At 66.5% G+C, this 91,816-nt stretch carries 69 protein-coding genes; 45 read left to right on the plus strand and 24 right to left on the minus strand.

All coding sequences use genetic code 11. The features are described 5' to 3' along the window. Nucleotides 1–169: 169 nt before the first annotated feature. From AC3XQU_RS21145 to AC3XQU_RS21160, 4 genes are all read left to right on the plus strand, one after another. Complete coding sequence (locus AC3XQU_RS21145; RefSeq protein ID WP_489876128.1) at nucleotides 170–877, plus strand: PEP_CTERM-anchored TLD domain-containing protein; 708 nt, start codon at nucleotides 170–172, stop codon at nucleotides 875–877. Nucleotides 878–988: 111 nt separating this feature from the next. Further along, nucleotides 989–2,050: a TIGR03790 family protein gene (locus tag AC3XQU_RS21150; protein WP_489876129.1), complete on the plus strand. Its 1,062-nt coding sequence runs from the start codon at nucleotides 989–991 to the stop codon at nucleotides 2,048–2,050. A 213-nt stretch (nucleotides 2,051–2,263) separates the two neighbouring features. Beyond that, nucleotides 2,264–5,242 (plus strand): ExeM/NucH family extracellular endonuclease, encoded by a 2,979-nt coding sequence (locus AC3XQU_RS21155; protein ID WP_489876130.1) that lies wholly within the window; start codon nucleotides 2,264–2,266, stop codon nucleotides 5,240–5,242. 12 nt (nucleotides 5,243–5,254) lie between these two features. Beyond that, nucleotides 5,255–5,860 carry an NF038129 family PEP-CTERM protein gene (locus AC3XQU_RS21160; protein WP_489876131.1) on the plus strand — a complete coding sequence of 202 codons (606 nt, stop codon included), beginning with the start codon at nucleotides 5,255–5,257 and terminating at the stop codon, nucleotides 5,858–5,860. A gap of 102 nt (nucleotides 5,861–5,962) precedes the next feature. On the opposite strand, the gene AC3XQU_RS21165 is transcribed toward AC3XQU_RS21160, so the two are convergent. Next, nucleotides 5,963–6,307, minus strand: a complete 345-nt coding sequence (locus AC3XQU_RS21165; protein ID WP_489876132.1) for a hypothetical protein — start codon at nucleotides 6,305–6,307, stop codon at nucleotides 5,963–5,965. 318 nt (nucleotides 6,308–6,625) lie between these two features. On the opposite strand from AC3XQU_RS21165, the gene AC3XQU_RS21170 reads away from it, so the two are divergent. After that, nucleotides 6,626–7,048, plus strand: a complete 423-nt coding sequence (locus tag AC3XQU_RS21170) for a hypothetical protein (protein WP_489876133.1) — start codon at nucleotides 6,626–6,628, stop codon at nucleotides 7,046–7,048. 118 nt (nucleotides 7,049–7,166) lie between these two features. Here AC3XQU_RS21170 and AC3XQU_RS21175 read toward each other — a convergent pair whose 3' ends face one another. Then, on the minus strand, nucleotides 7,167–10,385 hold the full coding sequence (locus AC3XQU_RS21175) for a S8 family serine peptidase (RefSeq protein ID WP_489876134.1): 3,219 nt from the start codon (nucleotides 10,383–10,385) through the stop codon (nucleotides 7,167–7,169). A 48-nt stretch (nucleotides 10,386–10,433) separates the two neighbouring features. Next, on the minus strand, nucleotides 10,434–11,237 hold the full coding sequence (locus AC3XQU_RS21180) for an NF038120 family PEP-CTERM protein (protein WP_489876135.1): 804 nt from the start codon (nucleotides 11,235–11,237) through the stop codon (nucleotides 10,434–10,436). Between the two features lie 499 nt (nucleotides 11,238–11,736). Between AC3XQU_RS21180 and gspG the strand changes: the two genes are divergently transcribed. Genes gspG through AC3XQU_RS21235 form a run of 11 tightly spaced genes read left to right on the plus strand, consistent with a single transcriptional unit; the run spans nucleotide 11,737 to nucleotide 21,298 of the window. After that, entirely contained in the window at nucleotides 11,737–12,162 is a 426-nt protein-coding gene (gene gspG / locus AC3XQU_RS21185) for a type II secretion system major pseudopilin GspG (RefSeq protein WP_489876136.1), read from the plus strand. A gap of 50 nt (nucleotides 12,163–12,212) precedes the next feature. Next, nucleotides 12,213–13,403 carry a type II secretion system F family protein gene (locus AC3XQU_RS21190; RefSeq protein WP_489876137.1) on the plus strand — a complete coding sequence of 397 codons (1,191 nt, stop codon included), beginning with the start codon at nucleotides 12,213–12,215 and terminating at the stop codon, nucleotides 13,401–13,403. Nucleotides 13,404–13,413: 10 nt separating this feature from the next. Beyond that, the gene (locus tag AC3XQU_RS21195; RefSeq protein WP_489876138.1) at nucleotides 13,414–15,096 is read left to right on the plus strand and encodes a GspE/PulE family protein; all 1,683 of its coding nucleotides are present in this window, start codon (nucleotides 13,414–13,416) and stop codon (nucleotides 15,094–15,096) included. After that, entirely contained in the window at nucleotides 15,089–15,904 is an 816-nt protein-coding gene (locus tag AC3XQU_RS21200; RefSeq protein ID WP_489876139.1) for a hypothetical protein, read from the plus strand. Before AC3XQU_RS21195 ends, AC3XQU_RS21200 begins: the two co-directional genes overlap by 8 nt. Next, nucleotides 15,901–16,461, plus strand: a complete 561-nt coding sequence (locus AC3XQU_RS21205) for a PilN domain-containing protein (protein WP_489876140.1) — start codon at nucleotides 15,901–15,903, stop codon at nucleotides 16,459–16,461. The genes AC3XQU_RS21200 and AC3XQU_RS21205 overlap by 4 nt, the downstream gene beginning before the upstream one ends. Next, nucleotides 16,458–17,042 (plus strand): hypothetical protein, encoded by a 585-nt coding sequence (locus AC3XQU_RS21210; protein ID WP_489876141.1) that lies wholly within the window; start codon nucleotides 16,458–16,460, stop codon nucleotides 17,040–17,042. Before AC3XQU_RS21205 ends, AC3XQU_RS21210 begins: the two co-directional genes overlap by 4 nt. Next, on the plus strand, nucleotides 17,039–17,590 hold the full coding sequence (locus AC3XQU_RS21215) for a hypothetical protein (protein ID WP_489876142.1): 552 nt from the start codon (nucleotides 17,039–17,041) through the stop codon (nucleotides 17,588–17,590). The genes AC3XQU_RS21210 and AC3XQU_RS21215 overlap by 4 nt, the downstream gene beginning before the upstream one ends. Before the next feature lie 35 nt (nucleotides 17,591–17,625). Further along, nucleotides 17,626–19,671, plus strand: coding sequence for a secretin N-terminal domain-containing protein (locus AC3XQU_RS21220; RefSeq protein ID WP_489876143.1), 2,046 nt, complete (start codon nucleotides 17,626–17,628; stop codon nucleotides 19,669–19,671). A gap of 4 nt (nucleotides 19,672–19,675) precedes the next feature. Then, a complete protein-coding gene (locus tag AC3XQU_RS21225) occupies nucleotides 19,676–20,146 on the plus strand; it encodes a type II secretion system protein (RefSeq protein ID WP_489876144.1) in 471 nt (156 codons plus the stop codon). Nucleotides 20,147–20,165: 19 nt separating this feature from the next. After that, nucleotides 20,166–20,552, plus strand: coding sequence for a type II secretion system protein (locus AC3XQU_RS21230; protein WP_489876145.1), 387 nt, complete (start codon nucleotides 20,166–20,168; stop codon nucleotides 20,550–20,552). Continuing rightward, entirely contained in the window at nucleotides 20,549–21,298 is a 750-nt protein-coding gene (locus tag AC3XQU_RS21235) for a type II secretion system protein (RefSeq protein ID WP_489876146.1), read from the plus strand. Before AC3XQU_RS21230 ends, AC3XQU_RS21235 begins: the two co-directional genes overlap by 4 nt. A gap of 46 nt (nucleotides 21,299–21,344) precedes the next feature. Here the strand turns inward: AC3XQU_RS21235 and AC3XQU_RS21240 are convergent, their stop codons facing one another. After that, entirely contained in the window at nucleotides 21,345–22,799 is a 1,455-nt protein-coding gene (locus AC3XQU_RS21240; RefSeq protein WP_489876147.1) for an FAD/NAD(P)-binding protein, read from the minus strand. A gap of 115 nt (nucleotides 22,800–22,914) precedes the next feature. Continuing rightward, the gene (locus AC3XQU_RS21245; RefSeq protein WP_489876148.1) at nucleotides 22,915–29,979 is read right to left on the minus strand and encodes a hybrid non-ribosomal peptide synthetase/type I polyketide synthase; all 7,065 of its coding nucleotides are present in this window, start codon (nucleotides 29,977–29,979) and stop codon (nucleotides 22,915–22,917) included. Nucleotides 29,980–30,448: 469 nt separating this feature from the next. Between AC3XQU_RS21245 and AC3XQU_RS21250 the strand changes: the two genes are divergently transcribed. Next, nucleotides 30,449–31,630, plus strand: a complete 1,182-nt coding sequence (locus tag AC3XQU_RS21250) for a multidrug effflux MFS transporter (RefSeq protein ID WP_489876149.1) — start codon at nucleotides 30,449–30,451, stop codon at nucleotides 31,628–31,630. Nucleotides 31,631–31,821: 191 nt separating this feature from the next. Continuing rightward, on the plus strand, nucleotides 31,822–33,645 hold the full coding sequence (locus AC3XQU_RS21255; RefSeq protein WP_489876150.1) for a M2 family metallopeptidase: 1,824 nt from the start codon (nucleotides 31,822–31,824) through the stop codon (nucleotides 33,643–33,645). 185 nt (nucleotides 33,646–33,830) lie between these two features. Here AC3XQU_RS21255 and AC3XQU_RS21260 read toward each other — a convergent pair whose 3' ends face one another. Then, a complete protein-coding gene (locus AC3XQU_RS21260; protein WP_489876151.1) occupies nucleotides 33,831–34,580 on the minus strand; it encodes an SDR family oxidoreductase in 750 nt (249 codons plus the stop codon). A gap of 99 nt (nucleotides 34,581–34,679) precedes the next feature. Between AC3XQU_RS21260 and AC3XQU_RS21265 the strand changes: the two genes are divergently transcribed. Then, nucleotides 34,680–35,588 (plus strand): AraC family transcriptional regulator, encoded by a 909-nt coding sequence (locus AC3XQU_RS21265; RefSeq protein ID WP_489876152.1) that lies wholly within the window; start codon nucleotides 34,680–34,682, stop codon nucleotides 35,586–35,588. Between the two features lie 362 nt (nucleotides 35,589–35,950). Then, nucleotides 35,951–36,382, plus strand: coding sequence for a hypothetical protein (locus tag AC3XQU_RS21270; protein WP_489876153.1), 432 nt, complete (start codon nucleotides 35,951–35,953; stop codon nucleotides 36,380–36,382). 146 nt (nucleotides 36,383–36,528) lie between these two features. On the opposite strand, the gene murJ is transcribed toward AC3XQU_RS21270, so the two are convergent. After that, on the minus strand, nucleotides 36,529–38,085 hold the full coding sequence (gene murJ, locus AC3XQU_RS21275; RefSeq protein WP_489876154.1) for a murein biosynthesis integral membrane protein MurJ: 1,557 nt from the start codon (nucleotides 38,083–38,085) through the stop codon (nucleotides 36,529–36,531). A gap of 253 nt (nucleotides 38,086–38,338) precedes the next feature. Between murJ and rpsT the strand changes: the two genes are divergently transcribed. Next, nucleotides 38,339–38,605, plus strand: coding sequence for a 30S ribosomal protein S20 (rpsT, locus tag AC3XQU_RS21280; protein WP_036216299.1), 267 nt, complete (start codon nucleotides 38,339–38,341; stop codon nucleotides 38,603–38,605). A gap of 299 nt (nucleotides 38,606–38,904) precedes the next feature. After that, nucleotides 38,905–41,139, plus strand: a complete 2,235-nt coding sequence (locus tag AC3XQU_RS21285) for an NADP-dependent isocitrate dehydrogenase (RefSeq protein WP_489876155.1) — start codon at nucleotides 38,905–38,907, stop codon at nucleotides 41,137–41,139. Nucleotides 41,140–41,193: 54 nt separating this feature from the next. On the opposite strand, the gene AC3XQU_RS21290 is transcribed toward AC3XQU_RS21285, so the two are convergent. Further along, nucleotides 41,194–41,742: a pseudouridine synthase gene (locus AC3XQU_RS21290; protein WP_489876156.1), complete on the minus strand. Its 549-nt coding sequence runs from the start codon at nucleotides 41,740–41,742 to the stop codon at nucleotides 41,194–41,196. 229 nt (nucleotides 41,743–41,971) lie between these two features. On the opposite strand from AC3XQU_RS21290, the gene icd reads away from it, so the two are divergent. After that, complete coding sequence (icd, locus tag AC3XQU_RS21295; RefSeq protein WP_489876157.1) at nucleotides 41,972–43,225, plus strand: NADP-dependent isocitrate dehydrogenase; 1,254 nt, start codon at nucleotides 41,972–41,974, stop codon at nucleotides 43,223–43,225. A gap of 78 nt (nucleotides 43,226–43,303) precedes the next feature. Here the strand turns inward: icd and AC3XQU_RS21300 are convergent, their stop codons facing one another. Next, on the minus strand, nucleotides 43,304–43,507 hold the full coding sequence (locus tag AC3XQU_RS21300; protein ID WP_171084635.1) for a cold-shock protein: 204 nt from the start codon (nucleotides 43,505–43,507) through the stop codon (nucleotides 43,304–43,306). A 320-nt stretch (nucleotides 43,508–43,827) separates the two neighbouring features. Here AC3XQU_RS21300 and clpS point away from each other — a divergent pair, with 320 nt between their 5' ends. The 5 genes from clpS to AC3XQU_RS21325 all read left to right on the plus strand — a co-directional run bounded on the left by clpS (nucleotide 43,828) and on the right by AC3XQU_RS21325 (nucleotide 52,723). Then, on the plus strand, nucleotides 43,828–44,130 hold the full coding sequence (gene clpS, locus AC3XQU_RS21305; RefSeq protein ID WP_020653505.1) for an ATP-dependent Clp protease adapter ClpS: 303 nt from the start codon (nucleotides 43,828–43,830) through the stop codon (nucleotides 44,128–44,130). Beyond that, nucleotides 44,127–46,427, plus strand: coding sequence for an ATP-dependent Clp protease ATP-binding subunit ClpA (gene clpA, locus AC3XQU_RS21310; RefSeq protein WP_489876158.1), 2,301 nt, complete (start codon nucleotides 44,127–44,129; stop codon nucleotides 46,425–46,427). Before clpS ends, clpA begins: the two co-directional genes overlap by 4 nt. 135 nt (nucleotides 46,428–46,562) lie before the next feature. Further along, the gene (locus tag AC3XQU_RS21315; RefSeq protein WP_489876159.1) at nucleotides 46,563–49,928 is read left to right on the plus strand and encodes a S41 family peptidase; all 3,366 of its coding nucleotides are present in this window, start codon (nucleotides 46,563–46,565) and stop codon (nucleotides 49,926–49,928) included. 242 nt (nucleotides 49,929–50,170) lie between these two features. Continuing rightward, a complete protein-coding gene (locus tag AC3XQU_RS21320) occupies nucleotides 50,171–51,778 on the plus strand; it encodes a methyl-accepting chemotaxis protein (RefSeq protein WP_489876160.1) in 1,608 nt (535 codons plus the stop codon). 93 nt (nucleotides 51,779–51,871) lie between these two features. Further along, on the plus strand, nucleotides 51,872–52,723 hold the full coding sequence (locus AC3XQU_RS21325; protein ID WP_489876161.1) for an oxygenase MpaB family protein: 852 nt from the start codon (nucleotides 51,872–51,874) through the stop codon (nucleotides 52,721–52,723). A 28-nt stretch (nucleotides 52,724–52,751) separates the two neighbouring features. On the opposite strand, the gene AC3XQU_RS21330 is transcribed toward AC3XQU_RS21325, so the two are convergent. From AC3XQU_RS21330 to prpR, 6 genes are all read right to left on the minus strand, one after another. Continuing rightward, a complete protein-coding gene (locus tag AC3XQU_RS21330) occupies nucleotides 52,752–53,705 on the minus strand; it encodes an IS1595 family transposase (RefSeq protein WP_489876162.1) in 954 nt (317 codons plus the stop codon). A gap of 136 nt (nucleotides 53,706–53,841) precedes the next feature. Next, nucleotides 53,842–55,278 carry a PA domain-containing protein gene (locus AC3XQU_RS21335; RefSeq protein ID WP_489876163.1) on the minus strand — a complete coding sequence of 479 codons (1,437 nt, stop codon included), beginning with the start codon at nucleotides 55,276–55,278 and terminating at the stop codon, nucleotides 53,842–53,844. Further along, the gene (locus AC3XQU_RS21340; protein WP_489876164.1) at nucleotides 55,265–55,687 is read right to left on the minus strand and encodes a post-PEP-CTERM-1 domain-containing protein; all 423 of its coding nucleotides are present in this window, start codon (nucleotides 55,685–55,687) and stop codon (nucleotides 55,265–55,267) included. The genes AC3XQU_RS21335 and AC3XQU_RS21340 overlap by 14 nt, the downstream gene beginning before the upstream one ends. Before the next feature lie 456 nt (nucleotides 55,688–56,143). Next, entirely contained in the window at nucleotides 56,144–57,316 is a 1,173-nt protein-coding gene (locus tag AC3XQU_RS21345) for a trans-sulfuration enzyme family protein (RefSeq protein WP_489876165.1), read from the minus strand. Then, nucleotides 57,313–58,698, minus strand: coding sequence for a pyridoxal-phosphate dependent enzyme (locus AC3XQU_RS21350; protein WP_489876166.1), 1,386 nt, complete (start codon nucleotides 58,696–58,698; stop codon nucleotides 57,313–57,315). Before AC3XQU_RS21350 ends, AC3XQU_RS21345 begins: the two co-directional genes overlap by 4 nt. A gap of 274 nt (nucleotides 58,699–58,972) precedes the next feature. Continuing rightward, complete coding sequence (prpR, locus tag AC3XQU_RS21355) at nucleotides 58,973–60,580, minus strand: propionate catabolism operon regulatory protein PrpR (protein ID WP_489876167.1); 1,608 nt, start codon at nucleotides 60,578–60,580, stop codon at nucleotides 58,973–58,975. A 106-nt stretch (nucleotides 60,581–60,686) separates the two neighbouring features. On the opposite strand from prpR, the gene AC3XQU_RS21360 reads away from it, so the two are divergent. From AC3XQU_RS21360 to AC3XQU_RS21390, 7 genes are all read left to right on the plus strand, one after another. After that, nucleotides 60,687–60,995: a DUF485 domain-containing protein gene (locus tag AC3XQU_RS21360; protein ID WP_489876168.1), complete on the plus strand. Its 309-nt coding sequence runs from the start codon at nucleotides 60,687–60,689 to the stop codon at nucleotides 60,993–60,995. Then, the gene (locus AC3XQU_RS21365; RefSeq protein ID WP_489876169.1) at nucleotides 60,992–62,653 is read left to right on the plus strand and encodes a cation acetate symporter; all 1,662 of its coding nucleotides are present in this window, start codon (nucleotides 60,992–60,994) and stop codon (nucleotides 62,651–62,653) included. Before AC3XQU_RS21360 ends, AC3XQU_RS21365 begins: the two co-directional genes overlap by 4 nt. 251 nt (nucleotides 62,654–62,904) lie before the next feature. After that, complete coding sequence (gene prpB, locus AC3XQU_RS21370) at nucleotides 62,905–63,795, plus strand: methylisocitrate lyase (RefSeq protein WP_489876170.1); 891 nt, start codon at nucleotides 62,905–62,907, stop codon at nucleotides 63,793–63,795. A 13-nt stretch (nucleotides 63,796–63,808) separates the two neighbouring features. After that, on the plus strand, nucleotides 63,809–64,969 hold the full coding sequence (gene prpC, locus AC3XQU_RS21375; RefSeq protein ID WP_489876171.1) for a bifunctional 2-methylcitrate synthase/citrate synthase: 1,161 nt from the start codon (nucleotides 63,809–63,811) through the stop codon (nucleotides 64,967–64,969). Between the two features lie 84 nt (nucleotides 64,970–65,053). Then, nucleotides 65,054–67,660, plus strand: coding sequence for a Fe/S-dependent 2-methylisocitrate dehydratase AcnD (gene acnD, locus AC3XQU_RS21380; RefSeq protein WP_489876172.1), 2,607 nt, complete (start codon nucleotides 65,054–65,056; stop codon nucleotides 67,658–67,660). Between the two features lie 48 nt (nucleotides 67,661–67,708). Continuing rightward, nucleotides 67,709–68,911: a 2-methylaconitate cis-trans isomerase PrpF gene (gene prpF, locus AC3XQU_RS21385; RefSeq protein WP_489876173.1), complete on the plus strand. Its 1,203-nt coding sequence runs from the start codon at nucleotides 67,709–67,711 to the stop codon at nucleotides 68,909–68,911. A 134-nt stretch (nucleotides 68,912–69,045) separates the two neighbouring features. After that, nucleotides 69,046–71,688: a sensor domain-containing protein gene (locus AC3XQU_RS21390; RefSeq protein ID WP_489876174.1), complete on the plus strand. Its 2,643-nt coding sequence runs from the start codon at nucleotides 69,046–69,048 to the stop codon at nucleotides 71,686–71,688. Nucleotides 71,689–71,698: 10 nt separating this feature from the next. Here AC3XQU_RS21390 and xth read toward each other — a convergent pair whose 3' ends face one another. Further along, on the minus strand, nucleotides 71,699–72,466 hold the full coding sequence (gene xth, locus AC3XQU_RS21395; RefSeq protein WP_489876175.1) for an exodeoxyribonuclease III: 768 nt from the start codon (nucleotides 72,464–72,466) through the stop codon (nucleotides 71,699–71,701). Between the two features lie 529 nt (nucleotides 72,467–72,995). On the opposite strand from xth, the gene AC3XQU_RS21400 reads away from it, so the two are divergent. Genes AC3XQU_RS21400 through AC3XQU_RS21410 form a run of 3 tightly spaced genes read left to right on the plus strand, consistent with a single transcriptional unit; the run spans nucleotide 72,996 to nucleotide 74,052 of the window. Continuing rightward, nucleotides 72,996–73,349: a phiTE_015 family protein gene (locus tag AC3XQU_RS21400; RefSeq protein ID WP_489876176.1), complete on the plus strand. Its 354-nt coding sequence runs from the start codon at nucleotides 72,996–72,998 to the stop codon at nucleotides 73,347–73,349. 4 nt (nucleotides 73,350–73,353) lie between these two features. Next, entirely contained in the window at nucleotides 73,354–73,563 is a 210-nt protein-coding gene (locus AC3XQU_RS21405) for a DUF1653 domain-containing protein (protein ID WP_489876193.1), read from the plus strand. 42 nt (nucleotides 73,564–73,605) lie between these two features. Continuing rightward, nucleotides 73,606–74,052, plus strand: a complete 447-nt coding sequence (locus AC3XQU_RS21410) for a hypothetical protein (RefSeq protein ID WP_489876177.1) — start codon at nucleotides 73,606–73,608, stop codon at nucleotides 74,050–74,052. A gap of 119 nt (nucleotides 74,053–74,171) precedes the next feature. Here AC3XQU_RS21410 and AC3XQU_RS21415 read toward each other — a convergent pair whose 3' ends face one another. Next, nucleotides 74,172–75,674, minus strand: a complete 1,503-nt coding sequence (locus tag AC3XQU_RS21415) for a leucyl aminopeptidase (protein WP_489876178.1) — start codon at nucleotides 75,672–75,674, stop codon at nucleotides 74,172–74,174. 98 nt (nucleotides 75,675–75,772) lie between these two features. Here AC3XQU_RS21415 and lptF point away from each other — a divergent pair, with 98 nt between their 5' ends. From lptF to AC3XQU_RS21435, 4 genes are all read left to right on the plus strand, one after another. Continuing rightward, nucleotides 75,773–76,930: an LPS export ABC transporter permease LptF gene (gene lptF, locus AC3XQU_RS21420; RefSeq protein ID WP_489876179.1), complete on the plus strand. Its 1,158-nt coding sequence runs from the start codon at nucleotides 75,773–75,775 to the stop codon at nucleotides 76,928–76,930. After that, nucleotides 76,927–78,111, plus strand: a complete 1,185-nt coding sequence (lptG, locus tag AC3XQU_RS21425) for an LPS export ABC transporter permease LptG (RefSeq protein WP_489876180.1) — start codon at nucleotides 76,927–76,929, stop codon at nucleotides 78,109–78,111. The genes lptF and lptG overlap by 4 nt, the downstream gene beginning before the upstream one ends. Next, nucleotides 78,111–78,479, plus strand: a complete 369-nt coding sequence (locus AC3XQU_RS21430; RefSeq protein ID WP_489876181.1) for a sirohydrochlorin chelatase — start codon at nucleotides 78,111–78,113, stop codon at nucleotides 78,477–78,479. Before lptG ends, AC3XQU_RS21430 begins: the two co-directional genes overlap by 1 nt. A gap of 200 nt (nucleotides 78,480–78,679) precedes the next feature. Beyond that, a complete protein-coding gene (locus AC3XQU_RS21435) occupies nucleotides 78,680–80,929 on the plus strand; it encodes a DUF4214 domain-containing protein (protein ID WP_489876182.1) in 2,250 nt (749 codons plus the stop codon). A 33-nt stretch (nucleotides 80,930–80,962) separates the two neighbouring features. On the opposite strand, the gene cobA is transcribed toward AC3XQU_RS21435, so the two are convergent. From cobA to AC3XQU_RS21465, 6 genes are read right to left on the minus strand one after another with little or no spacing between them, the layout of a single operon-like run. Next, on the minus strand, nucleotides 80,963–81,685 hold the full coding sequence (cobA, locus tag AC3XQU_RS21440; RefSeq protein WP_489876183.1) for a uroporphyrinogen-III C-methyltransferase: 723 nt from the start codon (nucleotides 81,683–81,685) through the stop codon (nucleotides 80,963–80,965). Between the two features lie 16 nt (nucleotides 81,686–81,701). Continuing rightward, nucleotides 81,702–83,012, minus strand: a complete 1,311-nt coding sequence (locus tag AC3XQU_RS21445; protein ID WP_489876184.1) for a sulfate adenylyltransferase subunit 1 — start codon at nucleotides 83,010–83,012, stop codon at nucleotides 81,702–81,704. Further along, nucleotides 83,012–83,950: a sulfate adenylyltransferase subunit CysD gene (gene cysD / locus AC3XQU_RS21450; RefSeq protein ID WP_489876185.1), complete on the minus strand. Its 939-nt coding sequence runs from the start codon at nucleotides 83,948–83,950 to the stop codon at nucleotides 83,012–83,014. The genes AC3XQU_RS21445 and cysD overlap by 1 nt, the downstream gene beginning before the upstream one ends. A 23-nt stretch (nucleotides 83,951–83,973) precedes the next feature. Next, nucleotides 83,974–84,690 carry a phosphoadenylyl-sulfate reductase gene (locus AC3XQU_RS21455; protein WP_489876186.1) on the minus strand — a complete coding sequence of 239 codons (717 nt, stop codon included), beginning with the start codon at nucleotides 84,688–84,690 and terminating at the stop codon, nucleotides 83,974–83,976. A gap of 10 nt (nucleotides 84,691–84,700) precedes the next feature. After that, complete coding sequence (locus tag AC3XQU_RS21460) at nucleotides 84,701–85,258, minus strand: DUF934 domain-containing protein (protein WP_489876187.1); 558 nt, start codon at nucleotides 85,256–85,258, stop codon at nucleotides 84,701–84,703. Further along, nucleotides 85,251–86,939, minus strand: coding sequence for a nitrite/sulfite reductase (locus AC3XQU_RS21465; protein WP_489876188.1), 1,689 nt, complete (start codon nucleotides 86,937–86,939; stop codon nucleotides 85,251–85,253). The genes AC3XQU_RS21460 and AC3XQU_RS21465 overlap by 8 nt, the downstream gene beginning before the upstream one ends. A 214-nt stretch (nucleotides 86,940–87,153) precedes the next feature. Between AC3XQU_RS21465 and AC3XQU_RS21470 the strand changes: the two genes are divergently transcribed. The 3 genes from AC3XQU_RS21470 (at nucleotide 87,154) to AC3XQU_RS21480 (ending at nucleotide 91,260) form a co-directional block, all read left to right on the plus strand. Next, nucleotides 87,154–88,092: a CysB family HTH-type transcriptional regulator gene (locus AC3XQU_RS21470; protein WP_489876189.1), complete on the plus strand. Its 939-nt coding sequence runs from the start codon at nucleotides 87,154–87,156 to the stop codon at nucleotides 88,090–88,092. 16 nt (nucleotides 88,093–88,108) lie between these two features. After that, on the plus strand, nucleotides 88,109–88,777 hold the full coding sequence (locus AC3XQU_RS21475; RefSeq protein ID WP_489876190.1) for a class I SAM-dependent methyltransferase: 669 nt from the start codon (nucleotides 88,109–88,111) through the stop codon (nucleotides 88,775–88,777). A 143-nt stretch (nucleotides 88,778–88,920) separates the two neighbouring features. Beyond that, a complete protein-coding gene (locus AC3XQU_RS21480) occupies nucleotides 88,921–91,260 on the plus strand; it encodes a DUF4214 domain-containing protein (protein WP_489876191.1) in 2,340 nt (779 codons plus the stop codon). Nucleotides 91,261–91,395: 135 nt separating this feature from the next. Here the strand turns inward: AC3XQU_RS21480 and AC3XQU_RS21485 are convergent, their stop codons facing one another. Further along, entirely contained in the window at nucleotides 91,396–91,635 is a 240-nt protein-coding gene (locus tag AC3XQU_RS21485) for a hypothetical protein (protein WP_489876192.1), read from the minus strand. Nucleotides 91,636–91,816 lie beyond the last annotated feature (181 nt).

A 91,816-nucleotide genomic window follows, 5' to 3' on the forward strand; every position in this document is an offset into this window, starting at 1 on the left:
CTACAAGCGCGCCTGATACCCGGGCAGTGCGCAGGACAGGGCCGCCGCGGAACAGGTGTTCGCGGCGGCCTTTTTTCGTTTTGCAAGATAATTGCCGAGGACAAGCGAATCAACCCATGCCGGGTAGCGGGCATACAATGCCCTCACGAGAACCGAGCAGGGGACCATCATGAAATCGATCGTTGCGGCGGGAACCCTCGCCTTCGTCCTGGCGGCGCCGGCGGTGCAGGCGCAGGGCAGCGCGCCCCTGCTGGACCTGACCCTGTACGGCCAGCTCGAGCGCTGGCTCGGGGCCGGCCGGCTCGATCTGCAGAACCTCTACACGCGCCGGCCGGGCGACGACTCGCTCGATTTCCATGCCGCCGTGGACGGCCGCGGCACCACCTTCACGCTGATGCAGGTGAGTAACCAAAGTGGCGACAGCTGGCTGGTCGGCGGCTACAACCCCCAAAGCTGGTCGTCCACCGACGGCTGGCACGTCACCGAGCGCTCCTGGCAGCGCACCGCCTTCATCTTCAACTACACCGACCCGCGCGTGTGGCGCCAGGTGGCATCCGACAATGTCCTGCCCAGCCGCGGCGCGCGCCAGACCTATAACGTGCCCGACCACGGCCCCACCTTCGGCGCCGGCCCCGACCTGCTGGTCAACGATCGGCTCGACACGGCCCTGTCCTGGCAAGTCTCGTATGGCCTGCTCGAGGGCGAGACCGAAGGCCGCAGCATCATCGACCTGAGCAGCGGCGGCCAGCTGTTCCGCGTCGATGCGCTCGAGATGTATTCGGTCTCGGTCGTGCCCGAACCGGCCACGCACGCCATGCTCGCGGCCGGGCTGGGCGTGCTGGGCTGGGCCGGCATGCGCCGCCGCCGCGGCGCCTGAACCGGCGCCGGCAGGCAGGGCGCTGCCCGTCCGTGAGCGGGCCGGGCGGCCCCTTGTGGCATGATGGCGGCTGATACCGGCTTTGCCTCCCGTTCACCCTGCGACCCATCCATGCGACCACGCTTGCCTGCCGTCCTGCCGTCCCGCCTGCCGCTTCTCTTCGCCATCGCCCTTGGCGCCTTCCATGTTCCCCAGGCCGCCGCCGCGCTCACGCCGGCCCAGCTGGCGATCGTCATCAATGACGCGGACCCGGACAGCGTGGCGCTCGGCGAGTACTACCGCCAGCGGCGCGCCATCCCGGCCGCCAACGTGGTGCACGTGCGTATCCCCGGCAAACCGCGCAGCATCGGCGCCGCGCAGTTCCGCCTGCTCAAGGAAGAGATCGACAGCAAGCTCGGGCCCGGGGTGCAGGCCGTGCTGATGGTCTGGACCGCGCCCTATGCGGTGGAATGCAATGCGATCACGGCCGCCTATACCCTTGGCTTCGACGGCAGCCAGTGCATGAAAACCTGCGCCGCGGGGCAGCCCAGCCCGTATTTCAACAGCCGCTCGGCGCGTCCCTGGAGCGAGCACGGCCTGCGCCCCTCGATGCTGCTGCCCACCAGCTTGCAGGCCGCAGGCGCGCAGGCGCCATCGCGCCAGGGCGCAAAAGACCTGGTCGACCGCGGCATCGCGGCGGGATTTCGCACCGTGCCGGCGACGGCGTATTACCTGATCACCTCGGAAAAGGCGCGCAACAGCCGCGTCGGTTTCTTCCCGCCCGCTGGGCGGGTGGCCGCGCGCCGCTTGGAAGTCAAGCAGGTGCAGGGCGACGTGCTCGAAGGCGCGCAGGACGTGCTGGTCTACCAGACTGGCATGGCCCAGGTCGCCAAGCTGGAGACGCTCGGCTTCGTGCCCGGCGCCCTGGCCGACCACCTGACCTCGCTCGGCGGGGACCTGCTCGGCAGCAGCCAGATGAGCAGCCTGCGCTGGCTCGAGGCGGGCGCCACCGCCAGCTATGGCACCGTGAGCGAACCCTGCAACCACTGGCAGAAATTCCCCAATCCTTCCGTCCTGCTGCGCCGCTACCTCGGCGGCGACAGCGCCATCGAAGCCTACTGGAAGAGCGTGGCCTGGCCCGCACAGGGCCTGTTCATCGGCGAGCCGCTGGCAGCGCCGTATCGCAGCCGCTAGAGCACTTGGTTTCACCCTGATCTGCCGAAACTGTCGCGCTTTCCCGACAGTTCAGACGCGCGCAGGCCGGTTCTTGCCGCTCGCCTGTAAGCTTCCTTTTCTTGTCATCAAGTTGTCAAATAATTTATTTACTATGCATTTTGCTAATGGTAAATTGCGTTATGCTAACAAATGTTCTGTGACAATCTTCCGCCTTACCTCACCAGGATCCCCATGAACAAGTTCCTCGCTTCGCTTCCCACTCCAGGACGGCGCACCGTGCTGGCAGCACTGCTTGCCAGCCTGTCGGTTCCCGCTTTCGCCGAGCCGGCCAACGTCGTCATCAGCCAGGTGTATGGGGGCGGCGGCAACAGCGGCGCGACCTTCCGCCACGATTTCATCGAGATCTTCAACCGCGGCAGCACCGCGGTGCCGATCGGCGGCTGGAGCGTGCAGTACGCATCGAGCACCGGCAGCAGCTGGCAAGTAACGGCGATCCCGGACGGCGTGGAACTGCAGCCGGGCCAGTACTACATGATCCGCGAAGCGGCGGGCGCCGGCGGCACGGCCGACGTGCCGTCGGACATCGTGGGCACGATCCCGATGGCGGGCGGCGCCGGCAAGGTGGCGCTGGTGAGCAGCAGGACGGCCCTGAGCGGCACCAACCCGACCGCGGCATCGCTGGTCGACCTGGTCGGCTACGGCGGCGCCAACGCGTTCGAAGGCATGGCCCCGACCGCCGCCCTGACCAACTCCACGTCGGCCTCGCGCAAGACCGCCGGCTGCGTGGATACCGACCAGAACGGCGGCGACTTCAGCGTCGGCGCCATCACCCCGCGCAAGAGCGACAGCCCGTTCAACGTCTGCGGCGGCGGCGCCCCGATCGCCGAGCCGATCGTCGCCACCTGCCCGGCATCGATCCTGCGCCCTTACGGCGACAGCGCCTCCGGCGCCCTGAGCGCGATCGACAAGGACAGCCGCGTCACCGGCGCCGTGATCACCTCCAGCCCGGTTGCCGGCATCCGCCTCGAGAACTTCACGGCCTCGAGCGGCATCAACAGCGCCGCTTCCGTCAGCCTGGTGGCCGACGCGTCGGTGGCCGCGGGCAACCACGCCGTGATCGTCAACTTCACCAACGACGCCAACCAGTCCAAGAGCTGCACCGTCACCGTGCGCAGCAGCGGCAACCTGGCCATTTCCGTGATCCAGGGCGCCGGCGCGGCCAGCACCTATGCCGGCACCATCCAGACCACCGAAGGCACGATCACCGCCAAGGTCGGCAGCGGTTATTTCATCCAGGACGCCGCCGGCGACAACGACGCAGCCACCTCGGACGCCATCTTCGTGTTCGGCACGACCACGGGCAAGGTGGGCGACCTGGTGCGCGTGACTGGCCTGGTCACCGAATACCTGCCGTCGGGCTCGACCAGCACCTACACCGAACTGACCAACACCACCGCGTCGGTCATCGGCGCCGGCCCGGCCATCACCGCGACCAACATCGCGTTGCCAGCGGCCAGCCTCGAGCCCTACGAGGGCATGCTGGTGCGCTTCACCAACCCGCTGACGGTCAACCAGAACGCCTATGTCGGCGCACGCGGCGAGCTCACGCTGTCGAGCGGCCGCCGCGAAATCCCGACCAACCGCTATCGCCCGGGCACCCCGGAAGCGCTGGCGCTGGCCGCATCCAACGCCAACAACGAGATCGTGCTCGACGACGGCCTGTTCGTCACCCCGACCGTGATTCCCTACATCGGCGAAGACAACACCGTGCGTGCCGGCGACACCGTCACCGGCCTGGAAGGCGTGCTCGATTTCGGCGCCCTCGGCGGCGGCGGCGCCGGCTTCAAGCTGCAGCCGACGGTCGCACCGGTGTTCTCGCGCACCAACGCGCGCACCGGCGCACCGGAGCTGCCGGCCGGCATCAAGGTGGCCAGCGCCAACGTGCTGAACTTCTTCACGACCTTCGTCAACGGCAGCAATGTCGAAGGCGCCACGGGGCAGGGCTGCACCATCGGCACCACCACCCGCGCCAGCAATTGCCGCGGCGCGAACAACATGGCCGAATTCGTGCGCCAGCGCGACAAGATCGTCAAGTCGCTGGCAGCCCTGAACGCGGACGTGGTCGGCCTGATGGAAATCCAGAACAACGGCGACACCGCCGTGTCCTACCTGGTCAATAGCCTCAACCAGGCGCTGGGCGGTCCGGTCTACGCCGTGGTGCCGATGCCGCCTGCTACCGGCACCGACGCCATCCGCGTCGCCATGATCTACAAGCCGACGGCGGTCACGCTGGCCGGCCCGTCGATGTCGGACGGGGACGGCGTCAACAACCGTCCGCCGATGGCCCAGACCTTCAAGGCCACCAACGGCGCCAAGTTCTCCGTGATCGTCAACCACCTCAAGGCCAAGGCCGGCTGCCCGGGCGGCACCGGCCTGGATACCGACCGCGGCGACGGCCAGGGCTGCTGGAACGCCACCCGCCGCCAGCAGGCCGAGCGCCTGGCGACCTTCTTCATCCCGCAGGTGAAAGCCAGCGCGGGCGACGACGACGTGCTGGTGATCGGCGACATGAATGCCTACGGCTTCGAAGACCCGATCGCCTACCTGACCGGCACCGGCATGGTCAACGAACTCGAGCGCTTCGTGCGCCCGCATGGCATGGTGTACTCGTATGTCTTCGGCGGCGAAAGCGGCTACCTCGACCACGCCCTGACCACCCCGTCGCTCAGCGCCCAGGTGGCCGGCGCGGCCGAATGGCACAACAATGCCGACGAGCCGGAAGTCATCGACTACAACCTGGAAGACAAGCCGCAGGACCTGTACGCCAACAACGCCTACCGCGCCTCGGACCACGACCCGGTGATCGTCAGCCTGAACCTGGCGCCGACCTTCTCGAACGTGACGGCCAGCTTCTCGGTCTACCGTTCGGGCCTGGCCCTGAACCGCGCCAACGGCCAGTACAGCGGCACCTACCGCTTCACCAACACGACGGGCGCGGCCATCAACGGGCCCTTCCATGTCGAAGTGGGCGGCCTGCCTGCCGGCGTGACCCTGGCCAACGCCAGCGGCACCCGCAATGGCATGCCCTACATCACGGCCAGCGCGGCCTCGATCGCACCGGGTGCGAGCGTGACGCTGACCACCGTGTTCAACAACCCATCCAAGGTCGGCATCAACTACAGCGCGACCATTTATACCGGCTCATTCTAAGGAAGACACACCATGTTCAACGCAATGCATTTCCTGCGCCAGGCCGCCGCAGCCCTGGTCCTGGCGACGAGTTCGCTCGCCGCCCTGGCCGCGCCGATCAGCTTCCACGTCAATGTCGATACCAGCACCCTGGCCGACGGCGGCTACCTCGACCTGCAGTTCAACGGCCTGCAGCCGGCCACGCCTGTCACCGCGACGTTCTCGAACTTCAGCGGCGCCTTCGGCGCGGCCGGCATCCTCGACAACGTGGTCCTGAACGCCGACGGCAGCTTCACGCTCGCCAACGGCCCGGACATCGGCAGCTACCTGAGCTTCAATGTCGGCTTCGGCGGCCTGCTGGGCTTCGACGTGCTGTTCAGCGATGACTACGGTCTCGACGCCGGCACCGACGGCAGCACGCTGACGGTCGGCCTGTTCAACGACGCCGGCGCCCTGGGCAGCCTGGACGGCATCATCGCCCGCTTCGACCTGGTCCCCGGCTTCGGCGTCGACGCCGCCGTGACCGGCGACTTCGCTACCATCGGCGAGGTGGCCGCCGTGCCGGAACCGTCGGACTGGCTGTTGATGGCCACCGGCCTGGCGCTGCTGGGCTTCACGCTGCGCCGTTCGGCCCGCTGAGCAAATCTCGCGGCGAATCGCCGCGGGCATAAAAAAACACACCATGCCGCAAGGCTGGTGTGTTTTTTTTCATTCGATGGCGCCGCCGCGGCGCCGGGAAAATCAGGACTGGCTGCTGTCGTCGCTGGCGGCGCGGCGCATGGCGGCGCGGCGCATGGCGTCGATGCGGTAGGCTTCGGCATTGCCGTCGATGATGCGCAGGCTGGCGCAGCCTTCGGCGGCGCAGTCCGGCACCGGGCTGTTCGGGCCGGCGCTGTGGTTGGCGACCATGCCGGCGCTGCCGGCGCTGCTGCCCGATGCCGAAACGGCAGGGCTTTGCACGGTGGCCGCCAGTTGCATCGGGGCGAACTGGATCGTGGTCTGGGTGTCTTCCTGGCCTGCACCGCAGGCGGTGAGGAGGGCGCTCAAGGCGATGATGGAAACAGTACGGAGGCTGAAGAAGTTCATGATCGTTTTGGAGCAAGCTCGTCGGTAACAGGTTCTATTGTAGTGAGTAAATTTTTCCGACGCTCAATTTATTTTGGTAAATAAGTTGCAACATTAAGTTTTGGAAACCATTTTGACCGACGTTTCCAGACGTTAATGAAACTTAGACTGTATATCTTCAAGGCAATAAAAAATACCTGAGAGAAAATGATGCGGTAAATCAACGGTCGGATGTTGCATGCCAACGACGTCGGGAGCAGGTTTTTCTCTTTGGAAAAGAACTCCTGACAACTATGTGATTCGCTTGACCACGCCCTTGGGCCGGGCGAAGATGGCGCCATGAATAAACTCCTCCTTCTCCTCATGCTCGGCTGCACTGCCTGCACTTCCCAGGCGCAGGATCCGGGCCGCACCAAGCCACCCGCCACCCCATCGGCGCCAGTCGCCGCGCCAGGCGCCGGCCAGGACACGCTGGCGCGCCTGCGCGCCGCGGCCGGCAACGCGGCCTGCACCGACAACAGCCAATGCCGCACGCTGCCGCTCGGCGCGCGCGCCTGCGGCGGCCCCGAGGGCTATCTCGCGTATTCGACGGCGGGCGGCAAGGAAGCGGCGCTGCGGGCCCTGGCCGAGCAGCACCAGCAAGAGGCCCGGGCGGCCAATACCAGGTCCGGCATGATTTCCACCTGCCAGTTCATGCCTGACCCTGGTGCGGTCTGCAAGGCCGGCAGCTGCCAGCTCGGCGGCCAGAACCCGGCGAGCTGAACGCCGGCGGCACGCGAACCCATTTTCGACAGGCGTAAAAAAACGCTGCGTGCCTTACGGGCACGCAGCGTTTTTATTTGTACTGCAACCCGGCCGGCAGGGCCGGCCGGGTCAAGGCTTAGTTTGCGCCGGTCAGGATGATGCCGTTGGCTGCCACTTCCTTGCCTTCGGTCGCAGGGACCGGGACCGGGTTGGTGGCGTCCACGGTCACCAGCGAGGTGCCGACGACGGTGGTGCCGTTCATCAGGTAGTCCACCGCGCCCAGGTAACGCTGGCCTGCGACCAGGTTGCCCCAGCTGACGTTGGCCGACGAGGTGCCGCCCACGAACACGCTGGCCGGCACGCTGACCTTCATCTCGCCGCCGACATCGCTGCTGCCCACCACCCACGATGCCAGGGTGTAGGTCGCGCTGCCGCCGTTCGGTGCATAGCCGGCCACGCAGACACGGTAGGTGCCGGCTGCCGGGGCGGCCAGGGTCACCATCTCGTTCGAGGTGGCGTTGCCGCTGTAGCCGACCTGGACGCCTGCCGAGTTGAACACGATCAGGTCGAGGTCGTCCGACTTGCCGGCCTTGAAGCCGCTGGTGTCGATGTCGCGCAGCGAGAAGCGCGCCACCATGGTGCCTGCAGGGACGGTCACGCTGGTTGCCGTCACGCCGGCTGCGCCGCCGTTCTTGCATTCGAGCACGCCGCCATCGGCTGCCACGGTACGGCCCACGGTCTGCTCTGCCAGGGTAGCCGCCTTCAGGCCGCCCTTGACTGCGCTCAGCTTGCCGCTGAAGCCGGTACCGACGGTGAACACGTGGTTGCCGGTGACTTGCTCGCTATGCAGGGCGGCAGGTGCCGTGAACGCCTGTGGACGGGCGGTCAGCGGGCTGCGCACGACATACTTGCTGTCGGCGGTACGCCATTCCAGCGCGCCGAAGCTGTACGCGTTCATCGCTGCATCGGTGCGGGTCAGGCTGACGTTGAACGTGCCCTTGGCGCCCGGCGCCAGGGTCAGCGACGACGGGCTGACGGCAACGGTGAAGCCTGGCAGCGAGGCGGTCGCGTTGAAGGTCTGCGGCTGGCCGCTGACGTTGGTGACGGTACGCGTCATGGTCAGCTTGCCCAGCACGCTGCCCGAGGTCAGCGAGGGCAGGTTCAGGTTGTGCGCTGCGATGCTGCCGGTCTGCGAGCAGGTCGCTGCGCCGACGATGCCGCCCACGCCGCACATGAAGCGCAGGTAGTCGGTGGTGCCGGCGTCGTACACCAGGCCCGGGTCGGTTGCCTTGTTCGGCACCACATGGCCGGCGCCCTGGCCCCATGGCAGCTGGCCGGCGGCCGCGCCGCTTTGCGCATCCTTGAAGGTGCCGGCGGCGGTGGTCATCAGGGCCGACTTGATGGCCGCTGGCGACCAGTCAGGGTGCTGCTGGCGCAGCACGGCGGCCAGGCCGGCCACGTGCGGGCTCGACATCGAGGTGCCCTGGTAGGCGGCCCATGCGGCGCCCGGAACCAGGCTGCCGTCGGCGATCGCGTTGCGCTGCGCTTCGGTCTGGACCGGGGTCACGCCGGCGATGACGTCCACGCCAGGCGCGGTCAGGTCAGGCTTGAGGATGCTGGTGTAGCCCTTGTTCGGGCCGCGCGACGAGAAGCTCGCCATCACCGGCGCCGGGGTGCTGCCCACGCGCGCGCTCCAGGTGCCGATCGCCACGGTGGCGGCCGGGTTGGTCAGGGCGTAGTTGTTGACGGCGGTGCCATCTGCCAGGCTCAGGTGCACGGTCGGTATGACGTGCGCTTCGGCGATCAGGCCCGAACCGTTGTCGACCAGGACCATGCCGACGCCGCCGGCGTCGGCCACGGCGCGGCTCTTGTCGGTACGGGCATTGACGCCGCGTTCGCAGACCACGACCTTGCCTTCTGCCTTGCTGCGGTCCAGCAGCGCAGCCGGGGTAGCGTTCGAGGCAGGGTAGGTGGTGATGTCGGACGGGATGAAGCACTGGCGGCGCGCGACCTTGTCGGCGGCGCTCAGGCTGGCGTAAGGCACCACGCCGGCGTCGCGCGCCGAAATGGTGGCGGTGGCCGGCAGGGCGGTCGTGTTGAGCGACGCGCCGACATAGCTGGTGCCGGCGCCGGTGGTGGCGGTGGCGCCGTTGAGGCGGTTGTGGGTCGATGCGGCGACCGTGGTGACCCATGGGCTCAGGTGGGCGACGGCGTTGGCCGGGCCGCTGTTGCCGGCCGAGGCGGCCACGAAGACGTTGGCGTCGGCGGCGCCGAAGAAGGCCAGTTCGACCGGATCGGCGACGCTGGTCTGCGAGCCGCTGATCGAGAAGTTGATGACGTTCACGCCGTCCAGGACGGCCTGGTCGATCGCGGCCACGCTGTCCGAGTTGTAGCAGCTGTTGCGGGTGCCGGAACCGTCAGGGTTGGTCGCATCCGGGAAAGTCCAGCACACCTTGTAGGCGGCGATGCGGGCGCGCGGCGCCATGCCGCTGGCCTTGCCCATCGCGATGCCGTTCATGGTGACGGCGACCTGGCTGTTGCCGCCGGCGGTGCTGGCGGTATGGGTGCCGTGGCCGCCGTGGCCGCTAGGACCGTCCACCGAGTCGCGTGGCGAGACGAAGTCGGTCCAGTGCATCGGACGGCCGCTGGCCAGGAAGGTCTTGTTGAAGTAGCGTGCGCCGATCAGCTTGTTGTTGCAGTGCTGCTCGGTGAAGCCCTGGCCGGTTTCGCACTTGCCGTTCCAGCCGGCTGGCGCCGCGCCGAAGGCCAGCTCGCCCGCAGGGTCGAAGGTCGGGTCGCCGTTGGCGTCCACGCGGTCGGCGAATGCCTTGTTCTCCGGCCAGATGCCGCCATCGACGATGCCGATGATGACGCCTTCGCCGGCCTTGCCGTCCGCCGATTTGCTCCACAGGCCAGTGCCGTCCTTCTTGTCGATGCCCAGGAAGGTCGGGGTGAAGTTGGTGTCGGGGGTGCGCGCTTCGTCGGCGGTGATGTTGGCCACGGCCGGGTTGCCCTTGAGCGCCTTGACTTCGTCATCGGTCATCAGGGCGGCGAAGCCGTTGAAGACGACCTTGTACTTGTGGGTGACCTGGGCCGCGGTGACGCTGGCCAGCACGCTGTTCTGCTTCTGGTCGAGGTAGGCGACATAGGCCTGGACGTCGCCGGCGCTGGCGTTGAGCTGCTGGCCGGCGGCCGGCTTGGTTGCCTGCAGGCCGCTGATGCCACCGGTATAGGAAGCGACCGGCTTGTCGGCCAGTTGCACGATATAGGAGCGGCGCACTTCGTCGGCGGAGGCGCTCATGGCCACGCTGGAGAGCAGCGCGAGGACGGCGAGGGAAACAGGACGCAGTTTCATGTAGGTTTTTCCTTGTTCTATTAGGGTCGGCGGGCGCTTAGTCGGCGATCACTTGGCGCTCTTGCGGCGGCGGGCGGCAGTCAAGCCGGCCACGCCCATCAGCATCAGGCCGATGGTTGCCGGCTCCGGCACTTCGGACAGGGTGATGTTGTCCACGCCGAACTGGGCCTGGTTCTGGGTGAAGTCGCGCGCCTGCTGGCACTCGCCGGCTTCGTCGAACAGGCAGGAGCTGATGGTCAGGCTGGTCAGGACGGCCGAGCTGAAGGCGTTACCCAGCGAGAAGTCCGCGAACACGAAGTTGCCGCTGGCGTTCTGGCCAGGGAAGTCCGCGCCGGTCGTGATGGTCGCGCCGGTATTGGTGGTGCCGCTCAGCAGCAGGCGGCCGTAGCTGGCGTTGACCAGGCCGGGAACCGGACCGACGAAGGCGAAGGACAGGCCTTGCAGCGTGAACCAGCTGTTGGCCAGGGTGCTGGTGATGCGCACCGAGCCGTCGTTCAGGCCGGCGTAGTACATGCCGTCGCCGCCGGTCGGGCAAGCCGTGACCGTGCAGGCGTACGGGTTGGCGGACTGGATCTGCGCGCCGACCAGGCCATATTCGCCGGCGTCGGCCGTCGGGCTGTTCTGCACCTGCAGCAGGAAGTGCTGGTCCATGAACTGGTCGCCGGTGTTGTAGGCGGTATCGAATTCGCCGAGGGTCGTCGTGACGACGTTTTCGACGTTCTCGAAGGTGAGGATGGTGGCCTGGGCAGGAGCGAAGGCGCCCAGGGCGGCAACGACCGATGCGCACAGCAGGTTTTTCAGGACAGCGGGCACGGCGTTGGTGCGCGCAGTAGTTTGGTTTTCGCGTTTCATCAGTCTGGTTACCTTTATTGGTTGGTTTGTTTGGTAGTGCCGATTGCTGTGCCGTTCCCGGCCATATTTTTCCACCCCGCATTTTCCGTTACGGGTTGCAACCGAATATAGCAAAGGAAATAATGAAGATGTAAAAAATTTTAACGTAGGAAATTTTTTGTAGGCGTAAATGTGCCGCAGAAAATTCCGTTTCTCCTAACAAAGTGCAGTTTCAAGTAACCGGTTTTTTTGTGCGAAATATGCGACAAGCGTGAGTTCGCGGGTAGCGAATCCGGCAAATTTATGGCAAGCCGAGTCAGGCATTCCTGGGTGTTTCCCATAGGTAATTCCACCCATGCTTCAGGTCAGAAAGAAAAGTTGTCTCAACTATTCCCGCCGTGGTAGCCTGCTCGGCGCAGGGCGTCCCCGCCTGACGTTTGCGCGCCGGCCTGGCGCGGACGGGCACGACAAAAAGTCTTATTGGTTGAGCAATCGAGGAGTCAGTCGGATGTATGCAGTAATGAAACAAAACCAGACCCAGCGCACCCGCGGCTTCACGCTGCTCGAACTGCTGGTGGTGATCGTGATCATCGGCCTGCTCGCCGCCTACGTCGGCCCGAAGTATTTCTCCCAGCTCGGCAAATCCGAAGTCACCGTCGCCAAGGCCCAGATCGAAGCCTTCGACAAGTCGCTCGATACCTATCGGCTCGACGTCGGCCGCTACCCCAGCGCCGAAGAGGGCCTGGGCGCGCTGATGACGGCGCCGCCGAGCGCCGGCGCCAAGTGGAACGGCCCCTACCTGAAAAAAGGCGTGCCGCAAGACCCATGGGGCCGCGTCTACCAGTACCGCTCGCCGGGCAGCAAGGCCGAGTACGAGATCCTCTCGCTGGGCAAGGACGGCCAGCCCGGCGGGACCGGCGACAACGCCGACATCTCGTCGCAGTAAGCCTGCGTCTTCGCGCCATCCTTCCCCAGTACTGAGCCGGGCACGCCTCCATGCAGTTTGCCGTCCGCACCCTTGCGCCCGACATGTCGATCGCGAACATCGTCGTCGACGCCGCTGATGCGCTCGAGGCGCGCCGCCAGGTCGAGGCGCGCGGCCTGTTCGTCAGCGCCATCGAACCGGCGCGCGGCGGGACCCGGCTGGCGCGCCAGCGCGCCGGCAAGCTGTCCATCGTGCTGTTCAGCCAGGAGCTGCTGGCCCTGCTCAACGCGGGCCTGGGCATCGTCGAAAGCCTGGAAGCGCTGCTGGAAAAAGAAGCCAATCCCGGCGCGCGCAGCGTGCTCGAGCGCCTGCTCGGCGGCCTGCGCGAAGGCAAACGCTTCTCCGCCGTGCTGGCCGCCCAACCGGACCTGTTTCCTCCTTTATATGTGGGCATCGTGCGCGCCGCCGAGGGCACCAGCGACCTGCCGCGCGCCTTGACCCGCTATATCGACTACCAGCAGCGCATCGACATCGTGCGCAGCAAGATCGTCAGCGCCTCGATCTATCCGGTGATCCTCCTGATCGTGGGCGGCGGTGTGAGCGGCTTCCTGATCGGCTACGTGGTGCCGAAATTCGCCGAGGTTTACCAGGGAGCAGGGCGCTCGCTGCCCTGGATGTCGCAGCTGCTGCTCGACTGGGGCCAGTTCGCGTCCAGCCATGGCACGGCGATCGGGGTCGCCGCGCTGGTCGCGATCGGCAGCCTGGTGGCGGGCGTGCGCCATGCCTTGCGCAGCGGCGGCGTGGCCCGCCTGCTGGCGCGCCTGCCCGGCATCGGCGAGCGCGCCCGCATCTACGAACTCTCGCGCCTCTACCTCACCCTGGGCATGCTCACCGAAGGCGGCATCACCATCGTCAACGCCATCGAAACCGTGCAGCCGATGGTCTCCGGCACGGTGCGCCGCGGCCTGGCCAATGCGCGCGCCGCCATCGAATCGGGCCAGCCGCTGTCGAACGCCTTCGAGGCCAACGGCCTGACCACGCCGATCTCGCTGCGCATGCTGCGGGTGGGCGAGCGCACCGGCGACATGGGACCGATGCTCACGCAATCGGCTGCCTTCTACGACGGCGAGATCACGCGCTGGATCGACCGCTTCACCCGCACCTTCGAGCCGCTCCTGATGGCGGCGATCGGCCTGGTGGTCGGGGCCATCGTGGTGCTGCTGTACATGCCGATCTTTGACCTTGCCGGTGATATGTCATGAAAGCGATGTCTTGAGCGCCGTACTCGATGCTAACTTGCTGGCGCGCGCCCGTGCGCTGGCCAAGGGTTCCGCCCGCGGCCTGGTGGCCGAACTCGAAGGCCTGACCGGGCAGGAACCGCGCCAGATCGTGCGCGACCTGGCCGCGCCCTTCGGGCTGCCGGTGATGGAAACGGCGAGCATGCTGGCGCACGCGCCGGCCTTCGACCTGCTGCCGCTGGCCTCGGCCATGTCGCGCCACTGCGTGCTGCTGCGCGCCGCCGACGGACGCCTGACCGGCGTGCTGGCCGATCCGTTCGACCTCGACCTGCAGACCTGGCTCGGCGCCCAGGCCCGCGCCACCGCGCGCTCCCCGCTCGACCTGTGCCTGGCGCTGCAGGCCGACATCCAGGCGTATTTGTCGAAGCAGGAAGAATCCGCACGCGCCGTGGACAGCCTGGTCGGCGGCGCCGGCGACACCCGGCGCGACGGCAAGGCCAACCAGGTGCTCTCCTTTGCTTCGGTGTCGGAGGCGGGCAGCCCGGCGGTCAAGGTGGTCAACTCGACCCTGTACGACGCGCTCAAGGCGGGCGCCTCGGACATCCACCTGGAAAGCACGGCCGGCGGCCTGTCGGTCAAGTACCGGGTCGACGGCGTGCTCGATCATGCGGCCACGGTGGGCGGCATCGAGCTGGCCGAGCACATCATTTCGCGCATCAAGGTGCTGGCCGAACTCGACATCGCCGAGCGCCGCATCCCGCAGGACGGCAGCTTCCGGGTCGAATCCGGCGGGCGCGACATCGACCTGCGGGTGTCGATCATGCCCAGCATCCACGGCGAGGACGCGGTCATCCGTATCCTCGACAAGCGCGCCATGATCGAATCCTATGGCTCGCTCACCCTGGAAGCGCTGGGCTTCGACGCGCCCTCGCTGGCGACCCTGCGCACGCTCGCGCAGGAAGCCTACGGCATGCTCTTGGTGACGGGCCCCACCGGCTCGGGCAAGACCACCACGCTGTATGCGGCCCTGACCGAGATCCACAACGGACGCGAGAAGATCATCACCATCGAAGACCCGGTGGAATACCAGCTGCCGGGCATCCTGCAGATCCCGGTGAACGAAAAGAAGGGCCTGACCTTTGCCAAGGGCCTGCGCTCGATCCTGCGCCACGACCCGGATAAAATCATGGTCGGCGAGATCCGCGACCGCGAGACCGCCGAGATCGCGGTGCAGTCGGCGCTGACCGGCCACCTGGTGCTCACGACCGTCCACGCCAACAACGTGTTCGACGTGTTCGGGCGCTTCACCCACATGGGGATCGACCCCTACGCGTTTGTCTCGGCACTGAACGGCATCTGGGCCCAGCGCTTGATCCGCATGAACTGCCCGCACTGCGCCGTGCAGTACGAGCCGGACGCGCTCGAACTGGCTTCGGTGCACCTGGAGCGGGCGGAAGTGGCTGACTATGTCTTCATGCGCGGCAAGGGCTGCGGCGACTGCCGCGGCACCGGCTACCGCGGGCGCCGCTCGATCGCCGAGATCCTCACGCTCAACGACGAGATCCGCGAGCTGATCGTGGACAAGCAGCCGATCCGCCGCATCAAGGCCGCGGCCCATGCCAACGGCACCCGCAGCCTGCGCCTGGCCGCCCTCGACCTGGTCAAGCGCGGCGCCACCACCATCGACGAGATCAAACGGGTGACCCTGCATGCCTAGTTCGCCGCTGCGCTTCGGACAATCCCTGCGCCTCGGCATCGCCGCCGACGGCCTGGCGCTGCTGCGCGTGCGCGGCTGGTTCAAGCCTTCCTTCGAGGTGCTGGCCGTGCAGCCGGTCGAAGCCGGCGCGCCCGAGGCGCTGGCCAACGGCCTGCGCGCGCTGCTGGCGGAAAGCCATCTCCGCGGCTGGGCGATGCGCGTCGTGCTGGCCGACGAGCTGGTGCACCTGTGGCAGGTGCCGCCCCCGTCCGGCGCCTCGCGCCCGGCCGACCTGCAGGCCGCCGCCGCGTTCCGCTTCCAGGGCCTGTTCGGCGTGCCCGCGCACGAGTGGCGCATCAGCGCCGACTGGCATGCCACCCGGCCCTTCCTGGCCGCTGCCATGCCGGCCGGGCTGATCGAGCTGCTCGAGGGCCTGGGGCGCGAACACCGGTTCACCCTGGTCGAGGTGGCGCCCCAGTTCGTCGCCGCGATGAATGCCTGGCGCCGCGCGCGCCGCCCGGGGGCCTGGTTCGGCCTGGTGCATGGCGGCCTGCTGACGATCGCCGCCTATGAGGGCGTGGCGCTGGCCGCGGTGCGCACCGCCGTCGTTCCCATGGGTGCAGCGCGCGACTGGCTGGAAGCCCACGTGGCGCGCGAAGCGCTGCGGGTCGGAATAGGGCGCCCGGAACGGCTGCAGCTGTGCGGCGCCGTCCCCAGCGGCTGGGCCGGTGCGGCAGGCGGCGCGGCATTGAGCTGCACCCTGCTCGAAGACGACGGCGGCGACTGGCCGCTGCACGTGCGCCTGGCGCGCACAGGAATCCCCGCATGAAGCCCGTCCAGATCGATTTCGCACCGCCCTCGCTGCGGCGCACCCTGTTGCGCGCGCCCGCGCGCAGCGCCGTCCTGCTGCTGGCGCTGGCAGGCATCGGCTTTGCCGCGCTGGCGCAGTACCAGTCCTACCGCGAAGAGCGCGAGCAGCTCGACGCGCTGCAGGTGGCGCTGGCCGCGCGCAGCCAGGCCGCGCGCCCGGCCGTGGCGATCCAGCCGAAGCTGGTGCTGCCGGAAGCGCAGGTGCAGGCCGTGAACGACGCCGTCATGCAGCTCAACGTCCCGTGGCGCGATCTGTATGAAGCCGTGCGCGCGGCCACGCCGGACAACGTGGCCTTGCTCGCGCTCGAACCCGACGCCAGGCGCCGCACCCTGCGCATCACCGCCGAGACCCGCAACAGCGACGACATGCTGGCTTATGTGGCCAGAATGCAGGAGCAGAACTGGTTCGGCTCGGTCGTGCTGACGCGCCACGAGATCGCCGAGCAGGATCCGAACCGTCCGCTGCGCTTCCAGGTCGCTGCGCAATGGGCCGGCCCACGAGAGGGGACGCCATGAAGGCCCGCAGCTTGAACCCGGCCGCCTTGCCGACGCTGTGGCTGCGCCTGCAGCTGGCGCTGCGCCGCCTCGATCCGCTGGTCGCATGCGGCATCGCGCTGCTGCTGGCGGCGGCCGGCATCATGATGTGGACCGCCATGGCGCGCGCCGCAGTGGAGCAGGACTATGCAGCCGCGCGCCAGCAGGCCGCGGTGCCGGCTCCGCCGCCGCCCGCCGCCGCGCCCCCGAGCGCCAACCAGAACCTCGCGCATTTCTATGGCGCGCTGGGCGAGCGCGCCCGGGTCGAGCGCCAGCTCAAGGCGCTGTTCGCGCTGGCCGACAAGAATGGCCTGAAGCTGCGCCAGGGCGAATACCGCAGCAGCTACGACCGTACGGCCAGGCTGTACAATTACCAGATCAACCTGCCGGTAACCGGCAAGTATGCGGCGATCTGGCAGTTCGCTTTCGATGCGCTGCGCGCAGTGCCGCATGCCTCGCTCGACGACGTGAGCTTCCGGCGCGACGCGATCGGCATCGATACCGTCGAAGCGCGCCTGCGCATGACGCTGTATTTATCCGCCGGACCGGGAGTGCCGCGATGAAGCCGCGCCACCTTGCCATGGGCGCGGCGCTGCTGCTGGCCGCCGGCCTGGTCGTGTTCGGCGACAGCACCCCCGAGGACGCGGTGGCCGAAGCGGTCGAGCGCGCCCCGGCGGCGGCTGCACCGGCACGCAGCGACGCAGCGCCCGCAGCGAATGCCGGCGCGCCGGCCATCCTGCGCCTGGTGCCGCGCGAGACCCTGATCGGCGATGACGCAGACCGTTTCGGCGCCGCCGACGGCGCGGACAAGGGCGCCGTCTTCGGCCCCCAGGACTGGACCCCGCCGCCGCCGCCGCCGCCACCGCCCGAACCGGCGCCGCCGCCGCCGGCGCCGGTGGCGCCGCCGCTGCCTTTCACGTATCTCGGCAAGTCGCTGCAGGACGGCGCGTGGGAAATCTACCTGGCGCGCGGCGACCGTACCCACCTGGTGCGCGAAAACATGGTCATCGACGGCACCTACCGCGTCGACGCGATCAAGCCGCCCGTGCTGACCCTGACTTACCTGCCGCTGAACCAGGTTCAGCAGCTCAATATTGGAGTATTCGACTGATGGTTCGTATCCGGAAACCTGCGCTGGCAGCCTGCATGAGTCTCATGCTGCTGGCCGGCTGTGCGGGGCAGCGCGCCTACCAGGAAGGCAATGCCCTGGTCGCGAAGGACCAGGTCGCGGCCGGCCTCGCGAAATACCAGGAGGCGGTGGACGCCGACCCGAACAATGCCCAGTACAAGACGGCTTACCTGCGCGCGCGCGACAGCGCCGCCGGCCGCCTGCTGGGCCAGGCCGAGGCCGCGCTGGCTGCCGGCCAGGCCGAGCTGGCGCTGCAGGATTACCGCCGCGTGCTGGCCTTCGATCCGGCCAACGAGCGCGCCCGCGCCGGCCTGCGCGCGATCGAAGCCGACCGCCGCCACAGCGCCATGATGGAAGCGGCGCGCACGGCCTTCGACAAGAACGAACTCGATACCGCGCGCCAGAAGCTCGCCGCCGTGCTGACCGAACGCCCGGGACACGAGCCGGCGCGCCAGCTGCTGCTCGAGGTCAACGCCAAGGCCGAGGCCGTGCCCGCGGGCGAAGCCGCGCTGGCCGCCAGCTTCCGCAAGCCGATCAGCCTGGAATTTCGCGACGCCCCGCTCAAGCAGGTGTTCGAGATCATCTCGCGCCATTCGGGCCTGAACTTCGTCTTCGACAAGGACGTCAAGGCCGACACCCGCACCTCGATCTTCCTGAAGAACAGCACCGTGGAAGCGGCCGTCTACTACCTGTTGATGACCAACCAGCTCGAGCGCCAGGTCATGGACGGCAACACCATCCTGATCTACCCGAACATCGCGGCCAAGCTCAAGGAATACCAGGAGATGACGGTCAAGACCTTCTTCCTGGCCAATGCCGACGCCAAGAACATCGCCAACACCTTCAAGACCATCCTCAAGTCGCGCGACGTGGTGGTGGATGAAAAGCTCAACCTCGTGATCCTGCGCGACAGCCCGGAAGCGGTGCGCGTGGCCACCCAGCTGGTGGCCTTGCAGGACGTGCCCGAGCCGGAAGTCATGCTCGACGTCGAGGTGCTCGAGATCAAGCGCAGCCGCATCACCGACCTCGGTATTTCCTGGCCCGGTTCGCTGTCGTTCGCGCCGCTGGCCGGCCTGGACGGCGCGCCGCTGACCATCGACGACCTGCGCGGCCTGAACCGCGGCAACATCGGCGTGATCAGCGAACTGAGCGCCACCGTCAACGCCAACAAGACCGACGGCGACTCCAACACCCTGGCCAACCCGCGCATCCGCGTGCGCAACAAGGAAAAGGCCAAGGTCGTCATCGGCGACAAGATCCCGAACATCTCGACCACGATCTCCTCGGGCGTGGGCGGTTTTGCCTCGGAATCGGTGAACTACGTGGACGTGGGCCTGACCCTGAACGTCGAGCCGACCATCTACCTGAACAATGAAGTGGCGATCCGCATCTCGCTGGAAGTGAGCACCCTGGGCGAATCGGTAACGACGCGCTCGGGCACCGTGGCCTACCGCATCGGCACCCGCTCGGCCACCACGCTGCTGCAATTGAAGGACGGCGAGAACCAGGTGCTGGCTGGCCTGATCAGCAACGAAGACCGCTCCAGCGGCAGCAAGGTGCCGGGCATCGGCGACCTGCCGATCGTCGGGCGCCTGTTCGGCAGCACCCGCGACCAGAACGACCGCACCGAGATCGTGCTGTCGATCACGCCGCGCCTGGTGCGCACCGTGCAGCGCCCGCCGGCGGCGGCATCCGAATTCGGCGCCGGCACCGAAGCGAGCTTCCGCCGCCGTCCCGACACCACCGTGCGCGCACCGGTGCAGTTGCCGGGCACGGCCGGCGCCGCCGCTGCCGCCGCCGCGGCGCGCGCGGCCGGTACCGTGCAGAACGCGGTGCAGCCGCCGGCAGGCGCCGCGGCGACCCCGGGCGCGCCGGCTGCTCCGGTCTCGGTGCCGCCGTCCGCCTTGCCGGTGACGCCGCAGATCGGCTCGCCGCCGTCGGCGCCGCCAGGCGTCGTTCCCGCGCCCGCGCCAGGCGCCACGCCGCCAGCCGCAGCGCCCGTGACGATCCAGGTGATCCCGGTCCCGGCGCCTCCGCCGGCCACGCCGCCGGCCCAGCAATAACGCAATGACAGCGCGCGGCTTCACGCTCATCGAGCTGCTGGTGACGCTGGCGATCCTGGCCTTGCTGGGAACGCTGGTGGTGCCGGTGGCCCAGGTCACGGCCCAGCGCCGCGACGAGGTGGAGCTGCGCCGCGCGCTGCGCGAGATCCGCACTGCCATCGACGCCTACAAGAAAGCCAGCGACGAGGGCCGCGTGGCCAAGGCCGCGGGCGCCACCGGCTATCCGCCGCGCCTGGAGATGCTGGCCGAGGGCGTGCGCGACCTGAGGAGCCCCAAGCAGGCGAAGATCTACTTCATGCGCCGCCTGCCGCGCGACCCGTTCAACCCCGACCCCGAGCTGCTTGACGCCGCCACCTGGGGCAAGCGCAGCTATGCCAGCGAGCCGGACGAGCCGAAAGAGGGCGACGACGTCTACGACGTGTATTCGACCTCGGAAAAGCTTGGCCTGAACGGCATCCCCTACAAGAAGTGGTGACGAGTTCATGGTGAACCTGATGCGCATACATTCGCGGCGCCTGCGCGCCTTTACCCTGATCGAGCTGCTGGTGGTGCTGGGCATCGTGGCGCTGCTGCTCACGCTCGCCGTGCCGCGCTTCTTCCCGAGCATCGACAGCAGCAAGGAAACCATCCTGCTCGAGAACCTGCGCAACACGCGCGCCATCATCGACCAGTTCCATGCCGATACCGGACGCTATCCGGAGTCGCTCGAGCAGCTGGTCGAGAAAAAATACCTGCGCGAGCTGCCGATGGACCCGATCCTGGAGTCGCGCGAAGGCTGGATCGTCGAGCCGCCGCCGGAGGGCGAGCAGGGCGCGGTCGGCAATGTCCGCAGCGGCGCGCCCGGCAACGGCCGCAAGGGCACGCCTTACGCGCAGTGGTGACCGTGCGGCCCAGCGTACGCCGCCAGGGCGGCTTCACCTACCTCGGCTTGATCATCTTCGTGTTCATCGTCGGCATGGTGGGCGCCGCGACCCTGAAGGTGGGCGCGCTGCTGCAGCGGGCCCAGGCCGAGCACGAGCTGCTCGAAGTCGGCTTTCAATTCAGCGCCGCCCTCAAGAGCTATGCCGAAGCCACGCCGCGCGGCCAGCCGCCGCAGCCATTGACGCTGCAGGAGCTGCTGCGTGACCCGCGCTTCCCCAACCCGCGCCGCCACCTGCGCAAGATCTTCGTCGATCCCGTCACCGGCCAGCCCGAATGGGGCCTGGTGCGCGCCGGCGAGGGCGGCCGCATCCTCGGGGTGCACAGCCTGTCGCAGGCCCAGCCCTTGAAGCTGGCGAAGTTCGACGAGCGCTTCGTCAATTTCGACAACAAGGAACACCTGGCCGACTGGAAGTTCATGGCGGCCGGGCAGGGCGCCGCGCCCGCGCCGCGCCCGGGCGCGCCCCCGCCCCCGCCGCCGGTCACGATGGCCCCGCCGCCGGAACAGCCAAACTTGCCCGCTGCCGCCGCGGTCGCGGCCCAGGCGCCGATGCAGGAGGTGGCGCCGCCGCCGCGCCAGGCCGAGCCCGAGCCGGAGCCCGAGCCGCCCACGGAAGCTCCGCCCGAGCAGGACGAGTCGGACGACGCGAAGAAGGACGAGCAGGACAAGGACGAGCCGAAGGAGCCGCCGGTCCAGCAGTCGCGCTAAGCGGCGCCGGAACGACCAGCGCGATGGCTTGTCCCTTCCAGGATCGTCACGCCTCTCCCAGGATGGTCCGGGCCACCTCGGCCGCCTGCACCCGCAGGTTAGGGACGGCAATGCTGTCCCAGAGTGTGCCACGAAGCAAAGGCCCCAAAGCAAGAATCAGCGGCGACGCCTGCCGGCCCTCCACCACCGCGCGCAGGCCGGCGTCGACCCGGATACCCATGTCCATGTCGTCCGCTTCGATCAGCCCCTGGCCGAGCAGGCTGCGCAGTATCCGTGAGTTGGTCTCGGTCATGCGCACGTTCGGTCCCAGGCAATTGATGACCATGTCGGCGCGCAGGCTGCGGGCCGTCAGGGGGTCTTGTCCGTCCTGTATCCGCACGCGCAAGGCCGCGCCGTCGGTTTCCACGGCCAGCACGCTGCCCCGCGCCACGGCGATTTTTTCCTGGTCCACGGCCTGCTGCAGCTCGGCATGGAGCGAAGGGGCGATCTGTTGCCGCAGATTCTTGTAGCGCGTGGCGTAGCGGTTCACGAACAGCCGCTTGTCGGCCAGGTCGAAGTTCTGCCAGATATGCGTTGCCTGCGGACTGATCTTGCCGATCAGCCGCGCCGGATGGCCGCCGGCCGCCTTCACCCGCGCGGCGTGCTCGCTGTACAAGGCCAGCAGTTCCTGCAGTGTCAGGGCGGTCAGGTCGACCCCTTCCGGCGGCCAGTCCTGCGTGCCTTCCAGGCTGTCGTCGGGTCCGAAATGCGGCATCGGCAGCAGGGCATGGCGCGACACGGCGGTGATGCTGCCGCGCCAGTTTTGCCGCAGCAGCGTGAGCATGATGTCGACGCAGGTCAGGCCGGTACCGAGCAAGACCACGTCCTTGTCCGGATCGGCCCCCTCCAGATGGGTAGACCAGTCGAGCCAGGGATTGGCGACCCAGCCCGGATGCCGCGCCACGGCCGCCGTCGAAAAACCGGGCAGGCCGGCCGGGGCCTCGTTGCCGGTCGCCAGGATGATCTTGTGCGCCGCGATGCGCCGGCCATCGTGCAGCACGACTTGCGCCCCCGCCGGCGTGACCTCCTCCACATCCACCGCTTCCCCGTCCACGTAGACGATGCTCACCCCGTTGCGCGGTCCGGCCTCATAGTCGTGCATCAGGCTTTCCATGTAGCGGCCATACAGGCGCCGCGAGACGAAGGCGCCGGGCAGGTCCAGCGGTTCCAGGGCCTGCACTTCCACGTCCCGGGAGCAGGCATCGGTCTGCAGCCATTCGACCAGATGGGCGGGTTCCTCGGGAAACGCCGAGCTCATATGGGCTGGAAGCGTGACCAGGTGCTCGCGGCAGTCGGTGTCATAGGCCACCCCGCAGGCAGGCTTGTAGCCGGTATTGATAACCGTTACCCGCACCGGGCGGCTACTGCCCATGCGGGCCAGCTGGATCGCCGCCATCGTTCCGCTGAAGCCGCCACCGACCACGACCACCTCCAGCGGCACTGTCATTTCCGAATCAATCATGTCTCTATTCCTGCCGCCGGGACGGGGAACCCGGCCGGAAGCTGTTGTATATGAACGTTAAAGTCGACGGCCAAGCACGCATCCTTCCATCGCGCGCAGTAGCCGTGCGAACCGTCTATTCGTCGCCGCGCAAGCGCCGCGCGATGGCCTGTGCGCTGGCGCCGGTCATGATGGTGTGGTGATTGCCCGGCACCGTCATCAATTCCAGCGTCCCCTCCACCAGCGCTCCCCAACCGAGGTCGGGCTCGCCGAACTGCGGCGCGAAACCTTCGGTGCCGCATACCAGCAGCGCGTCCCCGCGGTAAGTCCGGGGCCGATACGAACGCAGCGCCGTGTCGTTGGCGCGGGTGACGGCCAGCAGGTGCTGCACTTGCGCGTCGTCCGTCCCCGGCGGCAGCAAGCCCTGGGCCTCGATGGCCTGCTTGGCCAGCAGCCAGTGCTGCGCCGGCGGCGTTGCGCGCAGCAGCTCCCAGTCCATCTCCAGCGCCGGGAACAGGATGCCCAGCATGACCGCCTCGTCGCTGAGCCAGTCGCGGCTCGCCATCCGGCCGTAGGCGCCGTTGCGGTACAGCGCCCGTTCGCTGGCGTTGTGCGCGCGCGAATCGAACAAGGCCAGCTGCGAGACGGTCTCGCCCGCCTGGGTCAGCTGCTGCGCCATCTCGTAGGCGATGCAGCCGCCCATCGAGTGCCCGGCCAGGCGATAGGGGCCGGACGGCTGCTGCGCGCGGATCAGGGCGATGTAATCGGCGGCCATGGCCTCGATCGCATCGAGCGGCGCTTCCATGCCCTGCAGCCCGCGCGCCTGGATGCCGAACACCGGCTGGTCCGCGCCCAGGTGGCGCACCAGGTCGATGTAGCCCGTGGTGTGGCCGCCATACGGGTGGATGCAGAACAGCGCCGTGGCGGCGCCGCTGGCGCGCAAGCCGATCAGGCGCGAGCCCGCAGTGCGCGCGCCGGTGCGCAGCACGCGCGCCAGGCCCGCCACCGTCGGGTGTTCGATCAGGATCGCGTTGGGCAGCTCGTGCCCGACGAGCTGCTCGAGGCTGATCAGGACGCTCAGCGCAGAGAGCGAGGTGCCGCCCAGGTCGAAGAAATCGTCGCCGGAGCGGGCCGCCTCGATGCCGAGCACCTCGGAGAAAATCCGGCCGACCTGGCGCTCGATCTCGTCGGCGAGCATGACCGGATGCGGCACTGCCTGCGTGTGCGGTGCGGGACGGACCTGGCCGGCGTTCTCATCCGGCGCCGCGGCTGCCTGCAGCGGACGGCTGGCGCCGGCTCGGGAAGTCCTGGCTTGCGGCCAGTAGCGATGGCGGTCGAAAGGATAGACGGGCAGCGGGATGCGGCGCCGCGCGCCGTCCGCATGCAGGTGCTGCCACCGGGGCGAGACGGCGTGCGCCTCCCACAGCTGGCCCAGCGCCGCAAGCAGTGCGCCCTGGTCGTGCTCGTGCGCGCCATGCGCCAGGCAGGCGATCGCGTGGCCGACCATGTCCTTGCGCGGGTGGCGCTTGAGGATGGCGCTGAAACCCTGGCCCGGGCCGGCTTCCAGGTAGACGCCGCCTGGGGCGTCGAGCAGCAGTTCCAGCCCTTGCGCGAATTGCACGGTGCCGCGCAGGTGCCTGACCCAGTGCTCGGGATCGCAGGCCTGTTCGTCGGTGACCCAGGCGCCCGTGACGTTGGTGATGTAGGGGATCCGCGGCGCATGCAGTGCCGTTTGCGCCACGCGCGCGCGGAAACGCTCCAGCACCGGTTCGAGCATGGCCGAGTGGAAGGCGTGCGACGTGGGAACCGGCTTGCTGCGCAGGCCGGCCTGCGCAAGCGCCGCCTCGACCGCCGCGATGGCGTCGTGCGTGCCGGCCAGGACGCAGGCTTGCGGCCCGTTGACCACGGCCAGGTCGATCCCGTCCTTGACGAAGGCTTGCAGCTGCCCGGGCGTGGCCTGCACCGCCAGCATGGCGCCGCCCGGCAGTTGCGCGATCAGCTGGCCGCGCGCGCAGACCAGCATCAAGGCGTCGGGCAAGGACATGACGCCGGCCAGGCAGGCCGCCACATACTCGCCCAGGCTGTGGCCCATCATGGCGTCCGGCTGCACGCCCCACTGCATCAGCTGGCGCGCCAGCGCGTACTCCACCACGAACATGGCGGGCTGGGTGACCGCGGTGTCCATCAGGCGGCGCGCCGCCTGTTCTTCGTCGCCCGGCGCTGGGTAGAGCAGGGTGCGCAGGTCGCATCCAAGTGCGTCCTGCAGCACCGCGGCGCATTCGTCGACGCAGGTGCGGAATGCCGGCTCGGTCTCGTACAGGCCACGGCCCATGCCGACTTTCTGCAGGCCCTGGCCGGGGAACAGGAAGGTCACGCGCCCCGTGGCGCGTGCGCCGGCGGCCGACTGCGCCGAGGGTGGCGCAGCCAGTGCGGCAGCCGCGTCCTGGCAGCCCGCGGCGACCACGACCCGGCGGTGGGGCAGTTGCGCGCGGCCCAGTTGCAGGGTGTAGGCGATGTCCGCCAGGTCGGCGCCGGGCTGCGCCAGCAGGTGCTGCGCCAGTCTGGCGCTCATCGCCTCCAGGGCGGTAGCCGAGCGCGCGGACAGCGCCAGCAGCTGCCGGCCTTGCGCGCCGCTGGCGGCCTGCGCCATGGCGGGCGGGGCCTGCTCCAGCACCATGTGCGCATTGGTGCCGCCGATCCCGAAGGAGCTGACGGCGGCGCGGCGCGGCGTGGCCATTGCCGGCCAGCGCGCCGGGGACGCGTTCACGGTGAAGGGGCTGTTGTCCAGGTCCAGTTTCGGATTGGCGCTGCGGTAGTGCAGGGTCGCCGGCACCAGGTCGTGGTGCAGGGCCAGCGCTGCCTTGATCAGGCCGGTCACGCCGGCCGCGGCATCCAGGTGGCCGACATTCGTCTTGACCGAGCCCAGCAGGCAATAGCCGCGATCGGGCGTGTGCTTGCGGTAGGCTTGCGTCAGCGCCGCCACCTCGATCGGGTCGCCCAGCGGCGTCGCGGTGCCGTGCGCCTCGACCAGGCCGATGCTGCGCGCATCGACCCCGGCGCGGCGCAGGGCCTGTTCGATGACCTCGGCCTGGCCGTCCACGCTCGGCGCGGTGAAGCCGACCTTGGCGGCGCCGTCGTTGTTGATGGCCGAGCCCTTGATCACCGCCCAGATCGTATCGCCCTCGCGCAGCGCATCCTCGATGCGCTTGAGCACCACGACCGCGCCGCCGCTGCCGCGCACGGTTCCGCCGGCCTCGGCGTCGAAGGCGCGGCAGTGTCCGTCCGGCGACAGGATATGCCCCTCCTGGTACAGGTAGCCGGCCCCGTGCGGCACCTCGATCGCGACGCCGCCCGCCAGCGCCATGTCGCATTCGCCTTGCAGCAGCTGCTGGCAGGCGACGTGCACCGCGACCAGCGAGGTCGAACAGGCGGTCTGCACCGTCAGCGCCGGTCCGCGCAAATTCAGCTTGTGGGCCAGGCGCGTGGCCAGGAAGTCCTTTTCGTTCAAGATCGTGGTCTGGAACAGCTCGGCCGCCGACTCGGGCTGGGTCTCGAGGAAATGCATCAGGTAGGCGGCGCGCCCGGCGCCGCCCACTACGCCGATACGGCCGGCGTAGGTGTGGGGGTCGTAGCCGGCATGCTCGAGCGCCTGCCAGCCCACCTCGAGGAAGAGGCGCTGCTGTGGATCCATCAGCAGCGCTTCGCGCGGCGGATAGCCGAAGAAGGGCGCGTCGAAACGGGCGACGTCGTCCAGCACGCCCTTGCGCCGCACATAGCGCGGCTCGGCGAGATGGGCGGCCGCCACGCCGGCGTCGCGCAGCTCCTGGTCGCTCAGGTCGCGAATCGATTCCACCCCGTCGCACAGCTTGCGCCAGAAGGTATCGACATCCTCGGCGCCGGGGAAGCGGCCGGCCATGCCGACGATGGCGATGCCGGAATCGAGGCCGGCCGCGGGCGCGCCGGCGGTCGCGGGCGCCGGCTGCGCCGCGGCGTGCGCCGGCTTGCCCGACGCCTTGTCCAGGTGTCCGGCCAGCGCGCGAATGGTCGGGAACCGGAACAGGTCCATGGTGGAGACCTTCAGGCCCAGCGTCTTGTCCAGGGCGACCTCGACCTCGACCAGGTTCAGCGAGTGTCCGCCGACATCGAAGAAACTGTCGTCGATGCCGACCGTGGCCAGTTCCAGCACCTCGCACCAGATCGCCGCGAGTTGCTGCTCGATCTGGTTGCGCGGCGCCTGGGCGCCGGCGCCCGCAACGCCTTGCCGGGCCGTAGGCGCCGGCAAGGCGTTGCGGTCGATTTTCCCATTCGGCGTGGTGGGCCAGGCAGCGAGCAGCATCAGGCTGGCGGGCACCATGAAGTCCGGCAGCCTGCCCTGGGCATGGGCGCGCAGGTCGTCCGCGTCGGTGCGCGCGCCCTCGTGGGCGATCGCATAGGCCACGATGGACGGGACGCCGCCGGCATCCTGGCGCGCCAGCACGAGCGCTTCGCGCACGTCCGGATGGCCGGCAATCACGGCCTCGACTTCGCCCAGCTCGATGCGGAACCCGCGGATCTTGACCTGGTGGTCGAGGCGGCCGAGGAATTCCAGGCTGCCGTCGGGCAGGTAGCGCACCAGGTCGCCGGTCTTGTACAGGCGCTCGTCCGGCACGCCCGGCGGGGCGGCGATGAAGCGCTCGGCGCTCAGGTCGGGACGCCCGAGATAGCCGCGCGCCAGGCCGACCCCGGCGATATGCAGTTCGCCCGGCACGCCCACCGGGACCGGTTGTCCGCGTCCATCGAGCACGTGCACCCGCGTGTTGGGGAGCGGGCCGCCAATGCTGATCCGCTCCAGGTCCGGCCCCAGTCTTGCCATGGTGGCGCATACGGTCGCCTCGGTCGGGCCGTACGCGTTCCACAGGTGCACCTGGCCGCTCCAGCGCCGCGCCAGCTCCAGGCTGCACGCTTCGCCGGCCGTGACGATGGTGTCAAGGGTCGGCAGCTGGTCGGGCCGCAGCAGCGCCAGTACCGACGGCGGCAGGGTCGCATGGGTGACCGCATGGCGGCGCAAGGTGTCGACCAGGGCCGAGCCCGGGATCAAGGCCATCTTGGGCGCCAGGCACAGGCTGGCGCCGGCGTACAGCGCCACAAAGATTTCCTGCACCGAGGCGTCGAAGCTGGACGAGGCGAACAGCAGCACCCGGCTGCCGGGGCCGACACCCCAGGCGCCCGAGAGCGCATGCGCCATGTTGGACAGGCCCAGGTGTTCGAGCTGCACGCCCTTCGGGCGCCCGGTCGATCCGGAGGTGTAGATGACATAGGCCAGGCCGTCCGGGCCAGGGCTGTCCGCCAGGTCGGCGTCGGCTTCGCGCGCGATGTCGTCCCAGTCGCTGTCGAGCAGCACGCGGCGCGCGTTCCCCTCGGGCAGGCGCCCGGCCGCCGCCGCGTGGCTCAAGAGGAACTGCACGTCGGCGTCGCCCAGCATGTAGGCCAGGCGGTCCTGCGGGTAATCGGGATCGAGCGGCAGGTAGGCGCCGCCGGCCTTCATGATGGCCAGCACGCCGATGACCAGTTCGGGCCGGCCGCGTTCGATGCCCAGGCCGGCGATCTGGCCTGGACGCAGGCCTAGTCCGCGCAGGTGGCGGGCCAGCTGGTTGGCGCGCCGGTTGACCTCGCGGTAACTGAGTTCGCCGCCGTCGAAGCGCAGGGCGACGGCGTCCGGGTCGCGCGCCGCGTGGCGCTCGAACAGGCGGTACGCGCATGCCTGTGGAAAATCGGCGCCGGTCGCGTTCCACGCGGCCATCGCGGCGTGCTCCGGATCGCTCAGCATCGGCAGGCGGTCGAGCGTTGTCGCCGGCGCCTCGACCGCGCCTTGCAGCAGGGCCTGGTAATGGCCGACCAGGTAAGCGATGCTGTCGCCGTTCCACAGGTCGGTGTCATACCAGCACACGGCGCGCAGGCAGCCGTCGACTTCTTCCACCACCAGGTCGAGGTCGAATTTGACGCTGCGCTGTTCCAGCGGATAGGACGCAAGCGGCAGGCCGGACAAGTCCAGCCGGGCGCCGCCGAAACCCATGCGCGCCGCGGCCACGCCCTGCATGTGCGCCAGCTGCGCCTTTTGATAGGTGAAAGCGACCTGGAATACCGGGCCGCGGCTGGCGTCGCGCGCCAGGCCGAGGCGCTCGACGATCAGGGGAAACGGGAAATCCTGGTGTTCCTTGGCGCCGACCAGCACGGTGCGTACCTGATGCAGGAAAGCCGCGAAGCCGGCGTCGCCGTCGACCTGGGCGCGCAAGGCGCAGGGGCTGGCGAAATAGCCGACGGTGCGTTCGAAGCCTTCCGGCGGGCGCCCGAAGCGAGGAGAGCCGACTACCAGGTCGTCCTGTCCGGTATAGCGGTACAACAGCACGTAGAAGGCCGCCAGCAGCACGGTATAGACAGTCACGCCTTCCTGCCGCGCCAGGGCGCGCACGCGCGCGGTGAGTTCGGCATCGAGCGTGAACGGCTGGCCGGCGCCAAGGTGGCGCTGCACCGGCTGGCGCGGCCGGTCGGTGGGCAGGCCCAGCGTCGGCGGGGCCGTCAGCTGCTCGCGCCAGTAAGCCCAATGGGCGTCTCCCTGCTCCGATGCGAGCAGCTGGGTTTGCCACTCGACATAGGCGGTGTACGGCAGGCTGCCTGGTGCCAGTGCCGCTTCCTGCCCGGACAGGCGTGCCTGGTACAGTGCGCCAAGCTCTTCCATCATGACGATCAGCGACCAGGTATCGCCCGCGATGTGATGGGTATTGAACAGCAGCACGTGCTCGTCGGCGCCGCGCGAAAACAGCCGGGTGCGAAACACCGGGCCGTGCGCCAGGTCGAAGGGCAGGGCCGCCTCGTGCGCCAGGCGCGCGTGCAATTGCTGCGCATCCCAGCTGGCGGCGTCCACGCAGTCGAAGCCGAGCGGCAGGCTGTCATGGATCAGTTGGGTCGGTTCGCCTTGCGGCGCCGGGTAAGTCGTGCGCAACACCGGGTGGCGATCGACCAGGTCCTGCAGCGCGCCGCGCAGGGCCTGGACGTCGAGCGCGGCCTGGATGGTCCACGCCATCGGCAAGCCGTATTCCGCGCCCTCCGGGTTCAGGTTCCACAGGAACCACATGGCGCGCTGCCCACGCGACAGCGCCGCTCCGGGAGCATGCATGGTGGAAGGCGCGCACGGCGCGTCGTTCGGTATAGGGGCGGTGGTCATGGTAGTGAGCAATGCGCATCGCGCCGGCGTCTGGCGGCGCTGGCGCGGCATCGCGATCGAAGAATGTGTGGGTGGGCCACGGATGCGCTATCGACCGCGCATGCCGCAAAAAATCATGGGTAACGAAGGAGGGTGAAGCTCAGCGGCGAGGAAATGGACCGCACGGTTCAGCCGAGTTGCGCCCGCTTGGTCGTTGCCAAGCCGGTAGATCGACTATCGGTCGTCATATTTACGGGCGGCATCATAGCATGGCAGACAAGACCGTAGCGGGGAAAGTGCTTCCATCCTTGGCTGCTGCGTTGTCAGGACGCCATACGGGCGTTGCAACGGCCTGCCTGGATGAGCGGCCCTACGCATCGGTGGGGTGCCGACGCCGCTTTCCTGGATTCTTCCCTGGAACCAAGTAAAATACCGGCCCCCAGACCCGTGCATCGCAGTGCAGGCTGTTCACCAGTTCACAAGGCCCGCCATGCAACGCTTTCTCCCTGTTCTCCTCGCCTGCCTCGGCATGATCGGCGCGTTCGCGATCGATACCTATCTGCCGTCGATGCCGGCCATCGGGATCGAATTCGGGGTGGGGCCGGTGGCCGTGCAGCAAACCTTGAGCGTGTTCCTGTTCACCTTCGCCTTCATGATGCTGTTCTACGGCACCTTGTCGGACTCGTTCGGGCGCCGTCCGGTGATCCTGGGCGCCCTTTGCCTGTATACGCTGTCGTCGGTCGGCGCGGCGCTGGCGCCGACCTTCGGCTGGCTGCTCGCGTTTCGCGCGCTGCAGGGCGTGGCCGCCGGGGCCGGCTCGGTGATCAGCCAGGCCATCGTGCAGGACCGCTATGCGGGTGCGCAGGCCCGCAAGACGATGTCCCACATCATGATGGTGTTCGGCCTGGCGCCGGCGATCGCGCCGGTGCTGGGCGGCTGGCTGCACGTCACGTTCGGCTGGCGTGCGAATTTCGTGTTCCTGGCGCTGTTCGGCACGGCGATGCTGCTGGTCGTGTGGCGCCTGCTGCCGGAGAGCCTGCCGCCCGAAAAGCGCCAGGTTTTCCATCCGGTGACGATCGCCCGCAATTACCTGATGGTGCTGCGCCGTCCGCAGTTCCTCATGCTGGCGCTGGCGCTGGGCCTGATGTTCGGCGGCCTGGCCTTGTACATCGGCGCGTCCGCGAACTTCGTGATCGAGATCCTCGGCCTGCCGGAGACGGCCTTCGCCTGGATGTTCATCCCGCTGGTCGGGGGCATGGTGGCGGGCTCGGCCTGGGGCGCCAAGCGCGCGGCCAAGTCGTCGCCAGGCCGCCTGCTGTGGACCGGCTACACGGTGATGGCGGTGGCGTCCGTCATGAATGTCGGCTACAACGCGCTGTTCCCGGCCAGCGTGCCGTTCGCCGTGCTGCCGCTGGCCGTGTTCACCTTCGGCCTGGCGGTCGCGCTGCCTGGCATCCAGCTGACGGCCATGGGCCTGTTCCCCAACAACCGCGGGCTGGCGGCCTCGCTGGTCGGGTTCATCCAGATGATGTCCTTCGCGCTGGTGTCGGGACTGATCGCGCCGCTGCTGTTCGGCAGCGCGCTCAAGCTGGCCTGTGGCGCGGCTGTGGGGTGCGCGCTGAGCTGCCTGCTGTGGCGCCTGAGCGTACGCATGGCCGATTCCGCCGCCTGAACCGGGACCGATGCAAGGACGTGCGTGGCGCCTGCTGCAGCCTGTTCCGCTTCATCGCAGCATCCGCAATACGGCACGTCCCGACCAGGCCTGAGCTGCGATCGAATTTAACTTCTTTGCAACCGCAGCGCTTGGCTATACTGTTGGCGACCCTGTATAACAAAACCAGCCGCTCAACAAAGGAGACAAGCTTGACACTGCCACGCCCATCCCGCTTCGCCGCGCTGTTCGCGCTCACCGCCATCGCCGCCGCTACCAGCGCGCTGGCTGCACCGAAGGCCAAACCGACCGTCGCCGAGGCCGAGAAGTTTTTATCGGCTACCGAAACCCGTTTCGCCAGCGAATACGACGACATCGTTCGCGCTCAATGGATCGGCGCCAATTTCATCACCGACGACACCGAAGCGATTGCGGCCCACTTTGGGGAAAAGGCCTTGAACTCGCAGGGTGAAGCGGCCCTGGCCGCGCGCCGCTACAACGGCCTCAAGCTCAAGGAAGATTCCGCGCGCAAGCTCAAGCTGCTGCAATTGACCTTGATGCTGTCCGATCCGAAGGAGCGCGCCGACTACGCCGGCAAGCAGGCCGCCTTGTCCGGCGCCTATGGCAAGGCCAAGTACTGCCCGAACGGGGAGCAGGGCGCCTGCCTCGCCCTGGGCGAACTGGAAAAGATCCTGGCCACCAGCCGCGATCCGGCCAAGCTCAAGGATGCCTGGACCGGCTGGCACCAGCAGGCCCCTGGCTACAAGCAGACCTATGTCGACTATGTGGTGCTGTCCAACAAGGGCGCGCGCGAAATGGGATTTGCCGATACCGGCGCCCTGTGGCGCTCGCAGTACGACATGAAGCCCGAGCAGTTCGCCGCCGAGATGGAGCGCATGTGGCAGCAGGTCAAGCCGCTGTACGAATCGCTGCACACCTACACCCGCCTGAAGCTGCGCCAGAACTACGGCGCGGCCGTGGTGCCGGCCAGCGGTCCGGTGCCGGCCCATCTGTTCGGCAATATGTGGAGCCAGGACTGGCAGCACATCTATCCGCTGCTCAAGCCGGCAACCGGCGCCAGCAGCTTCGACCTGAGCAAGGTACTGGTCGAGCGCAAGACCTCGGCCAAGGAAATGACCCAGTACGCCGAGCGTTTCTACACCTCGCTCGGCATGCCGAAGCTGCCGGCGACCTTCTGGACGCGCTCCCTGCTGACCAAGCCGGCCGACCGCGAGGTGGTGTGCCACGCATCGGCCTGGAGCCTGGACCGCATGGACGACGTGCGCATCAAGATGTGCATCCGGCCGACGGCCGAAGACTTCAAGGTCATCCACCACGAGCTGGGGCACACCTACTACCAGCTGGCCTACAAGAAGCAGCCGATCCTGTTCCAGAACGGCGGCAATGACGGCTTCCACGAAGCCATCGGCGACACGGTCGCGCTGTCGATGACGCCAAGCTACTACCAGCAGCTCGGCTTCATGGACAAGGCGCCCGAGCCGAATGCCGACATCGGCGAACTGCTGCAGGTGGCCCTGTCCAAGGTCGCCTTCCTGCCGTTTGCCTACTCGGTCGACAAATGGCGCTGGGATGTGTATGCGGGCAAGGTCAAGCCGGAGGACTACGACAAGACCTGGTGGCAGCTGCGCGAGCAGTACATGGGCGTGAGCCGCCCGGCGCCGATGGCCCCGGGCGGTTTCGATGCCGGCGCCAAATACCACGTGGCGGCCGACGTGCCGTACGCGCGCTACTTCCTGGCCCACCTGCTGCAGTTCCAGCTGCACCGTTCGCTGTGCGCGGAGGCCGGCTACAAGGGGCCGCTGCATCAATGCTCGATCTACGGCAGCCAGAAGGCGGGCGCCAAGCTGCAGACCCTGCTGGAAATGGGGGCGAGCAAGCCCTGGCAGGAGGCGCTGAAGGCGGCCACGGGCGAGGACAAGATCGACGGTTCGGCCTTGCTGGATTATTTTGCGCCCTTGAAGACCTGGCTGGATGAGCAGAACAGGCAACTGGCGGCTGTCGAGGCCAAGAAGTAAGACGACAAAGGGAGTGCGTCGAGGGGGCTGGGCAGATCGCTTGACCGCATGCTCCCTGGTGCGCGCTGCTTGACACGGGCGAAGTTCGACGAGCACTTCGCCCGATTGCAATGCACGCGCTCATCCAGATCCGGCCAGACCGATCGGACCCGGTGCGGCGCCCGGCGCCGAAAGGAATGGGAAAGTCAGCTGGCCTGCGCCGCCCACTGCACTGCGTCCGCCCCAGCGGGCATACGCAAGGGTGCAGACACGTCGTTTGCCGCTTGCCACACCGCTTCGGCCACATCGCTGGCGTGCGTGCCAACGCCAGTGGATGCGGTCATCCGGGCAATGCTATTTTTCATGAACTCGCCATACACTTCGCTGTCCAGTCCGCGCAGGCCGGCCCGGGCGGTTTCCCTGAAGCGCGTTTCGCCCGAAGACCCGGGCAGCACGATGTGGACGCGGATGCCGAAGGGCGCAAGCTCGCTCACCAAAGACTCCGAGAATGCGTTGACCGCCGCCTTGGCCGCACGATAAACGCTGACAAGTGGCAAAGGTTTATATGTCACGCTCGAGGTGACGTTGATGATGACGCCGGAATTTCGTTCCCGCATTTGAGGCAGCACGGCTTGCGTCATCGCCATCGTGCCGAACGCGTTGGTCTCGAACAGTGCATGCACGGTGTCCATGCTGGTCAGCTCGAACGGCGAGGGCGCGCCAAAGCCAGCGTTATTGACCAGCACGTCGATCGGCCCGGCAGTGGCAATGGCGCGTTCGATGCTCTGCTTGTCCGTGACATCGAGCTGGAGGATCCGCAGATTTGGCAGGGTGGGCAGAATATCGAATCGGGGCGAGCGCATGGTGGCGATCACGTTCCATTCGCGTTCCAGGAAATAGCGCGCGGTTTCCAGGCCGAATCCGGATGAGGTGCCAGTGATGAGGACGGTTTTCATGCTGGGGTGACTCCTGAAGATGACGAAGACGTCAAGATAGACCTTCGGCATCCGACTTGATACACTGAAAAGTCCATTTATCGTTGGCGAGAGTCCAGATTGACCGATCCACTTGCCGAGGTAGTTACGCTGTTGAAGCCAACTGCCCGTTTCTCGAAACACATCGTCGGCGCGGGTCAGTGGCAGGTCCGCCGGTCCGATGCGGGCCAGCCTTTCTACTGCGTGGTGCTGGAAGGACGCTGCCGTCTTGCGCTCGACGGCCACGCGCCCATCGCGCTGCGTGAAGGCGACTTCGCATTGATTCCGGCGGCGTTCGGGGTTGCCATGTCCAGCCATGAGCCGCCTCTGTCTGCGAGCAATTCGGTTCCCGTCGCGCTCGGTCCAGGCCGTTTCCGAATAGGCGAACAGGAAGGTCCCACCGACCTGCGCATCCTTGCAGGGCACTGCAGTTTCGCCTCGCCGGACGCGGCGCTGCTGGTCTCGCTGCTGCCCGAACTCGTGCATATCCGGGGTGAGCCACGGCTGTCATTATTGGTGAAGCTGTTGGACGACGAGTCGCTCGCGCAGCGGCCCGCGCGCGAGGTCGTGCTTGAACATCTGCTGGAAGTGCTGTTGATCGAGGCGCTTCGGGCGACAGCCGACACCAGGGCCTCGACCGGCCTGGTGCGAGGACTTGCCGACGATCGCTTGGCTGCCGCCATCCGCGCCATGCATCATGCGCCTTCGAGAGCATGGACGGTACCGGACCTTGCAAAGGAATCGGCGCTCTCGCGCTCCACTTTCTTCGATCGCTTCCAGCGCCTGGTTGGCGTTGCTCCGATGGCCTATCTGCTCGCGTGGCGGATGGCGCTGGCGAAGGACTTGCTGCGCCAGAATAAGACCAGTGTCGCCGACATTGCCGAGCGAGTCGGCTACAGTTCGGCGAGCGCGTTCAGCACGGCTTTCTCAAGGCATGCCGGTTGCACGCCTTCACAGTTTGCCAATACACGCATCAGCAGCGTGTCATAGCACCGATGACGCTGCAAATATGCGCAGAAGTCGGTGCGGCAGCTGCTCCGGAACGATCGCAGGTTTCAAGAAATGGCACGCCCGTCAATGCTCGACGGTAAACCTCGATTCGTAAGCGGTCGCTACAATGAGTCTGCTATCGGCCAATAGCGGACATTGCTTAGTGAACAGTTCAGATCAAGGGGGGTGGTAGACGCATGCACGGACGCTTGTTCCCACTGCCAAGGCAACACGATAGGATGTCAACGATCGCGCGCGCTTTGTCTCGCACCTGCATATTGGCCAGCTTGCTATCGGTAGGTGCATCGGCCCTTGCAGTCCCCCCGCCGCCAGCCAGACCCCCTATGCTGCGGAAAGCCAAGATGATCGTGAAAGTTCAGTTGATCGAAGCAGCTAATGGAACGGTATTTAAGATGACGGAGCTATGTAAGGTCAGCGGGCCGATTCCTGTCTATGCAGATGAAGGCCAGGCTGCATCCGCTCACGGTGCGAAGATTCAAGGTTGTAGCATGCTTAAGAATGGAAGGAAGCTTCCCGTATCGATATCGGGAGTCAAGGCAGTGTCGACGAAGGCAGGTACCTTCGCGCGCGCCTATGTAGGCGTAGTTCCACCAGACGCTGTCGCGCTCTGTTCGTATCAATGTGCGCCACAACCATTGGCGGATTCTCAAGCGGAAGTTCGGGTAAAAGGTTCCCCGAAGTCGATAAAGTTCAGTCTCAGTCCAAATCCTGTGTCGGTATTGAACGCTAAACCAACTGTCTGGCTAGACGCCGATGTCGAGATTGTCGACTGATGCGGCCCGTGACTCACGCACGTCCGCTTCGGGTCTTAAGCGGACGTTCAAAATTGTCCAGGATCTGGCGCTACAGTCGTTCTGCTGCATGCCGGTCAGCAGAGCGTTACCCCGTCGCCGCCCGGTTGTTTACGACCACATGTTCCTCACTTTGCCCGGCGCTTGAAGTCGCGCGGACGAAAGCCCAGCGCCACCAGCACGGCGAAATACGCCGCGGCAGCGGCCGCAATGATGGCCCCCAATAACCCGGCGCGCAGCAGCGGCGTGGCGCGCAGCGCGATCCAGTCGAACTGGGCCTGGGCAAACCACGCCACCGCGCCCATCACGCTTACCGCCACCAGCAGCTTCAGCACGAACATCGGCCAGCCCGGCTGCGGAACGTAGATCTTGCGGCGGCGCAGGCCCGCATACAGGAAGGCCGCATTGATGCAGGCGCCCACGCCGATCGACAGCGCCAGGCCGGCCACGCCCATGCCCATGCCCCACACGAACACCAGGTTCAGCAGCTGGGTCGCCACCAGCACGCCCAGGGCGATGTTGACGGGCGTGCGCACTTCCTGGCGTGCGAAGAAGGCCGGCGCCAGGGTTTTCACCAGGATGAAGCCGAGCAGGCCGGCGCTGTAGGCCATCAGCGGCAGCGACGAGGCGACGACATCCGTCGCGTCGAATTTACCGTAGTGGAAGAGGGTGGCGATCATCGGCGTGGCCAGGGTGGCCAGGCCGACCGCGGACGGGATCGACAGCAGGAAGGTCAGGCGCAGGCCCCAGTCCAGCAGCGACGAATATTCCGTGGTGTCGCCGTCGGTATTGGCCTTGGCCAGGCCCGGCAGCAGGATGGTGCCCAGCGCCACGCCCAGCAGGGCGGTGGGCAGTTCCATCAGGCGGTCGGCGTACTGCAGGGCGGTGACGGCGCCGGCGGCCAGGCTGGCCGCAATCGTGGTGTTGATCAAGAGGCTGATCTGGGCGGCGGCCACGGCGAACACGGCCGGCCCCATCTTGCCGAGCATGCGGTGTACGCCGGCGTCGCGCAGGCCCTTCAAGGGATTGAGCGAGATGCGCGGCAGCATGCCGAGCTTGATCAGGGAGGGTAGCTGCAGCGCCACCTGCAGCACGCCGCCGATGCACACGCCAACGGCCATCGCATAGATCGGCTGCTCGAAATAATCCGACATCACCAGCGCGGCGAAGATGAACGACAGGTTCAGCAGCACCGGGGTAATCGCCGGAATCTTGAACTGGCGCCAGGTATTCAGGATGCCGCTGGAGAGCGCGACGAAGGCCATGCAGGCGATGTAGGGGAACATCATCTGCGTCATGACGACCGCGGCGTCGAATGCCGCCGGCTCGCGCTGCAGCCCGCCGCCGATCCACAGGATCAAGACCGGCGCGGCCAGGATGCCCGCGATGCTTACCAGGATGGTGGCCCAGATCAGCACCGTGGCGACATGGTCGACCAGGGTCTTGGTGGCCTCCTGGCCGTGCTTGGTCTTGTATTCGGTCAGGATGGGAACGAAAGCCTGGGAGAAGGCTCCCTCGGCAAACAGGCGCCGCAGCAGATTGGGCAGGCGGAAGGCGATGTTGAAGGCGTCGGTGAAGTTCGAGGCGCCGAAGGCGGCCGCGAACAGGCTGTCGCGCAGCAGGCCGGTGACGCGGGACACCATGGTCATGCTGGAAATGGCAGCGAGGGTACGGAGCAGGTTCATGGGCGGGGATTATACTTGGGCAACACCAAGCCGGTCCCGGCGCACAGGGGCGCGCGAGCAATTTATTCGTTTTGCAGGCGTGGTACAGGCGACAATTATTGATTTATGAATTGCCGATACCCGATTCCTTCGCTATAATCGTGGGCTGTACTGAATTCTGTTAGCAGACACCAATCGTTGGGCAGGCACTGAAAGCGCCGGTTTCACTCGCTAATGTTTGCCAACGCAACTTGACCCCGATTTAGGAAATTTCATGGCAAATACCGCACAAGCGCGCAAACGCGCTCGTCAAGCAGTTAAGCAAAACGCACACAACTCGGCACAGCGTTCGACCCTGCGCACCGCAATCAAGGCAGTTCGCAAGGCCATCCAGGCTGGCGACAAGGCCGCTGCAACCACCATCTTCCAGCAATCCGTGTCGACCATCGACAGCATCGCTGACAAGAAGATCATCCACAAGAACAAAGCAGCGCGCCACAAGAGCCGCCTGGCTGCAGCCCTGAAAGCACTGTCGGCCTAATAGCCCCGTGCGTGCGGCCTCGGCCGCGCAGGCAGTTCTGTGCAGAAGAAAGACCCGCCCGACCATTGGTTCGGCGGGTTTTTTTGCTTGCCGGGCGCGTTCTTTGCAGGGCGAAGGCGGTTCGGCGGCAGGGCAGGCGGGCGTCCCTCCCGGCCAATGGCGGATATCCTAAAACCGTGGCGCCCAGTAAAATACTGGTGCATAATGTGAAACGCCCGTCTTATGTCTTATAGAAGACTTGAGCATCACCACCCTGTTTTAGACACCGCGCCAACCCGCGCGCATCGAGGAAAAAGCGTATGAGCAGTGATCAGACCATCATCTACACCCTGACCGACGAGGCGCCGCTGCTGGCGACCCACGCCTTCCTGCCAGTGGTCAGCACCTTCACCAAGCCTGCCGGCATCACCGTCGAGCAGAGCGACATTTCGGTCGCGGCCCGTATCCTGGCTGCCTTCCCGGAAAACCTGACGCCGGAACAGCGCGTGCCGGATGCGCTCGCCGAACTGGGCAAGAAGACCCTCGAGCCAAGCGCGAACATCATCAAGCTGCCGAACATCTCGGCCTCGGTGGGCCAGCTGGTCGCCGCCATCGAAGAACTGCAGGCCAAGGGCTATAACCTGCCCGACTACCCGGCCAACCCGAAGACCGACGAAGAAAAAGCCATCAAGGCACGCTACGGCAAGTGCATCGGCTCCGCGGTCAACCCGGTCCTGCGCGAAGGTAACTCGGACCGCCGCGCACCGCGCGCCGTCAAGGAATACGCACGCAAGAACCCGCACTCGATGGCCCCATGGTCGCCGGCCTCGCGCACCCACGTGTCGCACATGACCCACGGCGACTTCTACCACGGTGAAAAATCGATGACGGTCGCCGGCGCGCGCGACGTCAAGATGGAACTGCTGACCAAGTCGGGCCAGACCATCGTGCTCAAGCCGAAGGTCGCGCTGCAGGACGGCGAGATCATCGATTCGATGTTCATGAGCCGCAAGGCCCTGCTGGACTTCTACGCCAAGCAGATCGACGATGCGAAGGAAACCGGCGTGCTGTTCTCGCTGCACGTCAAGGCGACCATGATGAAGGTCTCGCACCCGATCGTATTCGGTCACTGCGTGCGCATGTTCTACAAGGAAGCGTTTGAAAAGCACGGCGCCCTGTTCGACAGCCTCGGCATCAACGTCAACAACGGCATGGCCGACCTGTACAACAAGATCGCCGACCTGCCGGCCTCGCAGCGCGAAGAAATCGAGCGCGACCTGCACGCCTGCCAGGAACACCGTCCGGCGTTGGCCATGGTCGACTCGACCAAGGGCATCACCAACTTCCATTCGCCGAACGACGTGATCGTCGACGCCTCAATGCCTGCAATGATCCGCGCCGGCGGCAAGATGTACGACGCCAACGGCAAGCTGCAGGAAGTCAAGGCCGTCATCCCGGAATCGACCTTCGCCCGCATCTACCAGGAGATCATCAACTTCTGCAAATGGCATGGCGCTTTCGACCCGAAGACCATGGGCACGGTGCCGAACGTCGGCCTGATGGCCCAGCAGGCCGAAGAATACGGCTCGCACGACAAGACCTTCGAGATCCCGGAAGACGGCGTGGCCAACATCACCGACCTCGCCACCGGCGAAGTGCTGATGAGCCAGAACGTCGAGACGGGCGATATCTGGCGCATGTGCCAGACCAAGGACGCGCCGATCCGCGACTGGGTCAAGCTGGCCGTGACGCGCGCGCGCAACTCGGGCATGCCGGCCGTGTTCTGGCTCGACCCGTACCGTCCGCACGAGAATGAACTGATCAAGAAGGTGCGCACCTACCTGAAGGATCACGACACGACCGGCCTGGACATCCAGATCATGTCGCAGGTCCGCGCCATGCGCTACACCCTGGAGCGCGTCAAGCGCGGCCTGGACACCATCTCCGTGACCGGCAACATCCTGCGCGACTACCTGACCGACCTGTTCCCGATCCTGGAACTGGGCACCAGCGCCAAGATGCTGTCGATCGTCCCGCTGATGGCCGGCGGCGGCATGTACGAAACCGGCGCCGGCGGCTCGGCACCGAAGCACGTGCAGCAGCTGACCGAAGAAAACCACCTGCGCTGGGATTCGCTGGGCGAGTTCCTGGCGCTGGCCGTCTCGCTGGAAGACCTGGGCCTGAAGACCGGCAACAAGCAGGCGACCGTGCTGGCTAAGACCCTGGACGCCGCCACCGGCAAGCTGCTGGACAACCGCAAGTCGCCATCGCCGAAGACCGGTGAGCTCGACAACCGCGGCAGCCAGTTCTACCTGTCGATGTACTGGGCCCAGGAACTGGCCGCGCAAACCGAAGACGCCGCACTGGCAGCCAAGTTCGCGCCGCTGGCCAAGCAGCTCCTTGATAACGAAGCGAAGATCGTCGCCGAACTGCTCGAAGTGCAGGGCAAGCCGGCCGACATCGGCGGCTACTACAAGGCCGACGAGGCCAAGGTGAAAGCCATCATGCGCCCGAGCGCGACCTTCAATGCAGCGCTGGATGCGTTTGCTGCCTGATCGTCAGAGTTGTCATGAAAACGCCGACCCAAGGGTCGGCGTTTTTTTTTGCCCTTACGGATAGCGCACTTCGATGAATTCGCCCGGCATCAAGGGATGCGTCGCCAGCGAAAACGGCCCGATACTGCTGCGCACCAGCCGCAGGGTCGGCAGCCCGACCGCCGCTGTCATGCGACGCACCTGGCGGTTCTTGCCTTCTTCCAGCGTGATCGCGAGCCAGCTCGTCGGCTTGTCGGCACGGGCGCGGATCGGCGGGTTGCGTGGCCACAGCCACGCGGGCTCGGCGATGCGCACGGCGCGGCAGGGTTTGGTGACGAAGTCGCCCAGGTCGAGCGGCGCCTGCAGGCGCGCCAGGGTGGATGCGTCGGGCAGGCCATCGACCTGCACCAGGTAGGTCTTGGTTTCCTTGTGGTCGGGATGGGCGATCTTGTGCTGCAGCTTGCCGTCGTCGGTGAGCAGCATCAGGCCTTCGCTGTCCGCATCCAGGCGGCCGGCGGGATAGATGTTCGGAATCTTGACGTAATCGGCGAGGGTCTCGCGATCGTCCTGGCTTGAGAATTGGCACAGGACCTGGAAGGGTTTATTGAAGAGTATCAGTGCCATGAATTGCAAATGGGTGCGAATGGAAGTGGAACAGGGCAGGGAAGAGGCACGGCATGGCGCCTCGGAAAATACTGGTGCATAATGCAAGACGTAACGCGGCTGTCTTATACAAGACTTGCAGCTGCAGGTTTGGTCAGTCGCGCATGGTCATTCCGCATTTTAGTTCATCTGGCAGGCCCGGCCTGGCGCTGCGCCTGCGGCCTGCTTCGCGACCACTTGGGAGACGACGATGTACCAACATATCAAGGTCCCGGCCGACGGCCAGAAAATCACCGTCAACGCCGATTTTTCGCTGAGCGTGCCGGACAATCCTATCCTCCCCTATATCGAGGGCGACGGCACCGGCGCGGACATCACCCCGGTCATGATCAAGGTGGTCGATGCGGCCGTCGCCAAGGCCTACGGCGGCGCGCGCAAGATCAGCTGGATGGAAATCTATGCCGGCGAAAAGTCGACCGGCGTGTATGGCCCCGACGTGTGGCTGCCCGCGGAAACCCTCGAGGTGCTGAAAGACTATGTGGTCTCGATCAAGGGCCCCTTGACCACGCCGGTGGGCGGCGGCATCCGCTCGCTCAATGTCGCGCTGCGCCAGGAACTCGACCTGTACGTCTGCCTGCGCCCGGTGCGCTATTTCGCCGGCGTGCCTTCGCCGCTGAAGAACCCGGAAAAGACCGACATGGTCATCTTCCGCGAGAACTCGGAAGACATCTACGCCGGCATCGAATGGGCGGAAGGCTCGGCCGAAGTCAAGAAGGTGATCCGGTTCCTCACCGAAGAAATGGGCGTCAAGAAGATCCGCTTCCCGGAGAGCTCGGGCCTGGGCGTCAAGCCGGTCTCGCGCGAAGGCACCGAGCGCCTGGTGCGCAAGGCGATCCAGTACGCGCTTGACAACGACAAGCCTTCGGTCACGATTGTCCACAAGGGCAACATCATGAAGTACACCGAAGGGGGCTTCCGCGATTGGGCCTACGCGCTGGCGCAGAAGGAATTCGGCGCCGAGCTGGTCGATGGCGGCCCATGGTGCAAGATCAAGAACCCAAAGACGGGGCGCGAGATCATGGTCAAGGATTCGATCGCCGACGCCTTCCTGCAGCAGATCCTGCTGCGCCCGGCCGAGTACAGCGTGATCGCCACCCTGAACCTGAACGGCGACTATATCTCGGATGCGCTGGCGGCCCAGGTCGGCGGCATCGGCATCGCGCCGGGCGCCAACATGTCCGACTCGGTGGCCATGTTCGAAGCCACCCACGGCACCGCGCCGAAATATGCCGGCAAGGATTACGTGAACCCGGGCTCGCTGATCCTGTCGGCCGAGATGATGCTGCGCCATATGGGCTGGCTTGAAGCGGCCGACCTGATCATCAGCGCGATGGAAAAGGCGATCACCTCGAAGAAGGTCACCTACGACTTCGCGCGCCTGATGGAAGGCGCGACCCAGGTGTCGTGCTCGGGCTTTGGCGAAGTGATGATCGAGCAGATGTGAGGCCTGGCTGCCCTTCAAAGGGGCAGGACCAAAAAAAACCCCGCAACCGCGGGGTTTTTTGCTTCCGGAGGGGAATGATTAGTTACCCTGGATGTTGGAAGCTTGCTTGCCTTTAGGGCCTTGCGTGACTTCGAATTGGACTTTTTGACCTTCTTTGAGGGTCTTAAAACCGTTCATGTTGATTGCGGAAAAGTGCGCGAACAGATCTTCGCCGCCGTCATCAGGAGTGATGAAGCCAAAGCCTTTGGAATCATTGAACCACTTAACAGTACCAGTTGCCATAAAAGAACCTTCAATTAAAAACGAATCACACGAGCCGTAAAAGCAAGAAGCTTCTTGCCCCCTCCTCAGCCTGCTCACTTCTTATCAACAAGACCATAAGTGCAATGCTGATAACTGCATTGTTGGTGGAATAACCACGCAAGTCAAGTGCTTTTGAACGTCAAACTCCAAATTTCCTACAGCAGAGCTAACCCGGCTCTTGATTTCGTCAATTGGATCGCCATCTGCGCATTCAAGAGAAAACAAGTAAGATGGAAAGCACATGAGAACGAGCTGATGTTTACGCTTGGCACCGATACCGAAAGCATTAGAATACGCCCATGGCTACGAAGCATGACACTGAACAGCTGCTGGAGCGGCAAACCGTAAAACCGCCACCGTTGTACCAGGTGGCATTGCTGAACGACGACTACACGCCGATGGAATTCGTGGTTGCGGTGATCCAGGAATATTTCAACAAGGACCGCGAAACAGCCACCCAGATCATGCTTTCCGTGCACCGTCACGGGAAAGGGGTTTGTGGGGTGTTTTCCAAAGATATAGCGTGTACCAAAGTGGAGTTTGTCTTAACGCATGCGCGTAAGGCAGGGCATCCCCTGCAATGCGTGATGGAGGAAGTATGATTGCGCAGGAACTTGAAGTATCCCTACACATGGCCTTTGTCGAGGCGCGCCAGGCACGCCACGAGTTCATCACCGTGGAGCACTTGCTGCTCGCGCTGCTCGACAATCCTTCGGCCGCCGAAGTCCTGCGTGCGTGCGCGGTCAATATCGAAGACCTGCGCAAGACCCTGACTAATTTTATCGGTGATAACACCCCGACCGTGCCCGGCACGGGCGAGGTCGACACCCAGCCGACGCTCGGTTTCCAGCGCGTGATCCAGCGCGCGATCATGCACGTCCAGTCGGCTTCCAATGGCAAGAAGGAAGTCACCGGCGCCAACGTGCTGGTGGCGATCTTCGGCGAGAAAGACTCGCACGCCGTCTACTACCTGCACCAGCAGGGCGTGACGCGCCTGGACGTGGTCAACTTCATCTCGCACGGCGTGCGCAAGGACCAGCAGCTCGACACCTCCAAGGCGTCCGAGGGCGTGGAAGAAGCGCAGGTCGAAGGCCAGGCCAAGGAAAGCCCGCTCGACCAGTTCACCCAGAACCTGAACAAGTCCGCTGCCGACGGCAAGATCGATCCGCTGATCGGGCGCGAGGAAGAAGTCGACCGCGTGATCCAGATCCTGTGCCGCCGCCGCAAGAACAACCCGCTGCTGGTCGGCGAGGCCGGCGTGGGCAAGACGGCGATCGCCGAAGGCCTGGCATGGCGCATCGTCCAGGAAGACGTGCCCGAGATCCTGCAGAACGCCGTCGTGTATTCGCTCGACATGGGCGCGCTGCTGGCCGGCACCAAGTACCGCGGTGACTTCGAGCAGCGCCTGAAGGCCGTGCTCAAGCAGCTCAAGGACACCCCGAACGGCGTGCTGTTCATCGACGAGATCCACACGATCATCGGCGCGGGCTCGGCCTCGGGCGGCACCCTCGACGCATCGAACCTGCTCAAGCCGGCCCTGGCCAACGGCCAGCTCAAGTGCATCGGCGCGACCACGTTCACGGAATTCCGCGGCGTGTTCGAGAAAGACCATGCCCTGAGCCGCCGCTTCCAGAAAGTGGATGTGAACGAACCGTCGGTCGAGCAGACCGTGGCGATCCTGCGCGGCCTGAAATCGCGCTTCGAAGAGCACCACGGCGTGAAGTATTCGGCCTCGGCGCTGTCGACCGCGGCCGAGCTGGCGGCGCGCTTCATCAACGACCGCCACCTGCCGGACAAGGCCATCGACGTGATCGACGAGGCCGGTGCCGCCCAGCGCATCCTGCCGAAGTCGAAGCAGAAGAAAACCATCGGCAAGACCGAGATCGAGGACATCATCGCGAAGATTGCCCGGATCCCTCCTCAGACGGTCAACCAGGACGACCGCAGCAAGCTGCAGACCATCGACCGCGACCTGCGCAACGTGGTGTTCGGCCAGGATCCTGCGATCGAGGCGCTGGCCTCGGCCATCAAGATGGCCCGAGCGGGCCTGGGCAAGCAGGACAAGCCGATCGGCTCTTTCCTGTTCTCCGGTCCGACCGGTGTCGGCAAGACGGAAGTGGCCAAGCAGCTGGCCTTCATCCTCGGCATCGAGCTGATCCGCTTCGACATGTCCGAGTACATGGAGCGCCACGCGGTGTCGCGCCTGATCGGTGCGCCGCCGGGCTATGTCGGCTTCGACCAGGGCGGTCTGCTGACCGAAGCCATCACCAAGAAGCCGCATGCGGTGCTGCTGCTGGACGAGATTGAAAAAGCCCACCCGGACATTTTCAACATCCTGCTGCAGGTGATGGACCATGGCACGCTGACCGACAACAACGGACGCAAGGCCGACTTCCGCAACGTGATCATCATCATGACCACGAATGCGGGCGCCGAAAGCCTGACCAAGCGCTCGGTGGGCTTCGTCGATTCGAAGCAGGCCGGCGACGAGATGGCCGACATCAAGCGCATGTTCACGCCGGAGTTCCGCAACCGCCTGGACGCGACCATCAGCTTCCGCGCGCTGGACGAAGACATCATCCTGCGCGTCGTTGACAAGTTCCTGATGCAGCTGGAAGAGCAGCTCCACGAGAAGAAAGTGGAAGCCGTCTTCACCGAGAAGCTGCGCAAGTTCCTGTCGAAGAAGGGCTTCGATCCGCTGATGGGCGCGCGCCCGATGTCGCGCCTGATCCAGGACATGATCCGCAAGGCGCTGGCCGACGAGCTGCTGTTCGGCCGCCTGGTCAACGGTGGACGCATCACGGTGGACCTGAACGAGAAGGACGATGTCGTCCTCGAGTTCCCGGAAGGCGACGTGCTGCCGCCACCGGCACCGGCCGAGACGGTCGAGATCGAGTAAGCCTCGCGCTGCTCCAGAAAACCGCGCTCTCAAGCGCGGTTTTTTTTCGTCCGTCTTTTTTGCATGTATGCACGTCGTGCACACTGCTGACCTGTGGCAAACTCTTCCTCTTCAGCAACCCTCGCCCCCGTGAACATGAACGTGTCCCGCACCATCCTCGCGCTGTCCCTCGCGCTCGTCGGCAGCCAGGCTGCCGCCGCCGATCCTTATTTCCGCTTCCCGGCCGTCCGCGGCGACACCGTCGTCTTCACCGCCGAGGGCGACCTGTGGCGCACCAGCATCGGCGGCGGCAAGGCCACGCGCCTGACCACTCATCCCTCGGCCGAGACGCACGCGGCGATTTCGCACGACGGCAAGTTTGTCGCCTTTGCCGCGTCCTACGAGGGCGCGCAGGAAGCCTATGTGATGCCGGTCGAGGGTGGCCTGCCCAAGCGCATCACCTTCGAAAATGGCGGCGTGACGGTGCTGGGCTGGACCGCGCAGGGCGAGGTATTGGTGAGCACCGAGAATTCGGTGGGGCCGTCCAAGCACCGCGTGGTCGCGGCGCTCGACCCGGTCGACATGCGCCGCCGGGTGCTGCCGCTGGCCGACGCCAACGACGCGGTGCTGTCCGACGACGGCAAGAGCGTATTCTTCACGCGCATGGGCCTGTCGATGACCAACGATAACGTGCGCGCCTACCGCGGCGGCGCCCACGCCCAGCTGTGGCGCTTCGACCTCGGCGCGAAAGCCGAGGCGGTCCCGCTGTTCAAGGGCGACGCCGGCAACAACCGCCGCGCCATGTGGTGGCAGGGCCGCGTCTACTTCATCAGCGACAGCGGCGGCGCCGACAACCTCTGGTCCGCACTGCCGGACGGGAGCGACCGCCGCGCCCACACCAGGCACACCGAGTGGGATGTGCGCACCGCCTCGCTGGGCGACGGCCGCATCGCCTACCAGCTCGGGGCCGACCTGCGCATCTTCGACATCGCCAGCGGGGCGGACACGCGCGTGCAGGCCAGCCTGGTATCGGACTTCGACCAGCAGCGCACGCGCCGCGTGCGTTCGCCGCTGGACGCCCTGACCGGCATCGAGCTGGCCAACAAGGCCCAGCGCATCGTGCTGACTGCGCGCGGCCGCGTGACCATCGCCGGCACCGGCAGCCACCGCCGCGTCGAGATCGCGGTGCCGGAAGGCGCGCGTGCGCGCAGCGCGGTGTTCAGCCACGACGATAAATGGGTGTATGCCTTTGTCGACAGCACCGGCGAGAACGAGATCTGGCGCTACGCGGCCGACGGCTCCGGCAAGGGCGAGCGCCTGACCATCGACGGCGCCAGCCACCGCTCCGGCATCTATCCTTCGCCCGACGGCAAATGGCTGGCCCACACCGACAAGAAGGGCCGCACCTGGCTGCTGGACCTCGCGGCGAAAACCAATGTCATCATCGACGACGCCAAGCAGGTCGGCGCCGACCGGCCGGACCAGGTGGTCTGGTCGCCCGACAGCCGCAACCTCGCGTTTGTCCGCGTCGGCAGCAGCGAGCAGCGCGAGCAGATCGGCATGTATCACCTGCCGTCCAAGACCATGGCTTTTGTCACGACCGACCGCTACACGGCCGATTCGCCGGTGTTTTCCTCGGACGGCAAGTGGCTGTACTTCCTGTCGGCGCGCCACTTCAATGTCGGCAACTCGGGTCCCTGGGGCGACCGCAACATGGGACCGGTGTTCGATCGCCGCGTCGGCGTCTACGCGCTTGCCCTGCAGCCGGGCGTGCGCTTCCCGTTCAAGCCCGAGGACGAACTGACCAAGCCGGAAGCGGCGTCCCCGGAAGCGGCGGCCAAGGCGGCCGTGAAGACGCCGGGCGCGGACGAAGCGGACAAGAATGCGGCGGTGGCCGCCGCCACAGCCGCCGCGGCTGCGGCCACGGCCGGCGCGCCGGACAAGGCCAGGGCGCCGGTGCCGGCGGTGGATTACGCCGGCCTGCGCGAGCGCCTCTACGAAGTGCCGATCGCACCGGGTAACTACCGCGCGCTGGCCATCGACGACAAGCGCCTGTACATCCTCGAGTCGGACAATGGCCGCAGCGGCGCCATCAAGACCCTGGAGATCGCGCGCAGCAGCCCGCAGCCGGAAGTCTTCGCGGCCAATGTGCGCGAGTTCGGCCTGAGCACCGACCGCAAGCACGTCTTCTACCGCAGCTTCTCGGCCGCCGGTCCCGGCGACATGCTGATCGTGCCGGCCGGCGCCAAGGCCCCGGCGGACCTGGCCAAGGCCAAGGTCAAGATCGACGACTGGGCGGTGAGCACCAACCCGCGCCTGGAATGGAAGCAGATGTTCAACGACGCCTGGCGCATGCACCGCGACTTCCTGTACGACGCCAACATGCGCGGCGTCGACTGGAATGCCGCCCGCGCCCGGTACGCGCCGCTGGTCGAGCGCGTGACCGACCGCGCCGAGCTGGACGACGTGCTGGGCATGATGGTGGGCGAGGTCGGCGCGCTGCACTCGCAGATCCGTCCGGGCGACCAGCGCCGCGCGGCCGGCGAGGGCGTGCCCTCGAGCCTGGGCGCCGTACTGGCGCGCACGGCGGAGGGCTTCCGTGTCGAGCGCGTCTACCGGAGCGAACCGGAACTGCCGAACGAGCGGGGCCCGCTGGCCGCGCCCGACGTCGGCGTCAAGGAAGGCGACATCATCCTGGCCGTGAACGGCAAGTCGCTGGCCGAGAGCCGCGACATCGCCGACCTGCTGCTCGACCAGGCCGACAAGCAGGTGCTGCTGCAGGTGAAGACCCCGGGCGGCAAGGCGCGCGCCGTGATCGTCACCCCGGTGCCGATGGCGCGCCACGCGGCCCTGCGCTACGCCGACTGGGAACAGGGCAGGGCGCAGCAGGCCGATACCCTTTCCAAGGGCAAGATCGGCTACCTGCACCTGCGCGCCATGACGGCGCGCGACATCAACGCCTTTGCCCGCGACTTCTACGCCAACATCAACAAGGAAGGCCTGGTGATCGACGTGCGCCGCAATAACGGCGGCAACATCGACAGCTGGATCATCGAGAAGCTGCTGCGCCGCTCGTGGGCCTTCTGGAGCGCGAACGGCAACCAGCCGCAGTCGAACATGCAGAACACCTTCCGCGGCCACCTGGTGGTGCTGATGGACGAGCTGACCTATTCGGACGGCGAGACCTTCGCCGCCGGCGTCAAGGCCCTGAAACTCGGGCCGCTGGTGGGCAAGCGCACGGCCGGCGCCGGCGTCTGGCTCAGCGACGGCAACGGCCTGTCGGACAACGGCATGGCGCGCGTGGCCGAATTCGGCCAGTTCGGGGCGGATGGCGAATGGCTGATCGAGGGCGTGGGCGTCTCGCCCGACGTCGAAGTGGACAACCTGCCGCACGAGACCTTCACCGGGCGCGACCGCCAGCTGGAAGTGGCGGTCGAGCTGCTGCAGAAGAAGATGAAGGAGCAGCCGGTGAAGCAGTGGAAGCCGGCGGCGATTCCGGCGCTGAAGCGCTCCGCGCAGTAAGCAGGCCGGCAACCCGTAGGGTGGGCAAGTTCCTTGCCCACGCGTTCAACCGGTCTCGGATGAACCTTCCACGTCCGCGGCCCTGGTTCTGTTTGAACGCGTGGGCAGAATCCGCCCACCCTACGGGCCGCAGGGCACTCGGCGGTGCGTGACATTTACTCACCGCCGATGTCATCCAATTTCATCACCCTGTCATACTAAGTTTCTACACTGCAAGTATCCGACCTACTCCGATACCTGCCATGCACCTCGCGAAGCTCCAGACCGGCACCAAGATCCTCGGCGCCTTCGGCATCGTCTCCTTCCTCCTGCTGATCATCTCCGCCGTCGCCCTGTGGCGCATGCAGGCGCTCGATGCGCTCACCAACGACCTCGTCTACGACAAGCTGGCCAAGCAGCAGCTCACCTCCGACCTGCTCGGCGTCGAGCGCCTGAACGCCTCGCGCACGATCTCGATCGCGCGCAGCGACAGCCTCGAGCTGGCGGACTATTTCCAGGCCCAATTGGCCGCGGGCGGCAAGGCGTCCGCCGGCATCGAAGCCAGGCTGGCGAAGCTGCCGCGCAGCGAACGCGAACGCGCCCTGATGGACACGGCAGCCAAACACAAGGCGGCACTGGCAAAGGTCCAGGCCGCGCTGTTCCAGGCCAAGGAGTTCGGCCAGACCGGTGTCGTCGACCAGCTCGTCACCGGCAGCTGGGACCAGGCCAGCAAGGCGCATATCGCCGCGCTCGAAGCGCTGCTCGCCTTCGAGACCGGCGAGGCGCACCGCCTGGCCGAGGAGTCGGCAACGGCTTCCACCTTCGGCAAGGCGCTGCTGCTGGCGCTGGGCCTGGGGGCGCTGGCGGCCGGCCTGCTGCTGGCCTGGACGCTGACCCGCAACATCGTCGGACCGCTGCAGCAGGCCGCGGGGCTGGCCGAGCAGGTGGCGCACGGCGACCTGCGCCCGCATATCGAGCATGCGCGCGGCGACGAGATCGGCCGCCTGTTCGATGCGCTCAACGGCATGACCCGCGGCGTGTCGAGCACCGTGTCGCAGGTGCTGCAGGGCGCCCAGGCGATCGACTCGGCCTCCGGCGAAATCGCCGACGGCAACCACGACCTGTCGCGCCGCACCGAACGCCAGGCCGGCGCACTGACCCAGACCGTCGCCGCCATGCAGGAACTGACCGAGGCGATCGCCCGCAACAACGCCAGCGCCCGCGACGCCAACCTGCTGGCGCAGTCGGCCTCGCACGTGGCGACGAAAAGCGCGCAGGCGGTCGAACAGGTGGTCGCTCGCATGGGCGCGATCAAGGCCTCGGCCGACAAGATCGTCGACATCACCGGCATGATCGACAGCATCGCCTTCCAGACCAATATCCTGGCCCTGAATGCGGCAGTGGAAGCGGCGCGTGCGGGCGCCGAGGGGCGCGGTTTCGCGGTGGTGGCGGCCGAGGTGCGCAACCTGGCCCAGCACTCGGCAACGGCGGCCAAGGAGATCAAGAAGCTGATCGGCGAATCGAGCCAGGAGATCGCGGCCGGCACCAGTATCGCCGGCACGGCCGGCGACACGATGCGCGCGGTGCTCGAGCACGTCCACGACGTGGCCGGCATCCTCGGCGCGATCGATACGGCCAGCAGCGAACAGGCGCAGGGCGTGGCGCAGGTCAGCCAGGCGATCGCCGAGATGGACGACTCGACCCAGCAGAACGCGGCGATGGTCGAGCAGGCCGCGGCGGCGGCCCAGTCGATGCGCCGGCAGGCGGCCGAGCTGTCGGAACTGGTGGGCACCTTCAAGCTGCGCACGGCCGTGCCGGGCGCATCCAGCGCGGCGCCGCGGGCCCTCGCGCTGGCAGGCCAGGACGCCTAGGCCTGCACGGGTGGAGCCGGTGTATGCTGGCATGTCAGCGGCAGGCAGGCAGGCAGACGGCACGCCCGCCGCCCCGTGCAAGGAGACATGCCCATGCTGGAGACCCTGCAAGACCTGATGCGCCCGCCCGAGGGCATGGCCTTCGACTTCAGCCGGCCGCCGGGCGAGCCGGCGTTGACGCCGGCGCATGGCGTCTCGTGGCGCGTGTTCGCCAATCCCGTAGCGCTGTTCGTCGGCGGCGTGACGGCGGTGCTGCTCGAGCTGGCCGAGCCCTCGGTGCGCACCGGTGTCTGGGACCACAGCAGTTTCAGGCGCGATCCCGGCATGCGCCTGCGCCGCACCGGGGCGGCTGCCATGATGACCGTCTACGGCCCGCGCTCGACCGCCGAACGGATGATCGCCAGGGTGGTGCGCCTGCATGGCCATGTGGCGGGCACCACGCCCGGCGGGCTGGCCTACCGGGCCAACGATCCGCGCCTGCTCGACTGGGTGCATGCCACCGCCGCCTTCGGCTTCACCGAGGCTTACCATCGCTATGCGCGCGCCCTGTCGGGCCTGGAAAGGGATGCCGCCTTTGAAGAAGGCGTCCCCGCCGCGCGCCTGTACGGCGCGAGCGGCGTTCCGCGCTCCCGGCGCGAATGGGAGGCATTGCTCGATACGACGGCGCCCATGCTGGAGGGGTCGGCGATCCTGCTCGACTTCCTGCGCATCATGCGCGAGGCCCCGATCCTGCCGGCGCTGCTGCGCCCCCTGCAGAGGCTGCTGGTGCGCGCCGCCGTGGAGATCACGCCCGAACCGGTGCGCTCGCTGCCGCAGCTGCGCGGGCGCGGCCTGCGCACCGGGGAAGCGACGCTGGTGCGTGCCCTGGCCCAGGTGGCTGCGCGGCTGCCGCTGGGCGACACTCCGCCGGTGCAGGCCGCCCGCCGTGTCGGCGCCTCGCGCTGACAGCGCCGAAAAAAAGGCGCTGTACCCGTTAGATGTGGAAGATGCCCAGCGCAGCTCGCAGAAGCCGTTCCGGTGAAGTGATACGTTCGCCGTCGAGCGCCCAGCGCCAGCCCAGGTAGTTTGGAAGGTAACGCGAAGCGACCCCGTAAAAGCGCGCGAGCCATTGGCGGAAGCGCTGGTGGTAAGAGTTGACGTTTTGCACGTGCACAATGCCGCGAACCCGCTCGCCAAGACGCAGGTTGACGAACGCGTGTGCGATGCCCGCTTCGCGTGCAAAGGCCCGGTAGGCGGGATGCCCGTCGGTCACGAGCAGCACGTCCCGGTCGAGCCTGGGCCCCAGGTGCCGGTGCAGCTGCTGTTTGGTGACTGCAGCCCGACCGGTGATGAAATCGAGGGTTTGCCCCGTGCGGTCGCGCGCCACCAGGATGCAGATGTGTTCGTGCGTGATGCCGCGGCTGGCAGCAACGCCGCCGCGCCGCCGCGCGGGCCGATCCAGCGTGCGCGAACCCTTTTGCGACTCCAGTAAAAACATTTCGTCGGCTTCGGCAATGCCGACCAGGCGCTCGGCCCGGTCGTGCTTGGTGAGCGAAAGAAAACGATGGCGCCAGCGAAAACTCGTATTGCGGTGTACGCCCACCGCCTTGGCGGCTGCGCGCACGCTTTTGGTCTCGAGCATGCGTTCGAGGTAGTCGAGCCACTTGGCGCGATGGCGCAGGCGAGCCAAGGGCGTACCGCTCAATGCGCTGAAGGTTTTTCTGCACGCGCGGCAACGGTAGCGTTGGATGCCACGGTCCAGCCCGTGCCGGTACGGGCGCTCGGCCTGGCAGGAGGGGCAACAGGGCCTGGGTTTTGCCTGCGCAATTGCTGCGCAGACGCGTTCGAATCCGATTGCAGGACGCAAGGCGTCGAGCAGATGCCCTCGCTGGCGCCGCGTCAACGAGGGTAATTTCTTGAGCCACCTGTTAAAGCCTGCTCCGTTCATGCCGCCCTCGACAACCGATCAGATCATCGTTGGACTGCGCTGGAGCTCGACAGTTCAATTTCTACAGCTTGCGGTGACAGCGCCAAAAAAAAAACCGCCTGCGAACAGGCGGTTGTCATCGGGTCTCAGCTGGGACTTACCAGCCGATATCCTTGAACAGCTCGAAGGTCAGGTCGGTCGGCGCGGTCACTGAGTGGCTCAGGTCGGCGCTGATCGATGGCTCCATCAGCTGGTTGCGGGTGGCGGTGGTATTGAAGTGCGATACCGACGACCCCGATTGGTAAGGATTGGGCGTGAACATCGTGATGCGGCGCTGCGCATCGGTGCCCGAGATCGCCGTCTTCGACCGCTCGAACTTGGCGACCGTGCCGGCCACGCTGCCGTTGGGCTTGACCAGGCTGGCGGCGATGCGCGCACCGTCGGCCTGCGTCACGCGCACTGCCGGGATGGTGACCGAGGCGTCGGCGCCGCCCATGCCGACCACGGGACCTGGCGCATTGTCGGCCACGATCACGCCGATGGCGCCGGCATCCTGGGCGTTCTTGACCTTGACGGCAAAGCCGCAGGTGCCGCGGCTGACCAGGGCGATGTTGCGGCGCACGGCGGCGGCGTTAGCGGCATTCAGAGGCGTGCACGCCAGGCCCGGGCTATCGGCCTGCAGCACGACCTGGGCCACCTGGCCGGTGAGCGGGGACTTGTCCAGCTTGGGGCCGAAGTCGGCTTCGCCGACCGCGTACATGTCGCCGGCCGGCGAGGACGCGCCTGCACCGATGATGCGCAGCTGGGCCGTTGCCGTCAGCACCGCCGGCACGGCCGCGGTCACGCGCGCACCGGTCCAGGACAGGCCCGCGGGCCGCAGTGCCGACGCGGCGCGCTCGGCATTGTTCATGTCGACCCACAGCTTGTTGGTGGTGTTGTCGAGCAGGTTGTGGTCCCATACCGACGGATAGCCGGCCAGCTGGGCGCCGGTGGCGCCGTTGGTGAAGGTCTGGAAGCCCAGGCCATGGCCCATTTCGTGCAGCAGCGTCGCGACGAAGTCGATATTGCTGCCCTCGTTGGCGTCCAGGCCCAGGTAGAAGGAACTGCCGGCCAGGCAGTTCGGCTTGCCCAGCTCCGAATTGAAATTGGCGTTGATCTGGGCGCCCGGCGCATCCGAGATTTCCTTGCCATACAGCTTGTTGGCCAGGGCGTACGAATACAGGGTACCGGCCTTGGCAGCGCCCGGGAAATCGGCGAAGACCTGGGTCGCGCCGGCGCTGCCGAGCACGGCGCCAGTGGCGGTGCAGGACAGCGGGGTGAACCTGGCGTTGATGATGATCGGCACCGCCGAAGTCAAGGTCGCGCCCCAGATGTTGGCGGCGTGGGTGAACGCGATCAGGCGTTGCTGGCCGAGGGTGGTGCCGGTGTTGCCGCCGACAGGCGTGGCCGGGGTGGGATCGTTGAAGCCGACGCCGGGCGCGTTCAGGTTCTTGATCACGATCTGCGCCGCCGCCTGGGCGGAGCCCGAGGCGCCGCAGGCCAGGGCCAGGGCTGCAGCCAGCAGGGTCAGGCTTGGACGCTTATTGGACTTCATGCTGGTGCTCCTTCGAATGCGTGCTCACGGGATGGTTCAGGGTCGATTCGGCGGCGGTCTTGCCGTGGACGCAATCGGCCTCGAGCTTGCCGTCGGCGCCGCGGCGCACCACGGAGTACACGATCGACTCTTCGTCGACGTGGGCGGCGACGATGCCGTTCTGCTGCAGGCGCACCACGCCGGTTGCCGGAGCGCCGGCGGCCTGGCGTTCGGCCTTGCGGGCGGCGCGGTCTGCGGCGCGCAGGTCATTCAACTGTTTCGCTTCGGCGGCGGTCGCGTTGCGGATCTGGCCGGTGCGCGGATCCTTGTGAACGGTCTGTCCATCCTGGCCGGCGGCAAAGGCCGAGCCGGCGAGCGCGAGCGCCGCAAGGGCGGCGATGCTGCGCAGTGTGAGTCGCGTAGTGTGCATGTTTTCTTGTCTCTTAGAAAATGTACTTCGATCGGTCAACGCATCTTTCCGCGCCGATAACGCTGGAAGGGACCGACTATAGCCTCGCATGCAAACTGAATGAACAGACAAGGTAAAAATTTCATGTGGTATTTATTGAATAAACTCGTTAATTGTTCGGTCCTCATAGGGAAATGCCGTACTGTATTTACGTTTACTGTCGAGTTGTTTTCAGCACACGGTTTTCGAGCATCGATTATCAGGGTGATATCGATGTGCTCGCCAAAGTGATGCTGAGTCGATAACAGCCCCGCATTGGCGCTGAAAACGAGCGGCGGCATGCACGACGCGCTGCATGCGCGTGGGCTGGAGGTGCGTAGGTCGAGCAGGATGGGGATGTCAGGACCCGCGCCGGTATCTGGCGGCGGGCCATGGAGAAGGCAGGAACGGCCGTGTCGGCCGTCGAGGGGGGAATGCCTAGATCGCGGCCAGCGCCCGCCGCAAGTCTTCCTGCTGGTCGGCCAGGTGCTCGATGCCCACCGACAGGCGGATCAGGCCGTCGCCGATGCCCAGCTCCGCGCGCTGCTCGGCCGGGATGCTGGCATGGGTCATCAGGGCCGGATGCTCGATCAGGCTTTCCACGCCGCCCAGGCTTTCGGCCAGCGTGAAGACTTCGCAGGTTTCCAGGAAGCGCCGCGCGCCGGCCAGATCCGTGGCCAGGTCGATCGAGACGATGCCCCCGAAGCCGTTCATCTGGCGCCGCGCCAGCGCATGCTGGGGGTGCGATTCCAGCCCGGGATAGAACACCTTGCGCACCTTGGGTTCGCGTTCGAGCCACTGGGCCAGGGCCAGCGCATTGGCGCTGCTGCGCTCCACGCGCAGGGCCAGGGTCTTGATCCCGCGCAGCACCAGGAAGCTGTCGAAGGGGCCCTGGATCGCGCCCACGGCGTTCTGGATGAAGCCGAGCTGCTCGCCCAGTTCCTGGTGGTGCGGCTGCGCGCCGACCACCGCCACGCCGCCGATCACGTCGGAGTGGCCGTTCATGTACTTGGTGGTCGAGTGCACGACGATGTCGAAGCCCAGTTCCAGCGGGCGCTGCACAATCGGGCTGGCGAAGGTGTTGTCGCAGACCGTGATGATGCCGCGCGCGCGGCACAGCTGCGCGATTGCGGCCAGGTCGGCGAGTTTCAGCATCGGGTTGGTCGGGGTCTCGACCCACACCAGTTTCGTGTCGGGCGTGATCGTGCGCGCCAGCGCGTCCGGGTCGGTCAGGTCGGCATAGCTGAAGCTGTGGCCCGCGCTTTTGCGGCGCACGCGCTCGAACAGGCGGAAGGTGCCGCCGTACATGTCGTCGCCGGCCACGATGTGCGAATTGGCCGGCAGCAGTTCGAGCACCGCGGCGATCGCGGCCAGGCCGGAAGCAAACGCAAAGGCCGCGCCGCCGCTTTCGATGTCTGCCACGCAGCGCTCCAGCGCCCAGCGGGTCGGGTTGTGCGAGCGGCCGTAGTCCAGGCCCTTGTGCACGCCCGGGCTGTCCTGGCGGAAGGTCGAGGTGGCGAAGATCGGCGGCATCACGGCGCCGGTCGACGGCTCGGGCGACTGGCCGCCGTGGATCACGCGGGTGGAGAGGTGTTTTTTCGGTTCGGTCACGAGAGCGTCCTTCGGAGATGGTTGAGCAGGTCGAAGCGGGTGATCAGGCCGTAGAAGTGCTCGCCGTCGGCGATCACGGCGGTCAGCCCGCGGTCGAGGATCCCGCGCAGCTGGCCCATGGTCGAAGACGGGTGCAGGGTCTGGAGCTGAGATGCCATGGTGGTGGAGACGGGCGCGGCGAACTGGCCGGCCTCGTTGGTCGAGGTGACGTGCAGCAGCAGGTCCGATTCGTCGATCAGGCCGGCCAGGCGCCCGTCGCGGTCGATCACGGGCAGCTGCTGCAAATCGCTGCTGCGCATGCGGTTGAAGGCGGTGAGCAGGGTGTCTGTGGGCGAGACCGTGACCACTTCGCCGTCGTCGTAGCGGCGGCCGATCAGGTCGCGCAGGTCGCCCAGCTTCGGGCGCGTGAGCAGGCCCTGGTCGACCATCCAGCCGTCGCTGTAGACCTTGGTGAGGTAGCGGGTGCCGGTGTCGCAGACAAAGGTCACGACCCGCTTGGGGCGGGTCTGCTCGCGGCAATAGCGCAGCGCCGCCGCCAGCAGGGTGCCGGTGGACGAGCCGCCCAGGATGCCTTCCTGCTGCAGCAGCAGGCGGGCGGTGGCGAAGCTTTCCTCATCGGTGACCGTATAGGCTTTTTTCACGCGCGACAGGTCGGCGATGCCGGGAATGAAGTCTTCGCCGATGCCCTCGACCGCCCACGAGCCGGCGTCCGTGCGCAGCACGCCGGTGTTGATGTAGTCGGCCAGGATCGAGCCCTGCGGGTCGGCCAGCACGAATTCGAGGTTCGGCTGGGTCTTGCGGAAAAAGCGCGACAGGCCGGTGAGGGTGCCGGACGAACCCACGCCGACCACGATGGTGTCGACCCGGTGGTTGACCTGGTCCCAGATCTCCGGGCCGGTAGTGGTCTCGTGGGCGCGCGGATTGGCCGGGTTGTTGAACTGGTCGGCGAACCAGGCGCCGGGGATTTCCTTCGCCAGGCGCGCGGCGACATCCTGGTAGTACTCCGGGTGACCCTTGCCGACGTCGGAGCGCGTCAGGTGGATCTCGGCGCCGAGCGCCTTCAGGTGCAGGACCTTTTCGGCCGCCATTTTATCGGGCACGACCAGCACCACGCGGTAGCCCTTGATGCGCGCCACCAGCGCCAGCCCCAGGCCGGTATTGCCGGCCGTGGCTTCGACCACGGTGCCGCCCGGTTGCAAATGGCCGTCGTGCTCGGCCTGCTCGATCATGGCGCGCCCGATACGGTCCTTGATGGAGCCGCCGGGGTTTTGCGATTCGAGTTTCAGGAACAGCTGGCAAGGACCGGTGTCGATCCGCGTTACCTCGATCAGCGGGGTGTCGCCAATGAGGGAAAACAGTGCAGCTTGCGACGCATGTTGCATAGTGCCTCCGAAAGGCCGGGCGGGGCCCGGGCAGTGCTTGCGAAGAGCTGGCGCTTTAAGGGGTGGGTATGGGCGCCAAGCCATGTAAAAAAGTCATGATAATGCGTTTGGGGCGCGTGGTGTTGATCTCGTAGGGGCAAGCATCCACCGACGGTCGCTTCGTCGTTCATTGTAGGGTGGGCAAGTTCCTTGCCCACGCGTTCAACCAGCTCCTGAATCATCGCGTCGCCGTATTGCAAACGTGATGTGGACGCGTGGGCAGCATCTGCCCACCCTACGGGTTTTCGGTCTTCAGGCGCCGCCACAAGGTCGTACGGCTGATGCCCAGATGCTTCGCCGCCGCATCGCGCTGCCCGCCATAGCGCGCCAGTACGGCGGCGATGCTTTCCGTCCCTGGCGCCGGCAGGGGCAGGGCCGCCTGCGCACCTAACTCCGGAGCAATCGTCAACAGGAAACTAGGCGTCAAGGCCTGCAAGGGTTCCGCCGCCAGGAACAGCGCCAGCCGCTCCATCAGGTTGCGCAGTTCGCGCACATTGCCCGGCCAATCATAGGCTTCCAGCAGCGGCGCACAGGCCTGGACCTCGGCATGCAGGTTCGGGTGCGGCCGCGCGTCCAGCGCCGCCAGCGCATGCTTGAGCGACCATTCGGCCAGCGGCGCGATGTCCACCAGGCGGGTGCGCAGCGGCGGCAGGTCCAGGCGCAGCACGGCCAGTCGGTAGAACAGGTCGGCGCGAAAACGTCCCTCGCGCACGCGCGCTTCCAGGTCGCAGTGGGTGGCGCTGACCACGCGCACGTCGATCGGCACCGGGCGCGTGCCGCCGACACGCATCACTTCGCGCTCTTCCAGCACCCGCAGCAGGCGGGTCTGCAGGCTGAGCGGCATCTCGCCGATCTCGTCCAGAAAAAGGGTGCCGGTATTGGCCGCCTCGAACAGGCCGGCATGGCCGCCGCGGCGCGCGCCGGTAAATGCGCCTTCCTCGTGGCCGAACAGTTCGGATTCCAGCAGCGACTCGGCAATCGCGCCGCAATTGACCGCCACGAAGGGCCGGTTGGCGCCGCGCCGCGGCCCCTCGCGGTGGATGGCCTGCGCAACCAGTTCCTTGCCGCTGCCGGTTTCGCCCTGGATCAGCACGGTGGCGGGCGAGCGCGCGTACAGCACCACGGTCTGGCGCAGCCGCTCCATGGCGGCGGACTCGCCGCGCAAATCGTGCAGGCCGCGCCGCGCGCGGCGGGTGTCCGATGCCGGCGTGCGGCGCCCGCGGCCCGCTTCGAGCTGGGTCAGGCGCGCCATTTCCAGCGCATCGTCGAAGGCCTGGCGGATCGAGGCGGCCGAATACAGGAAGACGGCGGCAAGACCCGCTTCCTCGGCCAGGTCGGTAATCAGGCCGGCGCCGACGATGACCTCGACGCCCGCCGCCTTCAGGGCCTGGATGCCGGCGCGCGCATCTTCCTCGGTGACATAGGTGCGCTGGGCAATGGCGATGCCGAAGGTCGTGGCGAACTCGGCCAGCTCGCGTAGCGGTTCCTGGTAGGTGATCACCCCTATGCGCTCGGACACTTGCCTGGCGCGCGAAAGCGCCTGCATGACGTCGAAGCCGCTGGCCTTGGCCACCACCACCGGCGCCGACACCCGTCCCTTGAGGTAGGCGGCGTTCGATCCGGCCGCGATCACGACGTCGCAACGCTCCGTGGCCATGCGTTCGCGCAGATGTCGTGCAGCTTCATCGAACCCGAGGTGCAGTGGTTCGATCATAGCCAGGTGATCGTATTCGAGGGTGATGTCGCGGAACAGGTCGGACAGGCGCGATACCGAGACGGTCCAGATCACCGGCTTGTCGCTGTCCGCGGCGCCATGGGCCGGATTGCGGGAAGAATAAGGCATGTTTCAAGTGTAGTCGATTTCATGCGTCGTGTTTCAGCCTGAAACACGGTTGCCTTGCGCGCGCATGCCATGCAAACGCAACAGGAAACAACGAGAGGAGACACAATTGGACCAAGACGTCGTGCAGCGGGTCAAGGCCGACCCCGATTACCAGAAGCTGGTCCGGACGCGCTCGCGTTTCGGCTGGACCCTCACCTGGGCGATGATGATCGTCTACTACGGCTTCACGCTGCTGGTGGCCTTCAATAAAGAGTTCATGGGCACGCGCATCGGCGCGGGCGTGCTGACCTGGGGCATTCCGCTGGGGTTGTTCGTCATCCTCTTCACCATCCTCATCACCGGCATCTATGTGCGCCGCGCCAACGGCAGCTACGACGAACTGACCGAGGCGATCCGGAAGAAGGTGGGGGCATGAGCCGCGCGCGTCGCACCCTGGCCGGGCTGCTGCTGTTGCCCGCTGCCGGCCTGGCCGCCGCCGCGCCCGACCTGGGCCAGGCCACCAGGCAAGCCACCAACTGGACCGCGATCGCCATGTTCGCGGGCTTCGTCATCTTCACGCTCTTCATCACCAAATGGGCCGCATCGCGCACCCGTTCGGCGTCCGATTTCTACACCGCGGGCGGGGGCATCACCGGGTTCCAGAACGGGCTGGCGATCGCGGGAGACTTCATGTCGGCGGCGTCCTTCCTCGGCATTTCGGCCGCCGTCTTCCTCGACGGCTTCGACGGCCTGATCTACGCAATCGGCTTCCTGGTGGGCTGGCCGGTCATCACTTTCCTGATGGCCGAGCGCCTGCGCAACCTGGGCCGCTTCACCTTCGCCGACGTGGCCGCCTACCGCTTCCACCAGAAACCCATCCGCGTGTTCGCCGCCTCCGGCACCCTGGTGGTGGTGCTGTTCTATCTGATCGCGCAGATGGTCGGGGCAGGCCAGCTCATCAAGCTGCTGTTCGGCTTGGAATACTGGATGGCCGTCGTGATCGTCGGCGTCCTGATGATGGTCTACGTGCTGTTCGGCGGCATGACGGCCACCACCTGGGTGCAGATCATCAAGGCCGTGCTGCTGCTCTCGGGCGCCTCCTACATGGCCTTCGCCGTGCTGGCGCAATACAACTTCAGCCCGGAAAAACTGTTCGCCACCGCCACCGAAGTGCATGCCAAGGGCTTTTCCATCATGGGGCCGGGTAATTTCGTGAAAGACCCGATCTCGGCGATCTCCTTCGGCATGGCGCTCATGTTCGGCACCGCCGGCCTGCCGCACATCCTGATGCGCTTCTTCACCGTCCCCAGCGCCAAGGAAGCGCGCAAGTCGGTGCTGTGGGCCACCACCTGGATCGGCTATTTCTACATCCTCACCTTCATCATCGGCTTCGGCGCGATCGTGCTGGTCGGGACCAATCCTGCCTTCACGGACGCGTCCGGCAAACTGCTGGGCGGGAACAACATGGCGGCCGTGCACCTGGCCAAGGCCGTCGGCGGCGACATCTTCCTCGGGTTTATTTCGGCGGTGGCCTTCGCGACCATCCTCGCGGTGGTGGCCGGCCTGACCCTGTCGGGCGCATCGGCCGTCTCGCACGACCTGTATGCAACCGTGTTCGCCAAGTCTACCGCCACCAGCGGCAGCGAGCTGAGGGTGTCGAGGATCACGACCGTCGTGCTCGGCATCATTGCCGTGCTGCTGGGGATCGCCTTCGAGAAGCAGAACGTGGCCTTCATGGTCTCGCTCGCCTTTGCGATTGCCGCCTCGGCCAACTTCCCCGTGCTCTTCATGTCTGTGTTGTGGCGCAATTGCACCACGCGGGGCGCGACAGTCGGCGGCTTCCTCGGCCTTGGTACGGCGGTGATCCTGACACTGCTATCGAAATCGGTCTGGGTCGACGTGCTGGGCAATGCGGAAGCGATCTTCCCCTATACCTCGCCGGCCATTTTCTCGATGCCGATCGGCTTCATCGGGATCTGGCTGTTCTCGGTGATGGACGCCAGCCCGCGCGCGGCGATCGACAAGGCCGGCTTCGAAGCGCAGGAAGTGCGTTCGGAAACCGGTATCGGCGCCGCCGGGGCCAGCGGGCACTGAGCCGCTGCCGCCTGGGCAGGCAAAGGCCGGTTCCAGCCCCGCAACTGCGGGGCTTTTATTGCTATCATGTTCCATTTGGAGTTTCATGGTGAAACATCATGAAACGCCTGAGTGCCCGGATACTGCCGGTTGGGCATGAAAACACGGCCAAGTGCTTGAATTTGCGCGCGTGAGCTTCCCGCCACCCGGCTGGCACGTCCCTTGCATGAGAGGGCTGGTATTCGTTCAACGTATCACTCGAAAGGTTTAGCATGAGCCAGTATTCAGCCGGTGCGGCATTCCGCAAGGCAGTGCAGGAAGAATCCCCGCTGCAGGTCGTCGGCGCCATCAATGCCAACCATGCCCTGCTGGCCAAGCGCGCCGGGTTCAAGGCCATCTACCTGTCCGGTGGCGGCGTGGCCGCCGGCTCGCTGGGCCTGCCGGACCTGGGCATCTCGAACCTGGACGACGTGCTGGTCGACGTGCGCCGCATCACCGACGTGTGCGACTTGCCGCTGCTGGTCGACATCGACACCGGCTTTGGCGCCTCGGCCTTCAACGTGGCCCGCAGCGTCCGTTCGCTGATCAAGGCCGGCGCGGCCGCCTGCCATATCGAAGACCAGGTCGGCGCCAAGCGCTGCGGCCACCGTCCGGGCAAGGAAATCGTCGGCCTGGACGAGATGGTCGACCGCGTGAAGGCGGCGACCGACGCCCGCATCGACGAGAATTTCGTCATCATGGCGCGCACCGATGCGCTGGCCGTGGAAGGCCTGGACGCCGCGATCGAACGCGCCGTGGCCTGCGTCGAAGCCGGCGCCGACATGATCTTCCCGGAAGCCATGACCAGCCTCGAGATGTACAAGCAGTTCGCCGAGGCCGTGAAGGTGCCGGTGCTGGCCAACATCACCGAATTCGGTTCGACCCCGCTGTTCACCGTCGAGGAACTGAAGAGCGCCCATGTGGGCCTGGTGCTGTACCCGCTGTCGGCCTTCCGCGCCATGAACAAGGCGGCCGAAAACGTGTACAACGCCATTCGCCGCGACGGCACCCAGCAGAACGTGCTGGACACGATGCAGACCCGCGCCGAGCTGTACGACCGCATCGATTACCACAGCTACGAACAGAAGCTCGACGCGCTGTTCGCCCAAAAGAAAACCAAGTAATCCAGGAGACCGCATGAGCACCCAGAACAACGACACCCCAACGTTCAAGCCGAAGAAATCGGTGGCCCTGTCCGGCGTCGCCGCCGGTAATACCGCGCTGTGCTCGGTCGGCAAGACCGGCAACGACCTGCATTACCGCGGCTACGACATCCTCGATATCGCCACCACCAGCGAATTCGAGGAAGTGGCCTACCTGCTGGTGCATGGCAAGCTGCCGAACGCGGGCGAGCTCAAAGGCTACAAGGCCAAGCTGCGCTCGCTGCGCGGCCTGCCGCAGGCGGTCAAGAGCGCGCTGGAAGCGCTGCCGGCCGGCGCCCACCCGATGGACGTGATGCGCACGGGCGTGTCGACCCTGGGCTGCACGCTGCCCGAAAAAGACGATCACAACGTGCCCGGCGCGCGCGACATCGCCGACCGCCTGATGGCTTCGTTCGGCTCGATGCTGCTGTACTGGTACCACTACAGCCACAATGGCAAGCGCATCGAAGTCGAAACCGACGACGATTCGATCGGCGGCCACTTCCTGCACCTGCTGCACGGCCACGCGCCGAAGGAAGAGTGGGTGCGCGCCATGCACACCTCGCTGATCCTGTACGCCGAGCACGAATTCAATGCCTCGACCTTCACCGCCCGCGTCATCGCCGGCACCGGTTCGGACATGCACTCGGCGATCACCGGCGCGATAGGCGCGCTGCGCGGCCCGAAGCACGGCGGCGCCAACGAAGTCGCGCTGGATATCCAGAAGCGCTACGAGAACGCCGACGAAGCCGAGGCCGACATCCGCAACCGCGTGGCCAACAAGGAAGTCGTGATCGGCTTCGGCCACCCGGTCTATACCATCAGCGACCCGCGCAACGTGGTGATCAAGGAAGTGGCCCGTTCGCTGTCCGCCGAGGGGGGCTCGATGAAGATGTTCGACATCGCCGAGCGCCTGGAATCGGTGATGTGGGAAGTCAAGAAGATGTTCCCGAACCTGGACTGGTTCTCGGCCGTCTCGTACCACATGATGGGCGTGCCGACCGCCATGTTCACGCCGCTGTTCGTGATTTCGCGCACCTCCGGCTGGGCCGCGCACGTGATCGAGCAGCGCATCGACAACAAGATCATTCGCCCGAGCGCGAACTACGTGGGTCCGGAAGACCTGCAGTTCGTGCCGATCGCGGACCGGAAGTAATAGACAGTACCGCCAGCCTCAACCGTCATCCCGGCCCTCGCCGGGATGGCGGTTCCACGGTCAGCTAATTCATCGAGCACCATCATGAACACCAATCACCGCAAACCCCTCCCTGGCACCACCCTCGACTATTTCGACACGCGCGGCGCGATCGATGCGATCCAGCCCGGCGCCTACGACACGCTGCCCTACACCTCGCGCGTGCTGGCCGAGAACCTGGTGCGCCGCTGCGACCCCGCCACCATGACCGATTCGCTCAAGCAGCTCATCGAGCGCAAGCAGGACCTCGATTTCCCGTGGTTCCCGGCGCGCGTGGTCTGCCACGACATCCTGGGCCAGACCGCGCTGGTCGACCTGGCCGGCCTGCGCGACGCCATCGCCAGCCAGGGCGGCGACCCGGCCCTGGTCAATCCGGTGGTGCCGACCCAGCTGGTGGTCGACCACTCGCTGGCCGTCGAATGCGGCGGCTTCGACCCGGACGCTTTCGCCAAGAACCGCGCCATCGAAGACCGCCGCAACGAAGACCGCTTCCACTTCATCGAGTGGACCAAGAAGGCCTTCCAGAACGTCGACGTGATCCCGCCGGGGAACGGCATCCTGCACCAGATCAACCTCGAGCGCATGTCGCCGGTGATCCAGAGCGAAGCCGGCGTGGCCTACCCCGACACCCTGGTCGGCACCGACTCGCACACCCCGATGGTCGACGCCCTGGGCGTGATCGCCATCGGCGTGGGCGGCCTGGAAGCCGAAAGCGTGATGCTGGGCCGCGCTTCCTGGATGCGCCTGCCGGACATCATCGGCGTCGAGCTGACGGGCAGGGCGCAGCCCGGCATCACCGCCACCGACATCGTGCTGGCGCTGACCGAATTCCTGCGCAATGCCAAGGTCGTCTCCAGCTACCTCGAGTTCTATGGCGAGGGCGCGTCCAGCCTGACCCTGGGCGACCGCGCGACCATCTCGAACATGGCCCCCGAATTCGGCGCCACCGCCGCGATGTTCTACATCGACGAGCAGACCATCAAGTACCTGCGCCTTACCGGCCGCGAAGAAGAGACCGTGCACCTGGTCGAGACTTATGCGAAGGAAGCCGGCCTGTGGGCCGACAGCTTGACAACCGCGCAGTACGAGCGGGTGCTGTCGTTCGACCTGTCCAGCGTGGTGCGCAACATCGCCGGGCCGTCGAACCCGCACAAGCGCGTGCCGACATCCGAGCTGGCCGCGCGCGGCATCTCGGGCGTGGTGGAAAACGAGCCGGGCCTGATGCCGGACGGCGCAGTGATCATCGCGGCCATTACCAGCTGCACCAACACCAACAACCCGCGCAACATGATCGCCGCCGGCCTCATTGCGCGCAACGCCAACCGGCTCGGCCTGCAGCGTAAACCCTGGGTGAAAAGCTCGCTGGCGCCGGGTTCGAAAGCCGTGGCGCTCTACCTGGACGAAGCCGGCCTCACCCCCGAGCTGGACAAGCTGGGCTTCGGCGTGGTCGCCTTTGCCTGCACCACCTGCAACGGCATGAGCGGCGCGCTCGACCCGGTCATCCAGCAGGAGATCATCGACCGCGACCTGTACGCGACCGCCGTGTTGTCGGGCAACCGCAACTTCGACGGCCGCATCCACCCGTACGCCAAGCAGGCCTTCCTGGCCTCGCCGCCGCTGGTGGTGGCCTATGCGATCGCCGGCACCATCCGTTTCGACATCGAGAAGGATGTGCTGGGCCTGGATGCTGCCGGCCGCGAAATCCGCCTGGCCGACCTGTGGCCGACCGACGAGGAAATCGACGCCGTCGTCGCCAGCAGCGTCAAGCCCGACCAGTTCCGCAAGGTCTACACGCCGATGTTCGCGCGCGTGCTCGATGACGGCGTCAAGGTCAGCCCGCTGTACGACTGGCGCCCGATGAGCACCTACATCCGCCGTCCGCCCTACTGGGAAGGCGCGCTGGCGGGCGAGCGTTCGCTGGCCGGCATGCGCCCGCTGGCGGTCCTGGGCGACAACATCACGACCGACCACCTGTCGCCCTCGAACGCGATCATGCTCGATTCGGCCGCCGGCGAATACCTGGCGAAGATGGGCCTGCCGGAAGAAGACTTCAACTCGTATGCGACCCACCGGGGCGACCACCTGACCGCGCAGCGCGCCACCTTTGCCAACCCGACGCTCAAGAACGAGATGGTGCGCAACGAGGACGGCAGCGTGAAGGCCGGCTCGCTGGCGCGCGTCGAGCCGGAAGGGCAGGTGACCCGCATGTGGGAAGCCATCGAGACCTACATGGAGCGCAAGCAGCCGCTGATCGTGATCGCCGGCGCCGACTATGGCCAGGGCTCTTCGCGCGACTGGGCGGCCAAGGGCGTGCGCCTGGCGGGCGTGGAAGCGATCGTGGCCGAAGGCTTCGAGCGCATCCACCGCACCAACCTGGTGGGCATGGGCGTGCTGCCGCTGGAGTTCAAGCCGGGCGTGAACCGCCTCACCTTGGGCATCGACGGCACCGAGACCTTCGACGTGGTGGGCGAATGCACGCCGCGCACCGACCTGCTGCTCGTGATCCATCGCCGCAGCGGCGAGCGCCTCGAGGTGCCGGTCACCTGCCGTCTCGATACGGCCGAGGAAGTGGCGATCTACGAGGCGGGCGGCGTGCTGCAGCGCTTTGCGCAGGATTTCCTCGAGTCGTCGGCGCCGAAAGCCGCAGCGTAACCCCCATGGCGGGCGGCAGCGCCGTCCGCCAGGTCAACCGGATCATTTATGCCCTACTTACCCCAGATTAAAATCCCCGCCACCTACATGCGAGGCGGCACCAGCAAGGGCGTCTTCTTCCGCCTGGACGACCTGCCTGAAGCCGCGCGCGTGCCCGGCCCGGCGCGCGACGCATTGCTGCTGCGCGTGATCGGCAGCCCCGACCCCTATGCCAAGCAGATCGACGGCATGGGCGGCGCCACGTCCAGCACCAGCAAGACCGTGATCGTCGCAAGGAGCACCCGCGCAGGGCACGACGTCGACTACCTGTTCGGCCAGGTCTCGATCGACAAGCCTTTCGTCGACTGGAGCGGCAACTGCGGCAACCTGTCTTCGGCGGTCGGCTCGTTCGCCATCGCCAGCGGCCTGGTCGATCCGGAACGCATCCCGCAGGACGGCATGGCCACCGTGCGCATCTGGCAGGCCAACATCGGCAAGACCATCGTCGCCCACGTCCCGGTGACGAAAGGCGAAGTACAGGAAACCGGCGACTTCGAACTCGACGGCGTGACCTTCCCGGCGGCGGAAGTGCAGCTCGAATTCCTCGACCCGGCGGCCGAGGAAGAGGGCGCGGACCCGGGCGCGGCAAATGCGATGTTCCCGACCGGGAACCTGGTCGACGAACTGGACGTCCCCGGCGTCGGGCGGTTGCAGGCGACCATGATCAACGCCGGCATCCCGACCATCTTCGTCAATGCCGAAGCCCTGGGCTATGACGGCACCGAGCTGCAGGACGCCATCAATGGCGACGCGCGCGCGCTGGCCACGTTCGAAACCATCCGCGCCCATGGCGCGCTGCGCATGGGCCTGATCGCCAACATCGAAGACGCCGCCAAGCGCCAGCACACGCCCAAGGTGGCCTTCGTCGGCAAGCCGACCGGCTATGTTTCCTCCAGCGGCAAGCAGGTCGCGCAGGGCGACGTCGACCTGCTGGTGCGCGCCCTGTCGATGGGCAAGCTGCACCACGCGATGATGGGCACGGCGGCGGTGGCGATCGGCACCGCTGCCGCCATCCCCGGCACCCTGGTCAACCTGGCGGCCGGCGGCGGCGCGCGCACGGCCGTGCGCTTCGGCCATCCGTCCGGCACCCTGCGCGTCGGGGCCGAGGCGGTGCAAGTGAACGGCGAGTGGACCGTCGCCAAGGCCATCATGAGCCGCAGCGCGCGGGTGCTGATGGAAGGCTGGGTGCGGGTGCCGGGCGACTGTTTCTGAACCGTTAAACGACGATACATTGAGGGGCCGTAACAACAGGGCCCCTCGAATATGCTTCTTAGTTTTGGAACATCGGCGGCTAGTGGTTTATGATTGCCAAAAGGCAACCCAGCCCTCAGCAGACACGAATCGCCATGGACCGACTCCCCACCAAACCCCCGCCTACTACAGGGAGCCCCGCCGCCGACTTGCCCGGGCCGGTCCCGCTCGACGCGGAGGCGCTGGAACGGGAGATGCTGCAGATTGCGCTGCGCGAGCAGCGCGCCATCCTGGAAAACGCCCCGGTGGGCATCATCTTCACGCTGCCGGGCCAGTTCAAGTCCTGCAATCCGCGCATCTGCGAGATGCTCGGGTACACCTATGCCGAGCTGTCGCGCCTGCACCCGGTCGACGTGTTCGGCTCGCCGCACGACTACCAGGCGCTGGTGGCCGAGGCCTACCCGGTGCTGGCCGCCGGCGGCCTGTTCGAAAAGGCCGAGCACCCGTTCCGCCGCCGCGACGGCTCGATGATGTGGGCGCGCCTGCGCGGCCGCGCGGTCGAGCCAAGCGCGCGCGAAGCGGGCACCATCTGGATCGTGGAAGACGTCACCGAGGTGCGCCAGACCCTGATCGAGGTGCAGGCCATCATGACCAATGCGACGGTCGGCATCATGTTCGTCCGCAACCGCATCATCCAGCGCTACAACCCGGCCTTTGCCCGCATGTTCGGCTACCGCGACGGCGAGGCGCTGGGCCGCTCGACCCGCATCGTCTATCCGAGCGACCAGGCCTTCCAGGAGTTCGGCGAGGTCGCCTACCCGCAGCTGGCGCGCGGCATTCCCTACCGCAGCGAGACCGAGCTGGTATGCAAGGACGGCTCGCGCATCTGGGGGCAGCTCAACGGCTACCTGTTCAACCAGGACGATCCGGCGCTGGGCACGATCTGGATGTTCGAGGACCGCAGGCGCGAGCGCTTCGACGAGATCCAACTGCGCAATGCGCTGCTGGAGAACCGCGCCATCCTCGACAACGCGGTGCTCGGCATCGCGGTGGTGGAAGAGGGCGTGACGCTGCACTGCAACGCCAAGATGGAAGAGCTGTTCGGCAGCCCGTCCGGCGGCATGGACGGCACCCCGGTGCGCGCCCTGTATCCGGACGAGGCCACCTGGCGCCTGGCGCGGGTGGAGACCGCGCGCAGCTTCGGCGCCGGCCAGGTGCACACCGCCGAATACCAGTTGACGCGGCGCGACGGCATGCGATTCTGGGCGCGCCTGTCGGGCCGCCTGTTCGACGCCGCCGAAAAACGCGGGCGCAGCGTCTGGCTGCTGGACGACGTCACGGCCCAGCGCGAAGCGGCCGACGCGATCCGCCGTGCGCGCGACGAACTGGAGGTGCGGGTGGCCGAGCGCACCGCCGAACTGGCCGGCGCCAATGCGCTGCTGCAGGACGAAATCAACGAGCGGCGCCAGGCCGAGGCGCGCGTGCACCACATGGCCTACCACGACAGCCTGACCGGCTTGCCGAACCGCGCGCTGCTGTCCGACCGCATCGACTGCGCGCTGCGCGCCGTGCAGCGCAGCAGCCGCAAGCTGGCCGTCATGTTCCTCGACCTGGACCGCTTCAAGACCATCAACGACTCGCTTGGCCACGCCACCGGCGACCACCTGCTGCGCGAAGTCGCCCAGCGCCTGTGCGCGGCTGTGCGCGACAGCGATACCGTGGCGCGCCTGGGCGGGGACGAATTCGTGGTGCTGCTGCCGGACGTGGGCGGGGCCCAGGAGTGCGCGCTGGTGGCCGACAAGATCATCCAGGCGCTGGCCACGCCCTTCGCGCTGGACCGGCACAGCCTGCACATCACGCCCTCGATCGGCATCTGCCTGTACCCCGACAGCGGCGATGACGTCGACACCCTGATGCGCCATGCCGACGCCGCGATGTACCACGCCAAGGCGGCCGGCCGCAACAACTACCAGTTCTTCGACCAGCGCCTGAACCAGGCCGCGGCGCGCCGCTTCGAGCTCGAATCGAACCTGCGCAACGCGCTGGCGCGCAACGAGTTCGAGCTGCACTACCAGCCGATCATCGACACCGCCACCCGCCGCCTGCATGCGCTCGAGGTGCTGCTGCGCTGGAGGAAGGGCGGCGGCGCGGTGCTGGTGGGGCCGGACGAATTCATCCCGATCCTGGAAGAGAACGGGATGATCGTGCCGGTCGGCGAGTGGGTGATCCGCAGCGCCTGCGAGCAGAGCATGGCCTGGCAGGCCCAGGGCCTGGCCGCGGTGCCGCTCGCGATCAACCTGTCGGCGCGCCAGTTCATGCACGACGGCCTGGTCGACTCGATGCGCCGGATCCTGGGCGAGACCGGTATCGAGCCTTCGCTGGTGGAGTTCGAGATCACCGAAACGGCGCTGATGCAGCACGGCGGGCGCACGCTCGAGATCCTGCGCCAGATTAACGACATGGGCATGCGCCTGTCGATCGACGACTTCGGCACCGGTTATTCGAGCCTGGCTTACCTCAAGCGCTTCCCGGTCCGCAAGATCAAGATCGACCGCGCCTTCGTGCGCGAGCTCGAAGCCAGCGCCGAGGACCGCGCCATCGTCGCGGCCGTGATGGCGCTGGCCAACAGCCTGCAGCTGTCGGTGGTGGCCGAAGGGGTGGAGACCGAAGGCCAGTACGCGCTCTTGAAGGAGCATGGCTGCCAGTTCGCGCAGGGCTACCTGTTTGCGCGCCCGCTGCCGGCGCCGGAGGCGGCGCGGCTGCTGGTCGACGCGGTGCTGGACGCGCTCGAGCGCTAGGGCAGGCGCCTCACTCGGCCAGCGTCGCCACCACCGGCGCGTGGTCGGACGGCTGCTCCCAGGTGCGGGTCTCGCGGTCGATGTGGCAGGCCGTGCAGCGGTTGGCAAGGGCGTCGCTCAGCAGGATGTGGTCGATGCGCAGGCCGCGGTTGCGGCGGAAGGCCATCTGGCGGTAATCCCACCAGCTGTACTGCTTCTCGGGCTGCTCGAACAGGCGGAAGGCGTCCGTCAGGCCCAGCGCCATGAACTCCTGCAGGATCGCGCGCTCGGGCGGCGTGAAGTGGATATGGTTTTCCCATTGCGCCGGGTCGTGCACGTCGCGCGCTTCCGGTGCGATGTTGTAGTCGCCCAGTACGGCCAGCTGCGGGTGCGCCTGCATTTCCCGTGCAACCCATGCATGCAGCCCCGCGAACCAGGCCATCTTGTAGGCGAATTTGTCGCTGCCGATTTCCTGGCCGTTGACCACATAGGCGCAGATGATGCGCATGCCCTTGACGGTCGCGGCGATGAGGCGTTGCTGCTCGTCGGCGAAATGCGGATTGTTCTTTTGCACGTCCTCGATCGGGTGCTTCGACAGGATTGCCACGCCGTTATAGGTTTTCTGGCCGCTGAAGGCGACCTGGTAGCCAGCCGCTTCGATGTCCGCCACCGGGAACTTATCGTCGGTCAGCTTGGTCTCCTGGATGCACAGCACGTCGACCGGATTGGCTTGCAGCCAGGTAAGCAGGTGCGGCAGCCGCACTTTCAGCGAATTGACATTCCAGGTAGCGATTTTCATGGGTGAGCGGCGTGTCGTGGTAAAAGCGGCATGATAACCGCTAGCCGGACAGGGCGGACAGGGGCAAGATGGCTGTTCCATCGCGCATGACGGCCGTTATTACCGACCGCGGCTATCCATTAAGTCTATGCGACAAGAATAATCTCCGCGGCGTGACACTTGTATTTATACAAGTGTCTCTATCATTGTTGCTAATGCGCCTATAGGATTGCGTCGTGAGCAATCTGCTGTGCTAGAATAAATTAATAGAATAATAAATATTCTTGCCAAATTTCGTGAGCGGGGCTGTAAAACCATTCGCAAAAGCATTAAACTAGAAAAACAGAATGTAACACTGTTTCTGTGTGGCATTAAGTGGTTGCGGTAGTGCAACTAAGCTTGTATGATCTGCAGACATGAACATGTTCGGACGCCATCATGCTATTGCGCAATCGTGCGGACCGTTTGGCACAATGCAGCATGGTACTATTTGAAAAGATTGCTTTTTCGATAGCAAATGAAACCGAACGACGATTTACAAAGGACTGAAATGCGCACTGCATTCGAAGCGTGGGCCCAACGCGAAGGCCATATCGTTCGCCGCCGCGAAGACAAGCCCGAGGAATACCTCGTGTACGAAACCCAGCGCCGCTGGGTGATCTGGCAAGCGGCCCTGACCCATGGCGCCAAGGCTGCGGCCGAAGCGCCATCGAAGTTCGTCGCCAAGGAACCGGAGCACAAGCCTGCCGTCACGCAGGATGAAGCCATGGTCCGCAACCGCGTGCTCAACGAAGTCCTCGACGCATTCAGCGAACTGGACGAAGCCGCCGGCATCGAAGGCGTGCTCAAGGTGATCCAGAGCCTGAAGAAGAAGCAGAAGGCGCTGGAAGAAGCCAAGGCTTGATATTATCGGCTCGCAACGCTACCGCCACTACAAGGGCGGTCTCTACGAGCTGGTCTGCGAAGCCGTGCTGGAAGCGGACCATACGCCCGTGATGGTCTACCGCGGCCAGGACGGCGCGGTCTGGGTGCGTCCCCGCGACGCATTCTTCGAGACCGTCACCGTCGATGGCCGGAACCTGCCGCGCTTTGCGCCGGTGGATGCGCCGGAATCCTGACCCGACCCTTCAGCATTATTCTTGCCTGCCGTTAATAGGGGCATGAAGCCTTTTCTTTCCCTCCTGCTTGCCGCGCCGCTCCTGCTGAGTGGCTGTGCGACGCTGTCCGACTCTCCCCAGCAGCAACTCGAATTGCATGCCGTGCTCGACTACCAAGAGGTCGGCGGGGTGGGCTGCGTGCTGAGCAACGACATGGGCCGCTGGTTCGTGGTCCTGCCGGGGCGCGTGACCGTCAGCCGCAGCGTCAAGCCGCTGGCCGTCAGTTGCAAGAAGGAGGGACTGGGCGTGGCGCAGGAGTCGCTCGGCTCGCGCGCGGATACCGGCAGCCTGATCGGCAACGTCGTCATCAGCGCCGGACTGGGACATCTGGTGGACCGCCATTCCGGGGCAGGGTTCTCGTATCCGGCCAACATGACGGTGCTGATGACGCCGGTGAAGCCGCGCAACGAGCTGGCGGCGGCGCAGCGGGTCGACGGCCCCATGTTCTGAGCATTGGCAAGAGAGATAAAGAAACAGCCCCGCATGCGGGGCTGTTTTTATTGGTGAAATAAAATTTCACCTGAGGCTGCCGGGTGAAAGAAACTTTCACCCGGCACGCTGGGCCTTGCTTACACGCGGTTCATCAGGAAGGTCGTCAGCAGGGGCACCGGACGGCCGGTGGCGCCCTTGGCCGCGCCGGATTTCCAGGCCGTGCCCGCGATGTCCAGGTGGGCCCAGGTGTAGTTGCGGGTGAAGTTCTCGAGGAAGCAGGCCGCCGTGATCGAGGCCGCGCCCGGGGTGCCGATATTGGCCAGGTCGGCGAAGTTCGACTTGAGCTGCTCGTTGTAGATCTCGCCCAGCGGGAAGCGCCATGCGACGTCGCCGGCCTGGCGGCCCGCATCCATCAGCTCCTCGGCCAGCGCATCGCTGGCGTCGTCGTGGCGGGTGAACAGGCCGCTGGTGTGGTGGCCCAGCGCGACGATGCAAGCGCCCGTCAGGGTGGCGATGTCCACGACCGCCGCCGGCTTGAAGCGCTCGGCATAGGTCAGGGCGTCGCACAGGATCAGGCGGCCTTCGGCGTCGGTGTTCAGGATCTCGATGGTCAGGCCGTTCATCGACGTGACGATGTCGCCCGGCTTGGAAGCGCGGCCCGACGGCATGTTCTCGCAGGCGGCCACGATGCCGATGACGTTGAGCTTCAGGCCCATCTCGCCGATCGCGCGGAAGGTGCCCAGCACCGAGCCGGCGCCGCACATGTCGTACTTCATCTCGTCCATGCCGGGACCGGCCTTGATCGAGATGCCGCCGGTGTCAAACGTGATGCCCTTGCCGACCAGGACCACCGGCGCATCCTTCTTGTTGCCGCCCATGTGCTTGAGGACGATGAACTTCGGCGCTTCGTCGCTGCCCTTGGCCACCGACAGGAAGCTGCCCATCTTCAGCGCTTCGAGCTGCTTGCGCTCCAGGACTTCGATGTCGAAGCCGAATTCGCCGGCCAGCTCGCGTGCGGTATTGGCCAGGTAGGTCGGGGTGCAGACGTTCGGCGACAGGTTGCCCAGTTCCTTGGTCAGCTGCATGCCGTTCGAGATGGCCACGGCCTGCGCCACCACGGGCTTGAGCTGGGTCACGGCGTTGGCGGCGTCCGCCGCGATGGTGATCCTGCGCACGCCATTGATGGCCGGATCCTTCTTGCTCTTTTGCGCGTCGGTGCGGTGTTCGGTCTCGTTGGCCGCGATGACCAGTGCGCGCACTGCCCAGTTGATGTCGCGGTCTTTCAAATCCGCGACCGGGAATGCGATAATGCCATCCTGGCTGCCGAGGGTGCCGAAGACCTTCATGGCCGCGCCGACGGCGGTGCTGAAGCTTTTCTCGCTCACGGACTCGTCGCTGCCCATGCCCACCAGCAGCACGCGCGCCGCGGCCACGCCGCCGACGCCGCGCAGCAGCAGGGTGGAACCGGCCTTGCCGCTGATGTCGCCGGACTTGAGCGCCGCGGTGATCTCGCCGCCGGCATCCAGGGCTTTTGCAGCCTGCGACAGTTTCTTGTTTTCGAACACAGCCACTGCCAATACGCCGGCTTTTGCAGCGGCCAGGGTGTTCTTGGTGTCGAATGCTTTTATGCTAAAGTCCATTTTTGGTTCTCCGTATCGTGATTTTGCGGCCCTGCGAACTGTCATTGAGCCCGGCGTGCTGCCTGACGCCGTGCCTAACCTGCAATTATATCTATTGAATGATCTTTCGACGCGCCCTGCAACGTGAAATGGCCAGTTCGGCCGGCGCCACCTTTACGGTGCTGTTCACCATCCTCGTGACCTGGACGCTGATTTCCGTCCTCGGCAAGGCCGCCGGCGGCAAGGTCGCCTCGAGCGACGTGCTGGCCCTCATCGGTTTCGCCATCCTGAATTATCTGCCAACCATCCTCACGCTCACCACCTTTATTTCGGTGCTGGCCGCGGTCACGCGCAGCTACCGCGATTCCGAGATGGTCGTCTGGTTCGCCTCGGGCATGTCGCTGCGGCGCTGGATCCGCCCGGTACTCACCTTCGGCCTGCCGATCATGCTGGTGGTGGCGGTGCTGTCGATGTATGTCGCGCCCTGGGCCGCGCTCAAGCGCACCGAATTCGTCGAGCGCTTCCAGAAGCGCGAAGACCTCAAGCGCGTGGCCCCGGGCCAGTTCCGCGAGTCCTCGTCCGCCGACCGCGTGTTCTTCGTCGAGCGCTCGACCGCCGGCGCCACCGTGGTGCAGAACGTGTTCGTCAACTCCAACGACGGCAAGGGCAATTCGATCGTGGTGGCCAAGGAAGGCGTGATCGAGTCCGACCCCAAGGGCGGCCAGTACCTGGTGCTCACCAACGGCCGCCGCTACCAGGGCACGCCGGGCCAGGCCGATTTCCAGTCGATGGAATTCGAGCGCTACAAGATGCGGGTGGCGACCAAGATGCCGGTGCTGGGCGCCGATACCCCGATCAATGCGCTGCCGACGTCCGCGCTGCTCAAGGTCGAGAACCAGTACACGCGCGCCGAGCTGCTGGCGCGGATCTCCGCGCCCATCGTCTGCCTGGTGCTGATGCTGCTGGCGATCCCGCTCGGCTTCGTCAATCCGCGCGCGGGCAGTTCGGCCAACATGATCCTGGCCCTGCTGATCTTCTTCACCTATAACAACCTGAACAAGCTGCTGGAGAACAGCGTCAAGCGCGGCAAGCTCGAATTCGCCGTGGCCTGGTGGCCGCTGCACCTGGCCGCCGCGCTCACGGTGCTGGCGCTGTTCGCCTGGCGCCTGAACGTCAACCACCGCTGGCATCCGCTGATGCTGCTCACTGCCTGGAAGCGCCGCAGGATGGCGGACACCCGGGTCGGCGCGCCGCTGCTGAAGGCGGAGGCCGAATGAAGACCCTGCAACGCTATTTCGCGGTCAGCATCGCGCAGGCCGTCGCCTTCGTGCTGGTGGCCTTCCTCGCCCTGATCTCCTTCATGGACCTGACCGGCGAATTGCCCTCGGTGGGCAAGGGCGGCTACGAAATCCAGCACGCGCTGCTCTACGTGCTGCTGCTGGTGCCCGGCAACGTCTACCAGGTGATGCCGGTGGCGGCCCTGATCGGCACCATCTATACGATGGCGCAATTCGCGGCCAGCTCCGAATTCACCATCATGCGCGCCTCCTCGATGTCGACCCGGATGGCGGCCTGGATGCTGTTCAGGATCGGCATCGTGTTCGTCGTGATCACCTTCGTGTTCGGCGAACTGATCACCCCGCGCACCGCGCCGCTGGCCGAGCGCGTGCGCCTGGCGGCCAAGGGCTCGACCCTGTCGGCCGACTTCAGGTCGGGCATGTGGACCAAGGACAGCATCCATGCCGAGGGCGTGCGCGGCCCGGTGATCGGCACGCGCTTCTTCAATGTGCGCCAGATCCGCCCCGACGGCCAGCTGGTCGACGTGCGCCTGTACGAGTTCGACGCCAACATGCGCATGCGCGCCCTGATCACCGCCAAGGGCGGCAGCTACAGCGGCAACAACACCTGGCGCCTGACCGGCGTGACCGAGACCATGTTCTCGAACAGCCGCACCTTGCCCGCGCCGGGCAGCCCGCGGCCGCAGGGCCAGAGCCTGCAGGCCAGTTTCGGCCAGGACACCGCGGCCGTGAGCACGCGCAGCGTGGCGTCCTTCGACCTGGCCTCGGAAATCACGCCCAAGATCCTGTCGGTATCGCGCTCGGACCCCGAGCGCATGTCGGCCAACGAGCTGGCGGTCTATACCAAGCACCTGGCCGAAAACCGCCAGGAGACCGAGCGCTTCAAGACGGCATTCTGGAAGAAGATCATCGATCCGCTTTCGATCCTGGTGCTGATGGCGCTGGCGCTGCCGTTCGCCTACCTGCATACCCGCAGCGGCGGCGTGAGCCTGAAGATCTTCGTCGGCATCATGATCGGCGTGAGCTTCCTGCTGCTCAATGCCCTGTTCGCCCACCTCGGCGTGCTGACCACGCTGCCGGCCTTCTTCACGGCCGCCGCGCCGAGCACCCTGTTCCTGCTGCTGGCGCTCGGCGCCCTGTGGTGGGTTGAAAGACATTGATGACACGTTCCCTGATCCTGTTCGCCCACGGCGCCAGCGCCGCCTCCTGGGCCGCGCCCTTCGAACGCCTGCGCGACGCGACCGCCGCGCGCCTGCCCGATTGCCGCGTGCAGCTCGCCTTCCTCGAGCTGATGGAGCCGCGCCTGCCGGCCACGGTCGACGCCCTGGTGCAGGAAGGCGTCGACGACATCACCGTGGTGCCGGTATTCCTGGGGCAGGGCGGGCACCTGCTGCGCGATTTGCCGCTGCTGGCCGACGAGATCCGCACGAAGCATCCCGGCCTGCGCCTGCAGGTCGCCGGGGCGATCGGCGAGGACGCCGGCGTGCAGGCCGCGATGCTCGATTATTGCCTGCGCTCGCTCGGATAACAGATCGCGGCGGGCGCGTCCAGTTTCCCGATATGTTCGCGTTAACACCCTTGGTAAAAGGGGCAAGATTCCGTTGGATCGGCGCCATATTGCCGAAAGGAATTTGATTTCCCTCTTTAAATAAAAGTTGTCGTCGGGCATCATCGTTTCTGTTGTGGCCCTGCTTCCTGCGCGGGCCCGGTCACCAGAAACCTGCCCCCATGAGCACTACCGACACCACTGATTACGCACCTGCCGGCATCGTCGACAACCGCGACGTCCTGTTCACCACCTTGAAAACCGGCGAGGTTGCCGCCACGCTGACCGCGATCGACTGGGGCCAGGCCTGGGGCGGGCGCTGGGTGATCGACGCGCAGTCGGTGCCGGGCCTGTTTTCGCTGTCCTACAACCCGGCGACGGACGAATCCGCGCGCCTGGTGATCGACAACGCCAACCTGTTGCCTGAGGCGGGCAGCGCGGCGACGATCACCGTGCATTACTACGACCGCTACCAGCTCGACGGCAACGGCAACCCGCTGCCGGGCAAGGGCGTTGCCGAGACCCTGGTCTACACCTTCGAAGCGGGCAGCATGCGCGCCCTGGCCGGATTCGGCAGCGACTTCGCGCTCGGCGCCGCCAGCCAGGCCGCGAGCCCGGACCTGGCCACCCTGAGCACCGGCGGCTTCATGTCGGTGTGGCAGGCCGCCAGCAGCGGCGGGGCCATCATGGGCCAGCTGCGCACCGCCTCCGGCGTGGCCGGCGGCGCGACGTTTGCCATCAGCTCCACCAGCGACGCCGCCGTGGAGGGCGCGCCGGCTGTGGCCGCGCTGTCCGGCGGACGCTCGGTGGTGGCCTATACCAGCACGGGCGCCGGCGGCACCCACATCGCCTACCGCATCGTGGACGCCCATGGCGTCGCCGGCGCCGAGGTCGGCGTGAGCGGCGCGAGCGCGGACACCGCCATGCCCGACGTGGCGGTGCTGGCCGACGGCAGGATTGCGATTGCCTGGCGCAGCAGCGGCCAGGTGCACGTGCGCACGGCCGACGCCAACGGCAACCTGCAGGGCGGCGAGCAGGTCTACGGCAGCATCGGCAGCGCCTTCAGCCCGAGCATCGCGGCCAGCGGCAACAGCTATGTCGTGGCCTGGGGCGAGATCAGCGACGGCAACGTGTACGCCGCCACCGCGGGCGGTGCGCCGCTGCTGGTCAGCGGCGACGGCCTGGCCGCCAGCATCGCCACCGCAGCGCCGCTGCCGACCGTGACCGGCCTGGCCGGCGGCGGCTTCGTCGTGGCCTGGGACAGCTATGTCAACAACCCGTGGGGTTTCGGCGGCAGCGACATCTTCTTCCAGCGCTTCGATGCCAGCGGCGCGCGCTCCGGCGCGATCACGCAGGCCAACGTCGACGCCGGTGCCGGCCGCTTCGATGCGTCGGCCACGGCCCTGGCCGATGGCGGTTTCGTCCTCGCCTGGCAGTCGCAGTCGGGCGACTTCGACGCCAATGGCATCTTCGGGCGCCGCTTCGCCGCCGACGGCAACGCCTTCGACGCCCGCGAATTCGCGATCAACGAAATGCGCCAGGGCGACCAGACGGCGCCCGTGCTCACGGCCCTGGCCGACGGCGGCTTCGCCACGGCCTGGATCGATACCCAGGCGGGCGGCGCCGTGCAGGTCGAGGCGCGCGTGCTGCACGGCGCCGTGGCCGTCGCCACGCTGCCGAGCGTGGTGGTGTCGGCTCCGGCTCCAGCCCCCGCACCGGCACCGGCACCAGCCCCGGCGCCAGCCCCGGCGCCATCGCCGGCGCCATCGGGCAGCGCCCCGGCCCCGGTCAGCTCCGGCGGCGGCTCGTCCACCGGCGCAGCCATCAGCGGCAGCGACGGCGCCAACCTGCTCAGGGCAGCCGCCGGCAGCCAGAAGATCGATGGCCGGGGCGGCATCGATACCATGGAATATGCTGGCTTGAAGGGCTTTTTCGACATCCAGCGCACCGCAGGCGGCGTTACCGTCGTCGACCGCTTCGGCAGCGGCGGCACCGACACGCTGGTCAACGTCGAGCGCCTGCAGTTCCAGGATACCGCGGTGGCGCTGGACGTCGACGGCATCGCCGGCCAGGCCTATCGCCTGTACACGGCCGCCTTCAACCGCGCTCCCGACAAGGGCGGGCTCGGTTACTGGATCAAGATGATGGATGGCGGCCAGGCGCTGGACCAGGTGGCGGCGGGCTTCACGAACAGCCGCGAGTTCGCCGACCTGTACGGCGCCAACGCCAGCGACGCCCAGTTCGTCGAGCTGCTGTACCAGAACGTCCTGCACCGCAGCGCGGAAGGGGCGGGGCGCGATTACTGGATGGGCGTGCTGGCGGGCGACATGCCGCGCGAGCACGTGCTGGGCCTGTTCAGCGAAAGCGCCGAGAACCAGGCGCAGGTGATCGGATCGATTACCAACGGGATCGAGTTTACGCCCTGGGGCTAGGATGTTCGCGGCTGGGTGGCTTGGCCGCCCAGCCTACAAGGGCTGATGCTCGCGGGTCGCCAGCGCCTCGCCCAGCATCACCAGCACCGGCCCATGCCCCGGCTCCAACCCATGCGCCAGGTCGGCCAGCGTCAGGCGAAGGATGCGCTGGTCGACCCGGCTGCAGTTTTCCACCACTACGACAGGCAGGTCCGCCCTCCGCCCCTGGGCCAGCAAGCGCTCGGCGGTAGCCGCGGCTTCGCGCCCGCCCATGTACTGCACCAGCGTGTCGGTCTCGGGCAGGGCCGGATGCTCGGGATGGTCGGGGGCGGTGCTGGAGGTGAAGAAGGCGACGCTGCGTGCGACGCCGCGCTTGGTCAGCGGCTGCTTGCTCGCTGCCGCCGCCGCCACCGCGGTGGTGATGCCGGGGACGATTTCGACCTCGATCCCGGCCGCTTCCAGGGCGCGCAATTCCTCGTCGGCGCGCCCGAACAGCATCGGGTCGCCGCCTTTCAGGCGCACGATAAGTTTGTACTTGCCGGCGCAGTCGACCAGCTGCTCGTTGATCAGGGTTTGCGCCATCGAGCGCTGGCCCGAGCGCTTGCCGACCGGGATCAGGTCGGCCCGGGCGCACAATGCGAGCATCTCGGGGATGACCAGGGCGTCGTAGAGCACGACGTCGGCCTGGGCCAGCAGGCGCGCGCCGCGCACGGTGATCAGGTCTGCCGCACCGGGCCCGGCGCCGACTAAATAAACCTTGCCCAGTGCCTGCCCCATACCTCTCCTTCGCCGATTACGCCTGATCCAGACGGATCATACCCGCTGCGACGGTCTGGTGCGTGACTTCGTCGATCAGGATGAAGGCGCCGGTGGCGCGGTTGTCGGCATAGGCGTCGGCCGCCAGCGGCTGCTGCACGTTCAGGTGCACGCGCGCGATATCGTTGAGCTTCAGGCCCTCGGCCGCGTGGCGTTGCTGGGTGTTGACGTCGAGGATGCTGTCCACTTTCGTCACCTTGGCGCCGGTCTGGCGGGTGCCGTGCTTGATCCAGTACTTGCGGCGCGCATCGAGCGGCTCGTCCGACATCCAGCACACGTCCGCCACCACCTGTTTCAACTGGGTCGCCGGCTGGTCCTGGCTGGCCAGCAGGTCGCCGCGCGAGATGTCGAGGTATTCGTTCAGCAGCAGGGTGACCGACTGGCCGGCCGAGGCCGACTGCAGCGAACCATCGAAGGTCACGATGTCCTTGACGGTGGCCGCCTGGCCGGAAGGCTGGACCACCAGCTTGTCGCCCACCGCCACCCGGCCCGATTCGATGCGGCCCATGTAGCCGCGGAAGTCGTTCGCTTCGTGGCCGTTGTGGCGCGCCACCAGCTGCACAGGGAAACGGAAGGGGGCGGCGTGCGACTCGTCGTACACCGAGAGCGACTCGAGCAGCTCGATCAGGGTCGGGCCCCGGTACCACGGCATGTTGGCGGAGGCATCGACCACGTTGTCGCCGCTCAGGGCCGACAGCGGGATCGGCGTCACGTCTTTCAAGCCGAGCGAAGCGGCGAACTCGCCATAGGCCGCGACGATGCGCTCGTACACGGCCTGGTCGTAGTTCACCAAATCCATCTTGTTGACGGCGACGATCACGTGCTCGATCTGCAGCAGCTTGGCGATGGTCGAGTGGCGCTTGGTCTGCACCAGCAGTTCCACGCTGCCGTCGTCACCGAGTTTGACCTTGGAGACGTCGACCAGGATGATCACGGCGTCCGCGGTCGATGCGCCGGTCACCATGTTGCGGGTGTACTGCTCGTGGCCCGGAGTGTCGGCGATGATGAACTTGCGTTTCGGGGTGGCGAAATAGCGGTAGGCCACATCGATGGTGATGCCCTGTTCGCGCTCGGCTTCCAGGCCGTCGGTCAGCAACGACAGATCGATGGTGTCGCCCACGGTGCGCTTGTGCTTCGAGCGCGAGACGGCGGCCAGCTGGTCGGCGAAGATGCCCTTGCTGTCGAACAGCAGGCGGCCGATCAGGGTGCTCTTGCCGTCGTCGACGGAACCGGCCGTGATGAAGCGCAGCAGGCCGCTTTGGTGGAGGTTATCGGTCATGGCGTTCATCAGAAATATCCTTGCTTCTTGCGTTTTTCCATCGAGGCTTCGGAGGTCTGGTCGTCCATCCGGGTCGCGCCGCGCTCGGTCACGTCGGTGACGGCGGTTTCGGCAATGATGTGCTCGACCGTGCTGGCGTGCGAAGCCACCGGGCAGGTGCAGGAGATGTCGCCCACGGTCCGGAAGCGCACGGTGCGGGTCTCGACCGTCTCGCCTTCGCGCGCCGGCGTCAGGGGCGTCAGCGGCACCAGCAGGCCATTGCGTGGGATCACCTGGCGCTCGTGCGCAAAGTAGATCGGCGGCAGCGCCAGCTGTTCGCGTGCGATGTACTGCCACACATCGAGCTCGGTCCAGTTCGAGATCGGGAACACGCGCATGTTCTCGCCCGGGTGCACGCGGGTGTTATACAGGTCCCACAGTTCCGGGCGCTGGGCCTTCGGGTCCCACTGGCCGAACTCGTCGCGGAAGGAGAAGATGCGTTCCTTGGCGCGCGCTTTCTCTTCGTCGCGGCGGGCGCCGCCGATGCAGGCGTCGAAGCCGTGTTCGGCGATGGTTTCCAGCAGGGTCACGGCTTGCGCGGCATTGCGCGAATCCGTGGCCGGGTTGCGCAGCCTGACGGTGCCGCGCTTGATCGATTCCTCGACCGAGCCGACGATCAGGCGCTCGCCCAGCTCCGCCACGCGCGCATCGCGGAAGGCGATCACTTCGTCGAAATTGTGGCCGGTGTCGATGTGCACCAGCGGGAAGGGGAATTTGCCGGGGCGGAAAGCCTTCTCGGCCAGGCGCAGCAGCACGACGGAATCCTTCCCGCCCGAGAACAGCAGGGCAGGGTTGCTGCATTCGGCGGCCACCTCGCGCAGGATGTGGATGGCCTCGGATTCGAGGGCGTCGAGGTGGCGCGCGTTCACCGCGGTGAGCACGCCGGGATTGTCGAATACTGTCGTCATGTTGTCTGCCTTGTTGCGGGTGCTTACGCAGCCACGGATTTGATGCGAATGAGTTTGCCGTCGACCACGTGCAGGCCGCATTCCTTCGATTCGGGGTTCTCCCACCACCAGCGCCCGGCGCGCACGTCCTCGCCCGGCTGCACCGCGCGGGTGCAGGGCTCGCAGCCGATCGACGGATAGCCGCGGTCGTGCAGGGCGTTGTAGGGCACCTCGTTGGCGCGCAGGTAGTCCCAGACGTTTTCTTCCGACCACTCGAGCAGCGGATTGAACTTCTGCAGGCCGTGGGCCGCATCGTCTTCCTGTACGGCCAGCTCGGCGCGGGTGGTCGACTGCGCACGGCGCTGGCCGGTGATCCAGGCCCGCTTGCCGGCCAGGGCGCGGCCGAGCGGCTCGACCTTGCGGATGCGGCAGCATTCCTTGCGCAGCTCGACGCTGTCGTAGAAGGCGTTCAGGCCGTTGCCCGCGACATAGGCCGCGACGGCGTCTGGCTGCGGCCGGTAGAGCGCGATCTCGACGCCATAGGTGTCGCGCACGCGCCTTACCATGTCGAGGGTCTCGGCATGCAGGCGGCCGGTCTCGAGCGAGAAGATCGCGATCGGCAGCTTCGCTTTCACGATCAGGTCGGTCAGGACCATGTCCTCGGCCGCGAGGCTGGACGCGAACACGCTTGGGGAATGATCGCGGGCGATGCGCGCCAGGATGGCCTGGGTTTCTTCGACGCGGCGGTGCAGGTCGCTCATGGACTGGTCCTCAGATGCCGGCGCCGACGTCGTTCAGCTCGGGCGGCGTGCCGCGCGGCGCACGGCGGAACAGCGGCTCGGGCTGGTCGACCGAGGCCTGGTAGGTTTCCGAGAATATGGTCAGGCCCTTGAGGGCGTCGTGGATGCTGCGGTCCTGGCGGGTGGCAAATGCGTCGAAGCCGACCCGCGACAGGGGCCACAGCTGGTCGCGCAGCACGTCGCCGATCGCGCGCAGTTCGCCCGTGTAGTTCAGGCGGCGGCGCAGATTGAAGGCGATCGAGTAGCCGCGGCCATCCGAGAACTTCGGGAAGTCCACCGCGACCACGGCGAAACGCCCCAGGTCGTCCTTGACGTCAAGCGCCTGTTCGTCGGCCGCCAGCCAGACGCCGATCTCGGCGCGCTTGTCCAGCACCTCGCGCTGCGCCTGCCACACGGCCAGCGGCACGATGATCCGGCCTTCCGGGACCGCGACGGCCTCCGGCGTGTCGCCCTCGTCGAGCCTCAGCACGCTCCAGTCGTCGTCGACGACTTCGCGGCCCTTGATGATCTGCTTGTGGGTATTAAGCATAGTGGTCTTCCCCAACCAGTGCGCCCGCCGCGATCGGCGTGGCATAGACGTGTTCCTTGAATGGCGCGACGCCCAGGCGCTGGGCCGTGTCGACGAAACGCTCGCCTTCGTAGCGTTCGCGCACATAGACTTCGAGCAGGCGGCCGATCACTTCCGGCATCTGCAGGGCCGAGAACGACGGTCCGATGATCTTGCCGATGGCCGCGTTGTTGCCCTGCGCGCCGCCGATCGAGACCTGGTACCACTCGCTGCCGTCCTTGTCCACGCCGAGGATGCCGATGGCGCCCACGTGGTGGTGGCCGCAGGCGTTGATGCAGCCCGAGATATTCAGTTCGATGTCGCCGATGTCGTGCTGGAAGTCGAGGTTGTCGAAGCGTTCCGCAATGGCGGCGGCGATCGGCAACGACTTGGCGTTGGCCAGCGAGCAGAAGTCGCCGCCGGGGCAGGCGATCATGTCGGTGAGCAGGCCGATGTTCGGCGTGGCCAGGCCCTTGGCCTTGACCAGCTGCCACAGTTCGAACAGCTTGCTTTGCTCGACGTCGGCCAGCACCAGGTTCTGCTCGTGCGTCACGCGCACTTCGCTGAAGCTGTACTTGTCGGCCAGGTCGGCCACGAAATCCATCTGCTCGGCGGTGGCGTCGCCCGGCGGCACGCCGGTTTTCTTCAGCGACAGCAGCACGGCCGCATAGCCCGGCACCTTGTGCGGCTTGACGTTGCGGCTGAGCCAGTTGGCGAAAGCGCGGTTGTCCGCATGGGCGGCGGCAGGGTCGCTGTCGTCCAGCTGGGCGTAGCCGTGCGGCTGGAACCAGGCGGCCACGCGGTCGAATTCTTCCTGGGTCAGGGTTTCCGGGCCGTCCTTCAGGTCGAGCCACTCGGCTTCGACCTGGCGCTTGAACTCATCCACACCCATGGCCTTGAGCAGGATCTTGATGCGGGCCTTGTACTTGTTGTCGCGGCGGCCGTGCTGGTTATACACGCGCATCACGGCTTCGGTATAGGTCAGCAGGTGGCGCCACGGCAGGAACTCGCGAATGACCGAACCCAGGATCGGGGTGCGGCCCATGCCGCCGCCGGCCATGAACTTGAAGCCGACTTCGCCTTCTTCGTTATGCACCAGGGTCAGGCCGATGTCGTGGATGGCGATCGCGGCGCGGTCTTCCACGGCGCCGTTGATCGCCACCTTGAACTTGCGGGGCAGGGCGATGAACTCGGGGTGGAAGGTGCTCCACTGGCGCAGGATCTCGGCAAACGGGCGAGGGTCGATGATCTCGTCGGCCGCGACGCCGGCGAATTCGTCGGTGGTGATGTTGCGGATGCAGTTGCCCGAGGTCTGGATGGCGTGCATCTCGACCGAGGCCAGGTCTTCCAGGATGTTCGGCGTTTGTTCCAGCTCAATCCAGTTGTACTGGATGTTCTGGCGGGTGGTGAAATGGCCGTATCCGCGATCGTACTTGCGGGCAATATGGGCGAACATGCGCACCTGGGCGGAGGACAATAGGCCATAGGGCACGGCCACGCGCAGCATGTAGGCGTGGCGCTGCATGTAGAGGCCGTTTTGCAGGCGCAGGGGCAGGAATTCTTCTTCAAGCAGCTCACCGTTGAGGCGGCGCTGCACCTGGTCGCGGTATTGGGCGATGCGTTCGCGCACGATGAGATGGTCGTAGTGGTCGTAGCGGTACATGGTCTCTTCCAGAGGGGCAGACCTTGCCTGACATCGACAAACATTGTCCACCCGTTAAATGTATGGCCAAGTGTACGGACCGCTCTATATATTCCAAACTACGGAGAATTCATTTGCTTATATGCGTAACTTGAATAAGCATCTTAAAATGTCGTCTGATGCGAGATTTGCAAAACATTGCCACAAGAACAGTCGATAAGAACCCCACCACTTCATGAATCTTCACCAGCTGCGCTTCGTGCGCGAAGCCGTCCGCCAGAACTACAACCTGACCGATGCGGCCAAGTCGCTGTTTACCTCCCAGCCGGGCGTGTCGAAAGCCATCATCGAACTCGAGGAAGAGCTCGGCGTGGACATCTTTACCCGCCACGGCAAGCGCATCCGCGGTCTGACCGAGCCGGGCCGCCTGGTGCTGCAGTCGGTCGAGCTGATCATGCAGGAGATCGAAAGCCTCAAGCGCATCGGCAAGGAATACGCGGCCCACGACAGCGGCAGCTTCACCATCGCCACCACCCATACCCAGGCGCGCTACATGCTGCCCAAGGTGGTGCAGGCCTTCATGCAGAAATACCCGAAGGTGCGCTTGTCCCTTTTGCAAGGCAACCCGAAGCAGATCGCCGACATGGTCAAGAACGACCAGGCCGACCTGGCGATCGCCACCGAATCGATCGCCGCCATCGACGGCTTGATCACCTTGCCGTGCTACCAGTGGGAGCACGTGCTGGTGGTGCCGCACGAGCATCCGCTGACGCGCTCCAAGGCCGTGTCGCTGGAAGAGATCGCCAGCTACCCGGTGATCACGTATGATGCCGCCTTCGCCGGACGCAGCAAGATCGACCACGCGTTCGGGCTGCGCAGCCTCAAGCCGGACGTCCTGCTGGAAGCCATCGACGCCGACGTCATCAAGACCTATGTCGAGCTGGGCATGGGCGTGGGCATCATCGCCGGCATGGCCTTCGACCCGGAGCGCGACCGCAACCTGCGGGCGATTCCCGTGGGCCAGCTGTTCGGCATGAACATTTCGCGGGTGGCGGTCAAGCAGGGTGCCTACCTGCGCAGCTATATCTATACCTTCATCGAACTGCTGGCCCCGACGCTCAACCGCAAGATGGTCGAGTCGGCGATGCGCGGCGGTGAAAACTACGAACTCTAAGAAGCAAGGAAACACCATGAACACCAATCCGGTCGCGGAATTCTTCACCGCCATCGCCGAGCACTACGACAGCCAGTTCCACGACGAAGCCGACGAGGATCGCCAGGACGACCTGGACGACGTGGCCGAGCAGGTCACCGAACTGATGCGCGGGCATACCGTGCTGGAGCTGGGCTGCGGCACCGGCTACTGGACCGACGTGCTGGCCGAAAGCGCCAAGTCGGTGATCGCCACCGACATCAGCGAAGCCATGCTGGCCGTGGCGCGCGAGCATGGCGACGGGCTTGACAACGTGTTCTACCGCGTGGTCGATGCGCTGGACATTCCGGCGGACATCGGCGCCGACGAAAAGATCACCGCCGTGTTTGCGGGCTTTTTATGGTCGCACCTGCGGCGCGAGCAGCAGGACGCCTTCCTCGCGGGCCTGCGCGCCCGCATCGGCAAGGATGCGCTGCTGGTGCTGATCGACGACGAGTATGTCGAAGGCGTGAGCCCGACCGTCTGCCGCACCGACGCACAGGGCAACACCTGGGCGCAGTTCGTCGATGCCGAAGGCGGTCGCCACGAACTGCCGAAGAACTACCCGACCGACAGCGCACTGCGCAAGCGCATGGGCACGGCGGTCCGCGAGATCAAGATCGGGCGCTGGGATTCGTGCTGGGCGCTGACCTGCCGCCTCAAGTAAGAGAACGGACTGTGGAGGGCTTGGCGGCCCGCCGGCGCCAGCTGTGACCAGGTAGTTGCAATTGGACAACACGGGCACGGTATTTTTCCTGAAAGTAACATCGCCGGATATACTTCCGGGCACTTACTGAACAGGGAGACAACGTGCTACGCCGGATTGCCACACCCTTCGCTTTGCTATTGCTTGCCGCCTGCGGCGACGCCAACCAGCCGGCGCCGCTCGCGCAATCGGTCCAGCTGTCCGGCTCTTCCGGCGCCGTTGCCGCGCCGGGCGCGGGCGACTACTACCGCGTCGTGCAGGAGATCTATGTCGGCTACTTCGGCCGCCCCGCCGACGTGGGCGGACTGGACTGGCATGCGAAGGTGCTGCTGGCGGCCGGCGCCCCGACCGACATCGGCGGGATTGCACGCGCCTACGGCAGCAATGCCGCGCTGCGCGCCGAGATCGACAGCTTCGGCACCAGTGCGGAGTCAGCCGCACTGTATCCCGGAAATAACGCAGAATTCATCGAAGGCCTCTACCGCAACCTGTTCGGCCGCGCGGCAGACGCGGGCGGCCTGGCCTATTGGGTCGACCTGCTCGACCGCAAGCTGATCACGCGCGCCAGCGCAGCCATCCAGCTGATGTCCGGCGCGGTCGACACCGACAAGGTCATCATCGCCAACAAAGCCAGCGCCGCCAGCGCCTTCACCACGCGCATCACGATGCCGATCCAGGAGCGCGGCTACGACGGCCTGGCCGCCAACGCGGTGGTGCGCGGCATGCTCGGCCAGGTCGGGCTGGGCACCGACCTGGCCGCCTTCAATGCCACCATCGGCGCTACCCTCAACGGCCTGGCGGCAAAAGCGGCAAGCGCCAACGGCTGGGACGTCGTCGCCGCCGCGCCAGCCATGAACTCGGTGCTGTCCAGGGCGCCGGTGGTGCTGGCGACCCAGGTCGTCGCGCGCGCGCCGTCGGCGTCCGCGGCGCCCTCGGTGCCGGCCAGCCTGGCGAGCGCGCCGGCCGGCAGCAATCTGAAACTGTGGCTCTACGATCCTCGCAGCAGCGGCGGCGTGGGGCTGGCCACCGGCATCTTCCTGCGCAACGTCAGCGCCAATGGCGGCTTCCAGTTCACGCCCGCCAATGCCGACGGCAGCCTGTACCTGCAGCTCGCCGCCGCGACCCGCTACGAATTCGATACGGTCGAGCCGAACGGCGCCACCGGGCTGCAGCGCCATCGCTACCAGGTCGAGGTCGCCGCCGGCGGCGCCGCCAGCGTGCAGGACCTCGCCGCCAACGCCAACGGAATCCACGCCGTCACGCTCGACATGTCCCCGGTCGCTGCGCCCGCGGTGCAGGCGCGCCAGGATGCGCTGCGCGCGCTGGCCGCGCTGCCGGTATCGAGCTTCCGCCAGACCTCGCAATGCCAGTTGCTCGACGCGGTCACGCCGCAGCGCAGCTTTGGCACCGACTTGTCGGCCGGCTTCCCGAAAGTGCGTACCCGCCTGCCGTCGTTCGGCCGCGTGCGTTCGCTGATCATCCCGGTCGACTTCCCCGAGGTGGCCGGCAAGGACGATCCAGGCGCCTTGTTCTCGCCACTGGCCAAGGAAGTGGGCGACTTCTACGCCAAGCAATCCTACGGCCGCCTGGCCTTCGATTTCGACATCCTGCCGAACTGGGTGCGCATGCCCTTCAATCCGTCGAAGTACGGCTTCACCTCGGTCAACGGATCCGGCGACTTTACCTCCTACCGCAACGACATCTTCGCGATGATCGACAAGCAGGTGGACTTCAGCCAGTACGACGCCGTGTACATCCTGGTGCCGAAGGACATGCCGATGTCCATGATGGGCTACGGCCCGGCCATCACCGGCCCGACCTTCACCTCGACCGGCACCATCATCAACGGCGCCACGGGCGGCGCGGACATGTACCTAGCCCCAGGCAACGAGTGGCGCTGGATGGCCCACGAGACCGGCCACGCATTCGGCCTGTACGACGAAGACCTCGACCACAAGACCCAGACCCTCGGACACTGGGGCATCATGGCGATGAACTGGAGCCGCAACGCGATCGAGCACATCGGCTGGGACCGTTACCTGATGGGCTGGCTGCCGGAGGAGCAGGTCGCCTGCCTGCCGCCGGCGGGGCTGAACGGCGCCGGCACCAGCGTGGCGCTCGGTCCCCTGGTCCGGCAAAGCCTCGATACCAAGGCAGCGATGGTGCCGCTGTCGGCCACCAGGATCCTGGTCATGGAGTCGCGCAAGAGCGAAGGCTACGATCGCATCGCCAGCGGCAATGAAGGCGTGCTGGTCTATACAGTGGACATGAGCATCGGCACCCTCAAGGGCGGCTACCGTACCGTGCGGCGGCCGGGGTCGATCGACCCGGCTTTCGAGGACGCGGCGCTGCGGATGGGCGACTCGGTGACGGTCGATGGCGTGACGGTGACGGTGACAGCCTCCGGCAAGGACGGCGATACGGTCAGGATCAGCCGGCCATAAGGGCGCAGCGCAGTCCACAAGCTTCTGCACGCAACCCGCGGGGCTGGCTGGCTTGCGATCCGACCGGTCAGCCTTCTGTCGCAGCGCCGGGAAGGTGACACCTGGCCGGCACAACGGCACGACCGCCTGACCCGCTCAGTCGCGGCTGGCCGGATCGACGCGCCGCTCGGGCGGGTCGCCTTCTTCGAAGCCCGCCACGAACACCAGCAGCAAATCGCCGGCGAGCTTGTCATCGCCTGCTTCGAGCAGGTTGCCGGCGATCCTGGCCAGTTCGGCCGGCTCGGGCTTGTCATAGCTGCGATCGACCGCCCGCCGCGCTACTTTGCCGAGTTTGAATACCAGTTCGGCCGTGGTCATCGTATCTTTGTCGCTCATATCGGTTTCTTTCCAGTTGTACACATCATTGTAAGGCCAGGGCCGCGCTATGCCCGTCACGGTAGGCGCCGGCAGGCATGCTTTCCATGGCGGCAAAAAAAAACGGCGCTGTCACTGCAAGCTGTAGAAATTGAACTGCCGAGTTCTGGAGCGGTCAAACGATGATCTGATCGATTGTCGA

Source organism: Telluria sp. AZSoR62 (genome assembly GCF_058111565.1).

Coding starts and splice junctions, on each gene's coding strand:
- AC3XQU_RS21145 (WP_489876128.1), top strand. CDS start 170: ATGAAATCGATCGTTGCGGCGGGAACCCTCGCCTTCGTCCTGGCGGCG.
- AC3XQU_RS21150 (WP_489876129.1), top strand. CDS start 989: ATGCGACCACGCTTGCCTGCCGTCCTGCCGTCCCGCCTGCCGCTTCTC.
- AC3XQU_RS21155 (WP_489876130.1), top strand. CDS start 2,264: ATGAACAAGTTCCTCGCTTCGCTTCCCACTCCAGGACGGCGCACCGTG.
- AC3XQU_RS21160 (WP_489876131.1), top strand. CDS start 5,255: ATGTTCAACGCAATGCATTTCCTGCGCCAGGCCGCCGCAGCCCTGGTC.
- AC3XQU_RS21165 (WP_489876132.1), bottom strand. CDS start 6,307: ATGAACTTCTTCAGCCTCCGTACTGTTTCCATCATCGCCTTGAGCGCC.
- AC3XQU_RS21170 (WP_489876133.1), top strand. CDS start 6,626: ATGAATAAACTCCTCCTTCTCCTCATGCTCGGCTGCACTGCCTGCACT.
- AC3XQU_RS21175 (WP_489876134.1), bottom strand. CDS start 10,385: ATGAAACTGCGTCCTGTTTCCCTCGCCGTCCTCGCGCTGCTCTCCAGC.
- AC3XQU_RS21180 (WP_489876135.1), bottom strand. CDS start 11,237: ATGAAACGCGAAAACCAAACTACTGCGCGCACCAACGCCGTGCCCGCT.
- gspG (WP_489876136.1), top strand. CDS start 11,737: ATGAAACAAAACCAGACCCAGCGCACCCGCGGCTTCACGCTGCTCGAA.
- AC3XQU_RS21190 (WP_489876137.1), top strand. CDS start 12,213: ATGCAGTTTGCCGTCCGCACCCTTGCGCCCGACATGTCGATCGCGAAC.
- AC3XQU_RS21200 (WP_489876139.1), top strand. CDS start 15,089: ATGCCTAGTTCGCCGCTGCGCTTCGGACAATCCCTGCGCCTCGGCATC.
- AC3XQU_RS21205 (WP_489876140.1), top strand. CDS start 15,901: ATGAAGCCCGTCCAGATCGATTTCGCACCGCCCTCGCTGCGGCGCACC.
- AC3XQU_RS21210 (WP_489876141.1), top strand. CDS start 16,458: ATGAAGGCCCGCAGCTTGAACCCGGCCGCCTTGCCGACGCTGTGGCTG.
- AC3XQU_RS21215 (WP_489876142.1), top strand. CDS start 17,039: ATGAAGCCGCGCCACCTTGCCATGGGCGCGGCGCTGCTGCTGGCCGCC.
- AC3XQU_RS21220 (WP_489876143.1), top strand. CDS start 17,626: ATGAGTCTCATGCTGCTGGCCGGCTGTGCGGGGCAGCGCGCCTACCAG.
- AC3XQU_RS21225 (WP_489876144.1), top strand. CDS start 19,676: ATGACAGCGCGCGGCTTCACGCTCATCGAGCTGCTGGTGACGCTGGCG.
- AC3XQU_RS21230 (WP_489876145.1), top strand. CDS start 20,166: ATGCGCATACATTCGCGGCGCCTGCGCGCCTTTACCCTGATCGAGCTG.
- AC3XQU_RS21240 (WP_489876147.1), bottom strand. CDS start 22,799: ATGATTGATTCGGAAATGACAGTGCCGCTGGAGGTGGTCGTGGTCGGT.
- AC3XQU_RS21245 (WP_489876148.1), bottom strand. CDS start 29,979: ATGACCACCGCCCCTATACCGAACGACGCGCCGTGCGCGCCTTCCACC.
- AC3XQU_RS21250 (WP_489876149.1), top strand. CDS start 30,449: ATGCAACGCTTTCTCCCTGTTCTCCTCGCCTGCCTCGGCATGATCGGC.
- AC3XQU_RS21260 (WP_489876151.1), bottom strand. CDS start 34,580: ATGAAAACCGTCCTCATCACTGGCACCTCATCCGGATTCGGCCTGGAA.
- AC3XQU_RS21270 (WP_489876153.1), top strand. CDS start 35,951: ATGATCGTGAAAGTTCAGTTGATCGAAGCAGCTAATGGAACGGTATTT.
- murJ (WP_489876154.1), bottom strand. CDS start 38,085: ATGAACCTGCTCCGTACCCTCGCTGCCATTTCCAGCATGACCATGGTG.
- rpsT (WP_036216299.1), top strand. CDS start 38,339: ATGGCAAATACCGCACAAGCGCGCAAACGCGCTCGTCAAGCAGTTAAG.
- AC3XQU_RS21285 (WP_489876155.1), top strand. CDS start 38,905: ATGAGCAGTGATCAGACCATCATCTACACCCTGACCGACGAGGCGCCG.
- AC3XQU_RS21290 (WP_489876156.1), bottom strand. CDS start 41,742: ATGGCACTGATACTCTTCAATAAACCCTTCCAGGTCCTGTGCCAATTC.
- icd (WP_489876157.1), top strand. CDS start 41,972: ATGTACCAACATATCAAGGTCCCGGCCGACGGCCAGAAAATCACCGTC.
- AC3XQU_RS21300 (WP_171084635.1), bottom strand. CDS start 43,507: ATGGCAACTGGTACTGTTAAGTGGTTCAATGATTCCAAAGGCTTTGGC.
- clpS (WP_020653505.1), top strand. CDS start 43,828: ATGGCTACGAAGCATGACACTGAACAGCTGCTGGAGCGGCAAACCGTA.
- clpA (WP_489876158.1), top strand. CDS start 44,127: ATGATTGCGCAGGAACTTGAAGTATCCCTACACATGGCCTTTGTCGAG.
- AC3XQU_RS21315 (WP_489876159.1), top strand. CDS start 46,563: ATGAACGTGTCCCGCACCATCCTCGCGCTGTCCCTCGCGCTCGTCGGC.
- AC3XQU_RS21320 (WP_489876160.1), top strand. CDS start 50,171: ATGCACCTCGCGAAGCTCCAGACCGGCACCAAGATCCTCGGCGCCTTC.
- AC3XQU_RS21325 (WP_489876161.1), top strand. CDS start 51,872: ATGCTGGAGACCCTGCAAGACCTGATGCGCCCGCCCGAGGGCATGGCC.
- AC3XQU_RS21330 (WP_489876162.1), bottom strand. CDS start 53,705: ATGAACGGAGCAGGCTTTAACAGGTGGCTCAAGAAATTACCCTCGTTG.
- AC3XQU_RS21335 (WP_489876163.1), bottom strand. CDS start 55,278: ATGAAGTCCAATAAGCGTCCAAGCCTGACCCTGCTGGCTGCAGCCCTG.
- AC3XQU_RS21340 (WP_489876164.1), bottom strand. CDS start 55,687: ATGCACACTACGCGACTCACACTGCGCAGCATCGCCGCCCTTGCGGCG.
- AC3XQU_RS21350 (WP_489876166.1), bottom strand. CDS start 58,698: ATGCAACATGCGTCGCAAGCTGCACTGTTTTCCCTCATTGGCGACACC.
- prpR (WP_489876167.1), bottom strand. CDS start 60,580: ATGCCTTATTCTTCCCGCAATCCGGCCCATGGCGCCGCGGACAGCGAC.
- AC3XQU_RS21365 (WP_489876169.1), top strand. CDS start 60,992: ATGAGCCGCGCGCGTCGCACCCTGGCCGGGCTGCTGCTGTTGCCCGCT.
- prpB (WP_489876170.1), top strand. CDS start 62,905: ATGAGCCAGTATTCAGCCGGTGCGGCATTCCGCAAGGCAGTGCAGGAA.
- prpC (WP_489876171.1), top strand. CDS start 63,809: ATGAGCACCCAGAACAACGACACCCCAACGTTCAAGCCGAAGAAATCG.
- acnD (WP_489876172.1), top strand. CDS start 65,054: ATGAACACCAATCACCGCAAACCCCTCCCTGGCACCACCCTCGACTAT.
- prpF (WP_489876173.1), top strand. CDS start 67,709: ATGCCCTACTTACCCCAGATTAAAATCCCCGCCACCTACATGCGAGGC.
- AC3XQU_RS21390 (WP_489876174.1), top strand. CDS start 69,046: ATGGACCGACTCCCCACCAAACCCCCGCCTACTACAGGGAGCCCCGCC.
- xth (WP_489876175.1), bottom strand. CDS start 72,466: ATGAAAATCGCTACCTGGAATGTCAATTCGCTGAAAGTGCGGCTGCCG.
- AC3XQU_RS21400 (WP_489876176.1), top strand. CDS start 72,996: ATGCGCACTGCATTCGAAGCGTGGGCCCAACGCGAAGGCCATATCGTT.
- AC3XQU_RS21410 (WP_489876177.1), top strand. CDS start 73,606: ATGAAGCCTTTTCTTTCCCTCCTGCTTGCCGCGCCGCTCCTGCTGAGT.
- AC3XQU_RS21415 (WP_489876178.1), bottom strand. CDS start 75,674: ATGGACTTTAGCATAAAAGCATTCGACACCAAGAACACCCTGGCCGCT.
- lptF (WP_489876179.1), top strand. CDS start 75,773: ATGATCTTTCGACGCGCCCTGCAACGTGAAATGGCCAGTTCGGCCGGC.
- lptG (WP_489876180.1), top strand. CDS start 76,927: ATGAAGACCCTGCAACGCTATTTCGCGGTCAGCATCGCGCAGGCCGTC.
- AC3XQU_RS21430 (WP_489876181.1), top strand. CDS start 78,111: ATGACACGTTCCCTGATCCTGTTCGCCCACGGCGCCAGCGCCGCCTCC.
- AC3XQU_RS21435 (WP_489876182.1), top strand. CDS start 78,680: ATGAGCACTACCGACACCACTGATTACGCACCTGCCGGCATCGTCGAC.
- cobA (WP_489876183.1), bottom strand. CDS start 81,685: ATGGGGCAGGCACTGGGCAAGGTTTATTTAGTCGGCGCCGGGCCCGGT.
- AC3XQU_RS21445 (WP_489876184.1), bottom strand. CDS start 83,012: ATGAACGCCATGACCGATAACCTCCACCAAAGCGGCCTGCTGCGCTTC.
- cysD (WP_489876185.1), bottom strand. CDS start 83,950: ATGACGACAGTATTCGACAATCCCGGCGTGCTCACCGCGGTGAACGCG.
- AC3XQU_RS21455 (WP_489876186.1), bottom strand. CDS start 84,690: ATGAGCGACCTGCACCGCCGCGTCGAAGAAACCCAGGCCATCCTGGCG.
- AC3XQU_RS21460 (WP_489876187.1), bottom strand. CDS start 85,258: ATGCTTAATACCCACAAGCAGATCATCAAGGGCCGCGAAGTCGTCGAC.
- AC3XQU_RS21465 (WP_489876188.1), bottom strand. CDS start 86,939: ATGTACCGCTACGACCACTACGACCATCTCATCGTGCGCGAACGCATC.
- AC3XQU_RS21470 (WP_489876189.1), top strand. CDS start 87,154: ATGAATCTTCACCAGCTGCGCTTCGTGCGCGAAGCCGTCCGCCAGAAC.
- AC3XQU_RS21475 (WP_489876190.1), top strand. CDS start 88,109: ATGAACACCAATCCGGTCGCGGAATTCTTCACCGCCATCGCCGAGCAC.
- AC3XQU_RS21485 (WP_489876192.1), bottom strand. CDS start 91,635: ATGAGCGACAAAGATACGATGACCACGGCCGAACTGGTATTCAAACTC.